At 37.4% G+C, this 115,343-nt stretch carries 109 protein-coding genes, 2 riboswitches and 1 other annotated feature (2 of these 112 running past the window's edge); of the genes, 80 read left to right on the top strand and 29 right to left on the bottom strand.

What is annotated here, in order from left to right; all coding sequences use genetic code 11:
* The 8 genes from BLR86_RS07410 to BLR86_RS07370 all read left to right on the top strand — a co-directional run.
* On the top strand, positions 1 to 1,145 hold the 3' portion of the coding sequence (locus tag BLR86_RS07410; protein ID WP_254782255.1) for a SulP family inorganic anion transporter. It extends 604 nt beyond the left edge of the window; only the last 1,145 of its 1,749 coding nucleotides appear in the window; its start codon lies beyond the left edge, outside the window; the stop codon is at positions 1,143 to 1,145.
* Between the two features lie 24 nt (positions 1,146 to 1,169).
* Positions 1,170 to 1,526 carry an ArsR/SmtB family transcription factor gene (locus BLR86_RS07405; protein WP_090759876.1) on the top strand — a complete coding sequence of 119 codons (357 nt, stop codon included), beginning with the start codon at positions 1,170 to 1,172 and terminating at the stop codon, positions 1,524 to 1,526.
* A gap of 201 nt (positions 1,527 to 1,727) precedes the next feature.
* Positions 1,728 to 2,033 carry a PadR family transcriptional regulator gene (locus tag BLR86_RS07400; RefSeq protein ID WP_090759874.1) on the top strand — a complete coding sequence of 102 codons (306 nt, stop codon included), beginning with the start codon at positions 1,728 to 1,730 and terminating at the stop codon, positions 2,031 to 2,033.
* On the top strand, positions 2,030 to 2,485 hold the full coding sequence (locus BLR86_RS07395; protein WP_090759871.1) for a hypothetical protein: 456 nt from the start codon (positions 2,030 to 2,032) through the stop codon (positions 2,483 to 2,485). The genes BLR86_RS07400 and BLR86_RS07395 overlap by 4 nt, the downstream gene beginning before the upstream one ends.
* 523 nt (positions 2,486 to 3,008) lie before the next feature.
* A complete protein-coding gene (locus BLR86_RS07385) occupies positions 3,009 to 4,823 on the top strand; it encodes a TIGR04190 family B12-binding domain/radical SAM domain protein (RefSeq protein WP_090759867.1) in 1,815 nt (604 codons plus the stop codon).
* 251 nt (positions 4,824 to 5,074) lie between these two features.
* Positions 5,075 to 5,275, top strand: a complete 201-nt coding sequence (locus BLR86_RS07380) for a cold-shock protein (protein WP_007083969.1) — start codon at positions 5,075 to 5,077, stop codon at positions 5,273 to 5,275.
* A gap of 172 nt (positions 5,276 to 5,447) precedes the next feature.
* Positions 5,448 to 6,662, top strand: coding sequence for an exonuclease SbcCD subunit D (locus BLR86_RS07375; RefSeq protein ID WP_090759866.1), 1,215 nt, complete (start codon positions 5,448 to 5,450; stop codon positions 6,660 to 6,662).
* Positions 6,659 to 9,751, top strand: a complete 3,093-nt coding sequence (locus tag BLR86_RS07370) for an AAA family ATPase (protein WP_090759862.1) — start codon at positions 6,659 to 6,661, stop codon at positions 9,749 to 9,751. The genes BLR86_RS07375 and BLR86_RS07370 overlap by 4 nt, the downstream gene beginning before the upstream one ends.
* Before the next feature lie 46 nt (positions 9,752 to 9,797).
* Here the strand turns inward: BLR86_RS07370 and BLR86_RS07365 are convergent, their stop codons facing one another.
* Entirely contained in the window at positions 9,798 to 10,226 is a 429-nt protein-coding gene (locus BLR86_RS07365; protein ID WP_090759860.1) for a hypothetical protein, read from the bottom strand.
* A 166-nt stretch (positions 10,227 to 10,392) separates the two neighbouring features.
* On the opposite strand from BLR86_RS07365, the gene coaW reads away from it, so the two are divergent.
* From coaW to BLR86_RS07245, 24 genes are all read left to right on the top strand, one after another.
* Positions 10,393 to 11,202, top strand: coding sequence for a type II pantothenate kinase (gene coaW / locus BLR86_RS07360; RefSeq protein WP_090759858.1), 810 nt, complete (start codon positions 10,393 to 10,395; stop codon positions 11,200 to 11,202).
* Between the two features lie 69 nt (positions 11,203 to 11,271).
* Entirely contained in the window at positions 11,272 to 13,155 is a 1,884-nt protein-coding gene (gene selB, locus BLR86_RS07355; protein WP_090759856.1) for a selenocysteine-specific translation elongation factor, read from the top strand.
* A gap of 228 nt (positions 13,156 to 13,383) precedes the next feature.
* Complete coding sequence (locus BLR86_RS07350) at positions 13,384 to 13,623, top strand: hypothetical protein (protein WP_090759854.1); 240 nt, start codon at positions 13,384 to 13,386, stop codon at positions 13,621 to 13,623.
* A gap of 81 nt (positions 13,624 to 13,704) precedes the next feature.
* On the top strand, positions 13,705 to 14,865 hold the full coding sequence (locus BLR86_RS07345; RefSeq protein ID WP_090759852.1) for an aromatic ring-hydroxylating oxygenase subunit alpha: 1,161 nt from the start codon (positions 13,705 to 13,707) through the stop codon (positions 14,863 to 14,865).
* Positions 14,841 to 15,401, top strand: coding sequence for an aromatic-ring-hydroxylating dioxygenase subunit beta (locus BLR86_RS07340; protein ID WP_090759850.1), 561 nt, complete (start codon positions 14,841 to 14,843; stop codon positions 15,399 to 15,401). The genes BLR86_RS07345 and BLR86_RS07340 overlap by 25 nt, the downstream gene beginning before the upstream one ends.
* A 252-nt stretch (positions 15,402 to 15,653) precedes the next feature.
* Positions 15,654 to 16,916, top strand: a complete 1,263-nt coding sequence (locus tag BLR86_RS07335) for an NADP-dependent malic enzyme (RefSeq protein WP_090759848.1) — start codon at positions 15,654 to 15,656, stop codon at positions 16,914 to 16,916.
* 26 nt (positions 16,917 to 16,942) lie between these two features.
* Positions 16,943 to 17,956: a CobW family GTP-binding protein gene (locus tag BLR86_RS07330; RefSeq protein ID WP_090759846.1), complete on the top strand. Its 1,014-nt coding sequence runs from the start codon at positions 16,943 to 16,945 to the stop codon at positions 17,954 to 17,956.
* The gene (locus BLR86_RS07325; RefSeq protein WP_090759843.1) at positions 17,926 to 18,630 is read left to right on the top strand and encodes an isochorismatase family protein; all 705 of its coding nucleotides are present in this window, start codon (positions 17,926 to 17,928) and stop codon (positions 18,628 to 18,630) included. Before BLR86_RS07330 ends, BLR86_RS07325 begins: the two co-directional genes overlap by 31 nt.
* A 29-nt stretch (positions 18,631 to 18,659) precedes the next feature.
* Positions 18,660 to 19,466, top strand: a complete 807-nt coding sequence (locus BLR86_RS07320; protein WP_090759841.1) for a DUF3891 family protein — start codon at positions 18,660 to 18,662, stop codon at positions 19,464 to 19,466.
* 13 nt (positions 19,467 to 19,479) lie between these two features.
* Entirely contained in the window at positions 19,480 to 20,619 is a 1,140-nt protein-coding gene (locus tag BLR86_RS07315) for a zinc-dependent alcohol dehydrogenase (protein ID WP_090759839.1), read from the top strand.
* Positions 20,592 to 21,362: a maleate cis-trans isomerase family protein gene (locus BLR86_RS07310; RefSeq protein WP_090759837.1), complete on the top strand. Its 771-nt coding sequence runs from the start codon at positions 20,592 to 20,594 to the stop codon at positions 21,360 to 21,362. Before BLR86_RS07315 ends, BLR86_RS07310 begins: the two co-directional genes overlap by 28 nt.
* Positions 21,363 to 21,731: 369 nt before the next feature.
* Positions 21,732 to 22,100 (top strand): DsrE family protein, encoded by a 369-nt coding sequence (locus BLR86_RS07305; RefSeq protein WP_175492815.1) that lies wholly within the window; start codon positions 21,732 to 21,734, stop codon positions 22,098 to 22,100.
* A 146-nt stretch (positions 22,101 to 22,246) separates the two neighbouring features.
* Positions 22,247 to 22,690: an SRPBCC family protein gene (locus tag BLR86_RS07300; protein ID WP_090759832.1), complete on the top strand. Its 444-nt coding sequence runs from the start codon at positions 22,247 to 22,249 to the stop codon at positions 22,688 to 22,690.
* 253 nt (positions 22,691 to 22,943) lie between these two features.
* Positions 22,944 to 24,872 carry a TRAP transporter permease gene (locus tag BLR86_RS07295; RefSeq protein WP_090759831.1) on the top strand — a complete coding sequence of 643 codons (1,929 nt, stop codon included), beginning with the start codon at positions 22,944 to 22,946 and terminating at the stop codon, positions 24,870 to 24,872.
* Positions 24,873 to 24,935: 63 nt separating this feature from the next.
* Complete coding sequence (locus BLR86_RS07290; RefSeq protein ID WP_090759829.1) at positions 24,936 to 25,961, top strand: TAXI family TRAP transporter solute-binding subunit; 1,026 nt, start codon at positions 24,936 to 24,938, stop codon at positions 25,959 to 25,961.
* A gap of 118 nt (positions 25,962 to 26,079) precedes the next feature.
* Positions 26,080 to 27,066 carry an ABC transporter substrate-binding protein gene (locus BLR86_RS07285; RefSeq protein ID WP_090759827.1) on the top strand — a complete coding sequence of 329 codons (987 nt, stop codon included), beginning with the start codon at positions 26,080 to 26,082 and terminating at the stop codon, positions 27,064 to 27,066.
* A gap of 140 nt (positions 27,067 to 27,206) precedes the next feature.
* Complete coding sequence (locus tag BLR86_RS07280; RefSeq protein WP_090759825.1) at positions 27,207 to 28,223, top strand: NAD(P)/FAD-dependent oxidoreductase; 1,017 nt, start codon at positions 27,207 to 27,209, stop codon at positions 28,221 to 28,223.
* Positions 28,224 to 28,440: 217 nt separating this feature from the next.
* Entirely contained in the window at positions 28,441 to 28,893 is a 453-nt protein-coding gene (locus BLR86_RS07275) for an SRPBCC family protein (RefSeq protein ID WP_090759823.1), read from the top strand.
* Between the two features lie 32 nt (positions 28,894 to 28,925).
* A complete protein-coding gene (locus BLR86_RS07270; RefSeq protein ID WP_090759821.1) occupies positions 28,926 to 29,807 on the top strand; it encodes an FAD binding domain-containing protein in 882 nt (293 codons plus the stop codon).
* Complete coding sequence (locus tag BLR86_RS07265; protein WP_090759819.1) at positions 29,804 to 30,322, top strand: (2Fe-2S)-binding protein; 519 nt, start codon at positions 29,804 to 29,806, stop codon at positions 30,320 to 30,322. Before BLR86_RS07270 ends, BLR86_RS07265 begins: the two co-directional genes overlap by 4 nt.
* Before the next feature lie 318 nt (positions 30,323 to 30,640).
* On the top strand, positions 30,641 to 31,978 hold the full coding sequence (locus tag BLR86_RS07260; RefSeq protein ID WP_090759817.1) for an MFS transporter: 1,338 nt from the start codon (positions 30,641 to 30,643) through the stop codon (positions 31,976 to 31,978).
* A 301-nt stretch (positions 31,979 to 32,279) separates the two neighbouring features.
* Positions 32,280 to 34,640: a xanthine dehydrogenase family protein molybdopterin-binding subunit gene (locus tag BLR86_RS07255; protein WP_090759815.1), complete on the top strand. Its 2,361-nt coding sequence runs from the start codon at positions 32,280 to 32,282 to the stop codon at positions 34,638 to 34,640.
* Positions 34,641 to 34,683: 43 nt separating this feature from the next.
* On the top strand, positions 34,684 to 35,670 hold the full coding sequence (locus BLR86_RS07250; RefSeq protein ID WP_090759813.1) for an ABC transporter substrate-binding protein: 987 nt from the start codon (positions 34,684 to 34,686) through the stop codon (positions 35,668 to 35,670).
* Between the two features lie 199 nt (positions 35,671 to 35,869).
* Positions 35,870 to 36,451, top strand: coding sequence for a TetR/AcrR family transcriptional regulator (locus BLR86_RS07245; RefSeq protein WP_090759811.1), 582 nt, complete (start codon positions 35,870 to 35,872; stop codon positions 36,449 to 36,451).
* Between the two features lie 184 nt (positions 36,452 to 36,635).
* Here BLR86_RS07245 and BLR86_RS26770 read toward each other — a convergent pair whose 3' ends face one another.
* The gene (locus BLR86_RS26770) at positions 36,636 to 38,099 is read right to left on the bottom strand and encodes a TerD family protein (protein WP_090759809.1); all 1,464 of its coding nucleotides are present in this window, start codon (positions 38,097 to 38,099) and stop codon (positions 36,636 to 36,638) included.
* A 229-nt stretch (positions 38,100 to 38,328) separates the two neighbouring features.
* Between BLR86_RS26770 and BLR86_RS07235 the strand changes: the two genes are divergently transcribed.
* The 4 genes from BLR86_RS07235 (at position 38,329) to BLR86_RS07220 (ending at position 43,414) form a co-directional block, all read left to right on the top strand.
* Positions 38,329 to 39,021, top strand: coding sequence for a sigma factor-like helix-turn-helix DNA-binding protein (locus tag BLR86_RS07235; protein WP_254782254.1), 693 nt, complete (start codon positions 38,329 to 38,331; stop codon positions 39,019 to 39,021).
* 30 nt (positions 39,022 to 39,051) lie between these two features.
* Positions 39,052 to 39,642 (top strand): ATP-dependent Clp endopeptidase proteolytic subunit ClpP, encoded by a 591-nt coding sequence (gene clpP, locus BLR86_RS07230; protein ID WP_090759803.1) that lies wholly within the window; start codon positions 39,052 to 39,054, stop codon positions 39,640 to 39,642.
* Positions 39,643 to 39,796: 154 nt separating this feature from the next.
* The gene (locus tag BLR86_RS07225) at positions 39,797 to 40,258 is read left to right on the top strand and encodes a MarR family winged helix-turn-helix transcriptional regulator (RefSeq protein WP_090759801.1); all 462 of its coding nucleotides are present in this window, start codon (positions 39,797 to 39,799) and stop codon (positions 40,256 to 40,258) included.
* A 3-nt stretch (positions 40,259 to 40,261) separates the two neighbouring features.
* Positions 40,262 to 43,414 (top strand): MMPL family transporter, encoded by a 3,153-nt coding sequence (locus BLR86_RS07220; RefSeq protein WP_090759799.1) that lies wholly within the window; start codon positions 40,262 to 40,264, stop codon positions 43,412 to 43,414.
* 40 nt (positions 43,415 to 43,454) lie between these two features.
* On the opposite strand, the gene BLR86_RS07215 is transcribed toward BLR86_RS07220, so the two are convergent.
* Together BLR86_RS07215 and BLR86_RS25945 are read right to left on the bottom strand one after the other, a co-directional pair.
* On the bottom strand, positions 43,455 to 44,333 hold the full coding sequence (locus BLR86_RS07215) for a cupredoxin domain-containing protein (RefSeq protein ID WP_090759797.1): 879 nt from the start codon (positions 44,331 to 44,333) through the stop codon (positions 43,455 to 43,457).
* 148 nt (positions 44,334 to 44,481) lie between these two features.
* Complete coding sequence (locus tag BLR86_RS25945) at positions 44,482 to 44,619, bottom strand: hypothetical protein (protein WP_175492814.1); 138 nt, start codon at positions 44,617 to 44,619, stop codon at positions 44,482 to 44,484.
* Between the two features lie 158 nt (positions 44,620 to 44,777).
* Positions 44,778 to 44,997, top strand: a binding site (T-box leader).
* 37 nt (positions 44,998 to 45,034) lie between these two features.
* Between BLR86_RS25945 and proS the strand changes: the two genes are divergently transcribed.
* The 7 genes from proS to BLR86_RS07180 all read left to right on the top strand — a co-directional run bounded on the left by proS (position 45,035) and on the right by BLR86_RS07180 (position 52,569).
* Positions 45,035 to 46,474 (top strand): proline--tRNA ligase, encoded by a 1,440-nt coding sequence (proS, locus tag BLR86_RS07210; RefSeq protein ID WP_090759795.1) that lies wholly within the window; start codon positions 45,035 to 45,037, stop codon positions 46,472 to 46,474.
* Between the two features lie 225 nt (positions 46,475 to 46,699).
* On the top strand, positions 46,700 to 47,260 hold the full coding sequence (locus BLR86_RS07205; RefSeq protein ID WP_090759793.1) for a GNAT family N-acetyltransferase: 561 nt from the start codon (positions 46,700 to 46,702) through the stop codon (positions 47,258 to 47,260).
* A gap of 498 nt (positions 47,261 to 47,758) precedes the next feature.
* Positions 47,759 to 48,424, top strand: a complete 666-nt coding sequence (locus BLR86_RS07200) for a vWA domain-containing protein (RefSeq protein WP_090759791.1) — start codon at positions 47,759 to 47,761, stop codon at positions 48,422 to 48,424.
* A gap of 133 nt (positions 48,425 to 48,557) precedes the next feature.
* On the top strand, positions 48,558 to 49,799 hold the full coding sequence (hmpA, locus tag BLR86_RS07195; RefSeq protein ID WP_090759789.1) for an NO-inducible flavohemoprotein: 1,242 nt from the start codon (positions 48,558 to 48,560) through the stop codon (positions 49,797 to 49,799).
* Between the two features lie 91 nt (positions 49,800 to 49,890).
* Entirely contained in the window at positions 49,891 to 50,670 is a 780-nt protein-coding gene (locus BLR86_RS07190; protein WP_090759786.1) for an SGNH/GDSL hydrolase family protein, read from the top strand.
* 14 nt (positions 50,671 to 50,684) lie between these two features.
* On the top strand, positions 50,685 to 51,596 hold the full coding sequence (locus BLR86_RS07185; RefSeq protein ID WP_090759784.1) for an ABC transporter ATP-binding protein: 912 nt from the start codon (positions 50,685 to 50,687) through the stop codon (positions 51,594 to 51,596).
* Complete coding sequence (locus BLR86_RS07180; RefSeq protein ID WP_090759783.1) at positions 51,589 to 52,569, top strand: ABC transporter permease; 981 nt, start codon at positions 51,589 to 51,591, stop codon at positions 52,567 to 52,569. Before BLR86_RS07185 ends, BLR86_RS07180 begins: the two co-directional genes overlap by 8 nt.
* A 36-nt stretch (positions 52,570 to 52,605) precedes the next feature.
* Here the strand turns inward: BLR86_RS07180 and BLR86_RS07175 are convergent, their stop codons facing one another.
* Positions 52,606 to 53,985: a YheC/YheD family protein gene (locus tag BLR86_RS07175; RefSeq protein ID WP_090759781.1), complete on the bottom strand. Its 1,380-nt coding sequence runs from the start codon at positions 53,983 to 53,985 to the stop codon at positions 52,606 to 52,608.
* A 251-nt stretch (positions 53,986 to 54,236) separates the two neighbouring features.
* On the bottom strand, positions 54,237 to 55,460 hold the full coding sequence (locus BLR86_RS07170; RefSeq protein ID WP_090759779.1) for an NAD(P)/FAD-dependent oxidoreductase: 1,224 nt from the start codon (positions 55,458 to 55,460) through the stop codon (positions 54,237 to 54,239).
* 287 nt (positions 55,461 to 55,747) lie between these two features.
* On the opposite strand from BLR86_RS07170, the gene BLR86_RS07165 reads away from it, so the two are divergent.
* A complete protein-coding gene (locus BLR86_RS07165) occupies positions 55,748 to 56,320 on the top strand; it encodes a hypothetical protein (RefSeq protein ID WP_090759777.1) in 573 nt (190 codons plus the stop codon).
* A 94-nt stretch (positions 56,321 to 56,414) separates the two neighbouring features.
* On the opposite strand, the gene BLR86_RS07160 is transcribed toward BLR86_RS07165, so the two are convergent.
* Positions 56,415 to 57,437, bottom strand: a complete 1,023-nt coding sequence (locus tag BLR86_RS07160; RefSeq protein ID WP_175492828.1) for a M42 family metallopeptidase — start codon at positions 57,435 to 57,437, stop codon at positions 56,415 to 56,417.
* 248 nt (positions 57,438 to 57,685) lie between these two features.
* On the opposite strand from BLR86_RS07160, the gene BLR86_RS07155 reads away from it, so the two are divergent.
* Positions 57,686 to 57,997, top strand: a complete 312-nt coding sequence (locus BLR86_RS07155) for a hypothetical protein (RefSeq protein ID WP_090759773.1) — start codon at positions 57,686 to 57,688, stop codon at positions 57,995 to 57,997.
* Between the two features lie 54 nt (positions 57,998 to 58,051).
* On the opposite strand, the gene corA is transcribed toward BLR86_RS07155, so the two are convergent.
* Together corA and BLR86_RS07145 are read right to left on the bottom strand one after the other, a co-directional pair.
* Complete coding sequence (corA, locus tag BLR86_RS07150) at positions 58,052 to 59,011, bottom strand: magnesium/cobalt transporter CorA (protein ID WP_090759771.1); 960 nt, start codon at positions 59,009 to 59,011, stop codon at positions 58,052 to 58,054.
* A 142-nt stretch (positions 59,012 to 59,153) separates the two neighbouring features.
* The gene (locus BLR86_RS07145) at positions 59,154 to 60,299 is read right to left on the bottom strand and encodes a TIGR04053 family radical SAM/SPASM domain-containing protein (protein WP_090760344.1); all 1,146 of its coding nucleotides are present in this window, start codon (positions 60,297 to 60,299) and stop codon (positions 59,154 to 59,156) included.
* A 395-nt stretch (positions 60,300 to 60,694) separates the two neighbouring features.
* Between BLR86_RS07145 and BLR86_RS07140 the strand changes: the two genes are divergently transcribed.
* A complete protein-coding gene (locus BLR86_RS07140; protein WP_090759769.1) occupies positions 60,695 to 61,471 on the top strand; it encodes a C40 family peptidase in 777 nt (258 codons plus the stop codon).
* A 140-nt stretch (positions 61,472 to 61,611) separates the two neighbouring features.
* Positions 61,612 to 62,247 (top strand): TVP38/TMEM64 family protein, encoded by a 636-nt coding sequence (locus tag BLR86_RS07135; RefSeq protein WP_090759767.1) that lies wholly within the window; start codon positions 61,612 to 61,614, stop codon positions 62,245 to 62,247.
* Here the strand turns inward: BLR86_RS07135 and BLR86_RS07130 are convergent.
* Entirely contained in the window at positions 62,237 to 62,587 is a 351-nt protein-coding gene (locus tag BLR86_RS07130; protein ID WP_090759765.1) for a hypothetical protein, read from the bottom strand. The genes BLR86_RS07135 and BLR86_RS07130 overlap by 11 nt on opposite strands.
* Positions 62,588 to 62,704: 117 nt before the next feature.
* Between BLR86_RS07130 and BLR86_RS07125 the strand changes: the two genes are divergently transcribed.
* From BLR86_RS07125 to BLR86_RS07115, 3 genes are all read left to right on the top strand, one after another.
* Positions 62,705 to 63,148, top strand: a complete 444-nt coding sequence (locus BLR86_RS07125) for a GNAT family N-acetyltransferase (RefSeq protein WP_090759763.1) — start codon at positions 62,705 to 62,707, stop codon at positions 63,146 to 63,148.
* A 67-nt stretch (positions 63,149 to 63,215) separates the two neighbouring features.
* Positions 63,216 to 63,821 (top strand): LysE/ArgO family amino acid transporter, encoded by a 606-nt coding sequence (locus BLR86_RS07120; RefSeq protein ID WP_090759761.1) that lies wholly within the window; start codon positions 63,216 to 63,218, stop codon positions 63,819 to 63,821.
* A gap of 358 nt (positions 63,822 to 64,179) precedes the next feature.
* On the top strand, positions 64,180 to 64,827 hold the full coding sequence (locus tag BLR86_RS07115; protein ID WP_090759759.1) for a PAQR family membrane homeostasis protein TrhA: 648 nt from the start codon (positions 64,180 to 64,182) through the stop codon (positions 64,825 to 64,827).
* Between the two features lie 125 nt (positions 64,828 to 64,952).
* On the opposite strand, the gene BLR86_RS07110 is transcribed toward BLR86_RS07115, so the two are convergent.
* Positions 64,953 to 67,019, bottom strand: a complete 2,067-nt coding sequence (locus BLR86_RS07110) for a peptidoglycan D,D-transpeptidase FtsI family protein (protein ID WP_090759757.1) — start codon at positions 67,017 to 67,019, stop codon at positions 64,953 to 64,955.
* A 433-nt stretch (positions 67,020 to 67,452) separates the two neighbouring features.
* On the opposite strand from BLR86_RS07110, the gene BLR86_RS07105 reads away from it, so the two are divergent.
* The 3 genes from BLR86_RS07105 to BLR86_RS07095 all read left to right on the top strand — a co-directional run bounded on the left by BLR86_RS07105 (position 67,453) and on the right by BLR86_RS07095 (position 70,140).
* A complete protein-coding gene (locus BLR86_RS07105; RefSeq protein WP_090759755.1) occupies positions 67,453 to 68,241 on the top strand; it encodes a TerC family protein in 789 nt (262 codons plus the stop codon).
* Between the two features lie 163 nt (positions 68,242 to 68,404).
* Positions 68,405 to 69,727 (top strand): hemolysin family protein, encoded by a 1,323-nt coding sequence (locus BLR86_RS07100; protein ID WP_090759753.1) that lies wholly within the window; start codon positions 68,405 to 68,407, stop codon positions 69,725 to 69,727.
* Positions 69,728 to 69,876: 149 nt separating this feature from the next.
* A complete protein-coding gene (locus BLR86_RS07095; RefSeq protein ID WP_090759751.1) occupies positions 69,877 to 70,140 on the top strand; it encodes a hypothetical protein in 264 nt (87 codons plus the stop codon).
* 221 nt (positions 70,141 to 70,361) lie between these two features.
* Here the strand turns inward: BLR86_RS07095 and phaC (BLR86_RS07090) are convergent, their stop codons facing one another.
* From phaC (BLR86_RS07090) to qoxA, 8 genes are all read right to left on the bottom strand, one after another.
* Positions 70,362 to 71,444, bottom strand: coding sequence for a class III poly(R)-hydroxyalkanoic acid synthase subunit PhaC (gene phaC, locus BLR86_RS07090; protein WP_090759749.1), 1,083 nt, complete (start codon positions 71,442 to 71,444; stop codon positions 70,362 to 70,364).
* A gap of 63 nt (positions 71,445 to 71,507) precedes the next feature.
* The gene (locus BLR86_RS07085; protein WP_090759747.1) at positions 71,508 to 72,251 is read right to left on the bottom strand and encodes a 3-oxoacyl-ACP reductase; all 744 of its coding nucleotides are present in this window, start codon (positions 72,249 to 72,251) and stop codon (positions 71,508 to 71,510) included.
* Positions 72,252 to 72,338: 87 nt separating this feature from the next.
* Complete coding sequence (locus tag BLR86_RS07080; RefSeq protein WP_090759745.1) at positions 72,339 to 72,743, bottom strand: hypothetical protein; 405 nt, start codon at positions 72,741 to 72,743, stop codon at positions 72,339 to 72,341.
* A gap of 268 nt (positions 72,744 to 73,011) precedes the next feature.
* A complete protein-coding gene (gene phaC, locus BLR86_RS07075; RefSeq protein ID WP_254782252.1) occupies positions 73,012 to 74,112 on the bottom strand; it encodes a class III poly(R)-hydroxyalkanoic acid synthase subunit PhaC in 1,101 nt (366 codons plus the stop codon).
* 129 nt (positions 74,113 to 74,241) lie between these two features.
* Positions 74,242 to 74,523: a cytochrome aa3 quinol oxidase subunit IV gene (qoxD, locus tag BLR86_RS07070; protein WP_090759741.1), complete on the bottom strand. Its 282-nt coding sequence runs from the start codon at positions 74,521 to 74,523 to the stop codon at positions 74,242 to 74,244.
* 1 nt (position 74,524) lies between these two features.
* Positions 74,525 to 75,121 (bottom strand): cytochrome aa3 quinol oxidase subunit III, encoded by a 597-nt coding sequence (qoxC, locus tag BLR86_RS07065; RefSeq protein WP_090759739.1) that lies wholly within the window; start codon positions 75,119 to 75,121, stop codon positions 74,525 to 74,527.
* A gap of 3 nt (positions 75,122 to 75,124) precedes the next feature.
* Positions 75,125 to 77,068: a cytochrome aa3 quinol oxidase subunit I gene (qoxB, locus tag BLR86_RS07060; RefSeq protein ID WP_090759738.1), complete on the bottom strand. Its 1,944-nt coding sequence runs from the start codon at positions 77,066 to 77,068 to the stop codon at positions 75,125 to 75,127.
* 35 nt (positions 77,069 to 77,103) lie between these two features.
* Positions 77,104 to 78,000, bottom strand: a complete 897-nt coding sequence (gene qoxA, locus BLR86_RS07055; RefSeq protein WP_090760342.1) for a cytochrome aa3 quinol oxidase subunit II — start codon at positions 77,998 to 78,000, stop codon at positions 77,104 to 77,106.
* Between the two features lie 336 nt (positions 78,001 to 78,336).
* Between qoxA and BLR86_RS07050 the strand changes: the two genes are divergently transcribed.
* From BLR86_RS07050 to BLR86_RS07030, 5 genes are all read left to right on the top strand, one after another.
* Positions 78,337 to 78,642 (top strand): heme biosynthesis protein HemY, encoded by a 306-nt coding sequence (locus BLR86_RS07050; protein WP_090759736.1) that lies wholly within the window; start codon positions 78,337 to 78,339, stop codon positions 78,640 to 78,642.
* Between the two features lie 411 nt (positions 78,643 to 79,053).
* On the top strand, positions 79,054 to 83,511 hold the full coding sequence (locus tag BLR86_RS26765) for a S8 family serine peptidase (RefSeq protein ID WP_139185581.1): 4,458 nt from the start codon (positions 79,054 to 79,056) through the stop codon (positions 83,509 to 83,511).
* A 101-nt stretch (positions 83,512 to 83,612) separates the two neighbouring features.
* Positions 83,613 to 84,017 (top strand): BsuPI-related putative proteinase inhibitor, encoded by a 405-nt coding sequence (locus BLR86_RS07040; protein WP_090759732.1) that lies wholly within the window; start codon positions 83,613 to 83,615, stop codon positions 84,015 to 84,017.
* 148 nt (positions 84,018 to 84,165) lie between these two features.
* Positions 84,166 to 84,918 (top strand): Cof-type HAD-IIB family hydrolase, encoded by a 753-nt coding sequence (locus BLR86_RS07035; protein WP_090759730.1) that lies wholly within the window; start codon positions 84,166 to 84,168, stop codon positions 84,916 to 84,918.
* A 176-nt stretch (positions 84,919 to 85,094) separates the two neighbouring features.
* Positions 85,095 to 85,295, top strand: coding sequence for a cold-shock protein (locus BLR86_RS07030; RefSeq protein ID WP_045515670.1), 201 nt, complete (start codon positions 85,095 to 85,097; stop codon positions 85,293 to 85,295).
* 404 nt (positions 85,296 to 85,699) lie between these two features.
* On the opposite strand, the gene BLR86_RS07025 is transcribed toward BLR86_RS07030, so the two are convergent.
* Together BLR86_RS07025 and BLR86_RS07020 are read right to left on the bottom strand one after the other, a co-directional pair.
* Positions 85,700 to 85,903, bottom strand: coding sequence for a YwbE family protein (locus tag BLR86_RS07025; protein ID WP_090759727.1), 204 nt, complete (start codon positions 85,901 to 85,903; stop codon positions 85,700 to 85,702).
* Positions 85,903 to 86,106, bottom strand: a complete 204-nt coding sequence (locus BLR86_RS07020) for a hypothetical protein (RefSeq protein WP_090759725.1) — start codon at positions 86,104 to 86,106, stop codon at positions 85,903 to 85,905. Before BLR86_RS07020 ends, BLR86_RS07025 begins: the two co-directional genes overlap by 1 nt.
* Before the next feature lie 203 nt (positions 86,107 to 86,309).
* Here BLR86_RS07020 and BLR86_RS07015 point away from each other — a divergent pair, with 203 nt between their 5' ends.
* From BLR86_RS07015 to BLR86_RS06975, 9 genes are all read left to right on the top strand, one after another.
* Positions 86,310 to 87,158 (top strand): oxidoreductase, encoded by an 849-nt coding sequence (locus tag BLR86_RS07015; RefSeq protein WP_090759723.1) that lies wholly within the window; start codon positions 86,310 to 86,312, stop codon positions 87,156 to 87,158.
* Positions 87,159 to 87,231: 73 nt separating this feature from the next.
* A riboswitch (FMN riboswitch) is annotated at positions 87,232 to 87,376 on the top strand.
* Positions 87,377 to 87,554: 178 nt separating this feature from the next.
* A complete protein-coding gene (gene ribE, locus BLR86_RS07010) occupies positions 87,555 to 88,214 on the top strand; it encodes a riboflavin synthase (protein WP_090759721.1) in 660 nt (219 codons plus the stop codon).
* A 33-nt stretch (positions 88,215 to 88,247) separates the two neighbouring features.
* Positions 88,248 to 89,375 carry a 3,4-dihydroxy-2-butanone-4-phosphate synthase gene (ribB, locus tag BLR86_RS07005; RefSeq protein ID WP_090759720.1) on the top strand — a complete coding sequence of 376 codons (1,128 nt, stop codon included), beginning with the start codon at positions 88,248 to 88,250 and terminating at the stop codon, positions 89,373 to 89,375.
* 27 nt (positions 89,376 to 89,402) lie between these two features.
* Entirely contained in the window at positions 89,403 to 89,870 is a 468-nt protein-coding gene (gene ribE / locus BLR86_RS07000) for a 6,7-dimethyl-8-ribityllumazine synthase (RefSeq protein ID WP_090759718.1), read from the top strand.
* Positions 89,871 to 89,946: 76 nt separating this feature from the next.
* A riboswitch (cobalamin riboswitch) is annotated at positions 89,947 to 90,133 on the top strand.
* Positions 90,134 to 90,252: 119 nt separating this feature from the next.
* Positions 90,253 to 91,749 (top strand): DUF4430 domain-containing protein, encoded by a 1,497-nt coding sequence (locus BLR86_RS06995; RefSeq protein ID WP_090759716.1) that lies wholly within the window; start codon positions 90,253 to 90,255, stop codon positions 91,747 to 91,749.
* Between the two features lie 27 nt (positions 91,750 to 91,776).
* Positions 91,777 to 92,523: a DUF4430 domain-containing protein gene (locus tag BLR86_RS06990; protein WP_090759714.1), complete on the top strand. Its 747-nt coding sequence runs from the start codon at positions 91,777 to 91,779 to the stop codon at positions 92,521 to 92,523.
* An 18-nt stretch (positions 92,524 to 92,541) separates the two neighbouring features.
* On the top strand, positions 92,542 to 93,420 hold the full coding sequence (locus tag BLR86_RS06985) for an energy-coupling factor transporter transmembrane component T (protein ID WP_090759712.1): 879 nt from the start codon (positions 92,542 to 92,544) through the stop codon (positions 93,418 to 93,420).
* Positions 93,402 to 95,054 carry an ABC transporter ATP-binding protein gene (locus BLR86_RS06980; RefSeq protein ID WP_090759710.1) on the top strand — a complete coding sequence of 551 codons (1,653 nt, stop codon included), beginning with the start codon at positions 93,402 to 93,404 and terminating at the stop codon, positions 95,052 to 95,054. Before BLR86_RS06985 ends, BLR86_RS06980 begins: the two co-directional genes overlap by 19 nt.
* Positions 95,024 to 95,716: an ECF transporter S component gene (locus tag BLR86_RS06975; RefSeq protein WP_090759709.1), complete on the top strand. Its 693-nt coding sequence runs from the start codon at positions 95,024 to 95,026 to the stop codon at positions 95,714 to 95,716. The genes BLR86_RS06980 and BLR86_RS06975 overlap by 31 nt, the downstream gene beginning before the upstream one ends.
* 32 nt (positions 95,717 to 95,748) lie before the next feature.
* Here BLR86_RS06975 and BLR86_RS06970 read toward each other — a convergent pair whose 3' ends face one another.
* Positions 95,749 to 97,839 carry a transglycosylase domain-containing protein gene (locus BLR86_RS06970; RefSeq protein WP_090759707.1) on the bottom strand — a complete coding sequence of 697 codons (2,091 nt, stop codon included), beginning with the start codon at positions 97,837 to 97,839 and terminating at the stop codon, positions 95,749 to 95,751.
* A gap of 222 nt (positions 97,840 to 98,061) precedes the next feature.
* Here BLR86_RS06970 and BLR86_RS06965 point away from each other — a divergent pair, with 222 nt between their 5' ends.
* Positions 98,062 to 98,328: a phage holin gene (locus BLR86_RS06965; protein WP_090759705.1), complete on the top strand. Its 267-nt coding sequence runs from the start codon at positions 98,062 to 98,064 to the stop codon at positions 98,326 to 98,328.
* A gap of 503 nt (positions 98,329 to 98,831) precedes the next feature.
* On the opposite strand, the gene BLR86_RS06955 is transcribed toward BLR86_RS06965, so the two are convergent.
* Positions 98,832 to 100,100 carry an ATP-binding protein gene (locus BLR86_RS06955; protein ID WP_090759702.1) on the bottom strand — a complete coding sequence of 423 codons (1,269 nt, stop codon included), beginning with the start codon at positions 100,098 to 100,100 and terminating at the stop codon, positions 98,832 to 98,834.
* Between the two features lie 122 nt (positions 100,101 to 100,222).
* Between BLR86_RS06955 and BLR86_RS06950 the strand changes: the two genes are divergently transcribed.
* The 4 genes from BLR86_RS06950 (at position 100,223) to BLR86_RS06935 (ending at position 103,449) form a co-directional block, all read left to right on the top strand.
* Positions 100,223 to 100,498 carry a sigma-70 family RNA polymerase sigma factor gene (locus tag BLR86_RS06950; protein ID WP_090759700.1) on the top strand — a complete coding sequence of 92 codons (276 nt, stop codon included), beginning with the start codon at positions 100,223 to 100,225 and terminating at the stop codon, positions 100,496 to 100,498.
* Between the two features lie 102 nt (positions 100,499 to 100,600).
* Positions 100,601 to 101,533 carry a manganese-dependent inorganic pyrophosphatase gene (locus BLR86_RS06945; RefSeq protein WP_090759698.1) on the top strand — a complete coding sequence of 311 codons (933 nt, stop codon included), beginning with the start codon at positions 100,601 to 100,603 and terminating at the stop codon, positions 101,531 to 101,533.
* 135 nt (positions 101,534 to 101,668) lie between these two features.
* Complete coding sequence (locus BLR86_RS06940) at positions 101,669 to 102,082, top strand: MerR family transcriptional regulator (protein ID WP_090759696.1); 414 nt, start codon at positions 101,669 to 101,671, stop codon at positions 102,080 to 102,082.
* 56 nt (positions 102,083 to 102,138) lie between these two features.
* Positions 102,139 to 103,449: a hemolysin family protein gene (locus BLR86_RS06935; protein ID WP_090759694.1), complete on the top strand. Its 1,311-nt coding sequence runs from the start codon at positions 102,139 to 102,141 to the stop codon at positions 103,447 to 103,449.
* Positions 103,450 to 103,503: 54 nt separating this feature from the next.
* On the opposite strand, the gene BLR86_RS06930 is transcribed toward BLR86_RS06935, so the two are convergent.
* On the bottom strand, positions 103,504 to 104,439 hold the full coding sequence (locus BLR86_RS06930; RefSeq protein WP_090759692.1) for an amidohydrolase family protein: 936 nt from the start codon (positions 104,437 to 104,439) through the stop codon (positions 103,504 to 103,506).
* Between the two features lie 273 nt (positions 104,440 to 104,712).
* Here BLR86_RS06930 and BLR86_RS06925 point away from each other — a divergent pair, with 273 nt between their 5' ends.
* The 6 genes from BLR86_RS06925 (at position 104,713) to pobA (ending at position 110,256) form a co-directional block, all read left to right on the top strand.
* Positions 104,713 to 106,176, top strand: coding sequence for an aldehyde dehydrogenase (locus tag BLR86_RS06925; protein ID WP_090759691.1), 1,464 nt, complete (start codon positions 104,713 to 104,715; stop codon positions 106,174 to 106,176).
* Positions 106,177 to 106,193: 17 nt separating this feature from the next.
* The gene (locus BLR86_RS06920; protein WP_090759689.1) at positions 106,194 to 106,970 is read left to right on the top strand and encodes a 2-keto-4-pentenoate hydratase; all 777 of its coding nucleotides are present in this window, start codon (positions 106,194 to 106,196) and stop codon (positions 106,968 to 106,970) included.
* 47 nt (positions 106,971 to 107,017) lie between these two features.
* On the top strand, positions 107,018 to 107,800 hold the full coding sequence (locus tag BLR86_RS06915; protein ID WP_090759686.1) for a 2-keto-4-pentenoate hydratase: 783 nt from the start codon (positions 107,018 to 107,020) through the stop codon (positions 107,798 to 107,800).
* A 34-nt stretch (positions 107,801 to 107,834) separates the two neighbouring features.
* Complete coding sequence (locus BLR86_RS06910) at positions 107,835 to 108,020, top strand: 4-oxalocrotonate tautomerase (RefSeq protein WP_090759684.1); 186 nt, start codon at positions 107,835 to 107,837, stop codon at positions 108,018 to 108,020.
* A 140-nt stretch (positions 108,021 to 108,160) separates the two neighbouring features.
* Entirely contained in the window at positions 108,161 to 109,009 is an 849-nt protein-coding gene (locus BLR86_RS06905) for a DODA-type extradiol aromatic ring-opening family dioxygenase (protein ID WP_090759682.1), read from the top strand.
* A gap of 68 nt (positions 109,010 to 109,077) precedes the next feature.
* Positions 109,078 to 110,256: a 4-hydroxybenzoate 3-monooxygenase gene (gene pobA / locus BLR86_RS06900; RefSeq protein ID WP_090759681.1), complete on the top strand. Its 1,179-nt coding sequence runs from the start codon at positions 109,078 to 109,080 to the stop codon at positions 110,254 to 110,256.
* A gap of 160 nt (positions 110,257 to 110,416) precedes the next feature.
* Here pobA and BLR86_RS06895 read toward each other — a convergent pair whose 3' ends face one another.
* Together BLR86_RS06895 and BLR86_RS26385 are read right to left on the bottom strand one after the other, a co-directional pair.
* Positions 110,417 to 111,205, bottom strand: a complete 789-nt coding sequence (locus BLR86_RS06895) for an IclR family transcriptional regulator (RefSeq protein WP_090759680.1) — start codon at positions 111,203 to 111,205, stop codon at positions 110,417 to 110,419.
* On the bottom strand, positions 111,189 to 111,359 hold the full coding sequence (locus BLR86_RS26385) for a hypothetical protein (RefSeq protein ID WP_217642365.1): 171 nt from the start codon (positions 111,357 to 111,359) through the stop codon (positions 111,189 to 111,191). Before BLR86_RS26385 ends, BLR86_RS06895 begins: the two co-directional genes overlap by 17 nt.
* Before the next feature lie 253 nt (positions 111,360 to 111,612).
* On the opposite strand from BLR86_RS26385, the gene BLR86_RS06885 reads away from it, so the two are divergent.
* Together BLR86_RS06885 and BLR86_RS06880 are read left to right on the top strand one after the other, a co-directional pair.
* Complete coding sequence (locus BLR86_RS06885; RefSeq protein WP_090759676.1) at positions 111,613 to 112,611, top strand: VOC family protein; 999 nt, start codon at positions 111,613 to 111,615, stop codon at positions 112,609 to 112,611.
* 41 nt (positions 112,612 to 112,652) lie between these two features.
* Positions 112,653 to 113,672 carry an amidohydrolase family protein gene (locus BLR86_RS06880; RefSeq protein WP_090759674.1) on the top strand — a complete coding sequence of 340 codons (1,020 nt, stop codon included), beginning with the start codon at positions 112,653 to 112,655 and terminating at the stop codon, positions 113,670 to 113,672.
* 107 nt (positions 113,673 to 113,779) lie between these two features.
* On the opposite strand, the gene BLR86_RS06875 is transcribed toward BLR86_RS06880, so the two are convergent.
* The 3 genes in view from BLR86_RS06875 to BLR86_RS06865 are tightly spaced (each overlapping or abutting the next) and all read right to left on the bottom strand, a layout consistent with a single transcriptional unit that may run on beyond the window.
* Entirely contained in the window at positions 113,780 to 114,490 is a 711-nt protein-coding gene (locus tag BLR86_RS06875; protein ID WP_090759672.1) for an ABC transporter ATP-binding protein, read from the bottom strand.
* The gene (locus BLR86_RS06870; RefSeq protein ID WP_090759670.1) at positions 114,483 to 115,238 is read right to left on the bottom strand and encodes an ABC transporter ATP-binding protein; all 756 of its coding nucleotides are present in this window, start codon (positions 115,236 to 115,238) and stop codon (positions 114,483 to 114,485) included. Before BLR86_RS06870 ends, BLR86_RS06875 begins: the two co-directional genes overlap by 8 nt.
* Positions 115,235 to 115,343 carry the 3' portion of a branched-chain amino acid ABC transporter permease gene (locus BLR86_RS06865; protein ID WP_090759668.1) on the bottom strand. The gene runs 884 nt beyond the window's last position, so only the last 109 of its 993 coding nucleotides appear in the window; its start codon lies beyond the right edge, outside the window — the gene reads right to left on this strand; it ends in the stop codon at positions 115,235 to 115,237. The genes BLR86_RS06870 and BLR86_RS06865 overlap by 4 nt, the downstream gene beginning before the upstream one ends.

Here is a 115,343-nt window from a genome sequence, read left to right as displayed (position 1 = left end):
CAACAATAATTGCTACTCTGTTTTTTCCCAATCAGGTAGCAACCATTGGAACAGCTTATGGTGAAATTCCAAGTTCATTGCCAAAGCTTCAAATACCTGATTTAAGTCTTGAAATGATTATTACGCTATTAAAACCGGCGTTTATTATTGCAATGCTCGGCGGGATCGAATCCTTACTTTCTGCTGTAGTGGCTGATGGGATGACAAATAGCAAGCATAACAGCAACAAAGAACTTATTGGTCAGGGGATTGCCAATATGGTTACTCCGCTTTTTGGGGGGATTCCAGCAACAGGGGCTATTGCTAGAACAGCAACGAATATTAAAAGTGGAGCTGTTTCACCGCTTTCAGGTATTATCCATGGGGTTGTCGTCATACTTGTATTACTATTTTTCGCTCCCTTTGCATCCTATATTCCACTAGCAAGTATGGCACCAATTTTAATGGTAGTTGCCTGGAATATGAGTGAACGAAAAGTATTTGCCCATATTTTTAAAACAAAATCTACGGATTCCCTTGTTTTAGTGGTAACCTTCTTATTAACGGTTTTTGTTAATTTAACTGTAGCAGTTGAAGTCGGATTAGTGTTGGCTGCGGTTTTATTTACATTGAGAATGAGCAATTTGATGACCACTACAAAGGCGTTGCCAAACTTGAAGCATAAAAATGCAAAGGTCGAGACACATATTGTTTCTGATTCGCATGATTGTCCACAGGTAAGTATATTTAATATAGAAGGTCCATTATTCTTTGGAGCTGCCCAAACATTTGAAACATCGATTATGAATACGATAAACTATCATCCGAAGATTCTTTTATTGCGGATGGGCAGAGTTCCATTTATGGATACAACAGGTGAAGCGAACTTGGCTAGTATTGTCTCCCATTTTTCCAAAAGTGGTATAGTAATAATATCCGGAATAAACGATCAGCCTAAAAATGTCATGATTAAAACAGGATTATACGAGGTTATTGGCCAGGAACATTTTTTTGAGCACACAGGTGACGCCATTCAGTTTGCCCTCGAGCAGCTGGACCGTAATAAATGTCTAGGCTGTAAGCACTTTGCTTTTAAGGAATGTAAGAAGTTTTCGGCGCAAGGAGTTATTGAAAGCAGCAAACCAAAGCTCTCTGCTACTTACTAGAAATGGAATAAGGAAGTGAATGGAATGAATCTTGAAATGCAGCGATTTAAGGCGGAATTTTTCAAAGCTCTTGCACATCCTTTGAGGATCCGCATATTAGAACTGTTAGCAGAAGGGGATAAAAATGTAAATGAAATTCAAACCCTTGTTGGCAGTGAAGGATCTGCAGTTTCTCAGCAGTTAACGATTTTGAGATCAAAAAATATTGTTACAGGAACCAAGGAAGGGAATAAAGTGATTTACACACTTAAAGATCCAATGATAGTGGAACTGTTAGCAGTAGCTCGTCAGATTTTTAACAACCACTTAGTTGATACCATTACGATTTTAGATAAGTTTAGAGATGAAGATGAAGAAGTTTTAACAATGCCGAAGAAATAAAATTCTTCGGTTTTTTTATTTTTTGGGCATTCGGATTATCGTGTGGAACAGTCATTATTCAAGCTAATGATTGTATTAACATAAATCGGAAAATAGTGTGGAAAGTTCAAAACTAATTGACATATATTTTTTTATGTTTTACTATTACGTTACACGTTATAACGCTTGGCGTAATAATTAAAAGGGGATGACAAAAAGCCTGTGAGTTCAACTGACCGATTTTCTGAACCAACTTTGTTTATCTTAATTAGCTTAGCTGAGGGGAACAAACATGGTTATGCAATCATGGAAGATATTGAAAATTCATACGACATTAAAATTGGACCCGGAACCTTATATGGTGCTATTAGTCGAATGGAGAAATTAAAATTAATTGAGGCTATTCCCTCAAAAGATAGAAAAAAGCCTTATCAAATTACTTCTGAAGGCAGACAGTATCTACAAGAAAAATTAAAGGAAATTGAAACTGTTACCAAGTTGGGATTTGAAAGGTTAGGTCTAATATGAAGTGGCTAATCCATCTGTATCCTAAAAAGTGGAGAAAACGCTATGAAGACGAATTCTTATATATTTTGGAAAACAGGAATCTTCCTTTTAAAGAGGTAATTGATGTATTTATCAATGCCATGGATGCAAGATTTTTAAATTTAGTGGAGGGGATTATTAATATCGATAAGAAAATTCGTGATGTTATGCTTGGATCTGCATTAAACCGTTTCTTAATCATTGGTTCGGTAATATTTATAGGTACGTTCGGTGGATATTGGATTGGAAATAACACTCCCTCAATTTTAGAAATATCACCTAAATCATTACTGCTAATTGGTGTTGGATTGGGACTTTTCATTGGTTATGTTGTTGGTGTTGCAAGAGGTATTATGCGAGTAATTAATGTTACCCAAAAAGAGGATGTCTTCCTTCCTACAGGTAAATTAAAGTTCGATAAGTCGAATAGTTAAACAAATCTTTAATTTTAGTTGAGGTGAAGCAAAATAATGATTTACAAAGTTTTGAAAGATGTAAAAGTAGTGTCTGGATTAATTTCGTCTATAATATTGTCAGTTATTGCAATAATATTGGCAATATACAGTATTAGTTATTGGGTATTTTTTGTTGTGGTATCAATGGTGGTTCTATTTTTAAGTGTACACAGAGCTGATAAGATAATTAAAAATTGATAGTGAATATTCAGGTATTATTTTAGAAAGAATGAGCTGTTTAGACAGCTCATTCTGTATTTATGCCAATAAAAAAGTTAATTACGCCATTTAGAATTGAAAGGATTTCCGAAAGGATAGAATAAATGTTTACCAATATGATAAACCTACCAAACTAAAAGGTAAATAATGTTTTCGGCTATTTTAATGGTTATCAACAGGAAAATATTGTTATTTTTATTGTAATATATTAACCATCATTTACCTGGTTTCTTATATTACTATAAAGGTGTAAACAAATATAAGGAATTTAGGAAGTGATCAAATGGTTTACGACTTGGTACTGCTGCATCCACCTACTGTCTATGATTTTAGGAAAGAAATGCTATTTACCGGTCCAATCAGTGATGTGGTTCCATCATCTCCTGTTTTTGAAATGTACCCGATTGGATTGACGAGTATTGGGGATTACCTTGAGCGGTTTGGTTTAAAAGTAAAGATCATTAATATTGCAAATCGTATGCTTTTAAATCCCAACTTTGATGTTGAAAAGAAAATCCGGAAAATAAAGGCGAAGGCATTTGGAATTGATCTACATTGGCTTCCACATGCCCATGGCAGTGTAGAATTAGCAAAGATCATTAAGAAATATCATCCAGAGACTCCCGTAATGTTCGGAGGGCTATCTAGCACCTATTTTCATAAGGAATTAATTGAATACCCTTGTATTGATTTTGTTGTCCGTGGTGATACTACAGAAAAATTAATCTTAATGCTGCTAAATAAGTTGGAGAAAAAAGATGTATCAGGCTTTGCAGACATTCCTAATCTAACTTGGAAGAGAAACAATCAGTATTTTTATAATGAAATAACCTATGTTCCAGACAGCCTGGATGAGTTTAATTTACCGGGATACCGCTATATCATCGGTTCAGTCTTTAAATATTTTAATTTATTAGATGCACTTCCATACAAAGGGTGGCTCCAGTATCCTAACACTGCGATCTTAACCTCAAAGGGTTGTAATTATAACTGTTTAATCTGTGGGGGTTCTAAAGATGCCTACGAACTTAACTGCAACCGGAAAAAGCTGGTCATGCGTTCTCCAAAAAGAATGCTTGAAGATATTGCCTTGATTCAACGTTTCACACGGGCCCCAATATTTTTATTAAATGATATCAGGCAAGGCGGCAAGGAGTATGTGGATGAGTTTCTAGATGGCTTATCTAAAATGAAACTAAAAAACGAGATTGTTTTTGAATTGTTTAATTATGCAGATGAGAAATTTTTTGAGAGATTAAATAAAGCAATGCCTAAATATAGTATCGAACTTACCCTTGAATCTGCAGATGAGGATATCCGCAAATATAACGGAAAGCTACCGTGTACAAATGCTAAAGTAATCGAAATGCTCCAATTTGCCTTAAAGCATGGCTGTGCCAAAATAGACCTATTTTTCATGACGGGTATCCCTAATCAAAGTTATGAAAGTGCAATGAGAAATGTCGATTTTTGTGAAATTATTCACAAGGAATGTGACGAAAATCTTCGAATTTCTTACTTTGTTGCACCACTTTCTCCATTTCTTGATCCGGGCAGCCCAGCATTTGAAACCCCCGACAAATATGGGTATAAAAAGTTTTGTACCAAACTAGAAGACTTCCGTGAAGCGATGAAGCAGCCATCATGGAAAAATATGCTTAGCTATGAAACGAACAGCATGACAAGAGAGGAAATCGTAAAAGCGACGTATGATTCAGCATTAAAGCTCAGCGAATTTAAATACAATAATAAAATTATCAAGAAAGACGTTCATGATGAAGTGAAACTAAAAATTGAAAAATCTGTTGAGTTCCTTGAACGACTCGATGCGATCGAGCTCCTTCCAGAAACCGAAAGACAAAAAGAACTTGCCATTATTAAGGATGAAGTGGACCTGATTAATCGCCACAGTATATGCGGCGAGAATGAGCTAAAATGGGAGGTTAAGAAGCTATTTGCCAATGTCCCTTCATTAACGCTAATCGGCATGGAATTACTCATAAAAGATGTTATTAAAGATATAAAATGTAAACTAGGAAAAATAGACAGAAATACTGTGATAGTCACACGTTCACAGGGAAGCGAGAACCCAAAATAACCAAATGTCAAAAAGCAACCAACCCCTTATAAAGTCTGATTTTATAAGGGGATAATCAGTATTCATACATTGACAATTAGGCAAAAAAATGTTAAATTTTAGTTAGCCATTGCATCGAGATTAGATTTATGGTACAAAGCTTGTTCAAAGTTTTTAAGGGAGTTTGGATGAGAAAGTGAAGGTAAACGGATCACGTTGTAATTTGGTGAATTTACACATGGCTTATTTTAGCTAATAGGGGGATTTTTTTCATGAAAAACGGTAAAGTAAAATGGTTTAACTCTGAAAAAGGTTTCGGATTCATCGAAGCTGAAGATGGAAATGATGTATTTGTTCACTATTCTGCTATCCAAACAGAAGGTTTCAAAACATTAGAAGAAGGTCAAGAAGTATCTTTCGAAGTTGTTGAAGGTGCTCGTGGACCACAAGCTGCTAACGTAACAAAGAAGTAATCTACGAAACCAATTATTTAACAGCCCGACCATTGTGTCGGGCTGTTTTTTGCTATTAGAATATAAAAATTCTGATCCAGCATTCCCTTTAATTTCTTGGTTTTCCATCCTCAAATAAATTGGTATTTTGCTATAATAGAAGTATTGAGTTTAAAAAGGAAGGGTGATACGTATGAAATTTTTCCATACTGCTGACTGGCATTTAGGAAAGCTGGTTCAAAATGTGTATATGACAGAAGATCAGCGCCATATTCTAAAGGAATTTATCAAAGCGATTGAAGAAGAAAAGCCCGATGCAGTCATTATTGCGGGGGATTTGTACGATCGCGGTGTACCCCCAACGGAAGCTGTAAATTTATTAGATGATGTACTTGAGACAATTGTTTTGAAATTAAACACCCCAGTATTGGCGATAGCAGGGAATCATGATAGCCCAAGCCGTCTTCATTTTGGCAGCAAAATGATGAAGTCAAATGGGTATCATATGGTGGGACAAATCTCCAAGCAGTTAGAACCGGTTGTGCTTAAAGATCAACATGGTGAAGTGCATTTTCATTTAATTCCGTATGCTGATCCCAGCATAATCCGATATGTGTTTAAAGATGAGGAAATAAAGACACACAATGAGGCGATGAAAAAAATCACCGATGAAATTGCAGCGAAAATGGATCAGAATGCTCGCCATGTTTTTGTTGGACATGCATTTGTAACTCCAACCGGAGAAAAAGAGGACAATACAAGCGAATCGGAACGACCACTTTCAATTGGGGGAGCAGAGCATGTGAGTGCCGTTCACTTTGACAAATTTGACTATACAGCACTAGGGCATTTGCACCAAGCTCATTTTGTTTTGAATGAAGCGATCCAATATTCGGGATCACCATTGAAATATTCTATTTCTGAGGAAAAGCATAAGAAAGGCTTCCTAGTTGTAGAAATGGATGATACTGGTAAGGTTGAAATTGAAAAACGATTGTTAACACCGGCTCGTGATATGAGAACAGTTGAGGCAAGAATGGATGAATTAGTAAAGTATCCAACAAATGAGGATTATGTTTTTGTTCAGTTACTAGATGAAGCGCCTGTGCTTATGCCTATGGAGAAGGTCCGATCGGTTTATCCAAATGCGATGCATGTCGAGCGTGTTATTCAAACCCCTATTGTCATGGATGGAGTGGGGAACGAAAAAGTAGTTAGAACAAAAATGGATGATTTATCCTTATTTAAGGCTTTTTACCAAGAGGTAAAAGGAATGACCTTAGCAGAAGAAACGGAAGAGATATTCCTCGAAGTCCTTCAAGAGCTCATACAGAAGGATAGTGAGCAACCTGCTGAAAAGACCGCAGTCACTAACAAATCTAGCAGCCAAGGGAGTGTAACCTTTTGAGACCTCTTAAACTAACCATCTCAGCTTTTGGGCCATACAAAGATCGTGAAGTAATTGATTTTACCGAACTAAAGGATAATCGTTTATTTGTTGTTTCAGGAAACACGGGTTCAGGAAAGACAACTATTTTTGATGCTATTTGTTTTGCTCTTTACGGATCTGCCAGCGGTGAGGATCGCAGTGATTCAAAGATGATGCGAAGCGATTTTGCTGAGGATGATGTTCATACTTCCGTAGAGTTGGAGTTTGAACTTCATAATAAGCAATATCGGATACGAAGACAGCTGCCACATGTGAAGAAGGGAAACAAAGGGGCGACCGGGGAGCAGTACGAATTTTATCAAAAAACCGGAAATGATGAAATTCCTTGTGTCGACCGACAAATAGTTTCTGAAATTAATAAAAGGGTAGAAGAAATTGTGGGGTTAACACAGGATCAATTTAGCCAAATAGTTATGCTTCCACAGGGAGAATTTCGAAAACTATTAACCTCACAAACAGAAAATAAAGAAGAGATTCTAAGGAAGATTTTTAAAACAGAGCCATATAAATGGATTAGCGAACGGTTAAAAGAGCGAAAAAAAGAAGCTGAAGAAGAGTATAAAAGAGAAGCGCAAATGATTGACCGGTATATTAAAGATATTCAAGCTACTCTTCCGATTAGAGAAAATTCAAAGCTGTTTGATGTGTTTTCACAAGAGCACCAGAATACACATCAAATCATTGACGCTTTAGATATAGAAACTGACTTTTACCAAATGGAAATGATGGAAAATAAGAAACGGTCTGAGGAAGCAGAGGCGGTTTACAACCAAAAGCTTGAGTATTATCATCAGGCAAAAGCGATAAATGAGCGATACCAAGATCTTGAAGGAAAAGAGGCTAAGCTTCAGGAATGGTCCTTACAGATTCCAAGATTTATGGAAAAAGAAAAACAATATGAAAAAGCGGAACGAGCTAGTAAAATTGTAGCCTATGAAATCCAGGTGAATGAATGGCGTGTGGATGAAAAGTCTAAACAGCGCTCGTTACATGATGCCGGTTTAGCAGTAAAAAACGCAAAAGAAAAGCGTGAAGAGGCGCACACCTTTTTTGAAAAGGAAGAGCAGCGGAAAGGGGAACGGGAGGAAGTTACCAGGACTGTTGATCGCTTAAATGACTTCTTGCCGACTGTCCAAGAGATTGATAGTAAAAAATCAGAGCTTATTAGGATTAATAAAGAAGTTCAAAAGCTAGCAAATGACCTTGAAGGTATACGTAGAAATATCGATGAAAAGACGAGTGAAAAGGAAAAACTCACTACAAACATTAAGGGAATTGAGAATCTAGTCGATGAATTACCTGAGAAACAGCAATCCTTACATGAATTGAGAGAACAGGTAGTGATTATCCAGGAATATCTCAAATCCCACCAAAAACAAGTAAAGCTACAACAGGATTACACTGTAAAGTATAAAGAATACCTAGCTATAAAAAATCATTATGAAAAGTTGGAAAAGTCCTGGATCAGTGGTCAAGCCAGCATTCTTGCTATGCACTTACACGATGGAAAGCCATGCCCTGTATGTGGCAGCAGTGAACATCCGAACAAAGCCGATGGTCAAGATGCGGTTCCTACTAAGGAAGAGCGAGAAGCAGTTAAAAAAGATTTTGACCGATTAGATAATCTATATCGTGATGCAGCAGCGAGTTTAAAGTCAAATACAGAACAGCTTGAAACAAAAGCCAAAGAAGTTACAAACAGAGGATTTCAAGTTGAAGAGGCGCAGCAAATATACAATCGTATTGTAAAAGAGGGGCAGGAGCTTAAGAAAGAAGTAGATGCCCGCCTAGCAAATAAGGATGAACTAAAGTCCTTAAAGGAATTGCTTGAGACGATAGAACAAGAATTAAAACAATTTGAAGTAAGAAAAGAACAGATCTCTTCTGCTCATCAGGAAAGGCAGAATGTTTTTGTAAAAGAAAAAGCCATTTATGAAGAGAAGATCAGTCGGATTCCAGAGGGAATTCGAAATCTAGCTGCTCTAAAGTATAATATTACTGAAGCGCAAAACCATAAAGAAAAGCTAGAACGGGATTGGGAGACTGCTCAGAAGCAGCTTCAAATAAAAAAAGAAGCAGAAACAAAGGCATCTGCTTATTATGTTAATGCCCAAACACAATTACAAGAAACAACTGAAAAAAGGCAACGATCAGAAACCAAATTCGCCTCTGAATGGCAAAATGCGAAGTTTGCATCTGAAGAAGACTATTTATGTGCAAAAATGTCTGACTCAGCTCGACATCAACTAAAGACTTCAATTGACGATTTTAAGAAAAATATTGAAACGCTAAAAGCACAAATCTCCGAACTTAAAGATGAATTGAAGGATAAAGACAGGGCAGATTTAGAGCTGTTAACTAGTGAATTAACTCGAATGAAAAATGAACGTGACCTAGCTCTAAAAGTATTAAGCGATTCTCAAGGTTATCAGAAAATGGCTATTGAGTTAAGTATGAAAATACGAAATGCAGATGAATCAGTAACCGATTTGGAAAAGAAATTGAATAGGATAACGGATTTGTTTGATGTGGTTAGAGGGCAAAATGGCAGTAGGATTTCATTTGAACGATACTTACAAATCGAGTATCTTGAGCAAATTATCATTGCAGCTAACGAACGTTTAAAACGTCTCTCGAATGGCCAATTTAGTTTGGAACGAAGTGAACGTCAAGAGGCACGTGGCAGACAAAGTGGTCTTGGTCTCGATGTGTTTGATGCGTATACTGGACAAACACGTGATGTAAAAACGCTGTCAGGTGGGGAAAAGTTCAACGCTTCATTATGCCTGGCACTTGGTATGGCAGATGTCATACAGAGTTTCCAAGGCGGAGTTTCTATTGATACCATGTTCATTGATGAAGGATTTGGTTCGTTAGACGAAGAATCATTGAATAAAGCAATTGACACATTAATAGACTTGCAGCAATCAGGTCGTATGATTGGCGTTATCTCGCATGTTCAAGATTTGAAGAATGCGATACCAGCAATATTAGAAGTAAAAAAGACGAAAGAAGGCTATAGCCAAACAGAGTTTGTGATAAAATAGCTCTTTCAAAAGAATGAACAAAAAAACCAGAATTGAATTCTGGTTTTTATTTTGGACTATTTTTTCCCAGGAAGGTTGTTAATTCCTCGAGGTCTTTTGATTGATGAATAACTCCAGCTTGGTCAAAAAGAATATAAGCAGGTTCAGTCTTGATGTTAAGGTCTGGATATGCTTTTTGAGCCATTTCAAGTTCGGGTAAGCTCAAGATATCATTCACCTTTTCGGTAATCTTTGTGTTTTTTTCAATCGGAATGTCTTCATCATGTTCACCAATGACTAAAAGTGAATAGGATTGTTCATTTTCGGCTAACAAATTCGGATATGGGAAAGTAGTGTTGTTGTCCTTATTGGTTGCTGCCATCTGTTGATTTTTTTTCGTTGATTGCTTTGTTTCTACTTTTTCCTTTGGTTCGGTATTCTGGCACCCCACTAAAAGAGTCAGACCTAAAACACAAGGCAATACAAATCTTTTCATAATGTAATCTTCCTTTGTTGGAATAGAATTCTTTCCTACACCATAGCACAATAATTATGACTTTAAACGTAGCGATTGTGGAGGATTCGTGAAAAGAAAAGCAGGATAAAGGCTAGAATTGTCCAATTAGTTATTAAACTAGTTGATTTGAAGGAGTTGGGGAAAGATGCAACGGATTACTGCAGGAATTGATGCTGGAGGGTCATTAATCAAAATGGTTTACCAAGAAAATAAGAGAATGCACTTTAGAAAATTTCCAATTAACGAGTTGGACTCAGCACTTTCATGGTTAAAGATGTCTGTTCCCTCTTTACATGTTTCCTTAACTGGTGGAAAAGCCAGTCTAATTCAAAAAAAGTACTTTCAAGATAGCCTCATACATCCAGAATTTGTAGCCACTTGTGAAGGGGCACGGTTTTTATTATCAGCAGAGAATAAAGTGATGGAAGAAAATTATTTAATTGTAAACATTGGGACAGGAACCTCGTGGCATATTGTGAATGGAGACAAGGTTGAGCGGATTCTTGGCAGTGGCATGGGAGGAGGGACGTTCACTGGTCTTGGTTCACTATTAACGCAAGTTCAGGACTATCAGCAGCTTACAGACCTAGCTAAAATAGGGAATAAAGGGAACGTGGACATGCTTGTTAAGGATATTTATGAATCTGCAGAAACTCCAATTAATGGAGAATTAACAGCAGCAAACTTTGCTATGGGGAAAAAACTGAAGCATACAGATGCAGACAGACTTGCTTCTCTTTCCAATATGATAGCAGAAACGATCGTCCTACTAACATCGCAGACTGCGGCGATCCATCAGGTTAAGAATGTTGTTATCATAGGAAGCGCAATAGTTGGTAATCCGTCATTAAAACATGGACTCGAGTTTTACATGAATATGGTAGGTTTACCTACTGTATTCTTAGAAAAGGGAGAATATTGCGGTGCGATTGGAGCCTATCTAACTGTTACATAATGTTCTCTTGAACTATGTGTTCGTTAACGATAAAGTAGGATAGGAAGATAGAAAAAGTAGGTGGCAACGTTGGAGAAACGATTTTTTACAATAGGCATGGCTGGACATATTGACCATGGTAAAACTTCATTAACAAAAGCATTGACCAATGTGGATACAGATCGATTAAAAGAAGAAAAGGAACGTCAAATCTCGATTGAACTCGGATTTGCTCCATTATATGAAGATAATGAAATTCAAATTTCGGTAATTGACGTTCCAGGACATGAGCGTTTTATTCGGCAAATGATTGCTGGGGTGGCTGGAATAGACCTTGTTGTCCTTGTTGTTGCAGCAGATGAAGGGGTAATGCCCCAAACGAGAGAGCATTTGGAGATCTTAAAATTTTTAGGAGTGAAAAACGGACTTGTTGCCATTTCTAAAATTGATCGTGTTGATGAGGAGTTTATTGAGCTTGTTAAGGATGATATTTTAGAAGAACTAACAGGAAGTGTCTTTGAGGATGCTCCATTCGTATTAGTGGACAGCCTCTCAAAAAAGGGAATAGAAGAGCTAAAAGAGCTTATCATTAAAACCCTTAAAGAGCTAGAAATGAGAGATGCCAAAGGGGCATTCCGTCTACCAATTGACCAGGTATTTACAGTCAAGGGGCAGGGGACTGTTGTCCGAGGCACGGTTTATGAAGGAACCGTGGAAGAGGGGCAAACCCTTAAGATTATGCCAGAGGGATTGGAAGTAAAAGCCCGGCAGATCCAGGTTCATCATAAGCAAGCGCAAAAGGCTTATGCGGGACAGCGTACTGCTATTAATCTTTCAGGTGTGTCGAAAGAAGACCTTGAACGCGGTGATGTCTTGGTTTCATCAGAGCACTTTATTGTTACGAAAACTGTGGATGTGGCGATTAGGGTGGTTGAGGATCTTGATCATATGGTAAAACAACGGATGCCAATTAAGCTCCATATTGGAACCACAGAAGTGATGGGGCGAATTGTCTTTTTTGACAGAAATGAACTGAAAGAAGAAAACGGTGAAATTCTATGTCAGCTTCGCTTAGAGGAAGAAATTCTTACGAAACGCGGGGATCGCTTTATTTTACGGCGTCCTAGTCCGCAAGAGACGATTGGTGGCGGCTGGGTAATCGATCCGCGAGGAAATAAATATCGATTTGGTAATCAGACAATTGAAGAACTTGAGAAGAAAAAAGTGGGTTCTCCAAAGGAACGAATTACAGCTGCTATTTTTGAAGCAAAGAGTATACCGGTAAGTGAATTAATAAAACGAACCGCACTTGATGAAGAAACCTTAAATAAATTTTTAAATGAAGAAGACTTTGTCTTATACAATGGTAAAGAGTACACGTTGAGAATGTTAATAAACTCGATTGAAGAGGACATCTATGATCGTTTACTGGATTTCCATCAAACTCATTCCATGAAAGCTGGACTCAATAAGGCAGAGCTTTTGCAATCGATGCAAAAGAGATTTCCAAAATCACTTTTAGATTTTGTTGTTGAGAACGGAATTGCAAATGGAGTATTTAATCGAAAAGAACAGTTTGTTTCACTTTCAAGTTTTGTGCCGCATGTGCCGAAAAGCTGGCAAAAGCGGGCTGAAAACATGCTTGCTGACCTAAAGAAGGATGGACTCAAGGTTCGTTATTATAAGGACTATTTTTCAGATTCTGGTATTCCAGAGCATTTAAAGGCAGATTTAAGACGTTTTCTTGAGGAACAAGAATTGGTTGTCCATTTGGATGAGCAATTTGCTTATCATGGAGATGTCTTTAAAGAAGCTGTCGAAAAACTTCGAGGTGGAACAGGTGAAGAATTTGAAGTAGCGGACGCAAAAGAAATCCTAGACCTTTCACGGAAATACATGATTCCATTTTTAGAAAGATTAGATTCTCGAGGACTAACAAAACGTGTTGAAAATAAAAGAGTTTGGAAAAAATAGAAGAACCCCCTATCCAAAGTGGATAGAGGGTTCATTCTTTTGAAAGAGTCTTTTATTAAATAAATCAACTAGAAAAAATATTCAGAATATTATTGACAATCACTTAATTTACTATTATCATAGTGTTAATAGTTCTAATGGTAGTTAGTACTAACTTAAAAATGTACAGATCATTTTTTTGATTTTTGTGTTAGCGTGTACTAACTATCATTCACGAGGAGGTAAAACATGTGTAAGGAGGAATTCATTCTTAAAAATGAGTTTGCTCATGTATCTATAAAACTAGATTACTCGTCCAATGGAGTAAGACTAATGATTAAAGATATAAGAACCCAAAAGGTCAATTATCTGGATCCGCTTGAACTTGAGAGTTTAGCATGGTGTGAACATATGGATCTTCATCCAATACTGGATCCCTCTACCAGCCGCTGGAAAGGTAAAGGGCAATCCGACTTTGAGCCAGTCTAAATTGTAAAACTTAGAAAGCTTGCTTCTAATGGGGGCTGTATACAAAATAAAACTAAAAAATGAAAAGAAGGTGTATGATTAATGATTAATGCAATAAACATTGCTGATTATGTTAAAGAAGGTGCTGTTCACGGTAAGATTTATACAGATCCAGCCATTTTTAAAATGGAGATTGATAAGGTATATGGCAGCACATGGGTGTATGTTGGACATGAAAGTGAGATTGCAAACCCCGGTGATTATAAAACAACGAAAATAGGATCCCAGCCGGTAGTGGTTACACGAAGTGCTGATAGTGAAGAAATTAATGTCGTCCTTAATCGGTGTCGTCATCGGGGCGCATCCGTGTGCCAAGATGAATGCGGTAATGCGCATGTCCTTCGCTGTGCATACCATGGCTGGACATATTCAAACAACGGCAAACTTCTAGGCGCGCCATTTCAGGATGGGTATGGGGAGGAGTTTAATCGTGAAGAAATGGGGTTAATTCGTGTTCCTAGAGTGGATAGCTATCGTGGCTTTATTTTTGCAAGCCTAAACGAAAAGGTTAAACCATTGAAAGAACATTTAGGAAATGCTCTCCCTTACATTGACTATGTTGCTGATTCTGGTCCTGAAGGGATTGAATTATCAGCTGGAAAACACAAGTATTTCCTAAATGCAAACTGGAAGTTCCAAGTTGAAAATACTATTGATCCTTATCATTTAGGTTTTGTACACAAGACATTTTTTGACATTGTGGCAAAGCGGACAGGTGAGAAAATGAAGTTCGCCAAGATGCATAAGGAAGAAAAGGTATCTGATCTAGGAAATGGGCATTCGTTATACGAATTGGCAGGGGATTTAAATATTGGGGCTTTGCCGTTTAATTTAATTATCTTTCCCAATCTTGCCTTATTAGGTTCACAAGTACGGGTTATTCAACCAGTTTCGGTCGAACGAACAGAAGTAGCACTTTATCCTATTATGTTAAAAGGCGTATCAAAAGAAGTAAATTCACAGCGTTTAAGAACTCATGAAGGTTTTTACGGTCCAGCAGGATTTGGCAGTCCGGATGATGTTGAAGTAGCCTTTGATCGTGTAAAAGAGGGGCTAAAGGCTGAAGGTCACGAATGGCTTGTGATTAGTCGTGGTCTAAATAGGGAACAGGTAGATGAAAATGGAATTATTACCGCTAATTCGAGTGACGAGGTATCGACGAGGGCCATTTATAAGGAATGGAAGCGCTTAATGGAGGCGTAAAAAATTCAGGTAGTGTAACGAAAGAATTTGATAAAGAAGGGAAGGGGATAGCTTTGATTAAAACAAGAATTGATATTCAACAAATAGAAGCATTCTTATATCAGGAAGCAAGATATATTAATCAAAATAAGTTAGTAGAGTGGCTGGAATTATTTACAGATGACTGCAGATACTGGGTTCCGTGTAATGAAAACGATATTGACCCGGAAACGCATGTTTCGATTATCTACGATGATAGAAAACGATTGGAAGAAAGAGTGTGGAGGCTTGAGACAGGGCTGGCTTACGGGCAGCAGCCACAATCGAAAACACGTCATCTGATTACAAATGTTGAAATCCTTGAAGATCTGGGGGATGAAATGATTGTATCATCTAACTTCATGTTGGTCGAATTAAGAAGAGGAGAACAAACGATGTATGCAGGGAGAAATGTGCATCACATACGTTTTTGTGGGGATAAATTGAAGATATCCCTAAAAAAGATAGAATTATTAAACAATAATGAACCTCTTGGAAATCTAAGCTTTATCTTATAGATTAATTTCCCTTTTTCATTTAGGTGCGCCGGTTTTGGCTCTAGTAATAGGTTCCTTTATTTCAAAATCCATTGAAGAAAAGTGTAACAAATATGAATTCTTAGAAAATAAAATATTAGATAGTTGATAGTTAGTACTAACAATCATATTTAAGGGAACAATAGTAAATATCCAACCTGAAGAGTTTGCCTCCTAATTAGAATTTAAACAGGTGGTGCATAGAACTAACATAGTTGAAGAGGGGAAATTTAAATGTTTAATTTGCGTGAAAAATCATTACAGTTACACCGTTTAAATAAAGGTAAGTTGGGGACTGAAATAAAGGTGGAGGTAAGAAATTCAGAAGACCTAAGTTTAGCCTATTCACCTGGTGTTGCAGAACCTTGTATGGAAATATATAACGATGAGGATAAAGTATTTGAATATACCATGAAGGGAAATATGGTAGCAGTCATCACAAATGGTACGGCTGTTTTGGGCTTAGGCAATATTGGCCCAAAAGCGGCACTTCCAGTAATGGAGGGGAAATGTATCTTATTTAAGAGTTTTGCTGGCATTGATGGATTTCCGATTTGCCTTGATACAACGGATGTCGATCAGCTTGTTGAAACGATTAAGCTGCTTTCTCCCTCATTTGGTGGAGTGAACTTGGAGGACATTGCAGCACCGCAATGTTTTGAAATTGAAGAACGCTTGAAAAGTGAAATGGATATTCCTGTGTTTCATGATGACCAGCATGGTACCGCTATTGTTACGGCTGCCGGGCTCGTTAATGCGTTGAAATTGGTAAATAAATCAATGGATCAGATTAAAGTTGTTGTTAACGGATCCGGGGCAGCTGGGATTGCCATCGTTAAATTACTACTGTCATTCGGAGTAAAAGACATTATTATGTGCGATACAAAGGGAGCTATTTTTAAGGGACGTACTTCTGGAATGAATGGAATAAAAAATGAAGTCGCCAGCTATACGAATTGCAACAATCAAGAAGGACAACTCCAAGATGTCATCATCAATACAGATGTATTTATTGGAGTGTCTAAAGCCGGTGTACTGACAAAAGAAATGATTGAAAGTATGAATCAAGATCCGATTATTTTTGCGATGGCCAACCCTGACCCTGAAGTCTACCCTGCAGTGGCGAAAGCTGCCGGTGCCAGAATCATTGGTACAGGTCGATCAGATTTTCCGAATCAGGTTAATAATGTTCTAGCCTTTCCAGGGATTTTCCGCGGCGCTTTAGAAGTAAGGGCGACAACGATTAACGAAGAAATGAAAATAGCAGCCGTACATGCTATTGCATCGCTCATTTCCGAAACAGAACTGAATGAAGATTATATCATACCGAATCCTTTTAATGAGCAAGTTGCTCCTGCAGTTGCAGCAGCTGTAGCAAATGCAGCAATCGAAACGGGAGTAGCAATGAAATGGGTAGATCCCGAACATATACGTGAAAAAACGTCTCAGCAATCATTAATTGGAAAGAAGTTTGAAAAATGTCTAACACCTAATTAATTGGAAAAATCGCGAGGTATAAAAGGATGAGCAGAATTCCTGTAGTGTTGTTAAGCGGCTTTTTAGGAAGTGGAAAAACTACTTTACTCTTAAAAATGTTATCTCAATCAAAAGAAATGGGTCTGAACTATGCTGTGTTAATCAATGAACGAGGAAAGTTGGATATTGACGGTTTATTGGTTTCAAAACAATTCGATCATGAAAAAATAGAATCCTTATTAGATGGATGTATTTGCTGCAGCAAGAAAAGTGAGATTGCTCGAAGTATGGAGGTTCTTTTACAAAAAAAGCCTGATGCCATTTTTATTGAGTTAACAGGGGTAGCCAATCCTGAAGAAGTGGCAAAGATGTTAAATGAAAGAGAAGTAATTGCAAAAGTAGAACTAAAAAATATTATGACAATAATTGATGCTGAGTTTTTTCTTGATACAAAGTCAAATGATTTCCAAGACACGATATTTCATCAACTAGAATGTGCAAACCATATTGTTGTCAATAAAATAGATTTAGTTGAAAAGTCTGTGTGCGAAGAAATCAATGAAGCTATTAATAAAAGAAACCCATCAGCAAAAGTAGAGTTTGCCATGTATGGTGAAATTGACTTTGAAAAATTATTGCAACAAGTAATGACAACAGAAAATAAAAAGGAATCTCGGATAAACAAAAATATTAAGCAGCGGCCAACATCCTATGCAAGTATGACTACTTTGGTTTTACCAGTTGCCCATTCACTAAAAAAGACAATAATTGAGTCCTTTTTTACAAAATATGCTGATAAAATCGTTCGTGCCAAAGGATTTGTTCCAATTTTAGAGGACAGGGGAACTACCTCATATTTAATGCAGTATTCAGGTGTAAAAAGGATAGACTGGCAGCTTGAGAGCTCTGAACAGTATTATTTAATTTTAATAGGGATTGATCTTGATACTAGTGCATTGAAAAGCGAATGGCTAAAATTATTCGAATTGCAAACTGAACTCGTAAAGATAAATGAAGACGGAGGGAACAAATGGGAAAGAAAATTTGGGAGCAATATTTAGATGAAAGGGACCAAAAGGTTTATTCTAGTGCCGGATTAGGAAAAGTGAAAGGAATTGGCCAAAATCCGGCTTTAGTCATCATTGATGTAACGTATGGATTTACAGGGGAAGAATCCGAAGAGATTGAACAGTCGATTACGAAATATCCAACTAGCTGTGGTGCAGAAGCCTGGAAGGCTATCCCTCACATTCAGAATCTATTAAATGTTTGCAGAGAAATAAATATTCCAATCTTTTATACCATTATTGAGGGACATAAACATAACTCAAATGAAAAAACAGCGATAAAAGGAAATGTATTTGGACATCCAACATTAATAGAGGGCGGCAAAGGAACAGTAATTGTAGAACAGCTAAAACCTATTCCAGGTGAAATTGTTATCTCAAAGAAAAAGCCAAGTGCATTCTTCGGAACACCTCTCATCTCGTATTTAGTTGATCACAATATTGATACATTAATTGTTACTGGCACAACCACAAGCGGATGTGTCCGTGCGTCCGTTGTTGATGCATTTTCCTATAATTTTAATGTTGTCGTTCCTGAGGAATGCGTATTTGATCGTGGAATTACAACCCATGCAATAAATCTTTTTGATATGCAGCAAAAATATGCAGATGTACTTTCTACAAATGAAGTGATTTCATTTTTAAAGAATAAAGTCCAACATGCATAGTTTATCTTTTTAATTTTAGGAGGGGAAGTATGTTTGTAGCTAAGCATGATAACGAAATTTGGTTAGTTGAACAGTATCATCATTCGATTCAAGCCGGAGAGGTAGCGCGTCAATGGGGGAATGAAGAATTCGACGCACCCTGTCAATCACTTATTACGGCTGTGGAGAAGCACGATATTGGCTGGGTGGAGCCTGATAAAGAGATATTATTTGATGAGGAATCGGGGAGACCTATTAATTTCATTAATATTAATGTTAAGCAGCATGTCCAGTTCTATTCAAATGGATATAAAAAAATCCTGGGAGAAGACCCATATGCCGGGATGTTAATCGGGATGCATTGGATTGGCTTATATACAAGCCGATTTGGCTACGATCCTACGTTTACCTATAAAATTCCTGAAGTTCTAAAAGACTACATGCAAAATGTAGTGATTGAAACACAAAAGGAATGGGTCGACATCAAAATGAATTATTGGAAATTTAATAAAAAGCGAAGTGAGTTTGAAGATAAAATATGGATGGATTATGAATTCTTACAGTTAATGGATCGAATGTCACAACTTGTCTCACTCCATACACATCACGACAAAGCAGAAGCTATCTTGGGACCGGTTCGTAAAAATCAAGGTAGTGAAGGAATTCAAGTTTTCGTCCAACTGCCGGGTGATGGTTCAGTGATTGTTGAGCCGTTCCCATTCAAACAAGAATTCGAAACATCCGTAAAGGTTCGAAAGCTTCCTGACAAAAAATATGAAAGTCATACAGACTTAAGTCAAGAAATAGCAAGTGCTCCATTAGAAGTAATAAAGTGGAAAATTAGAAAAAAGCGATAACGGAGGGTTAGAAATGACAAGACCAACACATGCAAAAGCTGCAGTTTTGACAGGTAAAGAACAAATAGAAATGATGGAATTTCCTATTCCAACAATCGGAGAAAATGATGGTCTTTTACGTGTAGAATCCTGTGGTGTTTGCGGGCTTGACAGTGAAGGGTATTTACATGGAGGAAATGCTGTTTTCAAACTTCCTTGTATTATTGGCCATGAAATTGTAGGGTATATCGACGAAATCGGTCCCGAAGCCGAAAAGCGCTGGAGGGTAAAGAAAGGGGATCGTGTCATTGTGGAGGAGTATATTCCATGTGGTCATTGTGATCCTTGTTTAACCGGAAATTACCACCTTTGCTTTGACCTAAGATATGGTGCGATGAGTATCCATAATGAAAAAACAGCACTCTGGGGCGGCTTCGCTGAATATATGTATTTACATCCACATTCGATTATTCATAAGGTAAGCAAAGAAGTTCCAGCAGATCTATTAACATTATTTATCCCTATTTCAAATGGCGTTCATTGGGTTCAACAAGTGGGAGATACCACCGTTGGAGATACAGTTGTCATTCAAGGACCAGGGCCAATGGGACTTGGAGCCGTAATTGGCGCTAAAGAAGCAGGTGCAGGAACGATTATTGTAACAGGTCTTTCAAAGGATGCACATCGGTTAGAAATTGCGAAAGAATTTGGTGCAACACATGTCCTTTATGCCGATAAACAAGATCTTGAAAAAGAAGTTTCAAAGATTACGAATGGTAAAATGGCAAACACTGTGATTAATGCTGCAACTACCCCCATTCAATTTAAAATGTGCTTAGATTTGGCGGGATACCATGGGACAATCGTTCATTCAGGTACAGATCACTTCCTTACCGATGAAGTCATGTCCAGTAAAATAACATGGAAGCTTTTAACGATCAAAGGTGTACTAGGCCGTCCGAAAAAGGCAGTAGGGGTAGCATTAAAAATTATTGAATCAGGTCGTTATCCTTTAGCAAAAATGATTACACATGAATTTAGCATTTCTGAAACACTTCAAGCAGTCAATACGCATGCCAAAGGTTTAGATGGCTGCATACATGTTGCCGTATTAAATTCAGTTGAAAATAAGGAAGGGGAAAAATCATGCCAAAAAACTATCGGGTTGGTTTAATCGTACCAAGTTCTAACACAACAATGGAAACTGAAATTCCTGCTATGTTAAATAGCAGAAAGGAATGGTTTTCGGAGGAATCCTTTACATTCCATTCTAGCAGAATGAGGATGATGCATGTCACAAAGGACGAATTAAAAAAGATGGATCTTGATAGTGATCGGTGTGCATTAGAACTTTCTGATGCACAATGCGATGTACTAGCATATGCATGTTTAATTGCTATTATGTCCCAGGGCTGTGGGTATCATATATCCTCCGAGGAACGATTATGTCAGGTAGTACAAGGAAATAAAAGTATTGCTCCTGTTGTAAGTAGTGCAGGGGCACTTATTGAAGGAATTAAAGAAATAGGTGCAAAAAAAGTTTCCATTATTACACCATATATGAAACCGCTAACCAATATGGTAATTGAGTATTTAAATACAAGTGGTATCGAAGTTATTGATTCTATTAGTCTTGAAGTATCAGATAATCTTGAAGTAGGTAGATTGGATCCTATGAATCTCGTAAAGCATGCTAGAACTTTAAATACAAATGGTGCAGATGCAGTTGTCTTGTCTGCATGTGTACAAATGCCTTCCCTGCCTGCCATTCAAATTGTTGAGGATGAAATTGGTCTTCCAGTTTTATCTGCTGCAACATCCACAGTGTATCAAATCTTAAAGAACCTGGGACTAAAACCAGTTGTTCCAAATGCGGGGCGGTTATTAGCAAAGGAAAACTCTGTGCTGTCACAATAATAAAATAGGCTATCCTATAAGTTCACATTCCACATCCTTATATATTATTAATACTATATATATTGATGAAGAAATCTTGATTATAATGGGATAGCCTCTTTTCCTTGAACAATCATTTTTTTACGATAATTAGTAGAGCATGAAGGCAATCTATTAAAGAAAACATTAAGTGAAAATATTTATGAAGCGGCAAAAAAATGTATTGAAAATTCCGAATGTTTAATTTATGATATATTTAACAAGTTATTGATAGTGTTTACAAACACAATTTAGTTAGTTAGTACTCACAATATAATTTGTTTTTAAGATTAAAAGATTCGTTCGCAGATTTGTAACCAAATAGTAAAAAAGAAAAGGGGGGAAATATTGGTGAAAATACTTGTACATTTAACACATGGTCCTTCTGCACCAACTCAAGCAGATCGTGCATTTTTAATTGCAAAAACAGCTATTGAAGAGGGACATCAAGTTTCTATGTTTCTAGCAGGAGCCGCAGTTGAATTAATGCGAGATGAGAATTTAAACCAAACATTAGGGATAGGAGAAACAGCCATTACTTTAAGGGATTCTGTGAATTCAATTATTGAAGGCGGTGGAAAAATAGTTTTATCAAAGGTTTCCTGCGGAGCCAGAGGTATAGAAGAAGCAGAATTAGAAGGGAAAAAAGTTGAATTAGGAATGCCGAATGCACTTGTAAAAATGACGGTTGAAAACGACCGTGTGATTACTTATGGTTAATCTAAAATTGGGAAGGCAAAAGGTTTATAAAACTCCTGCTGTTTGTTAGTACTAACTAATTAAAATTTGTTGTAGACCCGAAAATATTTTGTAAAATCCATTGTTTAGAGAGACATCTTAGTTTTTTTATTAGGAGGGAATAAACTGTGGAATTAAAAGGAAAAACAGAATTTAAACAGCCGGTTGATGTGATATGGAAGGCATTACATGATCCGGAAATCCTTAAAGACGTAATCCCTGGTTGTCAGCAATTGGAACTCATAGGTGAAACTGAGTATGAGGTAAAAATGAAACTAGGGGTTGCAGCTGTGAAGGGGGAATATAAAGGGAAAGTAAAATTGGAGGATGTTAAAAAATATCATTACTATATATTTAATGCTGAGGGAAGTGGCTCACCGGGGCATGTTACTGCAAAGATGGATTGTAGGCTCGCTCCTGCCGAAAATGGCTGTGTTTTAGAATGGGATTGCAATGCTGAAGTAGGAGGAATGATTGCCAGTGTGGGAAGCAGGGTGCTTAGCGGTATTGCAAAATTTATGGCAGGAAAGTTCTTCAAGGACATAGAAAAAGTATCGGTAAAAAAACTGTGACAAACTAAGATCTCTCCTACTTTTGAATTAATATAAAAAATATATTAAGCAAGAATTCACGCAAACTGTTAGTTAGTATTAACTATCCCTTATTCTAAAAAGAAAGAGGGGTTATTGGTGAAGGGAAAAATGTTTTGAAAAAGGTATTGAAAGGGTTTACAAAACGGAGTTTATGCAAAAAGCCATCCGAAAATCCAAGTATTTTGCCCATTTATAGTGAAACCCTTAAGACAAAGAGTAGGAGTGATGAAATGTGAAAAAACGATTGTCCTTTCTGTTTCAAGAGGGGCTTCGAGAAAAGCCCAATGGAGTTTTCTTTGTAATTTTTACGATTATTTCCATATCCCTTTCCGTTTTTGAACTATGGTTAGGATCTGTCGGGAATATGAGTCCTTATGCGTATGCTGTTGTGTTTTTAACCGGGATACTTCCTGTTTCCTTTATTACAACGAGATTTTCAAAGACGTCCACACCTGTACTTGTAGCAATTGATTATATTCTTGCATTTCTAGTAATGGGCGCCGGTCTTCATTTTATTCTTAAAATGGATGTACTTTTGTCAAGAATTAGCGGTGTTGATCCTCTTAGCTTACTGGACATAATGTCAGGAATAATAATTTTAGTTGCAGTTCTGGAACTAACTCGACGCACTCTTGGGTTTGGGCTTACGTTAATACTATTAGTAGGGTTAGGCTACACTTTTTTTGGCCACTACATCAGTGGAACATTTGGTCATCGATTAATTACGATTGATCACTTTATTGAAGAGATGGTTTTTACAACAAATGGAATCTTTGGTGCACCTGTACAAGTAGCTGCTACTTACGCATTCTTATTTATTATGTTTGGACATTTCTTCCAAAAGGCAGGAGCAGGGCAATTCATCTTTGATATATGTGCTGCTTTCATGGGAAAAAAAGTAGGTGGTCTGGCGAAAGTAGCTGTCGCATCGGCAGGTATATTTGGAAGCATTTCCGGGAGTCCATCTTCCGATGTTGCAACGACAGGATCAATCAACATTCCGATGATGAAAAAGCGGGGCTATAGCCCGGTTTTTGCAGGTGCAGTTGAAGCCGCTGCCGCTACTGGTGGAACGATTCTTCCCCCTATTATGGGATCTGTAGCCTTTCTTATGGCTGAGTTTACTGGTATTAGATATGTGGATATTGCAGTAGCGTCCGTTTTAAGTGCGATATTGTATTATTTAGGGATTTATTTCCAAGTGCATTTTCGTTCATTAAAGTTAAATTTAGTCGGGTTACCTGAAAATGAGATTCCTAGATTTAGTACCACTTTTAAGAATGGATTTTATTATATACTTCCAGTGATAGCCTTAGTTTGGGCAATGCTTAGTGGATTTACCCCTTCCCTTGCAGCCTGTATTGGAATTGCTGTAACGTTTCTATTAAGTTTTGTACGTCGCAGTACTTGGATTACGTGGAGACATATAATTGATATATTTACCGATATTGTTTATTCAATCGCCCCATTAACCGTAGCATGTGCAACTGCTGGAGTTATTATCGGGGTAATCAATTTAACTGGTATGGCCGGGAAAATGACTTCGCTAATATTTACGATGACAGGCGGCAATTTGCTTTTGTCCCTGATCGTTTCAGCGGTAATCTGTGTCATTCTCGGAATGGGTATGCCGACTGCTTCTGTATACGTATTAGTAGCTGCATTGGTATCTCCTGCACTAATCCAGCTTGGAATGGATTTATTACCCACTCATTTGTTCTTACTCTTCTTCTCAGCTTTATCGGCCATTACTCCTCCAGTTGGGGTGGCAGCGTTCACTGCTTCAGGGATAGCGAATGCTAATCCAATAGCCATAGGTTTTCAAGCTAGTAAATTAGCGTTTGTAGGTTTCATAATTCCATTTATGTTTGTTTTTCAGCCTAGTTTGCTATTACAAGGCAGTATAGTAGAGATTGTGTTTACCGCTATTACCGCAGTTATTGGAGTATATGCTCTGGCTGCTGGGTACGAAAATTATTTATTCAATTCTTTAAATGTATGGAAGCGGATTGCCCTCATATTTGCAGGAATAGCTATGATTTATCCGAGCTTTATTATTAATATAGCAGCGGGTACTGTAATCATTTCTATTGTAATAAACGATTATCTCGCTAAAAAGAAAAATTTAGTTATTAATTCCCAAGTTATTGAGTTCGAATAATGGACAGTAACTCTTTAAAAGGATGCATTGCAATATAACCAAAAATTTAGGGGGAATGCTCGTATGAAAAAGAAAGTGTTTATTGTAATTCTTTTAATAACAAGTTTGTTACTGGCATCATGTGGTCAACAGGATAAGGCTTCATTTAAAGAAGAAAAAGAAGAAAAGACAGCTCCACTTTCATTGACGATGGCTGGAGGTTCTGCGGGGGGATTCTGGTCATTGATAGGGGAAGGTGTCGGAAGTATTTTGCGTAAATCGAATTCTGGGACACAGTTCAGCTACGAAACCGGCAATGGAGTAAAAAACGTAATCTCCGTTTCTTCAGGACAAATTCCACTTGGGATTGCTTTTAATTTTGAAGTGAAAGCAGGATTAGCAGGTGAAGAACCTTTTACAAAAAAAATCGACCAGGTTACTGGATTAGTTAATTTGTACGACAATGCTCCACTTCAGATTGCAATAACAAAAGACTTTGCTGATAAATACGGAATTACATCGATGGAGGATATTGCTGAGAAAAAGCCGCCTATCCGAATAGGGGTCAACCAGCGTGGTAATATGGTGGAAAAAGTAAATAAATACGTTTTCGAAGCTTATGGCATCAGTTATGATGACATTAAGAAATGGGGCGGAGAAGTATTCTTTGAGGCTTGGAAACCAAGTGCTGAGATGATGAAAGACAATAAATTAGATTGGACAGGTGATCCTGTGTTTGCACCTGATGCAACACTAATGGAATTATCTGCTACAAAAGATATTCTATTACTTCCAATTAATGAAAAGGCACAAAAATTGTTAAATGAAAAAATGGGCACCCCTCCAAGTGTTCTTAAGGCTAGTACTTATAAATTTCAGCCCAACGATTTAAATACGGTTAATGCAGGTGCAATGATTATGGTAGACCCAAATATGACAGAGGATGAAGCATACACAATCACAAAAACGCTAGTCGAAAATATTGAGAGTATCCAAGCACTTCACAAAGATTTAGCAGCTCTTACCCCAGAAAAGATGGCAAATGTAGCACCAGCTAAATTGCACCCAGGTGCAGAAAAGTATTTTAAAGAAAAAGGTATTTTGAAATAGAGGTTCTTATGTTTGTAAGAACTTACTTTGGTACCTGATAATCTATTAAATATCAACATGGCTCTTGTTAAAAATTTTTTGCAATATGAATAGTTAAACAATAAAGGAGAAAAAATTTATGTTAAAACTAAGCTTAGCCACTGGCGATTATGATCGCTGTGCTCCCATTCATGATGGGAGAGTACGTGTACAGGGAGTTGATCTTTTTCCATTACATTTAGATGCCGAAGAGCTTTTCTTTAGAATGGCTCGATACCAAGATATAGATGTTGCTGAATTTTCTTTATCCTCCTATGTGATGGGCGTTTCTCGCGGAAACAGTCCTTTTATCGCACTGCCCGTATTTCTTTCACGTGCATTTAGACACGGAAATATTTTAGTAAGAAGTGATGCGGGGATTACAACACCAAAACAATTGATTGGAAAGCGAATCGGTGTTCCTGAATATCAAATGACAGCACTAGTATGGCAGCGAGGTATTTTAGAAGACGAATATGGTGTGTCCCCTGAATCGATAACATGGGTTACCGGAGGAGAAGAACAAAGTGGAAGAAAAGAAAGAGTTCCATGGACCCCGCCGGCAAATCTTACAGTTGAGGAAGCGCCAGAAGGAAAAACCCTAACTTCCATGTTGTTAGCGGGTGAAATTGACGGTTTATTATGTGCAAGACTGCCTAAATCGTTTGATGAAGGCGATCCGCGTATATCGCGACTTTTCCCAAACTATAAAGCAGTAGAAATGGATTATTATCGAAAAACGGGCATTTTCCCGATTATGCATACAGTGGTCGTCAAAAAAGATGTCTACCTTGAAAATCCTTGGGTGGCCCAAGAACTTGTTAAATCATTCAACAAAGCTAGGGAAATTGCGAGGAAGAATCTTTTCGATACAACGGCCATTAAAACAATGTTGCCGTGGTTTGTAGCAGATGCAGAGGAAGCACGTCAATTTTTCAAAGATGACTTATGGACATATGGATTGGAGAAAAATAGAAAGGCACTTGAAACATTTTTAGAGTATCACTACAAACAAGGGTTGTCTGAAAGACGTGTAAGGATTGAAGAATTATTTGCTCCAAATACAATAGAAGAGTTTGCTATATAATATATTGTCGTAAGGGGAATGCTTTATTGCCAAGGACCTGCATTTAGGACCCTTGGCAATGTCCTTTGTAATGGTAATCATTCATTTTGTTTTTGTGATAGTTAGTGCTAACATACAAAGTTGGTTGAAAGGAGAAAAAAATGAATCAACAACTATATGATATAACTGTGATAGGCGGGGGGCCCACTGGATTATTTACAGCATTCTATGCAGGAATGAGACAATGCACTGTAAAAATTATCGAAAGCATGCCACAACTAGGCGGACAACTTGCAGCCCTTTATCCAGAAAAATATATTTACGATGTTGCGGGATTTCCGCATATACGTGCACAGGGCTTGGTGAATAACTTAATAAACCAAATGGAACCCTTTCAACCCTCTATTAGACTAGAAGAACAAGTGATTAAAATTCACAGGCAAAAGGATGGTACCTTTTTAATCTCAACGAATAAAGGAAATCATTTTTCAAGGGCCATCATTATTACAGCAGGTGTTGGAGCTTTTAAGCCAAGAAGTTTTGAACCTATAAATGCAAAGAGATTTGAAGGGACTAATTTACACTACTTTATTAAAGATTTGAATTTATTTAATAATAAAAAGGTTATTGTACTTGGTGGCGGGGATTCTGCAGTCGATTGGGCACTAGCACTTGAACCAATTGCAAAAGAGGTCAATCTGGTTCATCGCAGGGATAAATTTCGAGCACATGAGAGCAGTGTTACTCGATTAAAGAATTCGAGGGTAAATATTTTGACACCATTTACGATAAAAAGCGTAATTGGATCAGAAAGAATTGAAAAAATAGTAATAGAAAACATTCATACGAGTAAGGATATAGCTTTAGATGCTGATGATGTTATTGTGAACTTTGGATTCGTATCCTCATTAGGCCCAATTAATGAATGGGGAATTAAATTGAAAAAGGGTTCCATTCTCGTAAATACGAAAATGGAAACAAATATACCAGGGATCTATGCAGCCGGGGATGTAACATCATATCCAGGAAAAGTAAAACTAATAACTGTTGGTTTCGGGGAAGGCCCAATCGCTGTAAATAATGCTAAAACCTATTTTGATCCAAGTGCGAAACTTCAACCAGGCCATAGTACCTCAATGAACTTAGGTAATGAACCATTGGAAACAATGAATGTTTAAGATAAAAAACAGTATAGTAATAAAGTGATAGACTTCGAGATAAATCATGAAAGAGCCGCTAAAATTTAAGGTTGATAAAAAAATATTTTTATTTACAATGTATTGAAAATTCCAAATGTTTAATTTATGATGTATTTAATAAGTTATTAATAGAGTTAAGTAAATATTGATTTTAATGTTAGTTAGTACTAACCAAATAAAAGGGGGAAATTTGTGAATGGAACTAAAAGGGAAAACAGAATTTAAACAACCAGTAGAAGTTATCTGGAAGGCATTGCATGATCCGGAGATTTTAAAGGAGGTAATTCCTGGCTGTCAACAATTGGAACTAGTTGGTGAAAACGAATATGAAGTAAGCATGAAACTAGGAGTTGCAGCTGTTAAAGGAGAATATATAGGAAAAGTAAGGCTAGAGGAAATCGAGAAGTTCCATTATTACATTTTTAATGCAGAGGGTAGTGGATCACCTGGGCATGTAACTGCAAAAATGGACTGTAAGCTTAGTCCTGTTGAAAATGGCTGTGTTCTTGAGTGGGATTGTAAGGCAGATGTGGGCGGAATGATTGCAAGTGTTGGGAGCAGGGTGCTAAGTGGTATTGCAAAATTCCTTGCAGGTAAGTTCTTTAAAGACGTTATGAAGGAATCTATTAAAAAAACTGTGATTAACTAGAGTCCCACCTGATTCAAAGTGGAGGTATATAAATGAAACCAGCAAAATTTGAGTTTTTACGGCCGGTCACGATTGAGGAGGCAATTGAGTATTTAGAAGAATATGGAGAAGATGCTAAGATCATATCTGGTGGACAAAGCTTAATTCCAGTCCTAAATATGCGGTTATCAACACCCAAGTATCTAATTGATGTCAGTCGTATAAAAGAATTAAATTATATTAAAAAAGAAGGATCAGTTCTTGCAATTGGTGCCCTAACGAGGCATTACGAGGTTGAAGAGTCCGAGTTAGTTAAAAAATATTGTCCATTACTTACAGAAGGCATGAAAAATGTAGGGCATCCACAAATCCGTAGTCGCGGTACGATAGGTGGGAGCATTGCCCATGCTGATCCCTCAGCAGAGCTGCCATGCATGTTAAGTGTGCTGCGAGGAGAAATCGTGATTATAGGACCGGATGGAGAAAGAACAGTGCCAACAGATGAATTTTTTCTAACCTATCTTTTAACATCGCTAGAACCAACTGAATTAGTAAAGGAGATAAGGTTCCCTATAATAAACGAAAATTTTGGCTCCGCTTTCATTGAAATGACAAGGAGACATGGAGATTTTGCCCTTGTTGAAGTGGCTGCGGTGGTTGGACTTGATGAAGAAGGCACTTTTTCTTTCGTACAATTGGCTGTTGGAGGAGCTGGACCGACACCTATTATCTTAGAGGAAATTGAAGACTTCCTAATTGGAAAAGAACCAACGGAACAAGTGATTGAGGAAGCTGTTGAGGCTATTGAAGATTATCTTGACCCTGAAGGCGATCTGCACTCTTCGGCGGAATATCGGGTTCATTTAGCTTCTGTATTAACAAAGCGAGCATTACAGACAGCAATTAATAGAGTACCAAAGGGGATGATGGCATGACCCTCGAAACGATTACGTTAACGGTCAATGGAAAAAAGGTCAATAGAGAGGTGGAACCGCGTCTTTTACTTGCAGATTTTTTACGTGAAGAATTGGGACTAACGGGTACTCATATTGGGTGCGAACACGGTGTATGCGGGGCATGCACAGTAAAAATGAATAACCGTTCTGTACGCGCGTGTTTAGTACTAACCGTACAGGCTGATGGAGCAGTAATTGAAACGGTTGAATCACTTGCAGCCGAAGATGGCACGCTGCACCCGCTTCAACAAGCCTTTTCTGATAACCATGCGCTGCAATGCGGTTTTTGTACACCAGGATTTCTAATGTCATTAGTGTGTGAATTGGAGAAAAAACCGACCCCTGATGATAGTGAAATAAGAGAAATGATTTCTGGTAATCTATGTAGATGCACGGGGTATACGAATATTATCAAAGCTGTAAAACAATATTCTACAGAAAACACTGCAAATCAAAGAGAAAATATGAAAGAACAAGTAATAGTACGGTCTTAAATATAGATGGATAGAAAGATCTGCTTTTGAAAAATATAGAAGAAGACACCCTTACTTTTGGGAAAATAATGACAGCCAAACCAATTACCAAAAAAGAAAAGGTGTCATTAATTCGTTATCGAAAAAAACATCCTTTGTCCATCTCAAACAATTATGAAAAATATCTTTTCTAAATTGTTTGTGTGGTATTAATTGCTAGTATTCTATCTCTTTTTGGAAGAAATAAACATTTCTAATTTCCCTACAAACTAAGAAATAGATTTATTTTTGTTAGAAATCGTAATAAAATCATAATTGAATTTAGAGAGGAAAAAATTGATGAAGGGTGTTAAAACTTTCCTAAAAAAACGGTATTTAGTACTCGTTTTACTGTGGTTTTTATATACTATTAATTACTTAGATCGCTTAATTATTACAACTTTTCTTCCCTTCATGCAAGAGGATCTAAATCTTACTCCTGTACAATCAGGACAACTTGTTTCCGCGTTTTTCTTTGTATATGCTTTATGTCAAATTCCATATGGTTTTCTCGTTGATAAATTTGGACCTAAAAAAATCATGGGAGTTTCCATCGTTTTATTCTCAATTGTAACCGCTTTGACAGGTTCAGTTAAGAACTTTGCTCATTTCATTATCCTTAGATTTGGATTAGCAATAGGAGAAGCGGGGTTTTATCCAGGAGCAGCACAGACTATTAAAAGATGGTTTCCATCTAAAGAGCAGGGAATGGCTATGTCCTCCTTTTCTACAGGAAAGACAGTCGCATCAGCACTCGGACCTGTCATACTTACGTCACTTTCAGTCTATTTATTTGGAGGTGAGTGGCGACCGGTATTTTATGTTTTAGCCATTCCCGGTTTAATTGGAGTCATGTTGATGTGGTTGTATGTACAGAATTCACCTAATGAAATAAAGGAAAAGAAACCTAAACTACCGAAGGAAGTTAAAATTAAAACTTCCAAAGTTATATCTGGAGAAGACTCAAAAGAAAAAGTACAAAAAGTTAGCAGTCGTATCTTTTTGAAGGACAGTTATTTGTATCTATTTTCAATCATTCAGTTCTGTCAACTAGCTGTATACTGGGGATGTACCACTTGGCTGACCTCTTTCTTAGTTAAGCAGCATGGTATGGATATTAAGCAAATGGGAATAATTGCCACTTTACCTTACATTATTTCTATCTTTTCTATGATTCTTGGCGGATGGTTAATGGATAAAGTGTTTCATCGCATGAGGCCAATCGCTTTAATTTCTTATTTATCTCTGATTCCGTTACTTCTGATAATTGGCTACGTTGATAAAGGTAATATTTCTGTTCTCTTACCATTGTTATTGCTCATCGGATTCTTTATCAGTTTTAATATCGGTGCTTCCTTAGCATCTTTACAAAACAGATACCCAAAAGAAGTGCTGGGTAAGGCAATAGGGATATCAAATACAGCTGGACAGTTTGGGTCTTTTCTATCTCCGATTATCGCTGGATACCTAGTAATAGTTAATGTATCAGGGACTCAGAACTTCACTAATGTTTTCACATTCTTAGCCTGTATTGCTGGTGTGGGAGCTTTATGTGCATTTTTCTTAAAAGAACAACCAATTGAAATTGCTGAAGTTCCAACGATCAATAATGAACAAAATAACCAGCAGGTTCTTTAATTTTAATTTAAAATATACGTTTTTTTAATTAAAATATATCAGGATAAATTTGACAGTATGTTAGTAGATTGGTACATTGTGAATATACTGAATATTTTAATTCCATAATATAGGCGTTTGTTTTTAGTATGTTGGTTATTAATAACTAACATACTGCAAAAATAGACGAATTGGTTTTGATTAAGATGAACGATTTTTCTATTTTTTCGCAGGTGTTGATTATTGATTTTTAGTATAGGGAATTTCGATATAGCTGGTAGTAAAAGCAGCTGCTAGAGTGATAGTAAAGGCAGGGATCATTTTGGAGAGTATACTGAAAACCAAAGAAAATAAATATATTGGTAAATCAATTAAACGAAGAGAAGATAAGCGATTACTTACAGGGAAAGGTGAATATTTAGATGATATTAAAATATTAAATATGCATCATGCCGCTTTTTTAAGGTCTCCATATGCTCATGCTAAAATTATCGACCTTAACGTTTCAAAAGCTTTGCAGCTTGAAGGAGTAAAAGCGATTTTCACAGGAAAAGAATTATATAAAGATATTGGTATCGTGCCAATCATGTCCAATGTTTATCCTGCTGTTCAAGCACGTGAAAAACCAATGTTAAAGCCGCAAACTCAAAGAGCACTTGCATACGATAAAGTTTATTTTGTTGGTGAGCCAATAGCAGCAGTTATTGCAACTTCAAGAGCAATCGCAGAAGATGCCTTACAATTAATAAACGTTAATTATGAGCCACTCCCGGCTGTTGTTGATCCTGAGACAGCGATAACCAATGATTCAACGTTATTGCATGAGGATTGGGGAGATAATATAGCGGTCTCTTACAAAGTGGAGGCTGGAAATGTTCAGAAAGCATTCTCTGAATCAGATTTTGTGTTAAAGGAATCATTTAAAATTAATAGACAAAGCGCAAACCCAATGGAAACCCGGGGAGTAATTTCTAAATGGGATAACACGTCTAATTCACTAACGGTCTGGAGTTCAACCCAAATGCCGCATATGGTCAGGTCTCATATCTCAAAGTGTTTAGGGATTGCTGAAATGAATATACGAGTTATTGCTCCTAATGTTGGAGGCGGCTTTGGCGGTAAAGCACTAGTTTATCCAGAAGAGATAGCCATGGCATATTTCGCTAAAAAACTTCAATTCCCTTTAAAATGGACCGAAGACCGTTTAGAACATATGACAAGTGCGGCTCATGCCAGAGACCAGCTTAATAAAGTAGAAGTGGGTTTCATGAAGGACGGAACCATTACAGGGCTTCGAAATGAGTTAATCCTTGATACCGGCGCTCATAGTTTATATGGTATTAATTCAACTTACAACACAGCAGCTCACTTACCCGGTCCTTATCGAATCTTAAACTATGAGTGTGAAGCAAAAGTTGCTGTGACGAATAAAACTCCATGTTCTCAATATCGAGGAGCTGGTAGACCGGAAGCAGTGTTTGTCATGGATAGAATTATTGATTTGATTGCCAAAAAGTTATATTTGGACCCTATTGAGGTTAGAAGAAAGAACATGATTACAGTTAATGAGATGCCATTTGACACTGGCCGTATTTATAAAGATGGGGAACCCATGGTGTATGATTCTGGCGATTACCTGGATTGTTTTGAAAAAGCCGTGAAAGCAATAAACTATGATGAATTTCGATTAAGACAAAAACAGGCGTTAGAGAATGGAAAATATTTAGGTATAGGCTTTTCAGCTTATGTTGAAGGAACTGGTCAAGGCCCCCACGATGGCTGTGGAATCGAAATTGATTCAACCGGTGCTGTTATTTGTAAGGTTAGTTCGGCGGATCAAGGCCAAGGGCATAAAACAACTTGGGCTCAAATATGTGCAGATATTTTAGGGGTAGATATTGAAACAGTTCAAGTAATTATTGGGGATACAGGTGCCATATATTATGGGAGCGGCACATACGGAAGCAGAAGTGCAGTTGTAAGCGGAAGCGCTGTAATGTTGGCAGCAAAAGAAATTCGTAAGAAGGCATTGGAAATATCTTCCGTTTTACTTGAAGTCCCAATCGATCATCTTAGGATTGAAAATGGTCGAGTGACTCATAAAGAGGATGAAGACCGAGGGTATACTTACGCTGAATTGGTAGAGTGGGTAAAGCCAAATAAATTACCTGCAAAGTATATGGATATTGAACCTGGGTTACGTACAGAGAAATATTTTATTCCAGAGACGGTAACCTATTCCAATGGAGTCCATGCTGCAATTGTAGAAGTAGATATTGAGACTGGAAAGTTTGAGATAGTTAATTATGTTGTTTCACACGATGCAGGTAAGATTATCAACCCGCTTATTGCTGATGGTCAATTAATGGGCGGGGTTGCCCAAGGGATTGGCGGTGCTGTATATGAAGAGATTATTTATGATAAAAATGGTCAGTTATTAACAGGAACCTATATGGATTATCTTATACCAACAGCCAGTGAAATTCCTGAAATTACCTCGATTCATATGGAATCAGCTAGTCCAAGAAATCCACTAGGTGTAAAGGGGCTTGGTGAAGGTGGAACCATATCTCCCCCTGCTGTCTTAGCTAATGCAATCGAAGATGCATTAAGTCAATTCGATATTAAAATAAATAAATTACCGTTATCTCCTAATTATATCTGGTCATTACTGAATAATTGATGATAACGCTAACACAATCTTAAACAAAAAGGAGATAGAGTGTATGTTAAAACTTAGCTTAGCTACAGGTGATTATGATCGTTGCGCCCCTATTCATGATGGGAGAGTTCGTGTACAAGGAGTCAATCTATTTCCATTGCATCTAGATGCCGAGGAGCTGTTCTTTAGAATGGCCCGGTACCAGGATATAGATGTTGCTGAATTTTCATTATCATCCTATGTGATGGGAGTTTCCCGTGGGAGTAGTCCTTTTATCGCGCTGCCAGTATTTCTTTCACGTGCCTTTAGACACGGCAATATTTTAGTAAGAAATGATGCGGGGATTACTTCACCTGAACAATTAATTGGCCGGCGTATCGGTGTTCCAGAATATCAAATGACTGCATTAGTATGGCAGCGTGGAATTTTAGAAGACGAATATGGTGTGTCTCCTGAATCAATTACTTGGGTTACTGGCGGAGAAGAACAGAGTGGAAGAAAAGAGAGAGTTCCATGGACTCCTCCGGCAAATCTTACAGTTGAGGAAGCGCCGGAAGGAAAAACCCTTACATCCATGTTGTTAGCGGGTGAAATTGATGGTCTTTTATGTGCAAGACTGCCTAAAGCGTTTGATGAAGGCGATCCGCGTATTTCACGCTTATTCCCAAACTATAAAGCAGTAGAAATGGATTATTATCGAAAAACGGGCATTTTCCCGATTATGCATACAGTGGTCGTCAAAAAAGATGTTTATCATGAAAATCCTTGGGTGGCCCAAGAACTAGTTAAATCATTCAACCAAGCTAGGGAAATTGCTAAGAAGAATCTTTTTGATACAACGGCTATTAAAACGATGCTGCCGTGGTTTGTAGCAGATGCAGAGGAAGCACGTCAATTTTTTAAAGATGACTTATGGACTTATGGGTTGGAGAAAAATAGAAAGGCACTTGAAACATTTTTAGATTATCACTACAAACAAGGATTGTCTGAAAGACGTGTAAAAATTGAAGAATTGTTTGCACCAAATACAATCGAGGAATTTGCTATATAAAGAAAATATTTTGTACGGGATTTATTTTAACTGTCAAGGGTCTGCTACTTGGACCCTTAGCAAAATTCATGATAAGATACACACCTTTCTTATTTGTACATATATATTTAGGAGTTTCATTGTCACATTGACAATAAATTAACACTAAAATAATATAATAATAACTAAATGTGGGGAGGTTATCACTCTGGTAATAGATATGACAGATACAAGTGATCGTCTGCTCTATGCAGCCATTAATTTAATTTCCGAGAAGGGATATAAAGCGGTTTCGACAAAAGAAATTGCTAAAGAAGCGTCTGTAAGTGAAATGACATTATTTCGACATTTTGGAACAAAACAAGGCATGTTGGAAGCGGCTATAGACCGATTTTATTACTCTGCTTCAATGAAGGAAATTTTTGATAAAAATATTGTGTGGGACTTAGAAAAAGATCTTCTTATGATAAGTGAGTCTTATCTTAGATCGATGCAAAAAAATAAAAAGGTAATTCATATTGCATTTAAAGAGGGGAATTCCATAGAAGGATTATTTAATCAAATTAATAAGCATCCACGTCAATTAAAGGAACTTCTCATTAATTATTTCTTAGAAATGAAAGAACTTGGCAAGATTAGATTCGTGGGCAACCTTGAAAGTTTGGCGATGTCCTATTTATATATGGTGTACGGTGAGTTTGTTTCCCGTAATTTTGTAGAAGGACATGAAATTACTTCAATAGACGAGAATGAATTTATTAATACAACAGTTCAGTTATTTGTAAGTGCACTTAAAAAGTAAAATGTTTATTTTTGTTAAGTTAGGACTGATTAATTGTGAGTTATCACAAACTAACTATCGAAATACCTAAAATAACACTCAGAGAAAACTCTGAGCGTTATTTTTTTTCCATATAGTCAGTTAAATTTAAATTTGATATATTCCTGGCTAATTATGTCCTCTAATTCCAATCGGCTTTTTTTCATTACGACAAGAATTCTCCCGGATTCAAACCAAGCTCACGGCAAATATCGCTGACCATTTGCATTTCATTGTGGTCAAAATTACCGTCTGCATAACCAATGGCAATGCAGTAACGAGCTACTAAACGGGCGATTTCTGGTTTTGATCTTATTTTTCCAAGTGCCCGGAAGGCTTCTGCTCTGCCAATCATTCGATCTGCTTCAATACGTGATACAAAGTAGTTAAATCTCTGGATGACTTTATTGCTGTCAAATACACGTAATTCTTCACTGGAGTTTACAAAATCAATCATCTTTTGTCGCTCCGTGGCATCCAAGTATCCGTCTGCCATTGAAACCAATGCACATGCAGCAACAACTGCTTCTAATACATCCTGACTCTTATAGCGATTAAACAAATCTTGTGCTTTCCTTTTTTGCTGGTTAGCCCAATCCGCAACATCTGTTTGATTTGGAGACCAATTATTACCACAGCTGTTACAAGTGAATTTCATTTGATTTTTTCCAATAAAACCGCCGAGCAGCCCCACTGGACCGAGAATTAATCCGCCTATCGCTGCTTTTCCAAGTCCAAAGCCCTTTTGACCTGTTCGGACATTTGATGAATTACAACGCGGACAATAAATATCATCCCCATATGTACGATTTGAGTGCGAAGGTGCTGATTGTGTTGGATATCCAAAAGCTGGCTGTGAGTAGTTTTGGTTTTGCTGATATTGGTTTGGATTGTATTGATTTTGATTAAAAGATGGTTGGTTTGAATAATGGTTAGGATTGTTAAATTGATTTTGATTATTGTTAAATTGATTTGGATTACTATTAAATTGGTTTTGCTGATTATTAAATAGATTCTGTTGCACAGGTGGTACTGGTGGTAGTGTTGGAGCAGGATCATCGACAATCACTCCAAAATTGCGGCATAAAGCTGCTAGTCCACCCTGAAAACCGCTGGCAATCGCATTGAATTTCCATTCTCCATTATGACGGTATAATTCAGCAGCTACAATCGCCGTTTCCACTGTAAAGTCTCTGCCAAGATTAAAACGGATTAACTCCTCATTTGTTTGTTCATTGAAAATGCGTACATAGGAGTTGGAGATTTGTCCGAAATTTTGCTGTTTTACTTGGGCATCATGAATCGTAATCGTAAATGCAATCCGATGGATGTGGCTGGGAACCATCATTAAATTAATTTTAATTTGTTCGTCATCTCGATCACCAGCACCACTTCGATTATCTCCACTGTATATGATCGAGCCATTCCCGCCGGAGGGATTATTATAAAAAATAAAATCTTGATCACTTTGAACCTTGCCTGATTGCCCTAGTAAAAAGGTCGATGCATCTAAATCAAAATTTGAGCCGTGATGACCAATATCCCAACCTAAACCCACTACAACATTCTGTAGACCAGGATGTGACTTTGTTAAATCAACTTTTTGTCCCTTGCTAAGTGTAACGCCCACCTAATTCACTCCTAATCATTTTTACTATTCTTATTTTATTATAATGCAAGCAATGTAGAAGAAAGAAATGATACACCTATAAATTTTTCTCGCTCCTAACATCTACGATAAAATGGAGAAAAAGTTTCATAAATGTATATAGTGGAAATAAGAAAAAATTTTTCTACCCGTATCTTTTTATTCTGTTAAAACGTTTAGACTGTAGAGAGTGTTTAAGGGAGTGAAAATAATGGCTAACAAACTTAGCCTGTACACCTTTGAAGATGTGCAGTACGATGATTTCTTTTTTAGTGAATTGTATCCAAAGCTTAAGAAATATTGTTACTTTCTATCCCAGAGTAAATGGGATGGAGATGACCTTGCACAAGAAGCTGTGTTAAAGGCTATAACCTACTATCATAAAGATAAAATTACAACGGCATTATTAAACAAAATTGCCCGCAATCAATGGGTGGATACTCTTCGAAAGAGAAAAAGGGAAGAATTAAGAAATGATCACAAGTGTGAGGAGTCCTATTTCCCAACCGGAGGTATTATGGATTCTGTAGATTTGTTGATGGATTACTTTACTCCAAAGCAAGCGATTATTTATATCTTAAAAGAAGCCTTCCAGTATCAATCGAATGAAATTGCAGAGATATTCAACACAACAGAAATTGCAGTAAAATCAAGGTTAAACAGAGCAAGAAAACGACTAGAAAATCAAAGGGAAAGTCAGTCTCTCGATTCATTTTGGAAAGAAGAAGAGAGAGAACAGCTCTGGAATCTTTTTCAGGATTCTCTAATCAACCAGGACCCTACAGATTTGATTGAAGCCATTCCGTCCATTCTAGACACAACGGAAGTATCTTCTGCAGCATCTAGAATGTCTATCCCATTCAAAGCTTCAGCTCCTTTAAGCACTCTCTGCATGGCTGCATAGCCTACTATTCGCTTTAAAGGAGGATTTTAAATGAGCACAATTCCTTATGTTATAGAACAATCTAACCGTGGTGAACGGTCATATGATATTTATTCACGTCTTTTAAAGGATCGAATTATTATTATCGGAGATGAAATTAATGATCATGTTGCAAACAGTGTAGTCGCCCAATTGTTATTTTTAGCAGCCGATGCCCCTGATAAAGAAATTTCTCTTTATATCAATAGTCCGGGTGGTTCCACTTCAGCAGGGTTTGCCATCTATGATACCATGCAATATATTAAGCCAGATATACGGACGATATGTACTGGAATGGCTGCGTCATTTGGGGCGATGTTACTGCTAGCAGGAGCGAAAGGTAAACGGTATGCCTTACCGAATAGCGAGATTATGATTCATCAGCCGCTTGGTGGTGCAAGAGGGCAGGCAACTGAAATTGAAATATCGGCAAGGCGGATCTTGAAGTTGAGAGAGCATATTAATCAAATCATTGCGGAGCGCACAGGTCAGACCATTGAGAAAGTGGCGAAAGATACCGATAGAGATTTCTTTATGAGTGCGGAAGAAGCAAAAGAGTACGGAATCATAGATGAGATTCTCTATCCTAAAAATCATAACTAAAAAATCATACGGATATAATAAGCAAAATAACGGGAAAAGGTTAGCGTGAGGCTGACCTTTTTTTATTGACACATATAACAACAAATCATATAGTTAAACAGGTGAATAGTTAAATAGATGAACTAATAATTTAAAGTGAGGTGAGGAATAGACGATGGATAAAAAAATCATTCAAGAATTAATTAACCGCTATGTGTCCGTTTCTTTTGAGGTAAATAAGAAAGCAGCGTCTTTAATTAAATGTCAAATAGGAGAGGACTTAACGGTTGACCAACACTATATTTTAGGATACATTCAGCGGTCAAACGAGTGCACTTCTTCTGAATTGGCAGAGGCATTTGAGGTCAATAAAAGTGCAATTACTGCGATCATCAACCGGTTAGCTGATCGAGAAATCATTCAAAGGACTCGAGATGAAAAAGACAGAAGGGTTGTTTACCTTACCTTAACCGAAAAGGGGAAGGAACTACACCATAAAACACAGGAAAAGGTGCACCTTTTAGTAGAGTCGTTTATCACCCAATTTGATGAAGCTGAAATTACCAATTTTATTAATACGTATGAAAAATTAGCCCTAATATTAACGAACATGAAAAAGGAAGAAGCGGGGGAATAATTTGTGAGATCAATTGTTAAAGGAAAATGGTTCATCCTTGGTGCTTGGATAGCAGTTATTGCTGTTCTCTTTATGGCTGCACCAAATATGGAAAATCTTGTTCGCGAGAAAGGACAGATTAACGTTCCTGATGGCTATTCTTCTACTTTAGCGAAAGAAATTTTAAATGATGTACAGTCAAGTGAAAATAGTGGGAATGAATTACAAACCGCACTAGTTTTCCATAGTGATAAAATGTTAACTGAAAAAGACTTTTCTACGGCAGAAAAAGCGGTAAGCCAGCTTGAAGAAAAGAGAGGTGAACTTGGTATAACCTCGATTCTCACCCATTTTAAGCAAGAAGAATTGAAAGAACAGCTAGTATCTGAGGATGAGAAAACCATCCTGGTTTCATTGAATGTAGAAGCAGATGGAAGAGAAGGAAAGGAAATCTCGCAAGAATTATATGAAGCACTTGATGATGTTAAATTAGATCACTATTACACAGGGAGCTGGCTGATTGCCGAGGATCTTGTAACAAACTCCCAAGAAGGTCTGAAGAAAACGGAAGGTATTACGGTTGTGTTTATTTTAATCGTATTATTACTTGTGTTTAAATCAGCAATTGCTCCTATTATCCCTTTAGTAACAGTAGGATTCAGCTATTTGGCAGCACAATCAATTGTTGCTATATTGGTAGATAAAGTGAATTTCCCATTATCAACCTTTACACAAATTTTCCTAGTAGCAGTCTTGTTTGGGATTGGTACTGATTATTGTATTTTACTGCTGAGTCGTTTTAAAGAGGAAATGTCAAAGAATGATAGTGTAGTAGAAGCAATTGTCATCACCTATAGAAATGCCGGGAAAACGGTTTTTTTTAGTGGATTAGCTGTAATGATAGGTTTTGCTTCGATTGGTTTTTCAACCTTTGTTCTATATCAGTCGGCTGCAGCCGTAGCGATAGGTGTGGCGCTCCTGCTTATAGCCTTGTTTACTGTCGTACCATTTTTCATGGCAGTTCTTGGTAAGAAACTATTTTGGCCATCTAAAGGAAAGCTTGAGCATGGTGAGAGCAAATTTTGGGGGATTGCAGGTAGATTCGCCTTAGCTCGTCCATTAATCGCGCTTCTCATTGTCGCTGTTATCTCTGTTCCTGCTTTATTTACGTATGACGGAGATTTGTCGTTTAATTCACTAGAAGAAATTGGTGATGATTTTAATTCTATCAAAGGTTTTAATATCATTTCAGATGGATTTGGCCCTGGTGAATCGATGCCAACACAAATTGTCATTAAAAACGATGATGAGATGAATACATCCGAATACATTGCTCTAACTGAAAAAATTAGCCAAGAGCTTAATAAAATCGAAGATGTTGATACTGTCAGGTCCATAACACGTCCAACTGGTGAAACCATTGATGATTTATATATTTCAGAACAGGTGAAAAGTCTTGAAGATGGTCTTGGTGCTGGGAACGACGGAATTCAGAAAATCAGTAGTGGTCTTGCAGAAGCAGGAAGCCAGCTCGCTGCCAATCAGCCGAAAATGGAAGAAGCAACGGGCGGAATCAGTGAATTAATTACCGGAACAAATCAGCTGGAGACTGGAATGGGAACCATCCAGCAGAATCTTGCTAAAATTGAAGATGGATTAAAACAAGGTGCTGCGGGATCCACTCAAGTAAAAGAAGGTCTGGAAATCATTAAGACTAAATCTGCCGAAGTTTTGGCAGGTAGTAAACAATTACTTGAAGGTTATAAACAAGTAGCTGGTGGACTATCAACTCTTGCTGGAAATTACGAACTGGTGGCCAAGGGTGTTAGTGAATTACACAATACCCTAGAGGCAACAAATCAATATTTTGCAAATCTCGAAAGTGATTATAGTGATATTGGGCAAAATCAAAATTATCAAGCGATTAAAATGACCATTCAAGGTTCACAGGCTGCAACAGCAGAATTAGCAGGAAGCCTAAACCAATTAAATGCTGGATTAACGGGTACGCAGCAAGGTATTGATTTTGCGAATGGTAAATTTTCAGAAGCCATTGCTGGTCAGGAAGCCCTTGTTAAAGGAATGGAAGATTTATTAAAAGGTCTAACAGAAATTGAAACAGGTCTTTATACGATGGGGAATGGTCAAGGACAAATCGTTGATGGTCTGCCAAAGTTTACTAACGGATTAAGCGGAGTAAACAATGGACAGCAGCAGTTATTAACCGGATTTAAGGACATGAGCGGTCAAATTACTCAGTTGACAGATGGATTGACGCAAAGTGCGGACGGTCTTAATCAAGTCTCTGATGGTCTAGAATCTGCACAAATGTATCTTGCTGGTGTATCGAAACAAGAGAAAAATGGTTTTTATATTCCACAAGATGTACTGGATGGCAAAGACTTTGAGCAAGCATTAGATGTCTATATGTCAAAAGACCGAAAAGTCATGACAATTGATGTAGTCTTTACTAAAAATCCATACTCGAACGAAGCATTGAATCGTATTCCAGAAATTAAAGAAACCGTTGAGCGAGTAGTTAAGGATACAAAACTGGAGAATGCAGAAATCGCAGTGGGCGGGGTCTCAAGTATGCACCATGACCTAGATAAGATTTCTCAAGCTGATTATTCAAGAACAGTTGTACTCATGTTAATTGGGATTACTCTAATTCTTATCATTTTGTTCCGTTCATTTATTATGCCTCTATACTTGATCGGTTCATTAATCCTTACCTATTATACTTCGATGGCACTTGCAGAGGTCATCTTCGTAAATTGGTTAGGCTATACAGGAATTAGCTGGGCTGTTCCGTTTTTTACGTTTGTTATCTTAATTGCCCTTGGAATTGACTATAGTATTTTCTTAATGGACCGTTTTAACGAGTTCAAGAAAATGCCAGTGGAACAAGCGATTCTTGAAGCAATGAAGAAAATGGGAACGGTAATTATCTCTGCAGCGGTTATTTTGGGAGGTACGTTCGCAGCGATGATGCCAGCTGGTGTATTATCATTACTAGAGATTGCAGCAATTCTATTAATCGGACTTTCACTTTATGCACTTGTGATTCTTCCATTGTTTGTACCGGTAATGGTAAAAACATTTGGTGAGGCGAACTGGTGGCCATTTAAAAAGGATAAAGAAACGGTAATTGATAACCATTCTACTCATATGTAAAAAGAAGCACGCTGAGAAATTTCTCCGCGTGCTTTTGGATTTATTCAACAATAACGGTTCCTTTAAACATATTCATTCCACAGCTAAACGTGTATTGGCCAGCTTCGTCTGGGGTAAACGTTAAATTGGTTGTTCCAGCCTTAAGATTAACATTCTCTAAACCAAAGTCAGGCATCATAAAAGTTGAAAAACAGCTACTATCACCTGGATTTGTGATGGTTAGTTCAACAGGTACGCCTTTTTTTACTTTAATAACATTTGGAGAATACCCAGTTGGTGTAATCATCATTTCAATTTTAGGATTTGTTTCTTTTGTAAGATCGAGTTCAGTTTTTTCAGGAGTTTTACTTTTCTCTTGTACTTGAGCTGCTTCGGCCTCACCAGGAATTTTGACAAAATCACTGCTGTATAAAAATAAAAATAGAGCAATAAGAACTAACCCCGCTGATAAAATATTAAAAGGAGAAATGCCTGACGTATCAAGCGAAAGTTTACCATTCGTGTCGACAATAATAAATAAAATAACAAGGGCAAGAATAATAACATACAAACCTAGAAAAATTCCTAGCATGATGGTGGGGTTGTCGAATTGAAGAATGGCCCCGAGTATAGCCCCAACGATTCCGCTCATAATCCCTGAAACGGAACCACTCAAAATTGCCAATATCCCAACAGGCTGTCCAGTAATAAATCCAAGCGTAAAGCCAATCAATGTTCCCAAACCAATGGGAAGAAATAACTCTCCTGATAAAATTCCGCTTAGATAGCCAGCTAATAGTCCGCCCATCATCGTAATCACGGTGACAACTATAATACCAGATAAGTTTGCCAGCTTCTTTTTATGACGGTGTAAAAGGTAAATGGAATAACCTGTGATCAAGCTTATGATTGTTATGGTAAAAATCGATAATATATACATTTGCTAATCCCCTCTAAAGTTAATAAACAATATATGTATATTATAAATGCATTAGTAGGCTGAGAAATTGTATTTTTGGTGGCTTTTATGAACGTTTAATGAAAACTTTGGGGAAAGAAAAAAGATGTTAGTAACGTCTGGCAGGGTTCTAGTCTTTATTTTCGTGATCTAATGTATTTTTATAGATTCTTTTTAATGCTTCATTTTGCATTTTCATTAGGTCAAGTAAATATTTTTTTTCTTCTTCTATTTCTATTTTTTCTTGATCATTCTCTTTCCTTTTCAAGGATATCACCCCATTTTACACTAATTGTAACTGAATTCATGAACAGAATATAGATGCTAATTTGATTTTAAAAAGGAATATTAGTCGTAACTGAAAATATTATTCCAAAGCAAGTTTGACATTTAGGTATAGAAACTATATAATTTTAAAAAAATACTAATGAAACGTTGATGAGGATAAGTAAAGTGTAAGGTGTCTTACAAAGAGAGGAAACCACTGGTGGAAGGTTTCTTAAGACAGACATTTGAACCTGCCTCGGAGTTCTGTATCGGATCATAATGATGAAGATACATGCGGATAAAATCCGTTATCATGTCGAGAGTTTAAAGCATTTGCTTTATGAATTTAGGGTGGTATCGCCAGGTCTTGGTCCCTTTTGGGGCCAAGGCCTTTTTGTATTTAAAAAAATAATGAGGTGTCAAAAATGGCAAAGGAATTTGTAAAAGATGTTACCAGCATGGACGAGGATTTCGCCCAGTGGTATACCGATGTTGTAACCAAAGCAGACTTAATTGATTATTCAAGTGTACGTGGTTCAATGATTATCCGCCCTTATGGATATGCACTTTGGGATAATATTAAAAATGAATTAGATCGACGCATTAAAGAAACCGGGCATGAAAATGTTTATATGCCATTGTTCATTCCTGAAAGCTTACTGCAAAAGGAAAAGGACCATGTAGAAGGCTTTGCTCCTGAAGTGGCATGGGTTACACATGGCGGTTCTGAAGAGCTGGCAGAACGCTTAGTTGTCCGCCCGACATCTGAAGTTCTATTTTGTGAGCATTATAGCAATATCATCCACTCCTACAGAGACTTACCAAAGCTTTATAACCAATGGGCAAACGTAGTCCGCTGGGAAAAAACGACCCGTCCTTTTCTAAGGACATTAGAGTTTTTATGGCAGGAAGGTCACACAGCACATGCCACTGATGAAGAGGCAATGGAAGAAACGATTAAAATGCTAAACGTGTATGCCGCTATCTGTGAAGAGATCCTTGCGATCCCAGTAGTAAAAGGGCAAAAGACCGAAAAAGAAAAATTTGCTGGTGCGAAGGCGACTTTTACCATTGAAAGCTTAATGCATGATGGTAAAGCGCTGCAATCTGGAACCTCTCACCACTTTGGAACAGGATTTGCGGAAGCCTTTAATATCCAATATACCGATAAAGAAGGCAAGCTTCAGTATGTACATCAAACATCATGGGGCTTTACAACTAGAATCATTGGTGCATTAATCATGGTTCATGGAGATGACCGCGGGCTAGTGATTCCACCAAAAGCAGCGCCAACTCAAGTGATGATTGTGCCAATTGCACAGCATAAAGAAGGCGTTCTGGATTTCGCTTATGATTTGAAAAAGTCTTTAGGTCAAGTTGTCCGCGTCGGTATTGATGCGAGTGATAAAAAGCCAGGCTGGAAATTTAATGAGTACGAAATGAAAGGAATTCCCGTTCGGTTAGAAGTTGGACCAAAAGACATTGAGAACAAGCAGGTTGTTTTAGTAAGAAGGGATACATTAGAAAAAGTATTCGTTCCTTTGGATCAATTAGAAACAAAGCTAGTAGAATTGCTCGATGAAATTCAATCCAATTTATATAATAAAGCATTGAATCACCGTGAAGAAAGAACATCCGTAGCTGTATCACTTCCTGAATTAAAGGAAAAGCTTGAAGCTAAACCAGGCTTTATTAAAGCAATGTGGTGCGGCGAACTCGCTTGCGAGGAAAAAATCAAAGAAGATACTACAGCAACTTCTAGATGTATTCCATTTGAACAAGACAAGGTTTCAGACACATGTGTTTGCTGTGGTAAAGCAGCTGACAAGATGGTTTACTGGGCAAAAGCATACTAATTTATTTCGGGACCCTTTCATTTGGAATGGTCCCTTTTTTGGAGTTCATGAAGCCCCAATTCATCAATGAAAAGGTAAAATGGTCCTCATAAACAGCTCATGAAGCCCAAAATGAAATAGAAATTGAAAAAATGGTCTTTATGAAGGGTTTATGAAGCCCAATTTCGAATAAGAATAGATGAAATGGTTCTCATGAAAATAATAAGTTATAGATGGAGGTACATAATGAAACCTAGTTTAATAGAATTTCCAGAAGAGTTTACGTCAGAGAGATTGTTAATTCGCAAGCCCCTGCCAGGTGATGGAAAGGCAGTATACGAAGCAATACAAGCCTCACTGGATGAGCTAAAGCCTTGGATGCCATGGGCCCATACGAATCAATCAGAACAGGATACAGAAGCGAATATACGTGATAGTATTGCTAAGTTTATAACCCGTGAGGACTTACGATTACATATATTTAATAAAGAAACTGGCGAATTTATTGGCTCAACTGGATTACACAGAATTAATTGGGACGTCCCTAAGTTTGAGATTGGCTATTGGATTGACACTCGTTATTCTGGTAACGGTTATATTACTGAAGCAGCTGAAGCGGTTACAAACTTTGCATTTAAAGAACTAAATGCTAATCGTGTGGAAATCCGCTGTGATTCTCGAAATACAAAAAGCCGTGCCATTCCAGAGAGACTAGGTTTAACATTAGAGGGTATTTTAAAAAACGATAGTCTTTCAGCTGATAGTAAGGAATTAAGAGATACGTGTATTTTTGCAAAAACAAATTAATTTCTCAAACATCCCTAAAGGAAGGTGTCCCAACAATTGCAAAGGGTTCTGTTTTCAGATGCTTTCTTATTAAAAGACACACGACTTGACGTATGAATTGGCATACGTCTTTTTCTTTACTTATCAGGAACTCTACGAAATTTGATTTACTTTGTCTTAGAAGGAGGATCAGGTTAAGCACCCAAGCTGATAAATAGACGGAAGAATTCCGCTTAAATAGTGATTTTTATTAAAACGGCCTTAAATAGAGGGAGTGATTCCGCCTATTGACTCAAAAAATCTGAAAATGGGCTTTTTTGCTTTGCATAACCGGAAAACCTCCGCTTATTTACCACGAAACGAGCGCCATTCTGCATCTAACCGGAAAATCTCCGCTTATTTTACTATTGCTGGTTGCTCGATTAAGAGTCTATGGCGAGTTGTATTTATGAATTACGCTTAAATATCCGATATAGTATAATTATGGAAGTAGGAGTAAAAGTTGAAAGGGGATATTTTATGACGACAATTAGTTTGATGAAAAAAACGGCAAGTGTCATTTTAGAAAAGAAGAAACTTACCGATGTGGTTGCGAGAGTTGGAATCATCTTAGATATTTCGGGGTCTATGAGAACGCTTTATAAAAATGGAACAGTTCAGAAGGTTGTCGAACGCATTTTAGCTGTTGCTAGTCAATTTGATGATGATGGGTCACTTGATGTTTGGGTGTACGACAATGAATTTTCGCGACTGAAATCAGTAACAGAAAGAGATTTTGTTAATTATGTTGATGATTATATTTTAAACAACGATTTAATTCATAAATTTGGTAGAAACGACGAACCACCTGTAATGGAAGATGTAATTAATAAATATACGGTAGAACAACCAGCCAAGGAACCTACTTTTATTGTGTTTATCAATGATGGAGGCTGTAAAAGAACAATTAAAAAACCAATTGTGGCTTCCTCTAACAAACCAATATTTTGGCAGTTTGTTGGTATTGGGAATTCAAACTTCGAGGTCCTTGAAAAGTTGGACACAATGGAAGGGCGATTTATTGATAATGCAAATTTCTTTCATATAGAAGATATTGAAAAAATCTCTGATGAAGAATTATATAACAATCTCCTAAATGAGTTTCCTTCGTGGCTAATTGAAGCAAAAGAAAAAGGAATACTATAGATAAGTAATACTATAGTCCTGGGTAAAATTATTCAAAAAATATTGTCTGTGATTTGCATCACTTACTCCATGTGTGGTTTTGTATATAATCACTATATAAATAGTGATAACCACCACATAAGGAGTGAAGGTTTTGTTAGATCAAAGTACAATAGAAATTATTAAATCAACTGTACCTGTTTTAGAAAAACATGGAGAAGCCATTACCACACGTTTTTATCAATTAATGTTTGGAAATCATCCTGAACTATTAAATATCTTTAACCATGCAAACCAAAAACAGGGAAGACAGCAAAAAGCACTTGCAGGGACAGTCTATGCTGCTGCCCAATATATTGATAATCTTGAAGCGATTCTTCCTGTAGTAAAACAAATTGCCCATAAGCACAGAAGTCTTAGAATTAAAGCCGAACATTATCCGATTGTTGGAAAACATCTTTTGTTAGCGATTAAAGATGTACTGGGAGATGCAGCTACAGATGAGATTATCAATGCTTGGGCAGAGGCTTATGGAGTAATTGCAGATGCGTTTATCAGTGTTGAGGCAGAAATGTACGATGAGGCTGCCTCTCAAAAAGGTGGATGGGATGGTTTCCGCAGCTTTATTGTTGATCGCAAGGTAATCGAAAGTGATGTTATCACTTCATTCTACTTAAAACCTACGGACAATAAAGAAATAGCCCACTTTCTTCCTGGACAGTATATTAGTATTAAACTTGAAATCGATGGCGAGGAGTTTACACATATCCGTCAATATAGCTTATCTGATGCACCAGGTAAAGATTATTACCGCATTAGTGTAAAACGTGAAGCGGGTACTGCAAATCCAGATGGAGTGGTATCTAATTATCTCCATGAAAGTGTAATAGAAGGAGAAATCCTTAAGGTAAGTGCTCCTGCAGGTGATTTTGTACTGGATACAAAGAAAAATACTCCTGTTGTGCTTTTAAGCGGAGGGGTTGGTTTAACACCAATGCTAAGCATGTTAAAGACTGTTGTTGAAGTCCAGCCACAAAGAAAAGTAATTTTCATTCATGCAGCTGCAAATAGTAATGTTCATGCATTAAAAGATGAAGTGGAATTGCTGACCTCGCTTGAACATGTCAATTCATTTTACTTTTACGATTCACCTACTGAAGATGACTGGACAAACAAACGGTTTGATGTTGAAGGGTATGTAACCCAGGATTGGATGGAAGAGAATCTTCCTATTCAAGAAACAGATTTTTATTTCTGTGGTCCTGTTCCATTTATGAGTGCAATCAATCATTCCTTAAAGAATTTAGGAGTAAAGGAAGATAGAATAAACTTTGAATTCTTTGGTCCAAAAGGAAATTTAGAAGATAGTGTGAAGAAAGAACCGGTTTCCGTATAGGAAATCGGTTTTTTTGTGAGTTGAAAGTTTGATTCATCCTGTAATTGTGATTAAATAAAAGGTAGAAATAGCCAGAAAGGATGAATCTTTTTTGAATAAGAAACTCATACGGTCTATAACCATTATATCAGTATTTTTTTGTCTTCTTTGGCTGGTTGGACTAGGCTGGGCAGTAGGTGAATATTATGCAGGTAAACCAGATAATATTCCAAAGAAAACTACCTTAGAAAAGAAAGAGGAAACGAAGAAAGAAGGTTTACATATTGTTGCCCTTGGTGATTCTTTAACGAGGGGTACAGGGGATGAAACAGGAAAAGGCTATGTTGGTGTTCTAATGGATGAAATAAAGGAGAAATCAAAGCAGGATGTACGGTTGACAAACCTGGGTATCACCGGGCAGCGGTCAGACCAACTAAAGGAGCAAATTCAGCAGGCAGAAGTCCAAAGACAAATTAAAGCAGCTGACATGATACTAGTAACAATGGGCGGTAATGATTTGTTCAGAGGTGGACAAGGTTTAATAGAGTTTGATACAGAAGACATTACTGATATAGAGGGAAAATTCCTTGAGAATATGAATTTTATTTTTCAGCAAATTCGTGCTAGCAATCCTGATTCAAATGTCTTTTTTATTGGCTTATATAACCCCTTTATTGATTTAGAGCAAGGTAAAGAGATGTCTGCAGTGGTTCGTCATTGGAATTACCAAAGTGCAGAATTAAGTGCCTCGTTCCCTAATATAGTGTTTGTTCCTACGTTTGACCTTTTTGAGCTAAAGGTTAATGATTATCTTTATACTGACAAGTTTCATCCTAATACAAAAGGGTACCGTTTAATAGCGGAACGAGTGGCTTCATTGCTTACCTGGTAAGGAGAATTAACCAAATGGAGAAAATAACTTTATCTGTCCATAATTTAAAGAAAGTAATTGGTAAAAAAGAGATCATAAAAGGTATTAGCTTTGATTTAAAAGAAGGAGAGGTATTTGGATTCTTAGGACCAAATGGTGCAGGAAAAACGACAACCATCCGGATGTTGGTTGGGTTAATTAAACCTACGTCAGGAAGTATTTATATTGGCGGATATAATATTATAGACAACTTCGAAGAAGCATTGAAACATCTTGGATGTATTGTTGAAAATCCTGAATTATATCCATATTTATCTGGCTATGACAATCTATTGCATTTTGCGAGGATGCTCGATGGAATTGGTGAAGAAAGAATCAATGAATTGACGGAGCTAGTGGGCCTTAAAGACCGCATTCATGATAAAGTGAAAACTTATTCTTTAGGGATGAGACAAAGACTAGGTATTGCTCAAGCGCTATTAGGCAGACCTAAAGTATTAATTCTCGATGAACCAACAAATGGATTAGATCCTGCGGGTATCAGAGAATTGCGGGGATTTATTCGCTATTTAGCTGAAGAAGAAGGCCTAAGCGTTCTTGTTTCTAGCCATTTATTAAGCGAAATTCAATTATTATGTGACCGAGTTGCAATCATTTCAAGAGGAACAGTAATTCGAACAGATACGGTTCATAACTTATTATCTAACCGGGAACGAGTGGTTTGGCGTTTTCACCCGAGTGAAATAGGTAAGCAGGTTTTAAGTTCGGTCACATCCATTGAAGAAAGAGACGATGGCGCAGTTTTGACTGAATATGATGAAATAAAAACGGGAGAGTGGAATAAAAAGCTGGTAGAAGCAGGAGTCTCTGTTACGGAAATGAATCGAAAAATGCCCGTTCTAGAAGATTTGTTCCTCGAACTAACGGGGGGTGATTCGATTGAATAACCTGATTCAAAATGAAATGATGAAGCTAATTGCTAAAAAGAGACTGGTTGTTATCGCAATCATCATTGGTATATTAGTGGCATTATTCACCTATGCACAATTTAAAGAGGTGGAAAGGCAAAGAGAAAAATTAGGAACGGATGATTGGCGGACAATTATCCAACAAACGATCATTGATCAGCAAAATCGGATAAGCAGCCCGCGGATCTCTGACGAATGGAAAAAACAACTGCAAATCGCTTTACAGCAAAATCAATACTATCTCGATCATGACATAAACCCATCAGAGCCAGGTGCTCCAACGTTCATGAGAATCTTTTTAGAGAATTCGATTGAATTATTTATTCCATTAATGGTAATGGTGATTGCCAGTGATATTGTGTCTTCAGAACATAGTCAGGGCTCCATTAAGTTATTATTAACGAGACCGGTAAAAAGGTGGAAAGTTCTCCTTAGTAAATATATGACCCTTACCCTTGCAATCTCGTTAATTGTGGCGATTGCTGGAATTCTATCTTATAGTATATCTGGTTTGGTGTTTGGTTATAAAGGCTGGGGAGCACCTGTACTGACAGGTTTTAGTGTGAATAATGCTGGTTTGAATACCGAAAGTGTGAAATTAATTGACCAGTGGCAGTTTTTATTAATGGATTTTGGTCTCGTGTGGCTCGTAGCCATTGTGGTAGGGACACTGTCGTTTATGTTATCGGTTTTAATCCGCAGCACAGCAGCAGGAATGGGAGTCATGTTGGCCGCCCTGATATCTGGAGCAATCCTTAGTAATATGGTTTCCTCTTGGGAGTCAGCGAAATACTTCTTTATGGTAAATTTAAAGCTAACGAATTATATGAACGGTAATCCACCTCCGATAGAAGGGATGACCCTTTCATTTTCAATGATTGTTCTCCTCGTTTGGTGGGCAGCTGGTTTATTTGTTTCTTTCTTTGTTTTTACAAAAAAGGATGTATATTAAAAATAGTAAAAGAGTTATTCCAGGGAATAGCTCTTTTTATTGGTCCTCTTTTGAATTTTTTCTTTCTCTAATATACTCTTTAATTCTGTTATACATCGTTTTGTCTGCAAGTAACCGGAAAATGGATATGTCAGGAACAAGGTTTGCTTCGATAAACCATGGTTTTCCAAATTGATCGATTCCTATATCCATGCCCCACATTCTCGCATCTGGATAAATTTTTTCTAGTTGGATGGCTACCAATTTACAAAGTTGATCAATCTCCCATATAAGTGAATCAGTATTTTTGGGATTAAGGGTGGAGGCTTCTATTGCATCTTCCAAAGGTGATAATGCTTTCGCAACATTCGTAACAATAAATCCAGTTGCAGCGGTTCTTGTAATTCTTCCCGTGACTTCCCATTGTGAGTCAACTGTTTTCCGCTGGACCATGACTCTGATATCAAATGGGCACCCATTTATCGTTGGAAGATGTATTTTTTCTTGAATGAGATATGATTTCTTTGAAGTAAACCGATCTCGAATATCCTCTAGCAGCACATTCATATCATTGAATGGTGTCTTTTTTCTCTCTGAATGGATTTCATAGCTTTGATTGTCTGGTTGTGAGATTAGTGCCAGCCCGCGACCCCATTGGCTCCGGTTAGGTTTAATAATACATGATTTATATTTTTCAAGGTATAGCTCGAGCAACTTTATGTGAAATGGATATGATTCAGGTAGATAAGGGAAAAGATCTTTCTTACCTCTTAACACTTGGTGCCAATCCCATTTTCCATCTGTAAATCTATATCTTATATCATGAATCCATGGTTTCCCTAATTGATCAAAGTAGATATCTATCATGACCAAATTATATTTAGAATATTTCTCTTCTAGTATTTCAGTGGTTAGCAAGGCAATTTGGTCAAGTTGTAAGCTGATGTCAGTACTGTTTTCTGGAAATCGCTTCGAAAGGATATCATGGGCAGGAAAAATGTCCTTAACCTCATCGGTAAGGGAAAATCCCTTTGGCGTTATCCGTGCAATTTTTTCAGTAATCGTCCATTTAGGAGATCGTTTTGCTACAAATACCCTTATATCAAAATGCTGTTCGCCAAGTTTTGCTCGTGGAACTGATTGTTGAATAATAAATTTTTTTCCATTCAAAAGATTTTTTTCTAAAAACTGATAGGCTTCTTGTTTTCCACTTATGATTTGATTAATAATTCCTGATTCTATTTGATACTGGGAATGGGTGAGTGTAGTAACGATAATGTTTATTTTGATATCTTGAGTTGGTCTTGCAATAACCTGATAATATTTATCCAGAAACTCATTAAAGGTGTTTTCATTTAATTGGGCCGTTTCAGGTAAATGTGAAGAAATACTCACCTCGTTTAATAAACGAGTATAATTACTAAACTTTGCACTCATGTTCTAACCTCTGCTTCCTAAACAAGCTTTTTATTATTTTATTCAAAAGGTAGCTAAGAAGGAGGGGAGGAGCCCAGCGAGAAGAAATATTTGCATAGAAAAACCACCTTCAACACGAAAGGTGGTTTTTCTGCCTTAACAATGGGGGGAATTAAGGCAAGGTATAGATAAAGGGATATTCTAATCAACGGGCAATAAAGGGAGGGAATCCTTTTACCCAGGTATAAGAGAATCTTTGATGCACCAACTTATTACTGATTAGCTGTCACTTTGACTGGATCTTTACTAAATCCAAAGTGTTGTTTGATAATAAGTGACGGGCCTCCAAGATTAAGTAAATATCGAGCTTCAATTACTTGTTTCATAAAAGCTCCAAATAATCCTGATAATCTAAAGTTTCCAACTTTACCAACTGCTGCAAAGAGACCAATGGATGCTACGGATCCTTTATGATGGTATTCAAAAGCTTTCAATCTTCCTCCTCTTAGGGTAGAAACAATATTTTTTGCACAAACATCTGCTTCTTGTAGAGCAACCTGTGCAGTTGGTGGAAGAGCATTTTTCTCATCCTTCATGAATAAAGAACAATCACCTATACTGAAAATGTTATCTTTACCCTTTACACGCAGGAATGAATCAATAGGAAGCTTGCCTTTTTCTACTGGTAATCCACAGTTTTGCACAATCGGATTTCCTTTTACACCACAAGACCAAATTAATGTCTTAGTTGGAATTTCAACATTATTTTCAAGTACGACCTTTTCAGGTGTACATTCTAAGATTTTGGTTGCCATATGCATTTGGATATTAAACTTTTCTAAAACCTCGGTTGTATATTGAATAGATTGCTTAGGGAAAAACGGAATGACGGATGGTGCAGCTTCGACTGCTACGATCTTGACAGCTTCAAATGGGACATCATACTTTTTACAAAGCTTGGGTAGTCCGTCTGCTAATTCTCCTAACATTTCCACACCAGTAAATCCACCGCCAGCCACAACAAAGGTTAGACGGGATGGGTCTTTATCTTCTTTATAAAGAGTTAATTGTCGTATGATTTGATTATAAATGGCTTTAGTACTTCTAAAGCTGCGAATGGCAAAGGCATGTTCCTTAATACCAGGGATTCCAAATGTTTCAATATCAAAGCCTAGAGCGATTAAAAGGTAATCATATTCTACAGTTTCGCCACCTTCAAGATGTACGGCTTGTTTTTGTACATCAACTGATGTGACGCTGCCTTTTTTAAACTTTGTCTTCTGAGGATCAATTAACTCTGGAATTTCCATAGCAATTTGACGATCAGCTGCAGTGCCAGCACCCGTTTTATGGAGTTGTGTAGTAATATAGTGGTATTCATGTTTATTGATTAAAGTAACGTCTGCTTCACCAGATTTTAAAAGTTTTTCTAGTTTTTTACTTGTAATGATACCACCGTAACCAGCACCTAAGATTACTATTTTTGGTCTTTTCATTTAAACCCTCTCCTCACAATAGGTAAGTTTTTCTACGATTTATATTGTGAAACACTTCACATTACGATGTAAAAAAAATATCGAGATTTTTTACTCTTTCAATTGTGAAATGTTTCACATATCCTCTATATTCATAGAATACGATAACGGTAAAGAATTAACAAGTAGTTTTTTACTATAAATTTGTCAAATTGGTAAATTATTTTTGACATAAAGGGAATAATAATTTCGTGGCAATTAAGAACTGGTTAAATTTTTAAGTACTAAATTGAAAGAAGGAGATTAAAATGATAGTGAGAATGATGGTAATCGCGTTAGGATTACTTCTAGCCTTGCCGGGTTTAACATCGGCAAATGTTCAGTCACCAGCAGAAAATGAAAAACAGGCTGTACCTGGTTCCCATGACAGAGAAAGTGAGAAGGATGGAATAGAACGAGAAGATCATAATCACATAAACTGGCAGGCAAAAATGGCAGAACGTGAACAAAAGCTGTTAGGATGGGTCGATCAATATACACCAGATAAAAAAGCTGAATGGACAAAGGTATTAGCAGAAAAAAAGGAATTAAGAAATAAGTGGCTAAGTCCAGAAAATGCTGCAAAACGTGAAAAGTGGAAACAGGATAAAATGGCAAAAATTAAGGAATTTAAAAAGCAATTAGATGAGGGAAAGATAACGAAAGAAGAATTTGTCCAAAAGGCACACGGCGGTAAGGCCATGGGGAGTTGGAAAACATTCCATGATTTAAAGACTGCAGTTGAAGCGAAAAATGATAAGCAGGCAATAGAGTTATTAAATCAATTGTTTGAGCAATCCAAACAGCATAATGAAAAGATAAAGGCAATGTTAGCTGAGTGATTTAGGTAAAAAGAAATGCAAGAAGCAATTGCCTCTTGCATTTTTTTTAAAAAAATAATTTTTAAACGGATGGAATAATACCTAGTAAATTTTCTTAAATGACTAAATTAGATTGAACATAATGGAATAAAAGCTTAGCTGTATTTTCAATCGATGATTCATGTGTTCGTTCAAACGCATGAGATGAATCGATTCCTGGACCGATTAACCCGTGAACGATGTCGTGACCAGAGCGAATGGCTGCTGAGGCGTCTGATCCATAAAAGGGGTAAATATCGAGTTTGTATGCAATATTGTTTGCTTCAGCAAGATTCACTAGATTTTTACGGAGTTCATAGTGATAAGGTCCGCTTGCATCTTTTACACAAATAGATACTGTGTATTCATCTGTGGACTGTCCATCACCCATTGCCCCCATATCAACGGCTAAATATTCAACCGTTTCAGGTGTAATATTGGAATTTCCCCCATACCCAATTTCTTCATTATTAGAAATTAAGAAATGGGTTGTATATGGTAATAGGATATTGTTAGTTTTCAATTGCTTAATTAATTGAAGTAGGATTGCCACACTTGCTTTATCATCTAAATGGCGGGATTTAATAAATCCGCTAGGAGTGACTTCTACCCTCGGGTTAAAAGAAACGAAATCGCCAACCTCTATTCCAAGTGCCCGAATATCCTCTATATTATGTACTTTTTCATCTAGTCTTATTTCCATATTATCTTGATTGCGCTCTGCCTTTCCAGCGTCTTTATATACATGGACAGAGGTTTGGTGCATAAGAATGGTACCAGTTATTTTCTTCCCGCTGCTTGTTTCAATTTGGCAATACTCTCCTTCGATTGAGTTATATTTAAAGCCCCCAATCAAATCGATCTTCAGTCGGCCATTTGACTTTATTTCCTTAACCATTGCCCCGAGTGTATCCACGTGCGCAGTAAGCATGCGGTGCTGACTTGAGTCTTTTCCTGCTAAAGTTGCAATCAGACCGCCTTTCCGATTCCTTATTGTTTCAACTTTTAAATCGGCAAGGTATTTTTCAACGTATGAAATTACTTCATTTGTATTTCCAGATGGACTAGGGATCGATACCAAATCCACGAGTAATTTCATTGTTTCCTCTGTATTCTTATTTATCAAAGCTAAATCCTCCTATCAAAATAACACTTCTTCTTATTATAACATCTTATATAAAAATCACTCGAAACAAAACGAATACAAAACCCGTCAACTTTTTTAAAGTGCCTGCATAGTCTAGGTAGTGTTGAGTTTTTTTTGATTTTCAGGATAAATGCCTGAAAAATTGGAAATAAATGAATAATATAAAAATTTAATATTTACATACTTAATGGGGGAGAAGAATGACCAGAATTGAATTGTATCACAAAAAAACGAAGCGATTTTCATGGAAGAAGCCATTTTTTTTCATACTAACATTAATGATATTGACAGTGGGTTTCTTCATGTTTAAACATTTTTATCAAAGTACAATAAAAATTGAATCGCCAGAAGAAAATGTTGGTTTACAAGTGGTGGTTCATCTTCCAGATGGCAAAAAGCTATTTACGTATGAAAATTACATTTTTGAAAAGGATGGAAGAACTTTCTATAAGGGAGAGCGCAACACAATTGATGTAACAGGCGGTACGGTTACTTATGAAAATTGGGAGTAGCAAAGAAAAAGACTAGTTGACTAGTCTTCTTTTTATTGGTCGCTCCTGCTTATCTCATTTAAACCATCCTTTTTTCTTGAACCATACTAGCATTGATACTCCAATCACAGCCATTAACAAAAGAGAAAGAGGATACCCATACTCCCATGATAATTCGGGCATGTTTTGAAAATTCATCCCGAAAATTCCTGCAATAAATGTTAAAGGAGCAAAAATTGAAGTCATAATGGTAAGAACTTTCATTACATTATTTGTTTGGTGTGAATTTAAAGACAGGTAATTATCTCGTATGTCAGCTGTGATTTCTCTGTTAGCCATCAGCATTTCCGATAATTTTAAAAGATGATCGTAGATGTCAGAGAAATATTCTTTCCTTTCTATAATGTTTTTCAAATGTTGAGAATTTAGCATTCGGTAGAGAAGATCACGCATTGGATTAACTGTATGTGTTAGATTTAATAACATATATCTAGTTTCAAATAATTCTTTTAATAAATCGTTCATTGATTTATTAAGAGTGTTTTCTTCAATCTCATCTAATTTTTCCTCAATTTTGTAAATAATCGGGAAGTAGTTGTCTACGATTTTGTCCAATATTTCGTAGAACACATGATGACTAGTAAATTTCTCGATGTTTTTCCGAGTCATTAATCGATCCGCCACTTGTATAACCTCCATTGAGGGCATAAGGTGGAAAGTTACGATAAAATTTTCTCCTACAAAAAAATCCAATTCTTCTTTTATGATTTCAGTTTCATCCTCACGAACAATATGCGTAATAAAGAAGGTATAGTCCTCGTAATAATCTAGCTTCGGCCTTTGTGTTGTGTTATATAAACAATCTTCAATCGCTAATGGGTGAAATTGAAAAGTTTCTGCTAAATGATTAATTTCATCATCACTTGGCTCATTAAAATCAACCCAAAACCATTTATATTTAGTGAAATTTAGTTTATCAATAAAAGCCTGTTTTTCGATTTTATTTTCTTTCGTTATACCCATAAAGCTAATCATATTAACACCTTATTTCATTCATAATGATATTTGAAAATGCAATTCCTACCATTATGATAACGAAAAATTGACCGAAATTCAAAATTCGTATTACCTGGAATAAAAAAAGGCATTCCATTTTACGGAATGCCTGTAGTTATTTCTAGACTGTTTGTTCAGCTTTCTTACGCATTGCTTGTGGAATATAAACGCAGAATGGTTCACTTTCCATATAATCACCGGTTACGGCATAGGTTCTTGAACGGGAACCACCGCAAATTTTGTTGAATTCACAGACACCGCACTTGCCTTTATAATTGTCTGGCTGTCTAAGTTCTTTAAAAACCTTTGACTCACGATAGATTTCAGCTAAAGGAGTATCACGGATATTACCGCCAACGATTGGCAGCAAGCCGCTTGGCATTACATCACCAATATGGTTAACGAAGGCAAAACCATTACCATCATTTACACCCTTTGGAGCACGTTTTAAGCCATCGTGCATCGAAGCAAAATCAGTTGTAATCGAATCTTCGTAGCGAATTTCGCCTTTTGCTATGACATGATCACGCGCTTTCTCTTGTAATACGACACGACGGTAGTGTTGTGCTGCAGTTGTTTTGATATCATAAGGTGCAGTTTTACTTAATTGATATAACCAGCGGAATACTTTTTCATGCTCTGCAGGTGTAATACATGCGTCCATTTGACCTCTGCCGGTTGGAACAAGCAAGAAAATGTACCACATGACAGCACCAAGCTCTTCCACAAGCTTAGACATTTGCTCAAGGTGGTCATAATTATAACGAGAGATTACGGTATTGATTTGCAGTGGCATTCCCAATTCATTTAAATACTTTATTTTTTCAATCGTTACGTCAAACGATCCAGGTACTCCACGGAATTTGTCGTGAATTTCTGCTGTCGGTGCATCAAGACTTAAGCCCCAGCGTGAAAGACCAACCTCCTTTGCACGTTGCATTTTTTCCTTTGTAACATTTGGAGTTGCACTAGGAGTCATACTAACGCGCATTCCTTTTTTAACTGCATAATCGGCAAGTTCAAAAAGGTCTTCCCTCATCATGCAATCTCCGCCTGAGAAGACAAGCATGGGATTATCCATTTCGTAGATTTGATCAATTAAATTAATACCTTCTTCATGTGTTAATTCACGCGGATCTGGAGTCAGCTGGGCATCTGCGCGACAGTGAACACACTTCAACTGACATGCTCGTGTTACTTCCCAAATGACAATAAACGGGTTCACATCATAATCAATACCCTTACTCATTCCATGCGGGTGACCCATCGCATGAGGATGTCCTTTAGCTATTCCTTGCATTATCATCACCAAGATTCATTATATTTTTAATACAATTTAAAACCATTAAAAATGTTTCTATAGGTTTATTATAAGTATCTCTATTTCAGTTTGGATGATGGGTTTGTTACAATATTTCTACATTCCGCGAAAATTACTATTTCATAAAATTACCAAAACTTACTCGAATCTCTAAAAACTATAAGAGAAATTGACCCCAAAGCCATTTATGGTAAATGTCTAAGTTGTTTCTAGCTTTTGTTTCAAAAGTGATTTCATTTCCTTTATAGGAACTTATCCCCACTGCAACCAAATCTTTCATGTATAATCTACTACCTGCTCTCCTTTATGATAGATTTATCTTGAAGAAAAGGAGAACTACCATGAAAAAACACATACTGACAGTCGCGGCAGCTGCCGGCATTATGTTTACCTCTTTTGGTGGGTCCGTTAGCGCACATGAAAACCACTATACTGTTAAATCAGGAGATACCCTATGGAAGATATCGCAAGCTAATAAACTATCAGTTTCAGATTTAAAATCCTGGAATGGTTTGACTAGCGATATTATCTATGTAAATCAAAACCTATCACTCTTGGCACCACACACGCATGAAACAGCTTCTAGTTCCACATACACGGTACAAAGAGGAGATACGTTGTGGGGCATTTCTTCAAGGAATAACCTAACAGTTGCACACCTTAAGTCATTAAATAACCTGTCTTCAGATATGATTTATGTTGGGCAAGTTCTAGTAGTATCTGGCACAACAGCGACTCATGCACCAATTTCTACCGTTTCTAAAGCACAATTGGTCATCGCAGAAGCCAAGAAATATATCGGCACTCCTTATTTATGGGGAGGTAATACTCCAGCCGGTTTTGATTGTAGCGGATTCTCAAAGTATGTTTTTGAAAAGGCAGGAATTTCGATTCCAAGAACGGCAGCCACTCAATGGTCTGGATTAAAAGCGGTAGGCAGTCCAAGCCCTGGTGATCTTGTATTCTTTGAAACATATGCGCCTGGTCCAACTCATTTAGGCATTTATATGGGAGATAACAAATTCATTCATGCCGGAACTTCAACAGGTGTAACCATTACCGATATGAATAATCCGTATTGGGAACCTCGATATTTAGGTGCAAAGACAGCCTTTTAATAGAATGATGAATAAGGACTTTATCCATTGATAAAGTTCCTTTTTTTATTCAAAAAGTCAGAAAATTTTAGGTTTATGAATGGAGCATTAACCTTTATACTTAAGTAAGAAGAGTATTTCTTAAAGATTAGGAGTTTTTGATGAGGAAAGGAATTCTAAGTATATCTATTTTTATCATAATTGTGGCTATTGGCTTACTACAAAAAGATGAGTTGCTTGCATTAATCAAAGAGGGTGGAATAGTTTCTTTTTTTATAAGCATGCTGTTTGTAGCCATTTGTGTCTTTTTTCCTGTTATTCCCTTTCCTGTCCTTGCAGGCGTCATTGGTGGTGTTTTTGGAACTACTCAAGGAGTGATTGTTTCCTTAACAGGTGCAATGGCTGGAACGATGGCTTTCTTTATCTTAAGCAGGTACGGATTCCGTGACTATGCAAAGAGGAAGTTAATGACCAAACCAAAAGTTCAGGAATATGAATCGTTTCTAAACCGTAATTCCTTTATGGCTATTTTAACTTGCCGATTGATACCCATTATCCCAGCGCCTATCGTTACTATTATTTGCGGACTTAGTAAAGTGAATTGGTTTGTATTTTTTAGCGCATCCACGATAGGAAAAGTACCCAACATCCTGATTTTGTCTTATGCCGGTGCTTCATTTAGCAGCAACAAGCTGTTTTCCTTTGGTTTATATGGCGGGTATATGTTAATTATTTTCCTAATAAACTTTGTGATTATTTATCGTAAATTAGCCAGAGAACGTTGGACTAAACAATAAACTTAGCTGGCAGATCTATCTGTGCATCGATCGTCACAATCTCATTAAAAAAGCTTTTCAAAATAAACCATCTAGCTGGATAGGAATGAATAAAATCTTCCATTACTTTAGGAGAATATTGGATAAAACAATCCAGATAGACACGATGCTTTTTTATGTCATGTAAAAGGGCATGCGGTATGGTGTAATAGTCGTATAGTTGGTACGGGTTCAACTTTACCACTTCGATTGTATGGTTTTTGATAAAAGTCGAAATGGTTTGTTCTTGTAATGTAAAGCTTTCTTCCTTTGTAAGTCCGTTTAAACTGATCCGATCATTGATAAAATAAATTCCCTTCATATACCATGCACCTCTTTTATATTTGTGATTGGTACTGTTATTGACCGGAAAGGAAGTAAGTATACCTCATGATAACTGAATGAAAGGCTATTCCAAAAACAAGGAAGGTGATGGACAATGTCTAGTTGGGAAAAGGATGGTTTTACCCTAAGTACAGAAAAGGAATATCTTGATAGTAATGTGATTCACCATTTTTTGAGTGTTGAATCATACTGGGCTAAAGGAATATCGAGGGAAAAAGTAAAGAAGTCTATTGAAAAATCGTCAATCTGTTTTGGGATGTACGAGGGTAACCCTGCAAAAGGAGAGGCAAAGCAGATAGGTTTTGTACGGGCGGTAACCGATTTTGTGAGATTTGCATGGATTATGGACGTATTTGTTCTCCCTGAATATCGGGGAAGAGGATTATCGAAATGGATGATGGAAACGATGATTGGGGACTCTGAACTGAAAGAAGTCCGAAAAATGATGTTATGCACCTATGACGCACATGGTCTATATGAACAATACGGTTTTCAGACACTCGATGACCCAGAAATCTTTATGGAGAGAAAAGTATAACCATTGTGAAAAAGGCTGTCTGCTGATTTAAAATGGACAGTCTTATTCTTATTTTAGGAGAGACAAAATGATATCTGCTGCTATACATGGATTTATCTTAGCCTTTGGGCTGATTTTACCTTTAGGAGTACAAAATGTTTTTGTTTTTAATCAGGGAGCTGTGCAGGCTAAGTGGGTTAGAGCTCTGCCAGTTGTTTTGACTGCTGCATTGTGTGATACACTTTTAATTTCACTGGCTGTTTTAGGAATTTCAGCAGTAGTTTTCGAAATTAGTTTTTTAAAAGTTATGCTGTGTTTGATAGGAATTGTTTTTTTAGTTTACATGGGATATATAACATGGAAAAGTAAACCCAATACAGATAAAATGAAAGTTCAATCCTTTACAGCAGGGAAGCAAATTACTTTTGCAGCATCCGTCTCATTGTTAAATCCACACGCGATTATGGATACTATCGGTGTTATCGGAACAAGTTCATTAACGTATACGGGTTTGGATAAGGCAGTTTTTACAATCGTCTGTATCCTCGTTTCTTGGATTTGGTTTTTGGGATTATCAATTATCGGCAGAGTGGTAGGAAAGCTTGATCAAACAGGGCAATTTATTTCAAGGATTAACAAAATTTCCGCTGTTATTATGTGGGGAACTGCTGTATACCTTGCATTTACATTATAAAAAAATACCCGGCGAAGTGCCGGGTCTGGAATAGAATCTATATAATAAAAGGGGGGAGAGGTTCTTGTTATTGAACCTATAACCTATAGTAATGGAAAAATATGAACAAATTATGAATGAAAAGTTAATAGAATGGTAAATCTGTGGAGGGGAAATTAATGAAGGATTTCCATTGTTGTGCAACCTGCAGACATTTCCAAGCAGAGAAAATACCAACTGGCATGGTATATTTTTGCAGTCGTTTAGGTTATGAAACAAAAACAAATTATAAATTTACCTGTTGGAGCCCAAAAAAGAGCATAATAGAGTTAATGGAGAAATTAAAGAAATCATAGTTTTGAAATAGGAGTTTTGGGAAATGGCAAATACACATGTTTTTTCACGGAAAGAAGAAGTTGCCAATTCGATTACTCATGGAATTGGTGCATTGCTAAGTGTTGCAGCTTTGGTCGTATTAATTGTTTTTTCGTCCCTGTATGGTGGTGCTTGGCATATCGTCAGTTTTACAATCTACGGGGCATCCATGTTCATTTTGTATATGTCCTCTACACTAGTACATAGCTTCCCAGAAGGTAAAGCCAAGGACATATTTGAAATTTTTGATCATTCATCTATTTATTTTTTTATAGCTGGTACATACACACCATTTCTGCTAGTTGTGATTAGAGGCACCCTTGGTTGGTCACTATTCGGGATTGTGTGGGGATTAGCTATAGCTGGAACAGTATTTAAATGCTTTTTTGCAAAAAAGTATCTATTTACTTCAACGATTCTGTATGTTGTGATGGGATGGATGATGGTTTTTGCCTGGAAGCCATTGGCGGAACAGTTGCCATCAGAAGGTATGACGTATTTAATGATTGGGGGACTTCTTTATACGTTTGGAGCTGTATTTTATGTCTGGCGGGGCTTTAAATATCACCATGCAATCTGGCATCTATTTGTCATCGCAGGGACTGTGCTTCACTTTTTTTGTGTTTTGTTTTATGTCTTGCCAATTCAATAGGGTAGAAGTGTACTGGTTCTACAAAAAACTATACAGGTTATACACAAAAGCGTACAGGTTCTACAAAAAACTGTACAGTTTCTACAAAAAAAGCGTCTGGTCAGAAATCTGCCAGGCGCTTCTTCTTAATTATTCTTCATCTCAAAAAATGTATCCATGACTCTTTTACCGATTAGGAAGTTTGCGCCATTATCATTGGTTCCCTGGTAAGCCCAAGGGACGATGACAGCCATTGCCACTTCAGGATTAGTGCTTGGTGCGTATGTGACCAAACTTAGGTTCATAACCGGTGGTGGCTCCTTCCCAAACTTAGCACGTTCAGGACCGTCGTAAAACGCCTCGGCCGTACCCGTTTTTCCTGCTGGAGAATAGGAGACTCCAGCAAACCGTCTATAAGCAGTTCCACCCTGCTCTTGATAAACTTTTTTAAAGCCTAATTGAACCTGTTTCATCCAGCCTGGTTCAGCATCAATGGTATTAAGAACAGTAGGTTTAATTTCTTGAAAGACCGGTCCAAGCTCATCCGTACCATCGATCGGTTCACGTATTTCTTTTACGATATGCGGCTTCATTCGGTTGCCGCCGTTTGCAATCGTTGAAATATATTGAGCCAATTGCATCGGAGAATAGGTGTCATACTGTCCTATAACTAAGTCCATCATGTGTCCTGGCAGCTTGCTAGAGCCTTTTAAACCGCTTGATTCATTGGGAAGGTCAATCCCTGTTCTAGACCCAAGTCCAAAGCTTGCAAAAGAATTTCTAATAATTTCACCAGTATTGGGAGCAAGATTTAACGGCTGGTCAAATTGGTAATTTCCTTTACCAATTCTAATTGCTGTATGAAACATATAAACGTTGGAAGAAAGTTTTAATGCATCTACATCATTTAATATACCTAAATAGGAATATGACTTTTTTAATGGAGTATCTTTAATTTTTATACCTGTATCATCAATTCTAGTACCAGGTTTAAGGACTCCTGCCTTATAGCCTGTTAAAATAGTTGCACCTTTCACAGATGATCCGACATTGTAAGTGGTAGTAATCGTACCAAGTGCATCATCCTGCATTTCTAATTTGCCAGTCATAGAATTTTTAACGATTCTTTTTCCAGCCATTGTTAGAACGGCACCATTATTCGGATCCAATAATACGACATAGGCTCGATCCAAAAGAGCGGTATTGGGAGTTTTTTTCAATGCCCAAAGCTCTTCTTCGATGATTTTTTCTACGGCTATTTGTAAATCCATATCAACAGTAAGGACAAGGTCCTTGCCCCTTTTTCCATTAGAAACTACTTCAGTTTCTATGACATTCCCTTGCTTATCTGTTACTGTTTTGACCTTTGCCTTGTGTCCATGAAGGATGTCCTCATATTGAAGCTCAAGCTGGCTTTTTCCAACTCGGTCATTACGGTTATACCCAAGTGATAAGAAATGATCAAGTTGATCTGCTGGTAGTCCTTCTTCTGTCTTTGTTACGTTTCCGAGGATTGATTTCAATGTTGTGTCAAAAGTATATGATCTCTCCCAGTCAGTCGTGGTATCAACTCCTGGGAGAGATTGTAAGTTTTCGCTAACAATCGCAAACTCCTCAGGCGTGACATCTTCATTTTTGACAATTTGTGGGGTGAATTTATAACCCCTTGAAAATTCAAGATAAATCGACCAGGCTTCAAGATCTTCAGCCGTTAATTGATTTATTTCTTCCTCGGTAATTCGATCAATCTTTAATTTATATAAATCATTATCTTTTAATTTTTTCGCTTTAAACAACGTTGTTTCTTTATCGGTAATTTTCGAATCCGCTTCTTTTTGGTTTTTGAGGATCCAAAGATCTTTTTTTTCCCTTTCTGTCATCTTATCTGAATTCTTAACAATCAATTTTGCTAATTTTTCTGCAGTATCCAGCATTTCTTTCTGGCTTGCTCCCATATTTGTATATGTAATCGCACGCTTTGGTACATTATCAACTATTACTCGATGATTGCTGTCAAACATTTTTCCCCTTGGGACAGGATTATTAATCGTGATATCTTCTTTTCTCTCTAATTCTCGCTTGAAATTCTCCCCATACACAATTTGAACAAAACCTAGACGTAAAATTAGAATGGAAAATAACATAAAAACGCTAAAAAATAGAAGGTTCAAGCGGAACGGAAAATGTGATTTTTTCTTTTTCTTTTTCTCCAAAAGCTAACACATCCTTTTTAGCAAACACATGAGACAATTTATCGTTAGTATGCCAAATTAGTATTTGTAATTATTTATTATTTTACGTTTATATTCACAAATATGTAAAGTATTTCCTCTTAGTTGATGTGATATTTTGTCATTGACACAATTATGGTTTTATCATATAGTTAATGTAATAAAATATTTCCTTTTAAAGGGGAGTAGCTGGACAATAAAGTCGTCATTCCGAGAACATGTTTCTCCGGCTTTATTGGCAACGTGTCGTTGTTAGCAAGACCTTTACTGCATAATCGGTAAAGGTCTTTTTGTGTTTTCTTGAGGCCTTTACCGAGGAAAAAGTGATTTTCACTTTTTCCAAAAGTAAAGGCTTTTTTATTTGCAGCAAAGGGATATTTTAGAAAAAAACTTACTTTATTAGGAGGATTTATTAATGGACTTTTCTCTTTTGCTGGAATACGGATGGGTATTGCTTGTATTAATTGCATTGGAAGGGTTGTTAGCAGCGGATAATGCTTTAGTACTTGCAATCATGGTAAAGCATTTACCTGAAGAGGAGCGCAAGAAAGCTTTATTTTATGGATTAGCTGGTGCATTTGTATTCCGATTTGCTTCCCTATTTGTCATTTCGTTCCTTGTGGATGTATGGCAGGTTCAGGCCATAGGGGCTTTATATCTTTTGTTCATGGCGATCAATCATATTGTACGAAAACTGGCCATTAAAGGAAAATCGGACAGTGACCAGAAAGAAAAGTCTGTTAAGAAAAGTGGGCTTTGGGCAACTGTTTTTAAAGTGGAACTAGCGGATATCGCATTCGCCGTTGATTCTATTTTAGCAGCTGTTGCACTTGCAGTCGTTCTGCCAGAGACTCCACTACCAAATATCGGTGGTCTTGACGGCGGAAAATTCTTAGTCATTTTTGCCGGTGGTATCATTGGATTAATTATCATGCGTTTTGCGGCTAATCAATTTGTTAAGCTATTAGAAAGAAGACCAGGTCTTGAAATTGCAGCCTTTGCGATTGTCGGTTGGGTTGGAGTAAAGCTTGCTGTGTACACACTTTCACATCCAGCACTTGCCATATTAAGTGAAGAGTTTGCCCATTCTACAGAATGGAAATTAACGTTTTACGCTGTGTTAGTAGGAATTGCAGCAGCAGGGTGGTTCTTTTCAAAAGATCAGGTGGCAGAAGAAGGGAAAATCGAATCAAAAGTATCATAATTTGTTCTGGGTAAAGGGAAACTAAAAATAGCAAGATTTGAAGGGAAGCTGCATTCAATCGAATTGCAGCTTCCTATCGGTAAAAATGGATGTTTAGGGGAATGAATATAGATACATACAATTATTATGGAGGTGTAAGCCTTACTTGTTGTAAGGTCCGCTATTGACAATCATAAATCTTTTCCTTATCGCCTTACTCATTGCCCTGACGGGGTTTTTCGTTGCTACCGAATTTGCAATTGTAAAAGTCAGGGGATCAAGAATTGAACAGTTAATTGCTGAAGGCAAAAAAGGAGCAGAAGCGGCTAAACATGTAACCACACACCTAGATGAATATTTATCAGCTTGTCAACTTGGAATTACCGTGACAGCTTTAGGACTCGGGTGGCTAGGGGAACCAACTGTTGAAAGCTTATTGATTCCACTATTTAATCGCTTACAGTTAAATGAGACATTGTCCCATTTATTGTCATTTGGGTTTGCATTTGCTTCTGTTACATTTTTACATGTTGTAATAGGTGAATTAGCTCCTAAAACAGTAGCCATCCAGAGGGCAGAACAAATTACACTTGCGACCTCAAAACCATTAATTTGGTTTTATAAAATCATGTATCCATTTATTTGGGTATTAAATCACTCCGCTCGCGTACTTGTTGGGTGGTTTGGGTTTAAGGCTGTCTCCGAAAATGAATTAGGACTTTCAGAGGAAGAGCTGCGAATACTCCTTTCGGAAAGTTATGAAAGTGGCGAAATTAACAAAAGTGAATTGGAATACGTAAATAATATTTTTGAATTCGATGAGAGAATCGCTAAAGAGATCATGGTTCCGAGGACAGAAATGATTACGCTGGATATGAACGATAGTATTGAAACGGTCAGGGATGTCATAAAAAAAGAAAAGTACACACGTTACCCTGTTTTAGCAGATGGAGATAAGGATAATATATTAGGCTTGATTAACATTAAAGAAATATTAACGGAAGATATTACCAAGGAAGAACTTTTAAAAGAAACTACGCTAAAGCCGATTTTAAAACCCGTTATTCGAGTCATTGAATCGATACCTATTCATGATTTATTGGTAAAAATGCAAAAAGAACGTTCGCATATGGCGATCCTTCTGGATGAATACGGTGGCACCTCAGGACTTGTGACAGTTGAGGATATTCTAGAAGAAATTGTCGGAGAAATCAGAGATGAGTATGATGCAGATGAGGTAGCTGAAATTCGTAAAGTTAATTCAGATCATTATCTTTTCAATGCAAAAGTACTTGTTGTGGAGGTAAATGATACACTTGGGACAAATTTATCAGATGAAGAAATGGATACAATCGGTGGTTGGTTTCTAACTCGAAACTTTGATGCTAAAAAGGGCGATGAGATCGAAGAAGAGGGGTATATTTTCACAGTTAAAGAAATTCAAGGTCATCATATTTTATTTATTGAGGCCAAAAGGGTTTTTATTAGTGAAACGAAAAAACCTTAAAAAAGCAATTCCAAATTTGAGGAATTGCTTTTTATAATATTTTTTTTATTCAATTGTCAAGATAAATGAATTGAAATCACAAAAAAGATTTGACAATTTTGTGAACAAAGTGAATAATTAATAATATATAGAAAGGGGATATGTTTTTAATGGAGACGAGAGAGAAATTACTAAATGCTGTGACTTATGTTGGGTTATCCGTTCTTACAATTGGAGTGATAGCTTTTATAGTGGGAGTGATTGTAACCGATTTCAATATGCTGATCTCAATTGGAATTGGAACATCTGTGGGTGCTGTATTTATTTTTCTAATTGGTGTGTTTTTAGTCGTGACCGACGAAATGATTGAGAAATCCTTTGTTGGGACGAAGGTTGTTCCAAGCAACAAAAGAAATGAGGCACCATTGAGGTAATAACTTGCTTAAATTAGTTGTTCTCTATAATTGCTTAGTGTATATACCCATTCTAATTTTGTCGGCAGTACACACTTAAGATTCAACCACTTAATGAAAACGCCACCATGAAAACACGAAAACTAATTGACTACTTAAAATGATATAATATAATGAATATTAACACTATTTAAAAAATGGTATTAAAGAAAAAAGTGCTCCTCTAAAGGAGCACATAAAAATTAGTTAGACCGTTCAGCTAGCCATTCACTTATTGTAGGATACGTTATTTTTGTTGCTTTACTGCCAAAAGTAATCGATGTATGGCCTACTGGTAAATTTAGATATTGTTTATCTTTACTAGATATAGAATTCATCAATCCTTCAACCATATGTGGTTGTGCGATCAAATCATTTTTTCCAGATAGATTTAGGACATTTGCTTTAATATTTTTTAAATCAACTCTTTGACCGCGAATGACAAGTTCGCCTTTGATCAGCTTATTTTTCTGATAGAAATCCCTAATCCACTGACGATAGGCTTCGCCAGGGAAAGGTATCCCGTCATTTAACCATTTTTGAAGCAATTTAAAACTTGAGATAAACTTTTCATTATCCGCGCGATCGACAAGACTAACATAAGGTCCATAGAAGTTTGCCATTGGTTTCATTAATTTGTTCCCCATATCAATCATTTCCGGTGGAACAACACCTAGAGTATCTACAACTTTATCAACATCGAAAAATTTCTCATTAAGCATTTCACCATAAGACCCGGAATTCTCAAAATCAAACGGACTAGTCATAAACACAAGATTACGGATCGGTAATTCAGGGTGTAACGCTGCAAAAATGGATGTCATCGTACCGCCCATACAATATCCAAGAAGAGATACTTCCTCAACACTAGATCTCTTCATTACTTTTTTAACCGCCCGCGGGATATAGTCCATAATGAAATCATCTAGTTTCATATGGCGGTCCTCATATCCAGGGGTACCCCAATCAAGCAGATAAACATCGAAACCCTGATTAACTAGATATTCTATTAAACTGCCACCTTTTGTTAAATCCAGGACATATGGTTTATTAATGAGCGCATATACCATGAGTAATGGAATTTTATGCTTTTTTGGCTGATCGGAAATATAACGATATAGCTTCGTTTTATTTCTCGTCCAAACAACTTCTTTTGGAGTTGGAGCTACCTTAGGCTCTGCATCAGATGTAAGCACTTCAGAAGCCCTTTTGATCCGTTTAAGAAATTGTTGGTATTCTTCGGGATAGAATTGAGCCTGTTTTTCCCAATCATTTGTTGTGAGCATGTTAATAACGGCTCACTCCTTCCATCAGTGATTACAAAATCGATATGTAAAGAGTAATAACACTTACATATATAATCCACCATTAATATTTAATTGCTGACCTGTAATATAGTCTCCATCTTTACATAAGAACACGACACCGCGAGCAATTTCTTCTGGCTTACCTAAACGTTTTTGTGGGACCTTTGCCACGATACTTTCTAGAACTTTCTCCGGAATTGCTTGAACCATTTCAGTTCCAATAAATCCAGGACAAATTGAGTTTACGGTAACATTGCTTCTCGCAAGCTCCAGTGCAAGTGATTTGGTATAACCAATAATGCCTGCTTTTGCAGCAGCATAGTTTGTTTGCCCGAATCCACCAGCCTGCCCAATAATGGATGAAATGTTAATAATGCGCCCTGCATCCGATTCCTGAAGGTAAGGTAAAGCCGCAGATGTTGTATTGTAAACACTGTTTAAATTAACATCAATTACTTTTCTCCAGTCTACCTCAGTCAGCTTTTTAAATGTGCTGTCTCTTGTAATACCAGCATTATTCACGAGGATATCTAATTTTCCGAAATGCTCTACTGCCGCATGAATGAGATAGTTAGCTTGCTCACTAATTGAAACATCCGCTTGAACAATCAAGGCTTCTCCGCCAAATTCATTTATTTCAGCTTCGATTTTTTCGGCTAATTCTTTTCGGGTTACATAATTTAGAACAATTTTCACACCATTTCTAGCTAACTCCAATGCAATCGATGCACCGATACCTCTGCTGCCGCCGGTAACGATCGCTACTTTATCTCTTATTTCTGTCATTATTATGCCTCCATTACTATTGAATAAGTTCAATAACGTATTAATGCTAAAATTCAATTAATGACATACCCTTAAAATGGAATAGGTTTATTTTGATCCTTCTGATACTTTTAGCAGGTTAATAATTTGAGTCATTTTACTATCGAGATTCTTCATATCCTTTTTGATTGCAGTTAATTCTTGTTTAAAACTCGATAGATCTAATTGATTTGTGCTGTTATCTTCCAACAACTCTTCCAAGTTATCAACTTTTGCATCTACATTGACAACTAATGATGATAGGTTAGCCAAATCAGTACGGGATGGAATATTGACTATTTCTAAGTATTTTTCTGTGCTTTCATCAATTAATTTTTTGTACATAAGATTCATTTCCATTACTTGGGCAATGCCCTGTGAGGGAAAGTTTTCCTTGATTGTTTCATCAAAATAGCTGCTGGACTTTGCATAGTAATCCTTCCAAATATCAAAAAGGTTTGTTTCTAAAGTCATTGTAATTCCTCCCCATTTGTTTTCATCGACATGTCTATCATACTAATTACTAAGAAAGAAATGAAGGGGAAATATTCAAAATTATCGCAATATATTACTGCTTTTTTTGACAAAATATCCGAAAATTCATTAAAAATTATTTATAATCATTGTCGAAATAGTGAAAAATGTTGAAAAAAGTCTAAGAATATTTTTATAAAATGAAATGGCCGACTAGAATGATTCTTCTCCAGTCGGCGATTTTATTTTTGTAGGAATGTTCTATTTATTATTCAATAGATCTTTCAGCTAACCAATCCCCTATGGTAGGGTAGGTTACTTTTGCTGCCTGGACTCCAAATGTGATGGAGGTATGGCCAACTGGCAAATTCATATATAATTTGTCCTTACTTGTTATAGCACTCATTAGAGCCTCAACTTGATGAGGTTGAGCAATGATATCTTTTTGCCCTGACAGATTTAACACATTTGCTGTGATGTTTTTCAGATTGACTTTTTGACCACGAATAACAAGTTCTCCTTTTATCAGCTTGTTCTTTTGATAAAAGTCGCGAATCCATTGGCGATAGGATTCACCGGGAAACGGGATGCCATCATTGAGCCATTTTTGCAGAAGTTTAAAGCCCTTGACAAAATTTTCATTATCAGCTCGCTGATATAGATTAACAAATGGACCATAGAAATTTGCCATCGGCTGAATCATTTTGTTACCAAAGTCAATCATATCTGGTGGTATATTGCCCATGGTGTCTACTACTTTATCAATATTAAAATAGCGTTCATCCAACATGGCTCCATATGATCCAGTATTCGAAAAATCAAAGGGACTAGTCATAAAGATCAGGTTGCGGATTGGCAGTTCTGGATGGAGGGATGCGAAAATAGAAGTCATCGTACCACCCATGCAATAGCCAAGAATAGAGACTTCGGCAGCACCTGATTTCCTCATAACCTTTTTAACCGCACGAGGCATATAGTCTAAAATATAATCATCAAGCTTCATTGTTTTATCTTCGATACCGGGTGTTCCCCAATCAAGCAGATAGACATCGAAACCACGATTAACCAAGTACTCAATTAGACTGCCGCCTGTAGTTAAATCCATAACATATGGTTTATTAATGAGGGCATAAACCAATAGCAACGGTATTTTATATCTTTTTGGCTGGTCGGAGATATAGCGATAAAGCTTTGTTTTATTTTTTGTCCAAACAAGTTCTTTTGGGGTTGGTGCTACTTCAGGTTTGGAATCGGTAGTTAATACTTGCATCGTCCTGACACTGCGATTAATATGCTGTTGGTATTCCTTAGGAGCAAATGAAGCAAAGTTATTCCATACATCTTCTACTGTAGTACTAATCGTGCTCACTCCTCTCGAAATGTACTTCATGCATAGTATATAGTGAAATTTACACCTATATGACTATTACAAGCAATATAAAAACGCTGTTGATGTAAGAATCAACAGCGTCAGTTTACATTTTTTAGAGTAATAGTCCTACATATCCCATACCATTGCAAGTAGAGTTCCGAATACCGTAATGAGTGCAATGATTAGGCCATAAAATACATTGGTGTAGATTGCCCCTTTATCCTTCGTTTCACCAGCATGCATAAATACAACGAGCTGGAGTCCTGCTTGGATGAATGCAGTCAAAAGTAGAATCGTCATGCCTACAGCAAATGACATATCTAAAAAGTAAACAGCTAAGGCAACGGTTGTCAGGAGTAAAGAGAATACAAAACCAAAAACTTGTTTCATTGGAAATAATTGGCTCATATTACATCATTCCTTTCAAGTAGATGAAGCTGAAGATGAAAATCCAAACGACATCTAGGAAATGCCAATAAAGCGAGAAAATAAATGCTTTATTGGTGGTTTGAGGAGTTAATCCCCGTTTATTAACTTGCAGCATTATGAATAATCCCCAAAAAAGGCCAAGTGTAACGTGCACACCATGTGTACCTAATGTTGTTAAAAGGATCGATGTAAATGCACTTGTTTGGAGTCCGGCCCCAACATGTACATAGTGCATAAACTCATAAATCTCAACACTTAAGAATCCAAGTCCAAGTAGTAAGGTAATCGCAAAAAATGCCATCATTGCTCTTTTGTTACCGATTCGCATGGCATGAATACCAAGACCAATGGTAAAACTGCTGGTCAAAAGTAAAATCGTTTCAATTAACACTGGTGTAATTTCAAAAATTTCTGCTCCCGCAGGACCATTACCCGTGCGATCCACTAATGTAAAATATGACGCGAAAAGGGTAGCGAAAAGCATAATTTCCGCACCAAGGAAGATCCAAAATCCTAAGATTTTTAAACTGTTTTCTTCGGTACTATATTCTAATGGAAGCGAGCTATCTATTTTCATTTTTTAAGCACCTCGCAAATTTGTTTCTGTTTCTTCAATTTCTTTAACAGAGATATATCGGCCATGGTCTTGTTCAAATGACCTTAAAGCCATACATCCGAAAATTCCTAGTGTAGTAACGATAACAGGAATCCACAAGCTGAAAATGAATGAGAATCCCCAAACAAAGAAGATACAGCTCATAATGAATGGGATACCGCTATTATTTGGCATGTGAATTTTCTCGTATTCACCTTTAAATAAAACATGACCTTTCTTCTTTGCGTCCCAAAATGCTTCATTGGAATGTACTTCTGGTAATATCGCAAAATTGTATTCTGGTACGGGTGTATGTGTAGACCACTCTAGCGTACGAGCATCCCAAGGATCACTACTAATATCTCTAGATTCATATCGAACACTATAGTAGATATTGTAGACAATGAACACAAAACCAATGGCCATGATCGCCGCTCCAACAAACGAAATCATATTCAATAAGCCAAATCCAGCAGCTTCAGAGTATGTGTACATCCGGCGTGCCTGGCCATCTAATCCTGAAGCATACATAGGCATGAAGGCTAAGATAAAGCCGATTGATAATAGCCATGCTGTCCATTTTCCAATTTTCTCATTTAACATGAAACCGAACATTTTTGGCCAATAGTAATGCAGGCCAGCAAGCATCGCATAGACAACACCAGGAATAATAACGTTGTGGAAGTGAGCAACTAAGAACATCGTATTATGATATTGATAGTCTGCGGCCGACATCGCAAGCATTACACCTGTAACTCCACCTAATGTAAACAGTGGAATGAAAAGCATACTGTAGAGCATTGGTGTAGTAAAAACAATTTTTCCTTTTCTTAGTGTAAGTAGCCAGTTAAAGATCTTAACTCCTGTCGGTACAGCAATCGCCATGGTTGTAATCGAGAAGATACTGTTGGTTAATGCTCCTTGACCCATGGTAAAGAAATGGTGTGCCCATACAAAGAAAGAAAGAAGGGAAATAATCACCATTGAACCAACCATCGATTTATAACCATATAGGTTTCGACGGGCAAAGGTTGAGATAATTTCGCTATAAATTCCGAATGCCGGCAGGATTAGGATATAAACTTCAGGATGTCCCCAAACCCAGAAAATATTAGCCCATAGCATATCCATTCCACCATTATCCATCGTGAAAAAGTTAGTTCCAAATTGACGATCTAAGGTTCCCATTGCAAGCAATACAGCTAATACAGGGAATGCGAATACGATGATAACATTGGCAATTAAAGCAGACCAAGTAAACATTGGCATTTTGAATAATGTCATACCAGGTGCTCTCATTTTGAGAATCGTAGTGATAAAGTTAATTCCAGTCATTAATGTACCAATACCGGCAATTTGAATTGCAATCATATAGTAATTGGTACCGACAGATGTGCTGAATTCGTTACCTGCAAGCGGGAAGTAAGAGGTCCAGCCTGCATCAGGTGAGCCACCGACAACAAACGATATGTTGAATAACATGGCACCCATAAAGAATAGCCAGAAGCTTAAAGCGTTCAAGCGTGGGAAGGCCACATCACGTGCTCCAATTTGCAATGGAACAACAAAGTTCATAAAGAACATAATGAACGGCATTGCCATAAACAGGATCATAACGATCCCGTGTGTCGTGAAAATCTCATTATAATGTTGTGCGTCAAGCAGGGTGTTTTCTGGTACAGCCAGTTGAGCACGCATCATAATCGCGTCAACCCCGCCTCGGAAAAGCATAAGGAGGGCAGAGAGCAGATACATAATACCAATCCGTTTATGGTCAACAGTTGTTAACCATTCACGCCAAAGGTAGCCCCATTTTTTAAAATAAGTAATTCCAGCAATAACTGCAATGATGGTTAGTCCAATGGCAACCATCGAGGCATAAATCGCAAAACTAGGATGTGGAACAGCAAATCGATCAAAGAAATCCATTATTACTAACTCCTTTCTCGGGAAGAATACTATTATTAGTGATTCATATTTTCATGTTGTGAATGGGAATCTGTGTCAGATTCGGTTGTTTCTGATGATTCTTCACTATGATCATGACCTGTTGGCGGCGGTGAGAATTCTAAATGAGTCCCAGTGTATGTTTGTTGTCCAAGATGACCTGGTTCTAATAAATCCTTAAATTTTTTCTCAGTAATCGGCTTGGCAGTTTCTTTTACCTCTTTTACCCAATCGTCAAAGTCTTCTTGTGACATTGCCGTTACATTGAAGGTGTTTTCCGCAAATCCTTTACCTGAAAAGTTAGCGTTTCGTCCCATAAATTCACCTGGAACATCTGCGGCTAAATGTAAGGTGGTAACCATATCAGCCATTGCATACTTTTGTCCTCCAAGTTGTGGAATCCAAAAACTTGTAATCGGTCCATATGAATAAAGCTTAAATTCAAGTGCTCGATCTGTAGGAATGTACAAGTAATTTACTGTTTCAATGCCTTCCTCAGGATAACTAAAATGCCACTTCCAGTTTGAAGATGAAGCATAAACCACTAAAGGCTCCTTATCATCATACCCTATCGGTTTTGCTTCAACGATATAGTTACTTTGAACAGATACAAAAGATAGGAAAGCAACGATTAATACAGGAATACCAACCATGATGACTTCTACCCATATATTGCCTTCGATATGTGGAGGTTCATAATCAGCCTTTTGTTTAGAAGCTCGATACTTTACTAACATGTACACTAACATTGTGAAAACTACGATAACGATTCCAGACATAATTCCAATGGACATTAGGATGTCGCTTGCTTGCCTTGCCGCTTGCGGACCTTTAGGATCCAATACGAGTAGTGGCTCACAGCCAGACAAAATCGTGGCAAACATAGTCATTGCTACCATTAAAGTCCATTTCATTTTAGCTAGTTTTTTCAATTTTTAAGCTCCTCTCATTAAGTGTAGTGCATTTCGTGAATTAATTCACATACTTACTTAAAATTTCTGAATAAATAATTAAAATCATTACTAACAAATATTTATTATATTATTAGTGTTATTATTTTGCATAACACAATATTAGCAACATAACTGTGATGTTTATATACGTTTTTTGAAAAATTTGTGACAAATTTGTTAAGGATTTATATTCCTGCGATAGAAAATCTATGGAAAGTAGAAAATCATAAAAAATTGTCTATTTTTACACATTAATGGGATAATGTATATGAATACATACGAATAGGGGAGACACGCATGAACGTCAAAATCAATCGCCATGCAGCAAAAGCATTGAAAAAAATGGTGGAAGGTGAAGAAGCACAGGGCAAGTTGTTCCGAGTATATGTAACCAATATACATGGAGATCATGCACATTATGATCTAATGCTTGATACACCTACTGAACATGATGAAGTGGTTAAAACCGATAAGGATATTGACATTATTCTTGATAAACGTGATGAATTTTTAGATGGAGTTTGGATCCAATTGTTCCATGTTCCAAAAGAAGAGTGGCTGATCACAAATCCAACAAAAGGCGGCCATCACCACCATCATTAACCATTTAGACAATCAATTCAATAAAATTATTAGGATGCCAAATGCGGCATCTTTTTTTTTATTGTTTCTCAGTAAAACGAAAGGGGAATCTAGTGCTAAACTACTATTTATTCAACAAAATACGACACAAGAATAATATAAACATTTTTTCATTGAGGTTTTTATTGCTTGTATCGTTACAGTTATTGTAGAAATTTCCCATAACCATTGAAAATTAAATTGCTAATTTTCTACATTTTCAGTTTGAATATTCTAAAAATTATTTATTTATTAAAAATTCGTAATATAGTATTATAATATTTACCACTATTTAACTAATAGTGCATGTTTATCACTGGAGGGGGTTTGTAAATAGGAGAATGGTTTGAAAATTACATGGTGGAATAGGTAGATTGAAGGGGAGGAAGAAACTTGTCTAAAAGAAGAAAAATTAACAAAGTATTTACTAGTTTACTAATCTTTATACTAGTATTCTCATTATTCGCACCTAGTTTTGTACTAGCTAACACCACTCCACAGGGGAAACACCTGAATGTGAGTAAGAGAGCTCAAGTAATGGAGAGGCTGGTTCAAAAGCAAGAAGCATTATTAGCTAAAACTCCGACTCTTCATCCTTCATTAAAAAATGTTAAGGATGATGAAAACGTTTCTGTAATTGTACAACTTTCTGAAGCACCGGTTGCACTTGAAAAAGGAAAGCAAATGATTAAAGGTAAATCATTTACTTCGGCAAAAGCGGCAAGCATAAAGCAGAAAGTAGTTGCTCAACAAGCAGTATTCGAAAAAAGCTTAAAGCAGGTAAAAGTATCATATAAAAAAGGCTTTACATATGATCAAGCATTCAATGGGATTTCACTTACGTTACCTGGAAAGGACCTACAAAAGCTTATTAATATGAAAGGCGTAGTAAGCGTTGATCCTGATAACAAAGTTTACGCTTTAAATGATGGTCCTACTAAAGCTGCTAATACGGTTACGGCGCCAGTTACAGCACCAGTTAATGAAAGTAATGAATTTCTCGATATTCCAGAGATATGGGACATGGGATATGAAGGTGAGGGTGTAAAGGTAGCAGTTATCGATACTGGAATTGACTATAATCATCCTGAGTTTGAAGGTGTTTATAAAGGTGGAGAAAACTTTGTCGAGAATAGTAGTGATTATGCTCGTGAACGTGCATCAGACGATCCTTATGAGACAAGTCCATTAGACCGACCTGCAAATAAACCAGAGTTTGATGCTGTCGGAAATTCATTCTATACTTCCCATGGTACACATGTTGCAGGGACGATTGCAGCACAAGGGAAAAATCCATACGGCATAAAAGGTATTGCGCCGAAAATTGAATTGTACGCATACCGGGTATTAGGTGCCTATGGCAGCGGGACAGAATCTGCAGTTATTGCTGCGATTGATAAATCGGTTGAAGAAGGAATGGATATTATTAATCTATCGTTGGGTGGAGACAGTAATAGCCAAACTGCACCAGATTCTTTTGCGATTAATAATGCTACATTAGCTGGTGTGACAGCCGTCATTGCTACTGGTAACAGCGGTCCTGACCGTTCAACAATTGGTAGTCCGGCGACCAGTGCACTTGGAATTTCTGTAGGGAACTCAACATTACCACAAACAACTAATCAAGCTAACTTATCAGTTGTAGCTGGTAATTTTAGTGCTAATTATAATGTAGGATTGATGGGTTGGACTTTTGCTCAAGATCCAGAAGAAACAATGAGTGGAACGTATGATGTTGTTGCGGTACCAGGACTTGGAAAGGAAGCAGATTATGCAGGTCTTGATGTAACAGATAAAGTAGTACTCGTTTCTCGAGGGGAAATTCCGTTTGTGGACAAAATTGCTTTTGCAAAGAAAGCAGGGGCTATTGGAATCATTATTCACAACAATCGGGAAAATGCAGGACCAGCAGGGGTTTTCCTTGGGGATTCATTTGCATTCATCCCAACATATGACATTTCAACTGCGGATGGAAAGGCATTTAGAGACGCAATTGCTGCAACAGATAATAAACTAGGTAAAGTAACATTTAGTAATTATGTGAAAGGTACTACTGAAGGGGACCAGATGAATGACTCAAGTTCACGAGGACCTTCAACACCGACATTTGATATTAAACCGGATGTATCTGCACCTGGAACAAATATTATATCGTCAGTAGCATCTTACGCAAAAGATTATCCTGGAATTGATTATTCACAATCATATGACCGTTATACTGGTACAAGTATGGCAACACCTCATGTCGCAGGTATCGCTGCTTTACTTTTATCAAAAAATCCAGATTGGACACCATATGATGTAAAAGTTGCCTTGTCTAACACTGCAAAACAATTAGATACAGAGCTGTTTGACGTATTTGCTCAAGGACCTGGCCGTGTACAACCGCTTGAAGCTATAAATGCAGGTGCACTTGCCTATGCATTGGATACAACTGACAATGATGGAAAACTTGTTGATAATAAAAAAGGAACCATTACGTTTGGAAAAGTCGTTCCAAATCCGGATGGGGAAACAGTCGTTACAAAAGAAATTGATGTAAGACAATTAGGAGCTGCAGTATCGGGTGATTTCGATGTAACTGTCGAAGTAACGAAAGCAGCTACAGGCGAGTTAGCAGATGCTAATGTAACTGTTGATAAGTCATCATTTACATTAAATGATTCAGAAAAGCTTACTGTAACGTTAACTGTTCCTAAAGGTGTGGATTCACCAGATAATGAATTACTGGGATATATTAAGATTAGCAATGCTACAACAAAATTAGCTTTACCATTTGCAGTAGTCTTTTCAGCAACTGGCCCTACTGGTTTAGCATATTTTGAACTTGAAAGCTATGCTATTTCACCAGATGGTGATGGTAAAGCTGACACTACAAATTTATTTTTTGGATTACATGATCAACAAGCAGCATCCATTGAACTTTGGAATGCAGAAAAACCTGAAGATGGATTCTTTGGAGACGGATATCTAGGATATCTCGAGTTTGATATTATTCCAAGTGGAAACTGGAGATTGCCAATTGGCGGCACTTATACTGACTGGGGAACTAACAAAGAGACTCGAACTCCAGAGGGTGTATACACAGTTGATTTTAACCAATGGGATTTAACCAATGGAGATATCAATTTCCTTGCTTGGGATGGTCCTTTCTACGTGAAAACTTCTGATCCAAAAATTGCATTTAATTCAGTTGTAGATGAAATCGATGGTTCAGAATATGTAGTAAGCGGCTCTATTGATGATAAATTTGTTGATTTTGCAACAAGTGTAAATTGGAGTGAAATTTTCAATTCAAGCTATGACGTTAATCAGAACTTAGCTGTGACTTATCAATTAACCGATAAAAATGGAAATGCTGTTAGCAATGGTCCTGTAATACTTAAGCAAGATGGTACATTTGATATCTCATTATCTGAATTACCTTCTGGAAATAATAAGTTGACCTTAAGTGTAAAAGACATTGCTCAAAACTCTGCAACACAAGAGGTTTCACTAAATGTAAAAGAAGTGTTGCCTAAAGAAATTACAATTACATTAACACCATCTACATCCGAAGAAACTCAAGGTCCAGTTACTGTTACAGTTGCAACTGACAGTGAAGAGCCATTGAGTGCCTTGAAATGGCTGAAGGGTGAAAAAGCTCTTGCTGATTTTGTAGAAGGCGGCATTGATATTGACCTTACAGCTAAGTCATTCGAGGTAGTAGAAAATGGCACCTATACTGTTTTCGCAAAAAATAGTGTTGGCGTAGAAGCTGTACAATTGATTACCGTAAACAATATTGTCCAACCACCTGCACCGATCACAATTGACTTAACTCCATCCACCACTGAACCAACTGAAGGTCCTGTGTCGGTGTCTGTTGCTACAGATAGTGTGGAAGAATTAACGGCATTAAAATGGTTAGCGGGCAATAAAACACTTGCTGATTTTGCAGATGCAGGTGCAGATATTCTTGCAACGAAATCATTTGATGTAACTGTGAATGGTGTTTATACTGTTTATGCAAAAAATAGCGCAGGTGTTGAAGCTATTCGAACCATTACAGTAGATAACATTAAAGAACCTGTAAAGCCAATTTCAGTAGTGCTTACACCTTCAACAACAGAATCAACTGAAGGGGATGTTACAGTTACTGTTTCTTCAGATAGTCAAAGTGAACTTGTAGCCATGAAATGGTTAGCGGGCAATAAAACAGCTGCTGATTTTGCAGATGCCGGTACAAATATTCTTGCAGCAAAGTCATTCAAGGTTTTTGCAAATGGAACCTATACTGTTTATGTAAAGAATATTGATGGTGCAGAAGCAGTACAAACCATTTCAGTTAACAATATTCAGGTTCCAGTTGTACCAGTAAAAGTAGAACTAAGCCTATTAAACACAGAATCAACTGAAGGTCCTGTGACGGTGAAAGTTAAAACCGATGGTGATGTTGTAGCAATGAAATGGTTAGAAGGTCAAAAATTGGCTGCAGACTTTGCAACAGACGGTATGGACATCGATCTTTCAACAAAGTCATTCTTGGTAATTAAAAATGGCTTTTACACAGTCTATGTGAAAAATAGTGCTGGTGTCGAAACTGTGCAAACCATTGAAGTTAAGAACATTGTCGCTCCAAAACCTGTAGATCCAAAACCAGAAGGTCCGAAAAATGATAATAATAATGGAACTCCTGGATCAAACAAGAATAACAACAGTAATAACAATAACAACAGTAATAATGGAAAGAAATTACCAAACACTGCAACAGATTCTTATAATTACCTTGCATTTGGTTCAGCTATGCTCCTTGCGGGACTGCTTGCAATGTATATTTTGTACAGAAAAAATAAAAAAGCTGTCCTTTAATAGCTAATAAAATTCTGCCTCTACTACTAATAACTTACTGGTAGGGGCAGATTTTTTTACTCGTGGATATACTTTACTTTTTAATAAGAAAGGTGATGTAAATGAAAGACAATGGTAAAAAATTGCGAAAAGTTAATGGTTCTGTTAATCCAAATCACCGCCAAGAACTCAAAACATCTCTCATAAAAAAGGAGGATCCAAATGAAATCACTTTTATATATGAAGTTCAAAATATTGGAAATGAGGATATCTTCCTGCAATTTCCATCGGCTAAAATATATGATTATGAACTATTTACGAATAAGGGAAAGCTGGTCTATCGCTATTCGGATGGAAAAATGTTTGCACAAGTCATTAAAAACGTCATGCTTCCAGCCAGAAAATCTTTGCATTTTACCACAGAAACATTGCCTCCTTTAGATAAAGGACAATATTCCATCATAATGTGGATAGCTGCACGAGGAATGGATTCCCATAAAGAAAAACTAAATTTTACGATAGACTAGGTGATATTGCTAGTTTGCCTCTTGCTTAAGTTACAACAGAACGGGATCTTTGTGGGCAATCACAAGGAATTTTTTGATAGTGCCTATTTTGTGATATTTCAGCTTGGTGTTACTCTAATTATGTATAGTTTTAAAGGAGTTGAATCGTTTGGAGAATTATCTCAATGACAATGAAATTAAATTAATTGCGCTTGATATGGACGGAACACTATTAAACGATCAGCATGAAATCTCTGAAGCAAACCGCCTGGCCATTAAAGAAGCACAGGAAAAGGGAGTGTATGTAGTTCTAAGTACGGGACGCTCACTTAGAAAATGTGAGTATCATGCTGACTCACTATCGTTAACCTCCTATTTAGTGACAGTAAACGGCAGTGAAATTTGGGATGATAAAAGAGGATTAGTTGATAGAAATCTTGTGAAATCTGAATCCATACAATGGATGTTAGAACTTACCCATAAGCATCAGGTTAGGTACTGGGCGATTACCACAAATCGCAACTGGATTGATGAAATGCCGGATGATATCCATGCAGAGGAATGGTTGAAATTTGGCTTTAATAGTAAGGATGAAACAACAAGAGATACAATACTAAAAGAGCTCCAGTCAAGAGGTGAGTTTGAATTAAGCAACTCAACTCCAACAAATATAGAGGTAAACCCCGCTGGGATAAATAAGGCACGAGGGCTTGTGCTCGTCTGCGAGCGCCTTGGAATTGAAATGAAAAATGTTATGGCAGTGGGCGATAGCCGTAATGACCTGGCAATGATTGAAGAAGCTGGCCTTGGCATTGCAATGGGGAATGCCCAGGAAATTGTAAAGAATGCCGCGGCTTGGGTGACGTCAACGAATAATGAAGATGGTGTTGCAAAAGCAATCCGAGAATGGGTCCTTAAGTAATTAAACAGTCATTATTCATTGATAATTTTTAATTTATCTAAATAAAATAGAAACATTGTGAAATACTTACTTTATAAGAGAAATTTGTTTAAAATTTTTTCTTCTTGGTAATAATAATCGGGCAAGACTATATTGCAATTTCATGTAATTGTTACATGCTAGGAGGAGCTACAAAAATGGAACATGGTAAAGTAAAATGGTTTAACGGTGAAAAAGGCTTTGGATTTATCGAGCGCGACGGAGGGGACGATGTTTTCGTTCACTTCTCAGCTATTCAAGGCGAAGGCTACAAAACGTTAGATGAAGGTCAAGAAGTGACGTTTGAAATCGAAAATGGACAACGTGGTCCACAAGCGGTTAACGTACGTAAAGCATAAAATTACCTTCAAACCTCAAAACAGACTCCAAATGTGAGTCTGTTTTTTAATGTAAAGGCTGTGTTAAAGGTAAATGTTGATTTCACTCAATTTGAAAAATAAGCGGAGTTTTTCCGGTTATACGTTCCAAATCGATGGCTTTTGTCTTATTGTGAACAGTTAGTCGGAATATCTCCGCTTATATCTGCTCCTTAAGCCTCTATTATCGACATTAGCCGGAAATTCTCCGCCTCCGCTTAAAAAATTTTTCTACACGAAAATTCAACAATGAGTATTAACATAGCCAATGTAAAAAAACCTCCACTAAAGAAGTGGAGATCCAATATGTGATAAGTAAAATGGTTACCACTAGTATAGGTTAGATTGAGAAAATTCATACCCTACAAAGGTTCTTATATCGGTAATTAAGATTTTGGCGTAATTATTTCCTGTACGCGCCCAACTTGACCATCTAGTAACCTAACTTTAATACCATGTGGATGGGTGCTAGAATTTGTTAGGATATCCTTTACGACACCTCTGGTAAGCTTACCCGTTCTTTGATCAGCCTTTAAAACAATGGCAACCTCGGTACCAGCAGTGATGTCTTTCCTATTTTTCCCGTTCATTAAACACCCATTTTTCTACGAGTATTACTCACTTTTTTGGTCATTTGACTTTTCATTTTTTTTGTATTTTGAAGGCTGTTACCACTGTTATTTCCAGCTGCTGCTTTATTCTTCTTATTCTCAAGCTGCTGTTTCATTGCTTCCTGCAGACTCATTTTCTTTTTAGGTTCTTCATTTTGGCTTGTTTGATTGTTTTCTGACATAAGTAAATCCTCCTGAAATAATACGGTCTTATATATAGTATAATCTATTTTTTCCTAAATTAACAAGTTAATGAAAAATAGAAATAAAAAATACAAGCTCACAGAATATTCATTTATTAGTAGTTGTTCATCTAAAGTGGTGTTAAAATTATGTAAGATTTCTGCGTCAACGACGGTTACTGAAGCAAAAGGGAGATAGGCTTATGAATGACAAAATAGCGATTGTAACCGGCACAACAAGCGGTTTCGGATTAATAACCTCTATAGAATTAGCAAGAAAGGGTTATACCGTGTTCGCCACTGTGAGAAATAGCAGCAAAAGTGCAGACCTAATACAGGAGGCAAGGAAGTATGGGGTTGAATCAAAAATTATCGTTCATGTACTGGATGTAACGGATGAAAAATCCATCCAAACGTTTCAATCACGAGTAATTGAGGATGTCGGAAGAGTGGACGTATTAATTAATAATGCGGGCTTTGCCGGTGCTGGGTTTGTGGAAGAAATATCGATGGAGGAGTATCGAAAACAGTTTGAAACAAATGTATTTGGTGTTTTCGCCGTAACCAAGGCTTTTCTACCCTTGATGAGGAAGCAGGGCCAGGGCTGTATCATAAATATTAGCAGTATAAGTGGTAAAGTTGCTTTTCCAGGATTATCACCATACATTGCTTCAAAGCATGCCATTGAGGGGTGGAGTGAAAGTCTTCGCTTGGAAATGCAGCCATTTGGTGTAAAGGTGGTGTTGATTGAACCTGGGTCTTATAAAACAAATATCTGGTCACCAGGAAAACAGGTAGCTGTAGAATCTATGAAGTCATACTCTCCTTATCAGGATTATATGCAAAGCATTGAAAGGTATATTGGACATGGGGAAGATAGCTTTGGTGACCCATTGGAAGTGGCCAAAAAAATAGCAGAAATAGCAGGAAAGAAAAATCCTAAAATGAGATACCCAATTGGCCGTGGAGTAAAAGCTTCAATATTATTGAAGAATCTTTTACCATGGAGACTTTGGGAAAAAATAATTATTAGTAAATTGTTTGAAAAATAAAGCATGATAGAGAGAAGGATCCTACTTTTAGCATTTTATGCTAGTATAAGGTATACTGTATGATAAAGTTGAATAATTCCTTCGGGGTCAGGTGAAATTCCTAACCGGCGGTGATGAAGCCTAGCTTCTTAGTCCGTGACCCGGTTAACGTTTGTTAAGCGGTGGATCTGGTGAAATTCCAGAGCCGACAGTTAAAGTCTGGATGGGAGAAGGAAAAAATCTAGTTTAATCAAGGGGAAAGTCTACCCTTTTTTAAACTCTATTTGTTAATGCCTTTTTCAAGGACCCTGAAGCGTTTATTTCTTCAGGGTCCTTTTCCATGCCCTTATAAGAGATGTTCAGGTATTAAAAAATATTTGCTTTTATTGCAAATAATTAGTAAGGGGTACAAATGCTATGTTTACCGGTATTATTGAAGAATTAGGTGTAGTCGCAAATATCCAGCGAACAGGAGATTCCTTTGTTCTTACAATTGAAGCAAAAACAATTTTAGAGGATGTACATCTGGGAGACAGTATTTCTGTGAACGGGGTGTGCCTGACAGTAACTAGTTTCACGAGTAAGCAGTTTAAGGTGGATGTCATGCCTGAAACTGTCAAAGCATCCAGCTTACATTCTTTAAAACGAGGCTCCAAAGTAAATCTCGAACGGGCAATGGCAGCTGGAGGGAGATTTGGAGGTCACTTCGTTTCAGGTCATATTGATGGAACAGGAGTGATCAAAAGTAAAAAGCAGGTTGAAAATGCTATTTATTACGAAATTGAAGCTTCGGCTGCACTACTCAGGTACGTGATTGTTAGGGGATCGATAGCGGTAGACGGGACAAGTCTTACTGTGTTCGGTGTAAGTGATCATGCATTTACGCTCTCCCTTATCCCTCATACTTTATCGGAAAGTATTCTAGGCCTTAAAGATTCAGGTGATATTGTTAATTTAGAATGCGACATGATTGGGAAGTATGTCGGGCAATTTTTAACAGCTGGTTCATCGAATATGAGTAACAGGAAGACTTCAAGTATTAGCGCACAATTCCTAGAAGAGAATGGATTTGCCTAGTTACATATGAATTAGTAGAAAGGGGAGATAACCGTGTTTGATCCAATTGAAGAAGCATTGGTGGATTTACAAAACGGTAATGTCATCATTGTTTGTGATGATGAAGACAGAGAGAATGAAGGCGACTTTATCTCTTTAGCTGAAAAAGCTACTCCAGAAGTGATAAATTTAATGGCAACACATGGGAGAGGCTTAATCTGTGTCCCGGTTGATGAGGAGTTAGCAAGGAAATTGGAACTTTTTCCAATGGTAGCAAATAATACCGATGCACATGGAACAGCTTTTACTGTCAGTATTGACCACAAATTCTCAACGACGGGAATATCAGCCTTTGAACGTTCTGCAACAATCTTACAAATGCTAGAACCAGAAGCAAAGCCTTCTGATTTCCTGAGACCAGGACATGTTTTCCCTTTGGTAGCCAAAAAAGGAGGCGTGTTGAGAAGAACAGGTCATACTGAAGCGGCTGTAGATTTAGCGAGATTATGCGGTTCTAAACCTGCGGGAGTCATTTGTGAAATCATGAATGAAGATGGAACAATGGCTCGTGTTCCAGAGTTGCGGAAAATTGCCGATGAGCTAAACGTCAAAATGATTACGATTAAAGACTTGATCGAATATCGTAATAAAAAAGATAAGTTGGTCAAATGTGAAGTGGAAATAAATTTACCGACAGAATTTGGCGATTTTAAAGCTGCTGGCTATTCAAACGTAGTGGATGAAAAAGAACATTTGGCATTAATAAAAGGTGAAATAGATCCTGAAGCAGCCATTCTTGTTCGTGTTCATTCAGAGTGCATAACAGGCGATGTTTTTGGTTCATACCAATGTGAATGCCGACCACAGCTGCATGCTGCATTAAGTCAAATTGAACAAGCAGGCAATGGAGTCTTTCTTTATATGCGCCAAGGTGGTAATGGAATAATAAATAAATTGCAGTCATACAAGCACCAGGAGGCAGGTAATTTGCAAGTAGAGGCGAATGAAACAGCTTTACGTGAATTTGGCATTGGTGCTCAGATATTAAAGGACTTAGGGATTAAAAAAATGAAATTGTTAACCAATAATCCGAGAAAAATCTTGGGCATTAAAGGTTATGATCTTGAAGTCGTAGAAACTGTTCCATTGCAAATGGAAATACAAGAGGAAAATGTAAAATAAAAACACACGAAAGTTGGAGGTATTATCATGGGAAATATTTTTGAAGGTAATTTAGTAGGATCTGGATTAAAGGTAGGAATAGTGGTTGGACGATTTAATGAATTTATTACCAGTAAATTGCTAAGCGGCGCGCAGGATGCACTCAAAAGACACGGTGTAAACGAAACGGATGTTGATCTCGCTTGGGTACCGGGTGCATTTGAAATTCCTTTAGTTGCTCAAAAAATGGCGAATAGTAAAAAATATGATGCTGTTATTACGCTTGGAACTGTCATTCGCGGCTCCACTCCACATTTTGATTATGTTTGCAGTGAAGTAGCTAAGGGAGTTTCAAAAATTAATCTAAGTAGCGGTATCCCAGTTATTTTTGGAGTTTTAACAACTGATTCCATTGAACAGGCAATCGAGCGTGCCGGAACAAAGGCAGGAAATAAGGGATGGGATTCGGCAACCGGAGCAATTGAAATGGCGAATTTATTAAGAACCATCGAATAATAGGTTTTGTAAAACTACTATAAACAAAATCATATACAAATCAAAAACTTATTACTATAATGAAAGCAACATAAAAAAATAACTTTTTAAAATAGGTGCTAGGTCTTTTATAAGGCTAGCTTAAAAGGGAAGTTGGTAAAAAGCCAACGCGGTCCCGCCACTGTAAATGGGAGCAACTTGCATTATGTCACTGTCAAATGACGGGAAGACGCAGGAAGCAATGACCATGAGCCAGGAAACCTGCCTGTTTTTTACACAAAAACCTACGTGGATAGGGGAGTGTTAAGAAAACGAAAGTTTTATTCGTTTTCTTATCATACATAACTCCCCCTCTTTTATAGGGGGATTTTTTTATGGCATAAACAAAAAGGGAGAGAGAAAAATGAAAAACCAAAAGAAAAAAATCTGGTTGGTCATGGTGCTTGTTTTAACATTACTTACATATGGTGTTCAAGTACCTGCATTGGCTGCAGAAGGAAACCTGGCGAGTATTAGTGTAATTGGACTTGATGAAGCCAATCCCTTATTTGCTGAAACTTCTGTAGCAGTTGGTGAAAATGAGACAGCCACAGAAGTTTTAATAAAGGCAGTTGGGGAAGATAATTTAGAATTTACGGACTTCCCATTTGGAAAAATGTTAACAGGAATCTATGGCTTGAAGCCTGCGGATGGAGAAACTTATTTTTGGAATTTTTTAATTAACGGTAAATCTGCACTGGTCGGTTCAGACTCATACATTGTTCAAAATGGTGATAAGATTAGTTTTCGGTATACGGATTGGACCAAACCAATGGATGAACCTGAAATTGAAACACCAGTTGAAGAACCAGTTACAGGGGATGTTGCTGATTTTCAAACAGCACTAGATGCTGTCACTCAATATGTTCTTAGTAATCCACTTACAGAATTTGAAGTGATTTCTTTGAAACAAACTGGAAAAACAATTCCAGCCCAGTATCTGGAAAGTGTGAAACAGGTAGTGAAAGAAAAGCAAGGCAAGTTTTCAAGAATTACTGATACAGAACGTTATATTTTAGGTTTGCTTGCAGCAGGCGGGGATCCAAGAAATATTGAAGGCTATAATTTGGTCGAAGCTGTTTATAATGGAAATGTGACGAAACAAGGATTAATTGGTGTTTCTTATGCGTTAATAGCATTAGATAGTGCTAGTTTTGAGATACCTGACAACGCTCTTTGGACTAGAGATAAACTGACTGCCCATTTACTTGATAGACAAAACCCTGATGGCGGCTGGGCATGGGATGAGAGCGCAACAAGTGACATCGATACAACAGGAATGATTTTAACCGCACTTGCCCCCTATAAGGACAAAGCCGGAATAAAAGAAAAAGTTGATTTAGCACTACAATATTTATCAGCACAATATCAAAACTCCAAAATTGATAATAGTTCCACCGCTGCACAAGTGGTTATTGCACTTTCTGCCTTAGGCGTAGATGTAAATGGCCCGTTGTTTACGAAAGATAATAGCAGTTTAATAAAATTTTTATTAACCTTTCAAAATAGTGATGGTGGATTTGATTGGCAGGGTGGGGATGTAAGTGACGTGTTCTCAACCCAGCAAGGAGTCCAGGCATTAGTTGCATACCAATTGTATAAACAAGGTAAGGGGTCATTGTATAATCTGCCATTACTTCCGCGGAATCCTATAATTGTGAATCCCGAGGTACAAACACCAACACCAACACAAACAGAAACACAAGCACAAGCACCAATTGTTAAACAGCCAGCTGCCCAAGTAAATCAAGTTGGATATCCAATACCCAATACAGCTACCAACATCTATAACCTGATTGCACTTGGTCTATTATTATTGGCAGTCGGAAGCGTATATTACCTCAAACAACGAAAAGCATAACGAAAATAGACCAAGGAGGGGTATAGCATGCGGAGGTTATTTAAAACAGGGGCAATCCTATTACTTTCTCTGTTCGTAACAGTTGGTTTAATTGGCTGTGGTAAAAAAGAAGAGGCTTCAAATGAGCCAGTAAAGAATGAAAAGATAAGTAAAGTCAATGATAAAGAGGCAGAGTCAAATGACTCTGCCGATGAAGGCAGTGAACAATCGACAGATAGGGAAGCTGATCCTGTAAAGCCAACTGCAACTGAAGATGAGGCAAAATCAACTACTGATACACCAGCTGCTAGTAAAGGAAGTGGCAATGCTACACCCAGTTCAACACCTGCTGTAGAACCGAAACCAGCTGCTCCAGCACCTACAACAAAACCTGTACCACCACCACCTACACCAGCTGCACCGGTAGTCACCACTCCGCCAAATACGACACCAGCTGTACCTGCAGAAACCAAGGTACCTGCTGCAACTGTTACGATTTCGATTAAAGGTCCAAAGGACAGAGGTACTATTTTAGCTCCAACGAAGGCCGAGAGTAAAGAGGGAGATACAATTTATGATATTCTCCTTCAAACGACGAAAAAACAGGGGATTCAAATGGAAACACGTGGCAGTGGGGCTTCGGCCTATGTGGAAGGCATTGATAATATATACGAATTTGATTATGGTGTAAAAAGTGGCTGGGTGTTCGAATTGAACGGAGTCAGCCTTACAAAAAGCATAGGCACGATGAAAGTAAATGATGGCGATACGATTGAGTGTTACTATACGGAATAAGCTTGGAGCAGAAAAATTATGAAAATCACTTTTGAGCGTTATCATCCGCTTGTAACTTTCTTCTATTATCTGGGCTCATTATCGCTTCTCCTGTTCATGCTCCATCCTGTTTTTTTATGTTTTGGTTTTTTAGTTATTTTGGCTATTAACTATCTTCATGACCGCTTAAAAGGGATGAAAAGCTGGCTGTTTTTAATGTTGTCAATCGTAGTGATAATTGTGCTAATGAATCCTATTTTTAACGAAAGAGGCAGGCATGTTTTATTCGTTATTTGGGAACACCGGATAACGTTAGAAGCGCTTGTTTATGGCGGGATGAACGCACTTTCGATCATTAGTGTAATTGCCATCTTTATATCATATAACTATATCATGACACCTAATAAGCTATTATTTCTGTTTTCAAAATTTCTGCCTCAATTTGCGATTCTACTCATGCTGACATTACGATTCATACCGTTAATGAGAAGAAGATTGGAAGAAATAATACTGATTCAAAAAAGCAAAGGAATGAGTGTGAATCAGGGTAAATGGCGGACAAGAGCAAGGACAGGGATGCTTTATGTTCAAGCATTGTTAGTATATTCGTTAGAGGAGGCTATTCAAACAGCCGACTCGATGAAAGCAAGAGGATATGGAAAAGGGCGGCGGTCAACCTATGAATTTTTTCATTTTCGTAGAAAAGATACCGTCGCCTTAATCATTTTATTTACTATGTTTGTCGGGTTAGCTGCAGGCAGACATAATGGTTACGGTGTATTAACGATATATCCAGTTATGGAAGCCTGGCAGTTATCTACAGTTGATGTTAGTCTATTAATTTTATATGGTTTATTTTTGAGTTTTCCATTATTAGTTGAAGCAGGTGAAATGTTCAAATGGCGTTTATTGAATTAAACCATGTTACGTTTACATATCCAAATAGTTCAGAGCCTGCCATTCTTGACCTTTCACTTAAAATTGAAAAAGGCAAATTTGTCGTTCTAATTGGACCATCTGGATCTGGAAAAAGCACCTTACTAAAGCTGCTAAAGAAAGAAATCAAACCTCATGGCAGTTTTTCAGGAGAGATACTTTTTCAGGGCAAGCCACAAGAAGAGATGAATGGATTATCTAGTCAAATTGGCTATGTTTTTCAAGATCCTGAAAACCAAGTAGTAGCGGATGATGTGCTCCATGAAATGGTTTTCGGTCTAGAAAATATCGGACTATCTACGAACGAAATGCGAAACAGAGTGGCAGAAATGGTAAACTTTTTTGGTGCTGAATCCCTTTTGGACAGGAAAACGCATGAATTGTCTGGAGGAAAAAAGCAGCAGATTAACTTAGCGTCTGTTCTCTTGATGCAGCCAGATGTTTTACTTTTGGATGAGCCAACTGCTCAATTAGATCCTGTGAGTGCTAGAGAGTTTTTAGATATGCTTAAAAGACTGAATGAGGAATTCGGTATGACTATTATCATTGCCGAACATCGTCTGGAGGAAGTTTTCACATTGGCTGATCGGATCCTTATGATGGACCATGGACAAATGCAAATGGAAGGAGAACCTAAATCAGTTTTAACTAAACTTTGGGATTCACCATTTAAAACGTTTGTACCAAGTATCCCATCCTTGTTTTTTAGTTTGAACGGAAAAGGAAGTGTACCGTTAACGGTAAAAGAAGGCAGAAGCTGGACGGAACAAGAGACATTGTTTATTCATCCGAACCATCAAAATAAGGGATCAAATCCAGATAAAGATGAAGTAATAAAAGTGAAAAATCTCTTTTATCGATACGATAGAAAAGCGGATGACGTATTAAAGGAACTTAATTTTTCCTTGAGAAAGAAAGATTTCTATGCTCTGTTAGGTGGAAATGGATCAGGTAAATCTACCTTTTTAAAGGTACTGTGTGGTCTATTTAAGCCGGAACAGGGGAAGATATTTTTTCATGATAAACAAGTGAAATCATGGAAGAATAATGAGTTTACGAAGCGAATCGGATATTTACCCCAAAATCCAAAGCTATTCTTCATTCAGGATACAGTGGAAATGGAAATGAAGGATACAATCGAAAAATGGGGATTAACGAATGAAGAAGAAAAAGATGTTCTGATTGAAAAACTTGGAATTGCCCATTTAGTAAAAAGTCATCCATATGATTTGAGTGGCGGGGAGCTTCAAAAATCGGCGATGGCCTGTATATTACTGCGAAAGCCAGAAATCCTGTTACTTGATGAGCCGACAAAAGGCTTAGATCCACTTTCAAAGGAAAATTTAGCAGATATTCTTCACGACTTACGTTCGGACGGAGTTACGATCATCATGTCAACGCATGATATTGAATTCGCAGCCCAGCATGCTTCGAAATGTGGAATGATGTTCCAAGGTACAATTACCTCCGAGGAGACACCTGAAAACTTCTTTAAAGGAAATTTCTTTTATTCCACGATGATTCAAAGGCTATTTCGTCATATACCAGATTACTCACTGATCACAGTTGAGGAGGTTTTGAAGCAATGCGCTCCAGTAGAACCTTTGCGACGATAATTCTTGTTCTACTAGGCTGTATGCTGTTAATTTTCTCTTTCCTATGGGAAGATCATTACTTGTGGTTTAGTATCGGGTTCATTTTCATTTCCATTTTGTTTTTTCTTGTTCGCTTTGAAAAGAGAAAGATTGAACCGAGGGAACTTGTACTTTTAGCGGTACTTGCATCGATTGCTGCAGTAGGCAGGATTCCATTTGCTAGTATTCCAAGTGTACAGCCAACGACATTTGTTATTATGATGTCAGGTCTTGTATTTGGAGCAGAAAGCGGATTAGTTATTGGCGCGGTTGCGGCTCTTTCATCAAACATGATTCTCGGTCAAGGACCTTGGACACCTTGGCAAATGCTTGCATGGGGATTAGTGGGGTTAACCGCTGGTATGCTGCGAAAAACAAAGCTCTTGAATAGTACTTTTGGTAAAATCATCTTTGGTATCATCTGGGGTTTTTTATTCGGTTGGATCATGAACCTTTGGGGATTACTAGCCTTAACCCAATCAGGTACATCGCTTACCTTTGAGGCAGTATTGATGTACTTTGCTGGCAGCTCATTATTCGATTCGATGCATTCCGTATCCAATGTTTTCTTCTTGCTTTTATTTGGGGATATATGGATGAAAAATTTAACAAGATTTAAAGTGAAATATGGTTTACTTGATTAAAATAGCACGCCGCCGGCGTGCTATTCCTTTTGTCATTTAAATTTCTGAATAAGCGAATCAATGCTTTTTCCAATTGAGTAAAAAGCATCCTCTAAGCCTTTTTTCCAAACTGGGGCTTGTTCTTGAAGCTTTTCTCCAAGTTTTTGAGCGTTTTCGTTCAATTCCTTGCTAATTTTCTCAGCCCGTTTTTTCATCTCTTCTCTTGATTGAACTTTCCCAGCTAATTGATCATTAACCGAAAGGACATCAAACTGTTCATTTTGTCTATATGGTAATGATTCTTTGATGATTTCTTTGAAAAGTGGCACCACATTTCCTGAACTGCTGCTTGGAAGATAATGTTCACGGTCGGTTTGATCATAACCAATCCAAATGGCCCCAACCAAATTAGGAGTAAAGCCGACCATCCATTGGTCTTTCGTCCCGCTAATATCAGTAAAAGGGAGCTGGGTAGAACCTGTTTTCCCGGCAAGTTGTACATCCGGGATATGAGCATTTTTACCAGTTCCAGATTCTATCACATTAAGAAGCATGGATGTCATATCATCAGCAATTTCCTTAGAAGTCACCTTTGTCGTTTTCTGATCGTGTTCCGCAATAATATTTCCAGTTGGACCGACAATTTTCGTAATCAGATGGCTGTCATGACGCTTGCCGCCATTTGGAAAAACAGAGAACGCATTGGCTAATTGCTGCGGAGATATCCCCTTGCTCATACCTCCTAAAGCTATAGCCAGGTTGTTATCTTCTTTTTCGATGGGCAATCCAAAGCTTTTAAGCGACTCTAAACCTTTTTGGAGTCCAATCTCATTTAAGAGCCAAACCGCTGGGATATTTAATGATTCCTCCAACGCTTTATACAGTTGAACTTTCCCTTGATAGGTTTTTGAGAAATTTTCTGGCTTGTAATCACCGAAAGAAGTAGACTCATCAACGAGCTCTGAATTAAAGGTATAACCTTCCTCAAGGGCTGGTGTATAAACGGCAAGTGGCTTAATGGTAGAGCCAGGCTGGGCTCTTAATTGGGTAGCACGGTTAAAACCTCTAAACACATGCTCACCACGGCCACCTACAAGTGCTAACACTCCTCCCGTTGCTGGATCGATAAGAACCGACCCGGTTTGGGAGATCTGATCTCCTTTTCCTTTCGGGAAGAGAGATTTATTGTTAATGACCTTTTCGAGCCCTGTTTGGAGGTTTTGATCTAATTCGGTATATATGCGATAGCCTCGCGTTAAAATCACTTCCTGCGTCAAACCGTATCTAGAAATTGCTTCATTTAAAACGGCATCAACATAATAAGGGAATTTCCGCTCGACAATGCTTCCTTTGCCAATAGTAATCTTTATTTGTTCGTTTTTTGCGGCAGTATATAGTTCTTCATTAATGAAACCAAGTTCTTTCATCTTACCAAGGACAACATTTCTCCGGTTTATTGCCACGTCATAGTTTTTTGTGGGGTCAAGGTAATTAGGTGATTGCAGTAAGCCAGCGAGTAATGCTGCCTCACTGACGGTAACTTCATTAATTGGTTTATTAAAATATCTCTTGGAGGCATTTCCAATTCCCCATGCACCCGAGCCAAAATAAACTTGATTTAAGTACATTTGGAGGATCTCATCTTTTTTATAAACCTTCTCAATTTTGACCGCTAAAAATAATTCTTCAGCCTTTCGCTTATAGGTTTGTTCAGGTGACAGCAGGGCGTTTTTAGCTAGCTGCTGAGTAAGCGTACTGCCGCCACCGGTTATTTCTCCGGCAAATAAATTGTTAAAAAGAGCCCTCGTGATCCCTTTTATATCAAAACCATGATGCTGATAAAAGCGTTCATCTTCGATGGCAACAACTGCATCTGGAACATATTTTGGGAGTTCCTCAATCTTAATACCTGCTGTTCGATTTGTCGCAACATTTGTGGCGACTTTTTCTTCATGATCATAGATGACGGTCGGTTGGCTTAGCCCTTCTTTTAAAGTTTGGACATTAGCCCTCATCGCAAGCCAGCCAAAATAGACGATGGTAACGAGGACAGCAAGTAGAATCATCAATAAAAATAGCTGGGTAAGGTGCTTCTTTTTCCAAAACCTTATAATCATTTCCCTAAATGGGTGTAATTTCTCCATGTGTTCTCCTTTCCTACAAAAGGATTTTTGTTTTATTCATTATAATTTTTTTAGCGAAAAAACACCAATTATAGCCTTTCATGTTGAACAACCATTATAGCTGCACGAAATAATGGAAAGAGAAGTTTAATTTTGGATTCTGTGATAATAGCGGACAATCATTTTAAGTCCAAGCATAAGTTAGTAAAAAGGAAATTTAAAACATATGAAGGGGATGAGAGAATGATTAACTGGAAGGTCCGCTTTAAAAATCGTAGCTGGGTTATAGCATTTGTTGCACAACTAATGATTGTTGCGCAAATGGTCTTGGGAGGATTAAATGCCTTAGGGATTACTGACTTACAACTATCTGATGCGATTCAGCAATCCATTTTAACTTTTGTTAATGCACTGTTCATTTTACTTTCGATGATGGGGCTTGTACAAGACCCAACAACAAAAGGTATGAGCGATAGCGCACGAGCAAAATCGTATAAAGAACCAAACTAATATAGACAAAACGCTTGGCAGACCATTGTTGGTATTGTTAAGCGTGTTTCTTTTTTTTGTAGATAATTGTAAATAAAAGGAGATTGAAACTTCTGAATTTTCGATTGTGTAGAAGGTATAATTAAGATAACAATCATATAAGAATAGATTTTTTCTTCAAGATTAGTAAACTTTGTGGATTAAAGTAAGTAATCCACTTGGAAAGGGGTTCTAATATGTGGAATTGGATTGGTTGGGCATTTATACTATACATCCTTTTTATTATCCTAGAGGAGTCCGTCTACTTTTTTTGGAATCGATATGTTTATGGACGAAAAGAAAGAAAAACAAAACTAGTGAATAATAGAATTACATTTGCTAATAGCTTTTTAACTCGATTACATCTTAGAGAAGTTTGGCAAAAATATACTCATAAAATAAGATCGCATTAGGGGAACCATATTTATAAAAAAACCTTTATCGGCTGATAAAGGTTTTTTTTATGATTACACTTTTGGATGAATCTATGCAATTGAGGTATCCTGTACGATTGGAAAGGTAATGTTGACTGTGGTACCAAGGCCTAGTTCACTGTCAAAAACTATAGTACCCTTGTGGGATTGAACAATTTTATAACTGACTGTTAAGCCCAGGCCTGTCCCTTTCTCTTTTGATGAATAGAAAGGTTCACCCATTTTTTGTAACCGTTCCTTGGAAATTCCGCAGCCAGTATCCTTCACCGATATGGCTATTGTTTCATGTTCAGTTAATTTGAGATTAATCGATATTTTACTATCACTTTTCGACGCTTCAATTGCGTTTTTTATTAAATTTATAAACAGTTGCTTTAACTGATTTGGTTCACATTCAAGTATGATATCTTCTTTTGGAAAATCAAACTCAATTTGTACATTATAAAGGGTTGCTTCGACGGCTAATAATGAAATGACATCTTTTAAAATCTTTTGAATGGCTGCTTTTGTGTACTTTAAATGCTGTGGTTTGGCTAAAAGCAAGAGTTCACCAACGATGTGGTTGATTCGATTTAATTCATCTAACATAATTTGGTAATAAACTTGGTGTTGATCATCTTCCTTTTGCAATAACTGGACAAACCCTATTAATGAGGTTAGTGGATTTCTAATCTCATGGGCGATACTGGCAGATAATTCGCCGACAACAGAAAGCTTTTCGGTTCTGCTAAGACGCTCTTCTGTTTGTCTTAATGCAGTAATATCCCGGCCTATAATCACCAATCCTTCTCTGCTTCCATCCTCATGAAACAGCGGGACTTTAATGGTATCGAAGATTTTCGATGTTCCATCTGGGAGTGGTACCACCTCTTCACAGCGTGTAACAGTTCCTCTATCCCACGTTTCTTCATCGGATGTTTCACAAAAATTAAGTGCTTCTGCATAAAACTCTGTGTATTTAGCTAATTCAGAGTCTTTTTTTCCAAGATAATCGACATTCTCAAGCTGAAATAGCTTTAGCCCAAAGTCATTTGCTTTAATCCAGCGGCCATCACCATCTTTAAAATTCACAAAATCAACCATTGAGTTTATTAGGGTCGATAGACGTTTTTCTTGCTCTTTTGTGGTATCAAGCTCTTCTTTTTTTAGGATGAAAAAATAAAAAATTCCGCCTGTGACAAGAATATAGAAAATCTCTTTTCCGCGTTCGACAAAATGATTAAGGGATGAAGGAATAAAATGTACGAGAATATAATTAGTTGCGTATAGCCATATCAAACTGCCAATTAAGTACAGGAATACCAATTTTGTTTTCTGCATTTGCTTCTCCTGTTCTTTTAGGTGGGAAGTTTCCTAGATTTTCACCAAAAATATAGTTATAAGGTCTATACTACTAAAAAGTAGCGAAATAGGGAATATAAGAAAACTGGAAATCTTAAAAATTGACGAGTAAAAGCCAAGGAGTAAAGTTTGAAACGTATGCTGCACAACGAATTCGTGGAGCCATCCTCGATGGGTTACGACAGACAGACCATGTTTCTAGAACATTACGTAAAAAAGAAAAAATGATTCGAGAAGCATGGGAGACATTAGAGCAATCTTTACTGCGAAAACCAACAGCAACTTTGGATGTGCATAAATCGCGGGTTTCCCAGCTTCATTCACAGGCGCTAAAAAGGATAAGAGCTGCTGCTGAAAAACAAGGCTTACATTTTTAAAGCCTATTATATTTTTTGAAACATTAAAAGGAATAATATATAATTTGCAATAGGGTCAAAAATTTTGTCCTACATAATTTAATACGATTAGGAGTAATAACAATGGAAAAAGTACTTATTTTCGGTCATAAGAATCCTGACACAGATACGATTTGTTCTGCGATTGCTTATGCTGATTTGAAAAAACAACTTGGAATGGATGTGGAACCAATCCGTCTTGGTAGCGTGAATGGTGAAACGCAATATGCACTTTCTTATTTTAATGTTGAAGTTCCTCGTTTGGTTGAAAATGTTGCAGCTGAAGTAAATTCAGTTATTTTAGTTGATCACAATGAGCGCCAGCAAAGTGCCAATGATATTAGTGATGTTCGTGTTTTAGAAGTAATCGATCATCACCGAATTGCGAACTTTGAGACAAGTGATCCATTGTATTACCGTTGTGAGCCTGTGGGCTGTACAGCTACCATCTTAAATAAAATGTATAAAGAAAACGGCAAGGAAATCAAAAAAGAAATCGCTGGACTTATGCTGTCTGCGATTATCTCTGATTCATTGCTATTTAAATCGCCAACTTGCACAGCAGAAGACGTTGCAGCTGCAAAAGAATTAGCTGTAATTGCTGGTGTCGATGCAGATAGCTATGGTTTAGAAATGCTGAAGGCTGGCGCAGATTTAAGTGACAAAACGATTGAACAATTAATCACGCTTGATGCAAAAGAATTCGAAATGGGTTCAAGTAAGGTTGAAATTGCGCAAGTAAATGCTGTGGATACGGCGGAAGTTCTTGCTCGCCAAGCTGAACTTGAAGCGGCGATTTCAAAGAACATTGAAGAAAAGAACCTTGATTTATTCTTATTCGTGGTGACGGATATCCTAACAAATGATTCTGTCGGTTTAGCATTAGGAAGTAAAACAAGCGCTGTCGAAAAAGCCTACAATGTTACCTTAAATAATAACACAGCTGTTTTAAAGGGTGTTGTTTCTCGTAAAAAACAAATCGTTCCAGTATTAACTGATATATTCAATCAAAATTAATAATCGAAAAACCGTTCTTGTTATGCGCAGAACGGTTTTTTGCTATGTGGTACAGGTAGAACTGGTACGTTGACTGTACACTTTAGGTTATGGTATATTTATATAATCATAGAAAGGGGTGGCTAAGTTGGGAAGTTGTATCGTATCGGCGAGTTAGCTAAATTAATGAATCTTACGAAAAGAACAATCGATTATTACACCCAAATTGGCTTACTAAACCCAGTTCGGACGGATTCTAATTATCGATTGTATGGAGAAGATTGCATTCAAATTATGAACTTAATTGAACACTATAAAAATCTTAATATGCCGCTTGAAGAGATTAAATCTTCCATTGAACTAATTAAGACTGAGGACTGCATTGACAAACAAAAAGTTGAAAAGCACTTTGAACAAATTGGGATATTAATGCACCACCTTAAAGAAGAAATTGAAACGATTGAACCCATTCTACAAAAATTAAATCAAAATCAAAAAGAAATGGTCGTTACTAAACTATCTTCGCAAGGTGTACCATTAGCTCAAACCTTATTATTATTACTTAGTTAATTTTACAAAAACCAGGAGGTGTATTCCTTACTTTTCTCTTTAAAGTAAGGAGACTATTGACCATTATAAACTTGATTGTAATTGCTATTTTAATTGCTTGTACGGCATTCTTCGTATCTTTCGAATTTGCCATTGTAAAAATCCGAAGTACAAGAATTGATCAGCTAGTAGCAGAAGGCAATAAAAAAGCAATTGCAGCTAAGACAATCGTATCAAATTTAGATGAATATTTATCAGCTTGTCAATTAGGTATCACTGTAACCGCTTTAGGATTAGGTTGGTTGGGTGAACCGACAGTTGAACATTTACTTCGTCCATTGTTTACTCATTTTAACATTCCAGAATCAGCCGCAGGAATCTTGTCCTTTATCATTGCTTTTGCATCTGTAACCTTTATACATGTAGTAGTGGGGGAACTTGCGCCTAAAACAATTGCCATCCATAAGGCGGAGGCAGTTACATTGATTTTTTCTAAACCAATGATTATTTTTTATAAAATCATGTATCCTTTTATTAAAGTATTAAATGGTTCGGCTCGAGTAATTGTCGGTGCTTTTGGATTAAAACCAGCATCAGAACATGAGGAAGCCCATTCGGAGGAAGAGCTCCAAATGATTATCTCTGAAAGTTACAAGAGCGGTGAAATCAATCAGTCTGAATATAAATATGTGAACAATATTTTTGAATTTGATGACCGGATTGCTAAAGAAATTATGGTGCCCCGTACTGAAATTGTTGCATTCGATAAAGCACAAACCATAGCAGAATGTCTCGAGATTGTTAAAAAAGAAAATTATACAAGATATCCTGTCATTGATGGTGAGAAAGATAACATCGTCGGTATGTTGAACATGAAAGAAGTATTGACAGATTATATTAGTGGGAAAAACTTAGATACATCTATTGATGAATATACCCGTCCGGTGATTCAGGTCATCGAATCCATTGCGATCCATGATTTATTAGTTAAGATGCAAAAAGAACGTGTGCATATGGCTATATTAATGGATGAATATGGCGGTACGGCAGGATTAGTGACGGTCGAAGATATCTTAGAAGAAATCGTCGGCGAAATTCGTGATGAATTTGATGAAGACGAAGTACCAGAAATCAACAAAATCAGTGAAAACAAAACCGTTGTTGACGGTAAAGTGCGAATCGATGAAGTCAATGACTTATTTGGATTAGACATTCAAGAGGAGGAAATGGATACCATTGGTGGATGGATTCTTTCCGAGAAAATGGAAGTTGTCAAAGGTGATAAGCTTCATTATGGCGATTACGAATTTAAAGTCCTTGATGTCGATGGATACCATATTAAATCACTGGAAATCGTAAAAATGCTAAAAAATGAATCGATAGCATAAACAAAAAACAAGGTGGAAGGTGCCACCTTGTTTTTTTATGGAGTTAAGACACGTTTAATCTAGTAATGAATGAGCAGCTGTTTGGTTATTACCCAAGGGAGGCCAAACGCAAAGGTCAAAAGGATAATCGGATCCTGGGACCACTCGATCCTCACCAACTGACTTAATCAGGAAATCCAAGCTTTCTTGACTCCATAGAACCGAATCATACCAAAAACGGTTCATATATTCAGATGGTTTAGCCTGTAATTTGGAAGAAACAAGGTCCCATTGTTCAAACCCTTTATTGAGTCTTCCTATTTGATACGGAAGGAAGCCGCCTCCATGTGCAAATAGAATCTTTACATTCGGATATTTATCTACGAGTCCACTTAGCAAAAGATCGGTGGCACATACCGTTGTTTCCCAAGGTACACCAATTAAATTAGGCATCATTCTTCTTTTTAAGCGAGGGTCTTCACATAATAAAGGATGAATGAAAATGATTGCTTTTTGTCGGTTTGCTTCTTCGAAAAATGGGGAGAAGAATTCATCTGATAACATACGATCGCTAAGACCTGGACCGATAATGACTCCTTTTAACCCAAGATTTATAGCTTCACGTAGGACATAGGCTGCTTTGGTAGGATTGGTAAGCGGGACAGTACCTAATGCTGATAATTTCTCAGGTGTTAATTTTGTCCACTGTGCCAAGGTTTGATTGTAAACGGAAGAAATATCCATTGTAATTTCTTCAGGGAAATCATACATGAATAGTTGTGGTATAGGAGAAAGAAGTGAATGAGTAACACCCGCTTTTTCTTGTTCAGCTAAATACAAGCTGCCATCAATAAAGGCCTGCTTTACCTCAAATCCCCATTTTTCATTCACAACTAAGAAATCATCTTTATTTTCTTCTTTTTTAATCCACTTTGAGTTAACTATTTTTTGATGATCCTTTAGCCAGCTGATGACTTCAGGTGGAATAAAATGAGTATGGAAATCGTACATAACAAGGCTCCTTTTCATAAAAACTAGATTGCTGACCCATACAAATTCTTAACTTCTATAGTCCGCAATATATCATTAAAAATCTTAATTGGAAAGAGAAAATTAAAAATATTCGGATTTATCTCTAAATATACAGTAAAAATAAAATTTTTGTTTGAAATTTTTATTAGTTGTTGCATATAGGGAAACAATGGAGTTGTATGTGGAATTCGCAACCGTTACCATAATCTTAAGAATATATAAAAAATGTAGATTACTAGGAGGAATACAGACATGAAAGTAGAAACTAGAGTAAGAGCCATTAATTGTTTACATTTCATAAACGGTCAATTTGTCGAATCTCAAGACAAAAAAACGTTTGAAAACATCAACCCGGCAACAGAAGAAGTTATAGGTACAGTTGCCGAAGGCGGGAAAGAAGAGGTTGACTATGCTGTAGCTGCTGCACGCAGAGCTTTAAACGGTAAATGGAAAGGGTTAACAGTCGGAGAACGTTCTAAAATAATTCGCCGAATTGGTGATTTGATTCTTGAAAGACAAGAAGAATTAGCACACTTAGAATCTCAAGATACGGGAAAACCATTTTGGTTAACCAATAGTATCGATATCCCGCGTGCTGCTTATAACTTCCACTTTTTTGCAGATTACATGATTTCCGTTAACACAGATGCCAATCAACAAGATGATCTGGCAATCCATTATTCGTATCGTCGTCCCGTAGGCGTAGTTGGAATCATTAAACCATGGAATCTGCCATTATTATTACTTACTTGGAAATTAGCGCCTTGTTTGGCAATGGGGAATACAGCTGTTATTAAACCTGCTGAATGGACGCCAATGACTGCAACCGTTTTAATGGAAATATGTAAAGAAGCTGGAGTTCCTGATGGAGTGGTAAACCTTGTTCATGGCTTCGGTCCAAATTCTGCAGGTGGAGCGATTACAGAACATCCAGATGTGGATGCCATTTCCTTCATTGGTGAGCCAAGTACAGGGACAGCAATTATGAAATCTGCTGCGGCTTCATTGAAAAAGCTTTCCTTTGAATTGGGTGGAAAAAATCCTAACATTATTTTTGCTGACTCTGATTTGGATGAGGTCATCGAAACAACGCTTAAATCTAGTTTTATCAATCAAGGCGAAGTGTGTTTATGCGGATCACGTATTTATGTAGAACGTCCTGTGTATGAAGAATTCTTAGCTAAATTTGTTGAGAAGGTAAAAACATTAAAGGTCGGCCACCCACTTAACAGCGATTCCAAAGTAGGTGCATTAATTAGCAAAGAGCATTATGACCGTGTCAACAGCTATATTGAAATTGCAAGAAACGATGGAGCAACCATCCTCGCAGGAGGTAAACGTCCCGAAGGCTTTGAAAAGGGTTTTTATTTAGAACCAACGATTATTACTGGACTAGATAGAAATTCACGCTGTGTTCGCGAAGAAATTTTCGGACCTGTTGTAACGGTCATGCCATTTGATATGGAAGAAGAAGTGATCATGCAGGCAAACGATACACATTACGGATTAAGTGCAACGATTTGGACAAATGACCTAAGACGTGCACACAGAGTAGCCCATCAAATTGAGGCTGGGATTATTTGGGTGAACACCTGGTTCTTACGTGACCTTCGGACTCCATTCGGGGGGATGAAACATAGTGGAATCGGTAGAACAGGCGGCATGCATAGTATTGATTTTTACTCGGAATTATCCAATATCACCATAAAGCTCTAGGAAAGGGAGTAAGACAAGTGACCAATAAAGTAAAACAATATGCTGCACAATTAGCAGAAGCAGAGGCTACAAAAGTAGGGACTGCACCACTTACTTCAATAGATTCGGAACTGACTGTGAAAGAAGCCTACTCTATTCAACTTGAAAATATTAATAAGAAACTGGAGCAGGGACAGAAAATCGTCGGTAAAAAAATTGGCTTAACTTCAAAAGCCATGCAAAATCTGCTTGGAGTTGGCGAGCCGGATTATGGGCATTTACTCGATAGCATGGTAGTGGAAAACGGTGGAAGGATTTCTATCGAAGATGTACTCCAGCCTAAGGTGGAAGCTGAAATTGCTTTTATTTTAAAAAAGGAATTAAGAGGACCGAATGTTACCACTTTGGACGTTCTACAAGCCACAGATTATGTTGTTCCAGCACTTGAAATCGTTGACAGTCGTGTGAAGGATTGGAAAATCAAACTTGTAGATACTGTTGCAGACAATGCTTCATCTGGATATTACGTACTCGGTGGTAAGCCAACCAAAATCGAAGATATTGATCTTGAATTAATTGGTATGGTTCTTACTAAGAACGGAGAGCTTGTCAATACCGGTGTTGGGGCAGCAGCATTAGGAAATCCAGCAAGCTGCGTGGCATGGTTAGCCAATAAATTATCAGAATTTGATATTCCACTTCGTGCAGGTGAAGTGATTCTATCTGGTGCACTTTCTGCAGCAGAAGTTGCAACAATAGGTGATACGTTTACGGCAAGATTTGCTCATATCGGGCAAGTAAGTGTTCGTTTTTAATAACGATTTTATGAAAGCAAAGTGTATTTGGATGAGGAGGAACAGTAATGAGTCAATTTAAAGAGTTAGCAGAATATTTGGTTTCCGCTGAAGTTGAAAAGCGAGAAGTTGTCAAAATAACAGCAAATTTGAAGCCCGATTTAACCGTTGAAGAAGCTTATCTTGTTCAGCAAGAACTTGTCAATATTAAGTTAAATGAAGGAAAAAGAATGGTTGGACCCAAGATGGGCTTAACCAGTCATGCGAAAATGAAGCAAATGAATGTTAACGAACCCATTTATGGATATGTATTTGACTATATGCTAATTGAAAATGGCGGTCAGGTTCCACTACATGAGCAAATCCATCCAAAAGTGGAAGCAGAAATTGCTTTTGTAATTGGAGAAGATATAGAAGGCCCAGGTGTGACAGGTACCCAAGTTTTATCAAAAACTCAATATGTGCTTCCAGCATTAGAGATCATTGATAGCCGTTATGAAAATTTTAATTTTGCCTTACCGGATGTTATTGCTGATAATGCATCTACCTCAAGGGTTGTATTTGGTACAACTCTTAAAAAACCAGAGCAATTTGAGTTGGATTTAGTTGGCGTTACCTTATCAATAAATGGAGAGATAAAGGATTTAGGAGCAGGAGCTGCAGTCGTAGGGCACCCAGCTAATTCTGTTGCAATGCTCGCAAATATGCTCTCAAGAAGAGGGGACAAGGTGCGTAAAGGAGATGTTATTTTAACTGGTGGAATTACCGGTGCAGTCATGTTGAAATACGGAGATGTCGTAAGCGGAAAATTTGATGGTTTAGGTGAAGTGACCTTTACGGTTACGGATTAAAAGTTAGAAGTTTTTAGCGCAGGAGGGGTTACGGGTGCCAATCATTAACGTACAAATGATGGAAGGAAGACCAAAAGAGAAGATCGCAGAAGTAATTCAAAATATAACCAACACTGTTTCAGAAACATTAGATGCTCCAAAAGAGAATATAAGAGTAATTGTTACCGAGATTCCGAAAACGCACTGGGGAAAAGCTGGAAAACCGATGTCCGAGAGATAGAATATTTACGAACAGGGTATGGGCAGTAAGGTGGTATCCATCCTGCTCATACCACTGACTGTTATAAAAGGTACTGAATTTTTTTAATATCCATAGATGTAAGCGCTCGCCAACCTAAGATAATATTTAAGGAGGTTCATATGACAATTGAATTAAGTATGTTGGCCCCGCATGTCCCAAGTATTTGTCACGAAAAAGATGTCCCTGAATTCCAAAAGGATATGGTATCCGCTATGAAAGAAGTGGCCAAGGAGATTGAAGCAATCAAACCTGATGTGCTCGTATTAGTGTCTTGCCATTGGCCATCGACCTTTTTTCATTATGTTGATTGCACGCCGGTTCACAAAGGAATCCTTACGGCATTCGAAGCGCCGGACTTGATTAGAGATGTTCCCTATCATTGGCCAGGTGATGAAGAATTAGCTAATCGATTGGTAAAAGCTGGGGAGGATGCTGGACTTCAAGTGCAAGGTGTAAATGATCCTTATTATTTATGGGATTACGGAAGTGTGGTTCCTTTACGTTACCTTGTTCCGAATGAAGATATCGCTGTCATTAATTTATCCGTTACATTAGCAGCTAGTTTAGAAGAAACGAATAAATGGGGGCAAGTCATTGCCAAGGTTTTACGAGAGAGTGAGAAAAAGATAGTTTTTGTTTCAAGTGGTGCATTATCTCATAATCTAGTCCGGGGAAGACATAATAAGCCAACTGTAACGGAACATGCAATGGATAAGCAATTTGTGGAGTACATCATGAATAAAGATTATCAAGCAGCATATGATATGCTTCCACAATATGCAAGGTTTGCAAAAGTAGAATCCGGTGGTCGTCACCTTGCAATGCTATTTAGCATGATTGAAGATGGATGGGAACCAACCTATTTAGCAGACGGACAGTCTTCTGGAAGTTGGAATGCCATGGTTACTTTTGGGAATAAAAAGTCAGTCAAGATAGAGGCTGAAGCAGATAGCGAATATGTTAAATAAAGAAAAAGGCTGTAGGAATTTACTAAAGTATCTTCCTACAGTCTTTATTATATAGGAGGGATGATTATATGCGTTCACAGGTTGGGATTATTGGTGCAGGTCCTGCAGGGCTATTGCTTTCTCATTTATTATATTTACAAGGGATAGAATCTATTATTCTTGAATCTCGTTCTCGGGAGGAAATTGAGGGTACCATTCGTGCAGGTGTGTTAGAGCAGGGCACAGTAAATCTATTAAAGGCAACAGGTGTGGGAGAGCGGTTGATGAAGGAAGGTCATGTTCATCGCGGTATTGAATTACAATTTAAAGGTAAACGGCACCGGATTGATTTACATGAGCTTTCAGGTGGAAAAGAAATAACCGTCTATGCCCAGCATGAAGTAATTAAAGATTTAGTAGCCGCTCGTCTCCAAGCTGGTGCAAAAATCTTCTTTGATGTTAGTGATGTTAGTCTATATGATATTGAAACATCTACACCGAAAATTCAATTCCGCCATGGTGATGAGTTGCAGGAATTAACGTGTGATTTTATCGCAGGATGTGATGGTTTCCATGGACCTAGCCGTAAAGCCATTCCAGCTGATGTTCGATCAGAGAAACAAAAAATCTATCCATTTGGTTGGCTTGGAATATTGGCGAAAACAGCACCTGTAAACCCTGAATTAATATATACGCACCATGAAAGAGGATTTGCACTTCTAAGCACAAGATCACCTGAAATTCAACGTCACTATATCCAGGTTGACCCTAAGGATGATATCGCAAATTGGTCAGATGATCGTATTTGGACGGAGCTGCATGCAAGGGTTGATATGGCAGATGGCTGGATCTTACAAGACGGACCAATTATTCAAAAGAATATCGTTTCAATGCGCAGTTTTGTCTGTGAAACCATGCAATATGGCAGATTGTTTCTTGCAGGAGATGCGGCCCATATAGTGCCTCCAACAGGTGCAAAAGGACTTAATTTAGCCGCAGCTGACATCCAAGTTTTAGCTCGAGGGATCAATGAATTCTATCAATCTGGCAAGGAAGAGCTACTCAATCGGTATTCTGAAATTTGTGTTCGCCGTGTATGGAAAGCTCAGCGTTTTTCCTATTGGATGACTACGATGCTACATCGGAATTTCGACCATAGTCCATTTAACGCCGGCATTCAACTAGCAGAATTGGATTATGTCATTTCATCAAAGTCAGCATCAACAAGTCTTGCAGAAAACTATGTTGGATTACCAATGGAATGGTAGAAATAGTAAGAGGGTTTTAATATTCGATTAACTACACTTTAGTAGGAGATAAGGGCTAGAAGCCCTGACCCCCAGTTCGCTAAAGCGTTAACGTGCTGGGGGTTATGCGCAAATTTATACCAGTAACCCAAAGTTCGCGAACGACCCTAATACCTTATATCTAACCTAAAAATCGCTTATCATACCCCATCCTTTCAGATGCTTCCTTGGCTGCATTCATAACCTTTTTAGCGATATCTGGCACTTTATAATCCATCATGCGTTGGAGAGGACCGACCACATTTATAGCTGATACAACCTTCCCAGTATAGTCCCGAATCGGTGCTGACACGGATCTTGTTCCTACTGTTAATTCCTCGGTACAAATTGCATATCCTCTTTTGTTGATTAACTCCAATTCCTTCCGTAACTTATCGGGATCTATAATACTTTTGCTTGTGTATGCATGCAAACCTGCTTTGATTACCTCTTCAACTAGATTATTTTCATCAAAAGCAAGCAGTACTTTCCCAGAACTTGTGCAGTATGATGGATTCTTTCTCCCCAGATGTGTGAGGATTCGAACCGGGTGGCTGCATTCTTCTTTATGTATATAGATTGTCTCCAGACCGTCCAGAACCGATAAATGTGCTGTTTCCCCGGTATCATGCACTAATTTAGATAGTAGTGGTGATACCTCTTTATGGATTTCCAAGTTATTTGTAACGATACCGCCAAGTGTCAATACTGATATTCCAAGTTTATACTTGCCAGTGTTTTTATCTTTTATAACAAAACCTTCATGAGCAAGTGTAGTAAGTAAACGGCTTACAGTACTTTTTGCAAGACCGAGAGAAACTGAGAGGTCACCAACCTTTTGTGTTGGTTCAAATGTAGAAAAACTTTTGAGAATACGAAGTGCATTACTGACGGATGAGAGAATTTGTGGATTATTACTTTTCACAGACATTTTCCATTCCCCTTTCTTTAGCTGTTCCATATATAGGAATATCTTTGTTGTGTTTTGAATATTCTATCATTTTAGTTTGATTATGTACACATTTTTTGGCATCGCTTACAAAATATTTAAAAGAAAATTGCATAGAAGTTCTTTCAGGTTTCACATAGAGGAATTCACTTTCTATGAAACAATTAGATTTTTTGAAATTTTCGTAATTCCATTCCACATAGAGGAATTCATCACTTTTGTTTGCCCCATCGACCCCATATAATTAGAACTAGTTAAAGAGGAAGTCACTTTTTTGTTGTAAATTATTTGAATGATCGAAATCAATTTCTTCTTTCCATTCATGTAAGCGATTTCTAATAAAAAATAATTTACTCAAAAGCAAAATAAAACTCTGGAGGTATGAAAAGATGGCTATTTCAAATGCAAAACAAAATGAGGTAGAACTAACGGAACTAGATCTTAAATTATCGAATGTTGCACACATAGGCCACGCATCAATCAATGTGACTAATTTGGAAAGATCTACATGGTTTTTCACGGAGGTTTTGGGCCTGCATGTAACCGCAGAGGAAGACGGAAAAGTTTATCTACGAGCATGGCAGGACTGGGATCACCACACATTAGTTCTCAATCAAGCTGAAAAACCTGGACTGGACCATTTTGGTTGGAGAGTTAACTCTGAAAAATCACTTTATGCTTTCGAAAAATCGTTAATAGAATCAGGAACTGACTATACCTGGATAGAAGGTGGTACTGAACTCGCACAGGGTGATGCCATCAAATTCTACAGCCCAGCTGGAATTCCTATTGAGCTTTATTGGGAAATGGAAAAGTATTCGAACCCACTTACTGCTTCTAAATTGCCTAGTCACCCAATGAAATACAGTGGGAAGGGTGCTGCGCCTCGCCGCTTTGACCATGTAAATGTGATGGTGAATGATGTTGCACATGAACAGGAATGGTGGACTAATTTCCTTGGAATCCATCATCGTTACTATATACAAAATGAAGCGGATGTTCGTCTTGGTTCATGGTTGAGCAAAACAAATATCGCACATGAAATTGCGATCATGCGAAACAGCAATCAATCAGGAGCACTTCTCCATCATGTAGCATATTTCTTAGATTCACCGGATGAACTACTGCGTGCACTGAATATCATGGCTGAAAATGACATCAAAATCGAGTGGGGACCTGGAAAGCATGGTACAAGTGGGGCGCAATTCCTGTATGCATTTGAGCCATCTGGTAACCGGATTGAGCTGTGGACAGGCGGAATGCTTATTTTTGCACCAGACTGGGAGCCAATTGAGTGGCAAGCAGGAACGGGACCGTTTGGGCTTGATATGTGGGGAAGCACACCACCTAAAAGCTACTTGACTTATGGTACAGAAATAAAGAAATAGATTGGCAGTTTAGGTGTCTTAAAGAAGGGAGATTCTCAGCTTTGACAAAAAAATTACGAGTTGATTTTCATACACACATCATTTCCGAAGATTTTCCTGACTTGGCAGCAAAGTATGAAGATGGCCGGTTTCCGATACTTGAAAGGACCTGTAGCTGTGGTGCTGAAATTAAGATACAAGGCAAAACATTCAGGAAGATAACTGACCAGGCATGGGATCCCAAAAAGCGGATTGAAGACATGGATAAGGAGGGTGTGGATATTCAGGTGCTGTCACCGATTCCAGTCACCCTCTCATATTGGTCGGATCCGCAGGCCGGCCTGGAGCTTGCCCAGTCACAAAATGATTTTATCGCTTCTGTGGTAAAAAAGTATCCAGACAGATTTATCGGAATGGGCACGGTTCCACTGCAGGATGTGAAACAGGCGGTAGCAGAGATGGAAAGGGCTGTTAAAGAGCTCGGACTTAAAGGGATTCAGATAGGTTCCAATGTAAACGGACTGAATCTGGATGACGATTCCCTGTATCCATTTTTTGAGGCGGCAGCAGAAATGAATGTGCCACTTTTTGTCCACCCATGGGCAACTCTAGGACGAGAAAGGCTGCAACGTTTCAATTCAATGTATACTGTTGGAATGCCGTCAGAAACTGCGTTAGCAGCCGGAAGCATCATTATGAGCGGGATGCTAGACAAGTTGCCGAATCTGAAAATTTGCTTTGCACATGGAGGAGGGTCTTTGCCATATATCCTTCCAAGAATGGATAAAGGCTGGGAAGCTTGGCCGGAGACCCGAAATACAAAAAATCCTCCAAGCTCCTATGCGAAAAAACTGTATTACGATTCACTCGTATACGACCCAGATAATTTGAAATTCATGATTGAACGTTTTGGTGCAAAGCAAATTATTGCTGGATCTGATTATCCATTCCTTCTTCGTGAAAAGCCGGTAGGAAAGGTCATTGACAACCATGAGGATATTTCAGAAGCCGATGCAAGGTTAATGCTAGGACAAAATGCTATGGATTTTCTTGGATTGAACGAATTGGTTAAATCCGTATAGATTTTTTTAAAAAAAGCCAACTTCCTCACTACTTTTTAGTGAGAAAGTTGGCTTTGCTATTCCAAAAAAGGTAGACTCGAGATAAGAGTCTACCTTTTTTTTGGAAGCTATGAAACTCCCAAATATTTATGCTGAACATCCTTATTTTCTAACAATTCATCTGGTGCGCCATTCCAAACAATCGTACCCTTGTTCATGATTAAGATTTCATCCGCTACCTGGTAGGCAAGTGATATATTTTGCTCAACCATTAATATCGAAAGTCCGGTCTCTTTCAGCTTACAGACGATCTCACCCACTTGGTCAATAATAACCGGGGCGAGTCCTTCAGATGGCTCATCCATTAACAGAAACTGTGGATTAGTCATCAATGCCCGGCCAATTGCCAGCATTTGCTGCTGTCCGCCGGATAGCTGCGTACCCATATTATTTTCGCGTTCCTTAAGAATTGGGAATAGCTCATAAACCTTGTCGATATCCCAGTTTACTGCTTGACTCTTTCCTTTTCTTTTCCGAGCGGGCATCGTTAAGTTCTCTCTAATGGTAAGGGAAGGAAATATTCTTCTTCCTTGTGGTACTAAGCCAATACCATCACGAGAAATTTGGTGTGTTGGTAAAGCCTGTAATTGTTTATCATTAAAAGTGATGGTACCGCGTTTTGATTTGACCAGACCCGATATTGTATGAATCGTTGTTGTTTTTCCTGCTCCGTTGCGTCCCAAAAGTGCGACACATTTTCCCTCTGGAACGGTAAATGTAACCCCTTGAAGGATATGACTTGTTCCATAATAGGAATGAACATCTTGTAACTCAAGCATGATTTTTCGCACCTCCACCGAAGTAAATTTCCTTTACCATTTCGCTATTTCTAACTTCTTCTGGAGCACCAGTTAAAATTGGCTCACCATGGTGAAGAACAGTTATTCGATCTGCAATCGCAAAGACTACTTCCATATCATGTTCAATTACCACTAACGCCATGGAGCGCGGCAGTCTTTGAATCATCTCGGAAGTTTGAGTTGTTTCTGCCGGAGACATTCCAGATGTTGGTTCATCTAGTAAAAGAAGCTTTGGTTTACTAGCCATCGCCAATAGTACTTCTAGTAAACGTTGTTCCCCATAGGATAGATTATTTATTTTCACATCACGGCGATGGGTAATCTTCCATTCTTCTAATATCTGATTTGTTTCTCTTTTTATATCAGAACGACTTGTTAGGGAAAACCATATGTCATGACGATATTTTTTCTTGGCTGTTAAGGCAAGATGAATATTTTCTTCTACCGTTAAATCACCAAATAAATTATTCTTTTGAAATGTTCGTGCCATGCCTAAATGAACTAATCTATGAGCAGGAAGATTTGTAATATCTTTCCCTTCAAAATGCACCGTTCCTGAAGTAATTGGAAGATGGTTTGTTATAGAATTAAAAAGAGTCGTTTTCCCAGCACCATTTGGACCAATAATAACATGGCGTTCGCCTGGCTGTACTTCCAATGACACATCATGTAGTACTTGTAGGGTACCAAATGATTTATTTATTTTATCTACTTTTAGTAAGCTCAATTGATAACCTCCTCCTTTTCTGCTTGAATAGTAGAGGAAACCTTATTATTTTTGGGTTTACTTTTAAAAATCATAGTAACACCTAATTTCAACCACTGGATGATT

Source organism: Bacillus sp. OK048, assembly GCF_900103525.1.
Classification (GTDB): domain Bacteria; phylum Bacillota; class Bacilli; order Bacillales; family Cytobacillaceae; genus Neobacillus.
Note: the sequence above shows the minus strand (reverse complement) of the source record. Positions and strands in the feature narration are given on the sequence as shown.

What these genes read in the sequence shown, in the direction of transcription:
- BLR86_RS07405 (WP_090759876.1), top strand. Translation starts at nt 1,170, where the DNA reads ATGAATCTTGAAATGCAGCGATTTAAGGCGGAATTTTTCAAAGCTCTT.
- BLR86_RS07395 (WP_090759871.1), top strand. Translation starts at nt 2,030, where the DNA reads ATGAAGTGGCTAATCCATCTGTATCCTAAAAAGTGGAGAAAACGCTAT.
- BLR86_RS07385 (WP_090759867.1), top strand. Translation starts at nt 3,009, where the DNA reads ATGGTTTACGACTTGGTACTGCTGCATCCACCTACTGTCTATGATTTT.
- BLR86_RS07380 (WP_007083969.1), top strand. Translation starts at nt 5,075, where the DNA reads ATGAAAAACGGTAAAGTAAAATGGTTTAACTCTGAAAAAGGTTTCGGA.
- BLR86_RS07375 (WP_090759866.1), top strand. Translation starts at nt 5,448, where the DNA reads ATGAAATTTTTCCATACTGCTGACTGGCATTTAGGAAAGCTGGTTCAA.
- BLR86_RS07365 (WP_090759860.1), bottom strand. Translation starts at nt 10,226, where the DNA reads ATGAAAAGATTTGTATTGCCTTGTGTTTTAGGTCTGACTCTTTTAGTG.
- coaW (WP_090759858.1), top strand. Translation starts at nt 10,393, where the DNA reads ATGCAACGGATTACTGCAGGAATTGATGCTGGAGGGTCATTAATCAAA.
- BLR86_RS07350 (WP_090759854.1), top strand. Translation starts at nt 13,384, where the DNA reads ATGTGTAAGGAGGAATTCATTCTTAAAAATGAGTTTGCTCATGTATCT.
- BLR86_RS07345 (WP_090759852.1), top strand. Translation starts at nt 13,705, where the DNA reads ATGATTAATGCAATAAACATTGCTGATTATGTTAAAGAAGGTGCTGTT.
- BLR86_RS07340 (WP_090759850.1), top strand. Translation starts at nt 14,841, where the DNA reads ATGGAAGCGCTTAATGGAGGCGTAAAAAATTCAGGTAGTGTAACGAAA.
- BLR86_RS07335 (WP_090759848.1), top strand. Translation starts at nt 15,654, where the DNA reads ATGTTTAATTTGCGTGAAAAATCATTACAGTTACACCGTTTAAATAAA.
- BLR86_RS07330 (WP_090759846.1), top strand. Translation starts at nt 16,943, where the DNA reads ATGAGCAGAATTCCTGTAGTGTTGTTAAGCGGCTTTTTAGGAAGTGGA.
- BLR86_RS07325 (WP_090759843.1), top strand. Translation starts at nt 17,926, where the DNA reads ATGGGAAAGAAAATTTGGGAGCAATATTTAGATGAAAGGGACCAAAAG.
- BLR86_RS07320 (WP_090759841.1), top strand. Translation starts at nt 18,660, where the DNA reads ATGTTTGTAGCTAAGCATGATAACGAAATTTGGTTAGTTGAACAGTAT.
- BLR86_RS07315 (WP_090759839.1), top strand. Translation starts at nt 19,480, where the DNA reads ATGACAAGACCAACACATGCAAAAGCTGCAGTTTTGACAGGTAAAGAA.
- BLR86_RS07310 (WP_090759837.1), top strand. Translation starts at nt 20,592, where the DNA reads ATGCCAAAAAACTATCGGGTTGGTTTAATCGTACCAAGTTCTAACACA.
- BLR86_RS07290 (WP_090759829.1), top strand. Translation starts at nt 24,936, where the DNA reads ATGAAAAAGAAAGTGTTTATTGTAATTCTTTTAATAACAAGTTTGTTA.
- BLR86_RS07285 (WP_090759827.1), top strand. Translation starts at nt 26,080, where the DNA reads ATGTTAAAACTAAGCTTAGCCACTGGCGATTATGATCGCTGTGCTCCC.
- BLR86_RS07280 (WP_090759825.1), top strand. Translation starts at nt 27,207, where the DNA reads ATGAATCAACAACTATATGATATAACTGTGATAGGCGGGGGGCCCACT.
- BLR86_RS07275 (WP_090759823.1), top strand. Translation starts at nt 28,441, where the DNA reads ATGGAACTAAAAGGGAAAACAGAATTTAAACAACCAGTAGAAGTTATC.
- BLR86_RS07270 (WP_090759821.1), top strand. Translation starts at nt 28,926, where the DNA reads ATGAAACCAGCAAAATTTGAGTTTTTACGGCCGGTCACGATTGAGGAG.
- BLR86_RS07265 (WP_090759819.1), top strand. Translation starts at nt 29,804, where the DNA reads ATGACCCTCGAAACGATTACGTTAACGGTCAATGGAAAAAAGGTCAAT.
- BLR86_RS07260 (WP_090759817.1), top strand. Translation starts at nt 30,641, where the DNA reads ATGAAGGGTGTTAAAACTTTCCTAAAAAAACGGTATTTAGTACTCGTT.
- BLR86_RS07250 (WP_090759813.1), top strand. Translation starts at nt 34,684, where the DNA reads ATGTTAAAACTTAGCTTAGCTACAGGTGATTATGATCGTTGCGCCCCT.
- BLR86_RS07245 (WP_090759811.1), top strand. Translation starts at nt 35,870, where the DNA reads ATGACAGATACAAGTGATCGTCTGCTCTATGCAGCCATTAATTTAATT.
- BLR86_RS07235 (WP_254782254.1), top strand. Translation starts at nt 38,329, where the DNA reads ATGGCTAACAAACTTAGCCTGTACACCTTTGAAGATGTGCAGTACGAT.
- clpP (WP_090759803.1), top strand. Translation starts at nt 39,052, where the DNA reads ATGAGCACAATTCCTTATGTTATAGAACAATCTAACCGTGGTGAACGG.
- BLR86_RS07225 (WP_090759801.1), top strand. Translation starts at nt 39,797, where the DNA reads ATGGATAAAAAAATCATTCAAGAATTAATTAACCGCTATGTGTCCGTT.
- BLR86_RS07215 (WP_090759797.1), bottom strand. Translation starts at nt 44,333, where the DNA reads ATGTATATATTATCGATTTTTACCATAACAATCATAAGCTTGATCACA.
- BLR86_RS07205 (WP_090759793.1), top strand. Translation starts at nt 46,700, where the DNA reads ATGAAACCTAGTTTAATAGAATTTCCAGAAGAGTTTACGTCAGAGAGA.
- BLR86_RS07200 (WP_090759791.1), top strand. Translation starts at nt 47,759, where the DNA reads ATGACGACAATTAGTTTGATGAAAAAAACGGCAAGTGTCATTTTAGAA.
- BLR86_RS07185 (WP_090759784.1), top strand. Translation starts at nt 50,685, where the DNA reads ATGGAGAAAATAACTTTATCTGTCCATAATTTAAAGAAAGTAATTGGT.
- BLR86_RS07175 (WP_090759781.1), bottom strand. Translation starts at nt 53,985, where the DNA reads ATGAGTGCAAAGTTTAGTAATTATACTCGTTTATTAAACGAGGTGAGT.
- BLR86_RS07170 (WP_090759779.1), bottom strand. Translation starts at nt 55,460, where the DNA reads ATGAAAAGACCAAAAATAGTAATCTTAGGTGCTGGTTACGGTGGTATC.
- BLR86_RS07165 (WP_090759777.1), top strand. Translation starts at nt 55,748, where the DNA reads ATGATAGTGAGAATGATGGTAATCGCGTTAGGATTACTTCTAGCCTTG.
- BLR86_RS07160 (WP_175492828.1), bottom strand. Translation starts at nt 57,437, where the DNA reads ATGAAATTACTCGTGGATTTGGTATCGATCCCTAGTCCATCTGGAAAT.
- BLR86_RS07155 (WP_090759773.1), top strand. Translation starts at nt 57,686, where the DNA reads ATGACCAGAATTGAATTGTATCACAAAAAAACGAAGCGATTTTCATGG.
- corA (WP_090759771.1), bottom strand. Translation starts at nt 59,011, where the DNA reads ATGATTAGCTTTATGGGTATAACGAAAGAAAATAAAATCGAAAAACAG.
- BLR86_RS07145 (WP_090760344.1), bottom strand. Translation starts at nt 60,299, where the DNA reads ATGGGTCACCCGCATGGAATGAGTAAGGGTATTGATTATGATGTGAAC.
- BLR86_RS07140 (WP_090759769.1), top strand. Translation starts at nt 60,695, where the DNA reads ATGAAAAAACACATACTGACAGTCGCGGCAGCTGCCGGCATTATGTTT.
- BLR86_RS07135 (WP_090759767.1), top strand. Translation starts at nt 61,612, where the DNA reads ATGAGGAAAGGAATTCTAAGTATATCTATTTTTATCATAATTGTGGCT.
- BLR86_RS07130 (WP_090759765.1), bottom strand. Translation starts at nt 62,587, where the DNA reads ATGAAGGGAATTTATTTTATCAATGATCGGATCAGTTTAAACGGACTT.
- BLR86_RS07125 (WP_090759763.1), top strand. Translation starts at nt 62,705, where the DNA reads ATGTCTAGTTGGGAAAAGGATGGTTTTACCCTAAGTACAGAAAAGGAA.
- BLR86_RS07120 (WP_090759761.1), top strand. Translation starts at nt 63,216, where the DNA reads ATGATATCTGCTGCTATACATGGATTTATCTTAGCCTTTGGGCTGATT.
- BLR86_RS07115 (WP_090759759.1), top strand. Translation starts at nt 64,180, where the DNA reads ATGGCAAATACACATGTTTTTTCACGGAAAGAAGAAGTTGCCAATTCG.
- BLR86_RS07105 (WP_090759755.1), top strand. Translation starts at nt 67,453, where the DNA reads ATGGACTTTTCTCTTTTGCTGGAATACGGATGGGTATTGCTTGTATTA.
- BLR86_RS07095 (WP_090759751.1), top strand. Translation starts at nt 69,877, where the DNA reads ATGGAGACGAGAGAGAAATTACTAAATGCTGTGACTTATGTTGGGTTA.
- phaC (WP_090759749.1), bottom strand. Translation starts at nt 71,444, where the DNA reads ATGCTCACAACAAATGATTGGGAAAAACAGGCTCAATTCTATCCCGAA.
- BLR86_RS07085 (WP_090759747.1), bottom strand. Translation starts at nt 72,251, where the DNA reads ATGACAGAAATAAGAGATAAAGTAGCGATCGTTACCGGCGGCAGCAGA.
- BLR86_RS07080 (WP_090759745.1), bottom strand. Translation starts at nt 72,743, where the DNA reads ATGACTTTAGAAACAAACCTTTTTGATATTTGGAAGGATTACTATGCA.
- qoxD (WP_090759741.1), bottom strand. Translation starts at nt 74,523, where the DNA reads ATGAGCCAATTATTTCCAATGAAACAAGTTTTTGGTTTTGTATTCTCT.
- qoxC (WP_090759739.1), bottom strand. Translation starts at nt 75,121, where the DNA reads ATGAAAATAGATAGCTCGCTTCCATTAGAATATAGTACCGAAGAAAAC.
- qoxB (WP_090759738.1), bottom strand. Translation starts at nt 77,068, where the DNA reads ATGGATTTCTTTGATCGATTTGCTGTTCCACATCCTAGTTTTGCGATT.
- qoxA (WP_090760342.1), bottom strand. Translation starts at nt 78,000, where the DNA reads ATGAAATGGACTTTAATGGTAGCAATGACTATGTTTGCCACGATTTTG.
- BLR86_RS07050 (WP_090759736.1), top strand. Translation starts at nt 78,337, where the DNA reads ATGAACGTCAAAATCAATCGCCATGCAGCAAAAGCATTGAAAAAAATG.
- BLR86_RS07040 (WP_090759732.1), top strand. Translation starts at nt 83,613, where the DNA reads ATGAAAGACAATGGTAAAAAATTGCGAAAAGTTAATGGTTCTGTTAAT.
- BLR86_RS07030 (WP_045515670.1), top strand. Translation starts at nt 85,095, where the DNA reads ATGGAACATGGTAAAGTAAAATGGTTTAACGGTGAAAAAGGCTTTGGA.
- BLR86_RS07025 (WP_090759727.1), bottom strand. Translation starts at nt 85,903, where the DNA reads ATGAACGGGAAAAATAGGAAAGACATCACTGCTGGTACCGAGGTTGCC.
- BLR86_RS07020 (WP_090759725.1), bottom strand. Translation starts at nt 86,106, where the DNA reads ATGTCAGAAAACAATCAAACAAGCCAAAATGAAGAACCTAAAAAGAAA.
- BLR86_RS07015 (WP_090759723.1), top strand. Translation starts at nt 86,310, where the DNA reads ATGAATGACAAAATAGCGATTGTAACCGGCACAACAAGCGGTTTCGGA.
- ribE (WP_090759721.1), top strand. Translation starts at nt 87,555, where the DNA reads ATGTTTACCGGTATTATTGAAGAATTAGGTGTAGTCGCAAATATCCAG.
- ribE (WP_090759718.1), top strand. Translation starts at nt 89,403, where the DNA reads ATGGGAAATATTTTTGAAGGTAATTTAGTAGGATCTGGATTAAAGGTA.
- BLR86_RS06995 (WP_090759716.1), top strand. Translation starts at nt 90,253, where the DNA reads ATGAAAAACCAAAAGAAAAAAATCTGGTTGGTCATGGTGCTTGTTTTA.
- BLR86_RS06990 (WP_090759714.1), top strand. Translation starts at nt 91,777, where the DNA reads ATGCGGAGGTTATTTAAAACAGGGGCAATCCTATTACTTTCTCTGTTC.
- BLR86_RS06985 (WP_090759712.1), top strand. Translation starts at nt 92,542, where the DNA reads ATGAAAATCACTTTTGAGCGTTATCATCCGCTTGTAACTTTCTTCTAT.
- BLR86_RS06980 (WP_090759710.1), top strand. Translation starts at nt 93,402, where the DNA reads ATGGCGTTTATTGAATTAAACCATGTTACGTTTACATATCCAAATAGT.
- BLR86_RS06975 (WP_090759709.1), top strand. Translation starts at nt 95,024, where the DNA reads ATGCGCTCCAGTAGAACCTTTGCGACGATAATTCTTGTTCTACTAGGC.
- BLR86_RS06970 (WP_090759707.1), bottom strand. Translation starts at nt 97,839, where the DNA reads ATGGAGAAATTACACCCATTTAGGGAAATGATTATAAGGTTTTGGAAA.
- BLR86_RS06965 (WP_090759705.1), top strand. Translation starts at nt 98,062, where the DNA reads ATGATTAACTGGAAGGTCCGCTTTAAAAATCGTAGCTGGGTTATAGCA.
- BLR86_RS06955 (WP_090759702.1), bottom strand. Translation starts at nt 100,100, where the DNA reads ATGCAGAAAACAAAATTGGTATTCCTGTACTTAATTGGCAGTTTGATA.
- BLR86_RS06945 (WP_090759698.1), top strand. Translation starts at nt 100,601, where the DNA reads ATGGAAAAAGTACTTATTTTCGGTCATAAGAATCCTGACACAGATACG.
- BLR86_RS06930 (WP_090759692.1), bottom strand. Translation starts at nt 104,439, where the DNA reads ATGTACGATTTCCATACTCATTTTATTCCACCTGAAGTCATCAGCTGG.
- BLR86_RS06925 (WP_090759691.1), top strand. Translation starts at nt 104,713, where the DNA reads ATGAAAGTAGAAACTAGAGTAAGAGCCATTAATTGTTTACATTTCATA.
- BLR86_RS06915 (WP_090759686.1), top strand. Translation starts at nt 107,018, where the DNA reads ATGAGTCAATTTAAAGAGTTAGCAGAATATTTGGTTTCCGCTGAAGTT.
- BLR86_RS06905 (WP_090759682.1), top strand. Translation starts at nt 108,161, where the DNA reads ATGACAATTGAATTAAGTATGTTGGCCCCGCATGTCCCAAGTATTTGT.
- pobA (WP_090759681.1), top strand. Translation starts at nt 109,078, where the DNA reads ATGCGTTCACAGGTTGGGATTATTGGTGCAGGTCCTGCAGGGCTATTG.
- BLR86_RS06895 (WP_090759680.1), bottom strand. Translation starts at nt 111,205, where the DNA reads ATGTCTGTGAAAAGTAATAATCCACAAATTCTCTCATCCGTCAGTAAT.
- BLR86_RS06885 (WP_090759676.1), top strand. Translation starts at nt 111,613, where the DNA reads ATGGCTATTTCAAATGCAAAACAAAATGAGGTAGAACTAACGGAACTA.
- BLR86_RS06875 (WP_090759672.1), bottom strand. Translation starts at nt 114,490, where the DNA reads ATGCTTGAGTTACAAGATGTTCATTCCTATTATGGAACAAGTCATATC.